The organism is candidate division KSB1 bacterium (assembly GCA_016214895.1).
Lineage (GTDB): Bacteria > Electryoneota > RPQS01 > RPQS01 > RPQS01 > JACRMR01.
Genome location: JACRMR010000003.1, coordinates 346,028 through 461,370 on the forward strand (window position 1 = coordinate 346,028; position 115,343 = coordinate 461,370).

The 115,343-nt window shown below is 59.5% G+C and carries 89 protein-coding genes (1 of these 89 cut by a window edge); 58 read left to right on the forward strand and 31 right to left on the reverse strand.

Annotated features, from left to right (window positions below; translation table 11 throughout):
* Positions 1 to 3 precede the first annotated feature (3 nt).
* The 6 genes from kbl (at position 4) to HZB60_03340 (ending at position 6,523) form a co-directional block, all read left to right on the forward strand.
* Positions 4 to 1,251 carry a glycine C-acetyltransferase gene (gene kbl, locus HZB60_03315; GenBank protein MBI5058797.1) on the forward strand — a complete coding sequence of 416 codons (1,248 nt, stop codon included), beginning with the start codon at positions 4 to 6 and terminating at the stop codon, positions 1,249 to 1,251.
* Positions 1,252 to 1,283: 32 nt separating this feature from the next.
* On the forward strand, positions 1,284 to 1,583 hold the full coding sequence (locus HZB60_03320; GenBank protein MBI5058798.1) for a hypothetical protein: 300 nt from the start codon (positions 1,284 to 1,286) through the stop codon (positions 1,581 to 1,583).
* A 379-nt stretch (positions 1,584 to 1,962) separates the two neighbouring features.
* On the forward strand, positions 1,963 to 2,445 hold the full coding sequence (locus tag HZB60_03325) for a hypothetical protein (protein MBI5058799.1): 483 nt from the start codon (positions 1,963 to 1,965) through the stop codon (positions 2,443 to 2,445).
* Positions 2,446 to 2,475: 30 nt separating this feature from the next.
* On the forward strand, positions 2,476 to 2,925 hold the full coding sequence (locus HZB60_03330) for a hypothetical protein (GenBank protein MBI5058800.1): 450 nt from the start codon (positions 2,476 to 2,478) through the stop codon (positions 2,923 to 2,925).
* Between the two features lie 20 nt (positions 2,926 to 2,945).
* Entirely contained in the window at positions 2,946 to 3,752 is an 807-nt protein-coding gene (locus HZB60_03335; protein ID MBI5058801.1) for a hypothetical protein, read from the forward strand.
* 2 nt (positions 3,753 to 3,754) lie between these two features.
* The gene (locus tag HZB60_03340) at positions 3,755 to 6,523 is read left to right on the forward strand and encodes a carboxypeptidase regulatory-like domain-containing protein (protein MBI5058802.1); all 2,769 of its coding nucleotides are present in this window, start codon (positions 3,755 to 3,757) and stop codon (positions 6,521 to 6,523) included.
* Between the two features lie 475 nt (positions 6,524 to 6,998).
* On the opposite strand, the gene HZB60_03345 is transcribed toward HZB60_03340, so the two are convergent.
* On the reverse strand, positions 6,999 to 9,464 hold the full coding sequence (locus tag HZB60_03345; GenBank protein ID MBI5058803.1) for a T9SS type A sorting domain-containing protein: 2,466 nt from the start codon (positions 9,462 to 9,464) through the stop codon (positions 6,999 to 7,001).
* Positions 9,465 to 9,965: 501 nt separating this feature from the next.
* Between HZB60_03345 and HZB60_03350 the strand changes: the two genes are divergently transcribed.
* A complete protein-coding gene (locus HZB60_03350; GenBank protein MBI5058804.1) occupies positions 9,966 to 10,910 on the forward strand; it encodes a hypothetical protein in 945 nt (314 codons plus the stop codon).
* 76 nt (positions 10,911 to 10,986) lie between these two features.
* Here the strand turns inward: HZB60_03350 and HZB60_03355 are convergent, their stop codons facing one another.
* The 3 genes from HZB60_03355 to HZB60_03365 all read right to left on the reverse strand — a co-directional run bounded on the left by HZB60_03355 (position 10,987) and on the right by HZB60_03365 (position 16,957).
* Positions 10,987 to 11,439 (reverse strand): Rrf2 family transcriptional regulator, encoded by a 453-nt coding sequence (locus HZB60_03355; GenBank protein ID MBI5058805.1) that lies wholly within the window; start codon positions 11,437 to 11,439, stop codon positions 10,987 to 10,989.
* Positions 11,440 to 11,518: 79 nt separating this feature from the next.
* Complete coding sequence (locus HZB60_03360) at positions 11,519 to 13,030, reverse strand: alpha-amylase (GenBank protein ID MBI5058806.1); 1,512 nt, start codon at positions 13,028 to 13,030, stop codon at positions 11,519 to 11,521.
* Between the two features lie 30 nt (positions 13,031 to 13,060).
* Complete coding sequence (locus HZB60_03365) at positions 13,061 to 16,957, reverse strand: carboxypeptidase regulatory-like domain-containing protein (GenBank protein ID MBI5058807.1); 3,897 nt, start codon at positions 16,955 to 16,957, stop codon at positions 13,061 to 13,063.
* A gap of 109 nt (positions 16,958 to 17,066) precedes the next feature.
* Here HZB60_03365 and HZB60_03370 point away from each other — a divergent pair, with 109 nt between their 5' ends.
* Entirely contained in the window at positions 17,067 to 17,567 is a 501-nt protein-coding gene (locus HZB60_03370) for an FKBP-type peptidyl-prolyl cis-trans isomerase (GenBank protein MBI5058808.1), read from the forward strand.
* 136 nt (positions 17,568 to 17,703) lie between these two features.
* On the opposite strand, the gene HZB60_03375 is transcribed toward HZB60_03370, so the two are convergent.
* From HZB60_03375 to HZB60_03410, 8 genes are all read right to left on the reverse strand, one after another.
* The gene (locus tag HZB60_03375) at positions 17,704 to 18,036 is read right to left on the reverse strand and encodes an endonuclease domain-containing protein (GenBank protein MBI5058809.1); all 333 of its coding nucleotides are present in this window, start codon (positions 18,034 to 18,036) and stop codon (positions 17,704 to 17,706) included.
* Between the two features lie 112 nt (positions 18,037 to 18,148).
* Positions 18,149 to 18,931 carry a hypothetical protein gene (locus tag HZB60_03380; GenBank protein MBI5058810.1) on the reverse strand — a complete coding sequence of 261 codons (783 nt, stop codon included), beginning with the start codon at positions 18,929 to 18,931 and terminating at the stop codon, positions 18,149 to 18,151.
* Complete coding sequence (locus HZB60_03385; protein MBI5058811.1) at positions 18,924 to 21,338, reverse strand: Eco57I restriction-modification methylase domain-containing protein; 2,415 nt, start codon at positions 21,336 to 21,338, stop codon at positions 18,924 to 18,926. Before HZB60_03385 ends, HZB60_03380 begins: the two co-directional genes overlap by 8 nt.
* A 4-nt stretch (positions 21,339 to 21,342) precedes the next feature.
* On the reverse strand, positions 21,343 to 23,301 hold the full coding sequence (gene acs / locus HZB60_03390) for an acetate--CoA ligase (protein MBI5058812.1): 1,959 nt from the start codon (positions 23,299 to 23,301) through the stop codon (positions 21,343 to 21,345).
* A gap of 154 nt (positions 23,302 to 23,455) precedes the next feature.
* Positions 23,456 to 23,740: a hypothetical protein gene (locus tag HZB60_03395; GenBank protein ID MBI5058813.1), complete on the reverse strand. Its 285-nt coding sequence runs from the start codon at positions 23,738 to 23,740 to the stop codon at positions 23,456 to 23,458.
* A gap of 90 nt (positions 23,741 to 23,830) precedes the next feature.
* Positions 23,831 to 24,253, reverse strand: a complete 423-nt coding sequence (locus HZB60_03400; GenBank protein ID MBI5058814.1) for a DoxX family protein — start codon at positions 24,251 to 24,253, stop codon at positions 23,831 to 23,833.
* Between the two features lie 5 nt (positions 24,254 to 24,258).
* Entirely contained in the window at positions 24,259 to 24,597 is a 339-nt protein-coding gene (locus tag HZB60_03405; protein ID MBI5058815.1) for a divalent-cation tolerance protein CutA, read from the reverse strand.
* 304 nt (positions 24,598 to 24,901) lie between these two features.
* A complete protein-coding gene (locus HZB60_03410) occupies positions 24,902 to 27,118 on the reverse strand; it encodes a hypothetical protein (protein MBI5058816.1) in 2,217 nt (738 codons plus the stop codon).
* Positions 27,119 to 27,862: 744 nt separating this feature from the next.
* Here HZB60_03410 and HZB60_03415 point away from each other — a divergent pair.
* Entirely contained in the window at positions 27,863 to 28,672 is an 810-nt protein-coding gene (locus HZB60_03415; protein ID MBI5058817.1) for a hypothetical protein, read from the forward strand.
* 115 nt (positions 28,673 to 28,787) lie between these two features.
* On the opposite strand, the gene HZB60_03420 is transcribed toward HZB60_03415, so the two are convergent.
* The 5 genes from HZB60_03420 to HZB60_03440 all read right to left on the reverse strand — a co-directional run bounded on the left by HZB60_03420 (position 28,788) and on the right by HZB60_03440 (position 32,343).
* On the reverse strand, positions 28,788 to 29,138 hold the full coding sequence (locus tag HZB60_03420; GenBank protein MBI5058818.1) for a DsrE family protein: 351 nt from the start codon (positions 29,136 to 29,138) through the stop codon (positions 28,788 to 28,790).
* A 24-nt stretch (positions 29,139 to 29,162) separates the two neighbouring features.
* Positions 29,163 to 30,404, reverse strand: a complete 1,242-nt coding sequence (locus HZB60_03425; GenBank protein MBI5058819.1) for an FAD-dependent oxidoreductase — start codon at positions 30,402 to 30,404, stop codon at positions 29,163 to 29,165.
* 36 nt (positions 30,405 to 30,440) lie between these two features.
* On the reverse strand, positions 30,441 to 31,043 hold the full coding sequence (locus tag HZB60_03430; GenBank protein MBI5058820.1) for a hypothetical protein: 603 nt from the start codon (positions 31,041 to 31,043) through the stop codon (positions 30,441 to 30,443).
* Between the two features lie 217 nt (positions 31,044 to 31,260).
* The gene (locus HZB60_03435; protein ID MBI5058821.1) at positions 31,261 to 31,965 is read right to left on the reverse strand and encodes a metalloregulator ArsR/SmtB family transcription factor; all 705 of its coding nucleotides are present in this window, start codon (positions 31,963 to 31,965) and stop codon (positions 31,261 to 31,263) included.
* A 168-nt stretch (positions 31,966 to 32,133) separates the two neighbouring features.
* Positions 32,134 to 32,343 (reverse strand): hypothetical protein, encoded by a 210-nt coding sequence (locus tag HZB60_03440; protein MBI5058822.1) that lies wholly within the window; start codon positions 32,341 to 32,343, stop codon positions 32,134 to 32,136.
* 258 nt (positions 32,344 to 32,601) lie between these two features.
* Between HZB60_03440 and HZB60_03445 the strand changes: the two genes are divergently transcribed.
* The 4 genes from HZB60_03445 to HZB60_03460 all read left to right on the forward strand — a co-directional run bounded on the left by HZB60_03445 (position 32,602) and on the right by HZB60_03460 (position 42,521).
* A complete protein-coding gene (locus HZB60_03445) occupies positions 32,602 to 34,482 on the forward strand; it encodes an efflux RND transporter periplasmic adaptor subunit (GenBank protein MBI5058823.1) in 1,881 nt (626 codons plus the stop codon).
* A gap of 6 nt (positions 34,483 to 34,488) precedes the next feature.
* Entirely contained in the window at positions 34,489 to 37,578 is a 3,090-nt protein-coding gene (locus HZB60_03450) for an efflux RND transporter permease subunit (protein ID MBI5058824.1), read from the forward strand.
* Between the two features lie 416 nt (positions 37,579 to 37,994).
* Positions 37,995 to 39,074, forward strand: a complete 1,080-nt coding sequence (locus HZB60_03455; protein ID MBI5058825.1) for a PD40 domain-containing protein — start codon at positions 37,995 to 37,997, stop codon at positions 39,072 to 39,074.
* 930 nt (positions 39,075 to 40,004) lie between these two features.
* Positions 40,005 to 42,521, forward strand: a complete 2,517-nt coding sequence (locus HZB60_03460) for a T9SS type A sorting domain-containing protein (GenBank protein MBI5058826.1) — start codon at positions 40,005 to 40,007, stop codon at positions 42,519 to 42,521.
* A 78-nt stretch (positions 42,522 to 42,599) separates the two neighbouring features.
* Here the strand turns inward: HZB60_03460 and HZB60_03465 are convergent, their stop codons facing one another.
* The 3 genes from HZB60_03465 to HZB60_03475 all read right to left on the reverse strand — a co-directional run bounded on the left by HZB60_03465 (position 42,600) and on the right by HZB60_03475 (position 44,626).
* Positions 42,600 to 43,532, reverse strand: a complete 933-nt coding sequence (locus HZB60_03465) for a M23 family metallopeptidase (GenBank protein MBI5058827.1) — start codon at positions 43,530 to 43,532, stop codon at positions 42,600 to 42,602.
* A 105-nt stretch (positions 43,533 to 43,637) separates the two neighbouring features.
* Positions 43,638 to 44,087: a zinc ribbon domain-containing protein gene (locus HZB60_03470; protein MBI5058828.1), complete on the reverse strand. Its 450-nt coding sequence runs from the start codon at positions 44,085 to 44,087 to the stop codon at positions 43,638 to 43,640.
* An 86-nt stretch (positions 44,088 to 44,173) separates the two neighbouring features.
* A complete protein-coding gene (locus HZB60_03475; GenBank protein MBI5058829.1) occupies positions 44,174 to 44,626 on the reverse strand; it encodes an OsmC family protein in 453 nt (150 codons plus the stop codon).
* Positions 44,627 to 44,872: 246 nt separating this feature from the next.
* Here HZB60_03475 and HZB60_03480 point away from each other — a divergent pair, with 246 nt between their 5' ends.
* Together HZB60_03480 and HZB60_03485 are read left to right on the forward strand one after the other, a co-directional pair.
* On the forward strand, positions 44,873 to 45,145 hold the full coding sequence (locus HZB60_03480; GenBank protein MBI5058830.1) for an HU family DNA-binding protein: 273 nt from the start codon (positions 44,873 to 44,875) through the stop codon (positions 45,143 to 45,145).
* A 146-nt stretch (positions 45,146 to 45,291) separates the two neighbouring features.
* Positions 45,292 to 45,927, forward strand: coding sequence for a YceI family protein (locus HZB60_03485; GenBank protein MBI5058831.1), 636 nt, complete (start codon positions 45,292 to 45,294; stop codon positions 45,925 to 45,927).
* 333 nt (positions 45,928 to 46,260) lie between these two features.
* Here the strand turns inward: HZB60_03485 and HZB60_03490 are convergent, their stop codons facing one another.
* Positions 46,261 to 48,222 (reverse strand): cation:proton antiporter, encoded by a 1,962-nt coding sequence (locus HZB60_03490; protein ID MBI5058832.1) that lies wholly within the window; start codon positions 48,220 to 48,222, stop codon positions 46,261 to 46,263.
* A 359-nt stretch (positions 48,223 to 48,581) separates the two neighbouring features.
* Here HZB60_03490 and HZB60_03495 point away from each other — a divergent pair, with 359 nt between their 5' ends.
* The 13 genes from HZB60_03495 to HZB60_03555 all read left to right on the forward strand — a co-directional run bounded on the left by HZB60_03495 (position 48,582) and on the right by HZB60_03555 (position 64,968).
* The gene (locus tag HZB60_03495) at positions 48,582 to 49,202 is read left to right on the forward strand and encodes a threonylcarbamoyl-AMP synthase (GenBank protein ID MBI5058833.1); all 621 of its coding nucleotides are present in this window, start codon (positions 48,582 to 48,584) and stop codon (positions 49,200 to 49,202) included.
* Between the two features lie 15 nt (positions 49,203 to 49,217).
* Positions 49,218 to 50,867 (forward strand): CPBP family intramembrane metalloprotease, encoded by a 1,650-nt coding sequence (locus tag HZB60_03500; protein MBI5058834.1) that lies wholly within the window; start codon positions 49,218 to 49,220, stop codon positions 50,865 to 50,867.
* Between the two features lie 458 nt (positions 50,868 to 51,325).
* Positions 51,326 to 53,311 carry a T9SS type A sorting domain-containing protein gene (locus HZB60_03505; GenBank protein ID MBI5058835.1) on the forward strand — a complete coding sequence of 662 codons (1,986 nt, stop codon included), beginning with the start codon at positions 51,326 to 51,328 and terminating at the stop codon, positions 53,309 to 53,311.
* A 731-nt stretch (positions 53,312 to 54,042) separates the two neighbouring features.
* Positions 54,043 to 54,798, forward strand: a complete 756-nt coding sequence (locus HZB60_03510; protein ID MBI5058836.1) for an electron transfer flavoprotein subunit beta/FixA family protein — start codon at positions 54,043 to 54,045, stop codon at positions 54,796 to 54,798.
* Between the two features lie 75 nt (positions 54,799 to 54,873).
* Entirely contained in the window at positions 54,874 to 55,089 is a 216-nt protein-coding gene (locus HZB60_03515) for a hypothetical protein (protein MBI5058837.1), read from the forward strand.
* A 48-nt stretch (positions 55,090 to 55,137) separates the two neighbouring features.
* Positions 55,138 to 57,459 carry a serine/threonine-protein phosphatase gene (locus tag HZB60_03520; protein ID MBI5058838.1) on the forward strand — a complete coding sequence of 774 codons (2,322 nt, stop codon included), beginning with the start codon at positions 55,138 to 55,140 and terminating at the stop codon, positions 57,457 to 57,459.
* A 32-nt stretch (positions 57,460 to 57,491) separates the two neighbouring features.
* Positions 57,492 to 58,463, forward strand: coding sequence for an electron transfer flavoprotein subunit alpha/FixB family protein (locus HZB60_03525; protein MBI5058839.1), 972 nt, complete (start codon positions 57,492 to 57,494; stop codon positions 58,461 to 58,463).
* Positions 58,464 to 58,509: 46 nt separating this feature from the next.
* Complete coding sequence (locus HZB60_03530; protein MBI5058840.1) at positions 58,510 to 60,690, forward strand: T9SS type A sorting domain-containing protein; 2,181 nt, start codon at positions 58,510 to 58,512, stop codon at positions 60,688 to 60,690.
* 64 nt (positions 60,691 to 60,754) lie between these two features.
* On the forward strand, positions 60,755 to 61,474 hold the full coding sequence (locus tag HZB60_03535) for a hypothetical protein (protein MBI5058841.1): 720 nt from the start codon (positions 60,755 to 60,757) through the stop codon (positions 61,472 to 61,474).
* 96 nt (positions 61,475 to 61,570) lie between these two features.
* Complete coding sequence (locus HZB60_03540; protein MBI5058842.1) at positions 61,571 to 62,635, forward strand: hypothetical protein; 1,065 nt, start codon at positions 61,571 to 61,573, stop codon at positions 62,633 to 62,635.
* The gene (locus HZB60_03545) at positions 62,632 to 62,913 is read left to right on the forward strand and encodes a hypothetical protein (protein ID MBI5058843.1); all 282 of its coding nucleotides are present in this window, start codon (positions 62,632 to 62,634) and stop codon (positions 62,911 to 62,913) included. Before HZB60_03540 ends, HZB60_03545 begins: the two co-directional genes overlap by 4 nt.
* A 43-nt stretch (positions 62,914 to 62,956) precedes the next feature.
* The gene (locus HZB60_03550; GenBank protein ID MBI5058844.1) at positions 62,957 to 64,102 is read left to right on the forward strand and encodes a glycosyltransferase; all 1,146 of its coding nucleotides are present in this window, start codon (positions 62,957 to 62,959) and stop codon (positions 64,100 to 64,102) included.
* Positions 64,099 to 64,968, forward strand: a complete 870-nt coding sequence (locus HZB60_03555; GenBank protein MBI5058845.1) for a class I SAM-dependent methyltransferase — start codon at positions 64,099 to 64,101, stop codon at positions 64,966 to 64,968. The genes HZB60_03550 and HZB60_03555 overlap by 4 nt, the downstream gene beginning before the upstream one ends.
* Before the next feature lie 116 nt (positions 64,969 to 65,084).
* Here HZB60_03555 and HZB60_03560 read toward each other — a convergent pair whose 3' ends face one another.
* Positions 65,085 to 69,503 carry a hypothetical protein gene (locus HZB60_03560; GenBank protein MBI5058846.1) on the reverse strand — a complete coding sequence of 1,473 codons (4,419 nt, stop codon included), beginning with the start codon at positions 69,501 to 69,503 and terminating at the stop codon, positions 65,085 to 65,087.
* A gap of 1,097 nt (positions 69,504 to 70,600) precedes the next feature.
* On the opposite strand from HZB60_03560, the gene HZB60_03565 reads away from it, so the two are divergent.
* From HZB60_03565 to hypB, 15 genes are all read left to right on the forward strand, one after another.
* On the forward strand, positions 70,601 to 71,191 hold the full coding sequence (locus HZB60_03565; protein MBI5058847.1) for a 4Fe-4S dicluster domain-containing protein: 591 nt from the start codon (positions 70,601 to 70,603) through the stop codon (positions 71,189 to 71,191).
* Positions 71,188 to 72,081 carry a CoB--CoM heterodisulfide reductase iron-sulfur subunit B family protein gene (locus HZB60_03570; GenBank protein ID MBI5058848.1) on the forward strand — a complete coding sequence of 298 codons (894 nt, stop codon included), beginning with the start codon at positions 71,188 to 71,190 and terminating at the stop codon, positions 72,079 to 72,081. Before HZB60_03565 ends, HZB60_03570 begins: the two co-directional genes overlap by 4 nt.
* Positions 72,074 to 73,006, forward strand: a complete 933-nt coding sequence (locus HZB60_03575) for a CoB--CoM heterodisulfide reductase iron-sulfur subunit A family protein (protein ID MBI5058849.1) — start codon at positions 72,074 to 72,076, stop codon at positions 73,004 to 73,006. The genes HZB60_03570 and HZB60_03575 overlap by 8 nt, the downstream gene beginning before the upstream one ends.
* Positions 73,007 to 73,015: 9 nt before the next feature.
* Positions 73,016 to 74,767, forward strand: coding sequence for a 4Fe-4S dicluster domain-containing protein (locus HZB60_03580; GenBank protein MBI5058850.1), 1,752 nt, complete (start codon positions 73,016 to 73,018; stop codon positions 74,765 to 74,767).
* Complete coding sequence (locus HZB60_03585; GenBank protein MBI5058851.1) at positions 74,764 to 75,261, forward strand: hydrogenase iron-sulfur subunit; 498 nt, start codon at positions 74,764 to 74,766, stop codon at positions 75,259 to 75,261. Before HZB60_03580 ends, HZB60_03585 begins: the two co-directional genes overlap by 4 nt.
* The gene (locus HZB60_03590; GenBank protein MBI5058852.1) at positions 75,254 to 76,225 is read left to right on the forward strand and encodes an oxidoreductase; all 972 of its coding nucleotides are present in this window, start codon (positions 75,254 to 75,256) and stop codon (positions 76,223 to 76,225) included. Before HZB60_03585 ends, HZB60_03590 begins: the two co-directional genes overlap by 8 nt.
* The gene (locus tag HZB60_03595; GenBank protein ID MBI5058853.1) at positions 76,222 to 77,706 is read left to right on the forward strand and encodes a Ni/Fe hydrogenase subunit alpha; all 1,485 of its coding nucleotides are present in this window, start codon (positions 76,222 to 76,224) and stop codon (positions 77,704 to 77,706) included. Before HZB60_03590 ends, HZB60_03595 begins: the two co-directional genes overlap by 4 nt.
* A 2-nt stretch (positions 77,707 to 77,708) precedes the next feature.
* Positions 77,709 to 78,194 (forward strand): hydrogenase maturation protease, encoded by a 486-nt coding sequence (locus tag HZB60_03600; GenBank protein ID MBI5058854.1) that lies wholly within the window; start codon positions 77,709 to 77,711, stop codon positions 78,192 to 78,194.
* A gap of 315 nt (positions 78,195 to 78,509) precedes the next feature.
* A complete protein-coding gene (locus HZB60_03605; GenBank protein MBI5058855.1) occupies positions 78,510 to 79,160 on the forward strand; it encodes a hypothetical protein in 651 nt (216 codons plus the stop codon).
* A 39-nt stretch (positions 79,161 to 79,199) separates the two neighbouring features.
* Positions 79,200 to 81,533 (forward strand): carbamoyltransferase HypF, encoded by a 2,334-nt coding sequence (gene hypF / locus HZB60_03610; GenBank protein MBI5058856.1) that lies wholly within the window; start codon positions 79,200 to 79,202, stop codon positions 81,531 to 81,533.
* Positions 81,533 to 81,754: a HypC/HybG/HupF family hydrogenase formation chaperone gene (locus HZB60_03615; protein MBI5058857.1), complete on the forward strand. Its 222-nt coding sequence runs from the start codon at positions 81,533 to 81,535 to the stop codon at positions 81,752 to 81,754. The genes hypF and HZB60_03615 overlap by 1 nt, the downstream gene beginning before the upstream one ends.
* Positions 81,751 to 82,845 (forward strand): hydrogenase formation protein HypD, encoded by a 1,095-nt coding sequence (gene hypD / locus HZB60_03620; GenBank protein ID MBI5058858.1) that lies wholly within the window; start codon positions 81,751 to 81,753, stop codon positions 82,843 to 82,845. Before HZB60_03615 ends, hypD begins: the two co-directional genes overlap by 4 nt.
* Positions 82,823 to 83,848 (forward strand): hydrogenase expression/formation protein HypE, encoded by a 1,026-nt coding sequence (gene hypE, locus HZB60_03625; GenBank protein MBI5058859.1) that lies wholly within the window; start codon positions 82,823 to 82,825, stop codon positions 83,846 to 83,848. Before hypD ends, hypE begins: the two co-directional genes overlap by 23 nt.
* 8 nt (positions 83,849 to 83,856) lie before the next feature.
* Positions 83,857 to 84,216: a hydrogenase maturation nickel metallochaperone HypA gene (locus HZB60_03630; GenBank protein ID MBI5058860.1), complete on the forward strand. Its 360-nt coding sequence runs from the start codon at positions 83,857 to 83,859 to the stop codon at positions 84,214 to 84,216.
* 2 nt (positions 84,217 to 84,218) lie between these two features.
* The gene (gene hypB / locus HZB60_03635; GenBank protein MBI5058861.1) at positions 84,219 to 84,917 is read left to right on the forward strand and encodes a hydrogenase nickel incorporation protein HypB; all 699 of its coding nucleotides are present in this window, start codon (positions 84,219 to 84,221) and stop codon (positions 84,915 to 84,917) included.
* A 177-nt stretch (positions 84,918 to 85,094) separates the two neighbouring features.
* Here hypB and HZB60_03640 read toward each other — a convergent pair whose 3' ends face one another.
* On the reverse strand, positions 85,095 to 85,676 hold the full coding sequence (locus tag HZB60_03640) for a YceI family protein (GenBank protein MBI5058862.1): 582 nt from the start codon (positions 85,674 to 85,676) through the stop codon (positions 85,095 to 85,097).
* A gap of 70 nt (positions 85,677 to 85,746) precedes the next feature.
* Complete coding sequence (locus HZB60_03645) at positions 85,747 to 87,234, reverse strand: T9SS type A sorting domain-containing protein (GenBank protein MBI5058863.1); 1,488 nt, start codon at positions 87,232 to 87,234, stop codon at positions 85,747 to 85,749.
* A gap of 458 nt (positions 87,235 to 87,692) precedes the next feature.
* On the opposite strand from HZB60_03645, the gene HZB60_03650 reads away from it, so the two are divergent.
* The 3 genes from HZB60_03650 to HZB60_03660 all read left to right on the forward strand — a co-directional run bounded on the left by HZB60_03650 (position 87,693) and on the right by HZB60_03660 (position 92,537).
* On the forward strand, positions 87,693 to 89,183 hold the full coding sequence (locus tag HZB60_03650; protein MBI5058864.1) for a hypothetical protein: 1,491 nt from the start codon (positions 87,693 to 87,695) through the stop codon (positions 89,181 to 89,183).
* On the forward strand, positions 89,180 to 90,574 hold the full coding sequence (locus HZB60_03655; protein MBI5058865.1) for a sigma-54-dependent Fis family transcriptional regulator: 1,395 nt from the start codon (positions 89,180 to 89,182) through the stop codon (positions 90,572 to 90,574). The genes HZB60_03650 and HZB60_03655 overlap by 4 nt, the downstream gene beginning before the upstream one ends.
* 409 nt (positions 90,575 to 90,983) lie before the next feature.
* Positions 90,984 to 92,537 (forward strand): IPT/TIG domain-containing protein, encoded by a 1,554-nt coding sequence (locus HZB60_03660; protein MBI5058866.1) that lies wholly within the window; start codon positions 90,984 to 90,986, stop codon positions 92,535 to 92,537.
* 195 nt (positions 92,538 to 92,732) lie between these two features.
* On the opposite strand, the gene HZB60_03665 is transcribed toward HZB60_03660, so the two are convergent.
* Positions 92,733 to 93,359, reverse strand: a complete 627-nt coding sequence (locus HZB60_03665) for a hypothetical protein (GenBank protein ID MBI5058867.1) — start codon at positions 93,357 to 93,359, stop codon at positions 92,733 to 92,735.
* 1 nt (position 93,360) lies between these two features.
* A complete protein-coding gene (locus tag HZB60_03670) occupies positions 93,361 to 96,063 on the reverse strand; it encodes a tail fiber domain-containing protein (protein MBI5058868.1) in 2,703 nt (900 codons plus the stop codon).
* Between the two features lie 32 nt (positions 96,064 to 96,095).
* Between HZB60_03670 and HZB60_03675 the strand changes: the two genes are divergently transcribed.
* A complete protein-coding gene (locus HZB60_03675) occupies positions 96,096 to 96,263 on the forward strand; it encodes a hypothetical protein (GenBank protein ID MBI5058869.1) in 168 nt (55 codons plus the stop codon).
* A 350-nt stretch (positions 96,264 to 96,613) separates the two neighbouring features.
* On the opposite strand, the gene HZB60_03680 is transcribed toward HZB60_03675, so the two are convergent.
* The 5 genes from HZB60_03680 to HZB60_03700 form a co-directional block, all read right to left on the reverse strand.
* Complete coding sequence (locus HZB60_03680) at positions 96,614 to 98,053, reverse strand: IPT/TIG domain-containing protein (GenBank protein ID MBI5058870.1); 1,440 nt, start codon at positions 98,051 to 98,053, stop codon at positions 96,614 to 96,616.
* Positions 98,054 to 98,352: 299 nt separating this feature from the next.
* Positions 98,353 to 99,573: a hypothetical protein gene (locus tag HZB60_03685; protein ID MBI5058871.1), complete on the reverse strand. Its 1,221-nt coding sequence runs from the start codon at positions 99,571 to 99,573 to the stop codon at positions 98,353 to 98,355.
* A 254-nt stretch (positions 99,574 to 99,827) separates the two neighbouring features.
* On the reverse strand, positions 99,828 to 100,385 hold the full coding sequence (locus HZB60_03690) for a hypothetical protein (GenBank protein ID MBI5058872.1): 558 nt from the start codon (positions 100,383 to 100,385) through the stop codon (positions 99,828 to 99,830).
* 381 nt (positions 100,386 to 100,766) lie between these two features.
* The gene (locus HZB60_03695; protein MBI5058873.1) at positions 100,767 to 102,167 is read right to left on the reverse strand and encodes a sigma-54-dependent Fis family transcriptional regulator; all 1,401 of its coding nucleotides are present in this window, start codon (positions 102,165 to 102,167) and stop codon (positions 100,767 to 100,769) included.
* Positions 102,168 to 102,183: 16 nt separating this feature from the next.
* On the reverse strand, positions 102,184 to 103,464 hold the full coding sequence (locus HZB60_03700) for a hypothetical protein (protein MBI5058874.1): 1,281 nt from the start codon (positions 103,462 to 103,464) through the stop codon (positions 102,184 to 102,186).
* 879 nt (positions 103,465 to 104,343) lie between these two features.
* On the opposite strand from HZB60_03700, the gene xdhC reads away from it, so the two are divergent.
* The 11 genes from xdhC to had form a co-directional block, all read left to right on the forward strand.
* Positions 104,344 to 105,204, forward strand: coding sequence for a xanthine dehydrogenase accessory protein XdhC (gene xdhC / locus HZB60_03705; protein ID MBI5058875.1), 861 nt, complete (start codon positions 104,344 to 104,346; stop codon positions 105,202 to 105,204).
* Positions 105,131 to 105,778 carry a nucleotidyltransferase family protein gene (locus HZB60_03710; GenBank protein ID MBI5058876.1) on the forward strand — a complete coding sequence of 216 codons (648 nt, stop codon included), beginning with the start codon at positions 105,131 to 105,133 and terminating at the stop codon, positions 105,776 to 105,778. Before xdhC ends, HZB60_03710 begins: the two co-directional genes overlap by 74 nt.
* A 10-nt stretch (positions 105,779 to 105,788) precedes the next feature.
* On the forward strand, positions 105,789 to 106,991 hold the full coding sequence (gene bcrC, locus HZB60_03715) for a benzoyl-CoA reductase subunit C (GenBank protein MBI5058877.1): 1,203 nt from the start codon (positions 105,789 to 105,791) through the stop codon (positions 106,989 to 106,991).
* Complete coding sequence (gene bcrB / locus HZB60_03720; protein MBI5058878.1) at positions 106,982 to 108,283, forward strand: benzoyl-CoA reductase subunit B; 1,302 nt, start codon at positions 106,982 to 106,984, stop codon at positions 108,281 to 108,283. Before bcrC ends, bcrB begins: the two co-directional genes overlap by 10 nt.
* Entirely contained in the window at positions 108,280 to 109,575 is a 1,296-nt protein-coding gene (locus HZB60_03725) for a benzoyl-CoA reductase subunit A (protein ID MBI5058879.1), read from the forward strand. Before bcrB ends, HZB60_03725 begins: the two co-directional genes overlap by 4 nt.
* Entirely contained in the window at positions 109,572 to 110,393 is an 822-nt protein-coding gene (locus HZB60_03730; GenBank protein ID MBI5058880.1) for a benzoyl-CoA reductase subunit D, read from the forward strand. The genes HZB60_03725 and HZB60_03730 overlap by 4 nt, the downstream gene beginning before the upstream one ends.
* Complete coding sequence (locus tag HZB60_03735) at positions 110,390 to 112,126, forward strand: AMP-binding protein (GenBank protein MBI5058881.1); 1,737 nt, start codon at positions 110,390 to 110,392, stop codon at positions 112,124 to 112,126. Before HZB60_03730 ends, HZB60_03735 begins: the two co-directional genes overlap by 4 nt.
* Positions 112,126 to 113,328: a 2-hydroxyacyl-CoA dehydratase gene (locus tag HZB60_03740; GenBank protein ID MBI5058882.1), complete on the forward strand. Its 1,203-nt coding sequence runs from the start codon at positions 112,126 to 112,128 to the stop codon at positions 113,326 to 113,328. Before HZB60_03735 ends, HZB60_03740 begins: the two co-directional genes overlap by 1 nt.
* Positions 113,329 to 113,363: 35 nt before the next feature.
* Entirely contained in the window at positions 113,364 to 114,320 is a 957-nt protein-coding gene (locus tag HZB60_03745) for a 2-dehydropantoate 2-reductase (GenBank protein MBI5058883.1), read from the forward strand.
* Between the two features lie 73 nt (positions 114,321 to 114,393).
* Positions 114,394 to 115,161: a hypothetical protein gene (locus tag HZB60_03750; GenBank protein MBI5058884.1), complete on the forward strand. Its 768-nt coding sequence runs from the start codon at positions 114,394 to 114,396 to the stop codon at positions 115,159 to 115,161.
* A 76-nt stretch (positions 115,162 to 115,237) separates the two neighbouring features.
* Positions 115,238 to 115,343: the 5' end (the start) of a 6-hydroxycyclohex-1-ene-1-carbonyl-CoA dehydrogenase gene (gene had / locus HZB60_03755; protein MBI5058885.1), read on the forward strand. 950 nt of this gene lie beyond the right edge of the window; only the first 106 of its 1,056 coding nucleotides appear in the window; it begins with the start codon at positions 115,238 to 115,240; its stop codon lies off the right edge, out of view.

Sequence of the window (115,343 nt, forward strand, 5' to 3'; positions counted from 1 at the left end):
CCCATGGCCTTTGCCACGACAGCGCGCGACTCGTATCGGCAGGAGCTGAACGGTCTGCGCGAAGCCGGTCTATTCAAGGAAGAGCGCTACATTCATGCACCGCAGGGAGCGGAGATCGAAGTCGAGTTTCCGGCCGGTTCCCCGGAGCAGCATGTCATCAATCTCTGCGCCAACAACTATCTCGGCCTGTCGAGCCATCCCGCCGTAATCGCGGCGGCGCACGCGGGACTCGATCTGCGCGGCTACGGCATGTCTTCGGTCCGCTTTATTTGCGGCACGCAAGATGTCCATCGTGAGCTGGAGCAGAAACTCACCGAGTTCCTTGGCACCGAGGACACGTTGCTCTTTCCCTCGTGCATGGATGCCAACGCCGGCGTGTTCGAGGCCATCCTGACCGATCAGGACATCATGATCGCCGATCGCCTTGTGCATGCCTCGATTGTGGACGGCATGCGCCTCTGCAAGGCGATGCAGGACACGTACAAGCACTCCGACATGGAGCATCTCGAAGCGAAGTTGCAGGAACATCAGGACAAACGCTTCCGTGTGGTGATCACCGACGGCGTGTTTTCCATGGACGGCGATCTGGCGAAGCTTGCGGAGATCGTCGCCCTCGCCGAGCGATACAACTCGATGGTTTTCGTGGACGACTCCCATGCCAGCGGCTTTATCGGCAAGACCGGTCGCGGTACGCACGAGCATTGCGGGGTGGTGGGCAAAGTGGACATTATCACGACGACCCTCGGCAAGGCGTTGGGCGGCGCATCGGGGGGTTGCGTGAGCGGTCGCCGCGAACTGGTGGAGATGTGCCGGCAGAAGGCCCGTCCTTATCTCTTCTCGAACACCGTGGCTCCCGTGATCGTAATGGGCGCGTTGAAGGTGCTCGAACTGATCTCCCAGAGCACCGAGCGCCGCGACAAGCTCGAGTGGAATGCCCACTACTGGCGCAAGCTCCTGACCGAGGCGGGCTTCGATATCAAGGCCGGTGCGAGTCCGATCGTTCCGGTGATGCTCTACAATGCGAAACTCGCGCAGGACGTCGCCCGCGATCTGTACGCCGAAGGGATTTACGTCGTCGGTTTCTTCTTCCCGGTCGTGCCGAAAGGCCAGGCGCGTATTCGTACGCAGCTCTCCACCGCTCACGACCAGCAGCACCTCGATCGCGCGCTTGAGGCCTTTGTCAAGGTGGGGCGGAAGTACGAGATCCTCGGCAAGTCCAAGCAGGAGATCATCGGGCGTTACGGCATGTAAACCCGTGATTGGAAAACCTATCGGGGCTGTAGATGGATACCGCAAGAACCATTCAGATCTCTGTTCCCGCTGAACTCTCGCCCACGAGTGTGGAACTCATGAAGGCGACGATGAACGCGATTGTGGCGCTGCGCTGCGATTGCAGTAAGGACTGGAATGCCATCTTGAACGAACTGGAGCGCGACGGATGGCAGTGCTCGTGGCACCTCAACTGGGTGGCGGAGGCCAAACGCGATTTGGAGTATGAGCGTGCCATGGGTGCCAACCTTGACGAGACCTTTGAGTCACTGCGTCAACTGACTCACCTGCACCTCGTCGAAAACTGCCCCTGACCCGCCGCGCTTCCGGCACAACATCACTGATGACCCATCCCCACGCCACAGCCGGCCTCGCGCCGGCTGTTGTTTTTTGGCCGGCCGCCGCTCCGGTCTCCGCGCCATCCCGAACCGTGAATCGTGAAGCTCGCATCACCCGTTACCGTGCGGGGATCGCGGCCAGCCGGGCACGCTCGGCCGTCCGGCGGGTCTCGGCGCCGCATAGAGATTGCTATCGCGAACCCTGTCGCAGGCTCACGCCGGTCGCTCGTCCGTGGTTAACCTATCCTCCGCAATCTGCCGATATATTAGAAAAGTCATGGCGGACAAGGGCGAAGTCTGCCCGATTCTCTCGCTGGAACTCAACTCGCGTTTGCATCATAACTTGGAGGCTGAAATGAGAATCTACCGTCCCTTCCTTGCGGCGGCGGCAATGTTGATGATCTGCTCAATCGTGAGCTATGCGGACAACATCGCCAATCACACGGTCACGGTGCAAGTTGACGTGATCAATGAACTCGAGATTTCCGGCGGCAACATTACGCTGACCATCAGCACGGCCACGGCCGGGCAGAATCCCGACGACGCGACGAACAACACCTGCGGCTTGCAGTGGACCACGAACGAGGCGACGAAGAAGATCACGGTCGTCACGGATCAGAGTTCGCCCAACTTCACGCTCAAGGTCGTCGCGACCGGAGTCACCGGCGGCACGGCCGCGGCCGAGGCCACGCTCTCCAGCACGGTGGCCGACGATTTCGTGACGGGAATTTCCACGACGCTGGGGTCCTGTACGGTGGGCTATACGGCGCAGGCCACCGCGGCGCAAGGCAACGGCAGCGTTGTGCACACGGTGACCTACACCCTCACCGCGGGCTAAGCATCTCGCGCAGGCAACTGCGCGATGACCATGTGGCCGTTCCGAACATTTAGCGGGCTCGCCGCACTCGCGCTCACCGGGCTGATCGTCGCGCGTGGTGCGGCGGCGGATCTGTCGCTGACCGGCGGTGGTATCACTCTGGTCGTTGCTTCCGCCACCGCTGGATCACATCCGGACCCGGCGAGTGACAATACCTGCGGCTTGGTTTGGACCAAGGGCGTGGCGGATCCGACGCAGAAGATCACCGCGCGCACCAGTCTCGGCGGCCCCGCGTTTGTGCTGACGGTCGAGGCTCAGAGCGTGGTCCAGGGCACCGGGACCGGGCTCGTGACGCTCACGACCACCGACGCGGATCTGGTCACGGACATCACATCCACGCTCAGCGGATCCGCCCTCCTGTACTACGAAGTCTCGGCGACCGCCCCGCAGGGCAGCGGCACGGAGGAGCACACCATCACGTACACTATCACGGCGCAGTGAATGCGCCCTCGAAAAACCTTATGCAGCGTCTTTCCGCCATCCTCTCGATTCTGATCCTGCTTGCGCTTGGCGCGTCGCAGCCCTCCCCGGCGAAAGTCACGGTCGGCACCCTCTCCTTCGAACGCGAGGCCGTTCCCGGCGAGCGCTACGAAGGCTCCATCATCGTCAGCAATGACGGCGATCAGCTCGCTCGCGTTTCGATCTATCAGACCGACTACGCCTTTGCCAGTGACGGCACGAATCGCTACGCCGATCCCGGCCATGATCCGCGTTCCAATGCGCCGTGGGTGAGTCTTGGGCCGACGCAGTTGGATGTTCCTCCGCGGCAGACGTCGCGGCTCAACTATGTCGTCAATGTTCCCGCGAATTCGGCGCTAGTCGGGACCTATTGGAGCATGATCATGGTGGAGGAGCAGGCTCAACCGGAGGAACTCCTGGCGTCCCGGGACCCGCAACCTCCAGTAGTCCATCAGGTGCTGCGATACGGCGTGCAATGCGTCACGCATATCCGCGACACCGGGCAGGCTCAGGTCAAGTTCACGGCCTCGCAGCTGGTCGCTTTGGACAGCGTCCGGCACGAGCTTCAGGTGGACGTGGAGAATACCGGCGACCGTTGGATCGTCCCGACGCCCTATGTTGAACTCTTCGACTTGCACGGCTCGCCGGCCGGCCGATTCGAGTGTGCGGAGAAGCGCATCTTTCCCGGCATGTCCGTCCGATTCCGCCTCGATCTAGGCGCGACCCCCGGCGGGCGTTACAAAGCTCTTGTGGTGCTGGACAACGGCGAACAACAACTCTACGGAGCTCGTTACGATTTAGATTTCTAACTTTGTTTGCTCGAATTGCATATCTGCTCAGCGCGGCGCTCGCGCTCGCGGCACCGGCTCACGCGGAGGCTTGGAAAGCCACGATCGCGGACACATCACGGATCGAAGTCGATGCGCCGGCGACCGTCGTTCGCGCCGTAATCCTTGTCAATCCCGGCGCGGACACGCTGACCCTTCGCGAGCAGCTGCTGCTTCCGGCAAGCTGGCAGTCGCTGGCTGACGACGGCGTCTTTTCCCTGCCGCCCCGGTCTCGTGAGGTGCGTCTCGTCAGCTTTCGCGTGCCCGCGCAGGCCCCGCCCGGCGTATTCGACATTCCCTATCAGACCAGCCTCGGCGTGGCCCGGCAAACTCGAACTGCCGGGATTTCTGTCATCGTACGGCCGCGCTTTCAGTTGCACGTCGAGCGCGTCCGCGCGCCGAAGCGGGTCGTAATCGGGAGTGGATATGACGTCACGTTCAGCGTCAAGAACCAGAGCAATGCAAACTGCCTCGTCACGCTCCGCGGCAGCGCCTCGAATCAGGGCGACCTCGCTCTAAGCGAAACGACCTGGCTGGCTCTGCCCGGCGAGCGGCGGTTGGTCACGATCACGATCGCGGCGGAATCCGCTGGCTCAAAACCCGGGCCTAATGTGATCACGTTGTCGGCCCACGCCTCGCACTGTTCTCCGGTCCGCGCGACGGCGCGCACGGACATCGTTCCCTGCGGCGGCGACGACCTGGACCTGCACCGTCGGCTACCGTCGGTGGTGGCGGTTCACCGCGTCGGCGATCTCCACCACTCGATTTCACAGTTCGAATGGCGTGGCGGTGGTGCGCTGGATGCCAACGGGCGGTACGGCGTCGCCTATCGGGTGCGCGGGCCGCACAATCTCGAACATCGCCTGTTTGGTGTGCGCGACGAGGCCTTTCTATCGGTCCGCGCACCGGGCCTCACCGTCGCCGCGGGCGATCAGCTCTTCGGGCACTCAAAACTGCTCGCGCACGACCGCATGGGTCGCGGCGTCTTGGCAGATGCGGGTTATGGGCGCGCGAGTGCCGGCGGATATGCTTACACGTCGCGCCTGCCCGGCGTGGAGGAGCAGCAAGTCGCCGTCATGACGGCTCTGCGTCCGACTTCGGCCGTCGAGATTGGCCTGAGTGGAATTCGCTTCCGTCGTGCGCGCGCGGAGAGCGATGCGGCCGCGCTCAAGGCCGTAGCGCAGTTGCGGCCTTGGTTGAATGCCGGGTGTGAAAGTGCGCTGGGCTGGTCCGGTTCCGGCTCGGCATCACCGCGTCGCGCGCTTTCCGGCGATTTGCGCGCGCATGGCAAGTGGGGACATTGGTCCGCCGAAGCTCTCCGCGCGGATGCGAGCTTTCCCGGACGCATCGCGAACGAAGATCTGGTTTCCTCGTCCTGGCGGCTCTTGATTCGCTCTCGATTAATCTGGACGGGGGCCTGGCGCTGGTCCCGGCAGAATCGCTCGTCACTGTATCCGTTTCAATCGAGCTTCGCGGATCAATCGGCGCGCACGGGACTGGACTATGAACTTTTGTCGCGCACCGTTGTCGGCCTGGAGGTCGAGCAGCGCGCGCGACACTCTTCCTTTGGCGCCTCATCTACGGATTCCCGCGAGCAGCGGTTAACCGGTCGCTTTCGCGGCAGTCGCGGTATCTGGAGCCTCGACGGCTCGGCGGGCGCGGGCGTGCTGCGCGGTACTCTCGTTGACGATCGTGAGCTGCGGGAACGCTTCGGCGCCGGGCTAACCGTCAGACCGCTGTCCCGGCTCACGCTTTCGTCGCAGGTCGAGCGCGGCTTCCTGAGTTCGTCCGTGGCTTCGCAACCGAGCACGCTGGTCCAACTCTCGGCGTCCTATCGTCCGACGCGCGGGTTCAGCCTTACGACAACCGCATTGCACAACGATCTCGGGGGTCCGGCGGCTCTCAAACTTGACCAGTGGTCGGCCGACGCGCGCTGGGAAGCGCCCTTCCGGCACATCGTGACCCTGCGGTTTCGTACGCTCGACTACCGCCGTGCCGAACTCGCTGACGGAGCCTTCTTCGCGGCCAGCTACGAGATTCCGTTCAACGTTCCCCTCGGTCGCAAGCCCGGTATCCGCGTCATCAAGGGTCGCGTCACGGACGCCTCGGATCCGGAGCGGGGAATTTCCGATGTCTTTCTGTCGATGGGTGAATCCGCGGTCATGACCGACTCGCGCGGGCGCTTCCGCTTCGCCACCGCCGCGCCCGGCCCTCACTACATTGAGGTTGATCCCTCTACACTGGGTCCGCAATGCGCGCTGCTCCCGGCCTCTCCGTTGCTGGTTTGTACGAGCGAGCCCAAGACGGAGACGCTTGCTCTGTCCGTGGTGCGCAGTGCAAAGATCGCAGGCGAGCTGATCGTGTATGGGGCGCCGAATGGCGAGAGTCGTCGTGGTCTGCTGCAGGTGGCCGACGCGTTGGATTCCACTCAAGCCGGGCGCGTCGAAGCACTTGTCCCTTTGCGCGGCATCGGTGGGGCCTACCTTGAACTTCGCGGCGACGAGCAGACATTCACGGTACGTACCGACGCCGCCGGTCGTTTCGCGCTGGACAACCTCACGCCGGGTCGCTGGATCGTGCAATGTCGTGCCACCGATATTCCGTCCTATCATGCCACGGAGCAGCCAAGCTACGAGTTGGACGTTCTGCCCGGAACTGAAGCCAGGTTATTGGTTCGCGTGCTGCCCTGCTCGCGCCCGGTTTACATTGTTGACGAAGGCCAGGTCCCCAAAATTTCCGTCACCAAGCGTTAACCACGCTTCACCACATCATCAATCTTCAAAACAAAAACCCGCGTCACACGGGTTTTCTGCTCGTTCCTCGCCCGGCCGGAATCGGAGCGTCGGCTCTCCCCCCACATCCTGTGGGGGGCCGGGGGGGGGGCGTCTTCGCGCATCGGGATCTCCTCGCCGAGCAGGGAATGTGTCCCTGCCGGAATCTCGCTCCGGTCGTCAACCAGACCAGATTCCGCCACACGGCAGCCGCGTCAATTCCTGCACATCACGGGCGGTATCTCCCGTAGGGGCGGGTCCACGACCCGACCTCTGAACCGCACCGCATGTCGGGAAGCGAGCCGTCAGCAAGTCCTCCCGAGCGGGTCATGTGCCGACACATAACGCCGCGTGGAGGTGAATAGTACACACACAGCGCACAGAGTAGTAAAGCGGTTCATAGCTGCTCCTGCTGGTGAAGATGGGCGAGTAACGGAGTAGAAGCTCCGATGGACTCTCAGCGAATGAGGACGACCGGAACTGTACGGTCGGATGTTGGGGTCCGAGCGCACACGATGTAATAGCCGGAAGGGTAGGAGTTCATATCAACGCGGAGGGTGTGAAAGCCCGCGGACAACGGTCCTAAGTGATTGATGTTGATCTGGCGTCCCAACGCATCAAAGAACCCGACAGTGACCGGTGAGGTCTGAGACAGATCCAGTGTGATGGTTAGAGTGGAGTTGAACGGATTCGGATAGGCATGGAGCGCGAACGCGGTTGCCGGGACGGCCGGCCGTTCCGCCACACGCCAGCTGGGAGCGAGCGTCAGCAGTGTAACGAACTGGTCCTGGCCCGCTTGAAACGTCTGGTAAGCATCGTCAGTGATCGGATAATCCGCAGACCACGTGTAACCGCACATCCAGACCGAATCGGCACCTTCGCTGAACAGCACACCGGAGACCCCGTCAGTGAATCGCCCGCCAAGGTACGTGCTGTAGATCAGACTGTCGAGCGCCGGTGACAGAATCGAGAAGAAGTTGTCCTGTGACGTTTGATTTACTCCATCATTGAATGTCGAGTCCAGCGCATCCCCGGTGAGCAGAAAGTCGCGACTGTTCGTAGATCCAGCGACGAGCACGGACCCGTCGGCTCGTAACGCGATCCCAATGCTATAAGCCCCGCGCTCGCCTCCCAGTCGCGTTGACGCGCTGATCGTGGCGGGCAAGGTCACTCGGGTTACAAAGGTCTCCCAAAAGAAACACGGGGTGGTATCGACTGCTCCCGGCGTGAGGGGAAAGGAATCCGAACGGGTCGTACCCGCGAGGATGACTCCTTGGTCTTGCACGACAATGTGCACACAGTTGTCAGCAGCCTCCCCACCAAGATAGCTGCAGTAGTCAACGCGGCGTTCTGAGAAATCGAGTTCAGCAAAGAACCCGTCCCAGTCACCTTCCGGCATGACCCGTAAGGCATCGGGTGTGATTGGAAGACTCCCGCTGACACCGCCTGCATTGCCGCAAATCCAGACGTGCGACTCGTCAATCGGCAGGATGTCGATTGTATACACGCTGGATCCCAATACGTTACATGGGAACAATGTAGAGTAGATAAGCTGCTGCGCGTTCGGATCGAAAACCGAGATGAAGCTCCCGATTCCGACGGATGCCGTAAACATGGCGTCCGGAGTCAGTGGGAAGTTTGCGTAGCTACTCCCAACCGGACCGCACAAATAGATCACATCGGATCCGGGGCGCTGAACGGCGGCGTACACAGACTCATCCGAAACGCCGCCAAGAAATGAGGAGTAGTCAAGCGCCGTCCCGTCCGCCGAGAGGATCAGGACATACGCCTCATAGCTGCCTTGGAAGCTGTTATCGAACGGATCGCCCGCAAGCGGCCAATCGCTGCTCTGCGTGCTTCCGCTGGCGAAGATCCGCCCGTCGCTAAGCCCGATGACATGTCTGCCGCCGTCGTAGGCCGAGCCGCCGACAAACGTTGAGAAGATAAGCGCTTGATCAGTCGTATTCAACACGCCGACAAAGATGTCATGCAGCCAGACGATCTGTTCCTGATAGGCACCGGGCGTAATCGGGAAGCCCGGAAAGTCCGTTGTTCCGGTAACCGCAATGTCGCCCGTCGGCGTGCGCGAGATACTCTCGATTCCTTCTCCTTGACCGAGCGCCGAGCTGTAGGCGATCAGCGGATCAATCACCAATTCCTTGCTCGCATCAAGAGCCGAAGCCAGAACGCCGTACCGATTCGCGTCAAGCACGGCGAATTGCACCCCGACATCACGCTGATGCCTGCCGTCGATCTGATACGCCCACGGTGCTTGCTCCTTCAAATCTCCCAGCGATGTCGCAAGCACCAAGTTGCCTGAGCCATCAACTCGCAGCGGCGCATCGAGCCCTTCATACTCAATCTGAATTTGCGAAGCATCGGCTCCGGGATGAACATGGTAGTTGGTCTTGATCCCCGGCGCGTCGGCGACAAACTCTACATCAATCCCCGGCCAGACGTTCTCCGCGATCACGCGCTGATAGTGTCCCACGCGGCTCCGCCACCTGCACGAGTCCCGGCCCAAGAAGTAGTTCGAGTAGCTGGGCAACCTGTCAACCCCCCTTAGTCCCGCCACAGAGTGGGGGGAGAGCCGATTCACGAAGTTCATTTTCAGGACGTGACCACGAACCGATGCTGGCTGGGGCTCCTCTTCCCCCCTTAATCCCCCCATAGGATATGGGGGGAGACCAGAAAGAGAGACATGCCCTTGCCGGTCGTGCTGCCGAATGTCGATGGTCAAGCCCTGCTCGGTGACAAAGTACGTCGTTCCACCGGTACTCAGCTTGAAGGCAAAAGGCTCCTCCCATTGGCCCTCATTCGCCACGAAGAACACACTGGCGGGCGCTGCAACCGTCTGGTGGGCAACCCCCATGACGGGATTGGCCGCAAGCATCGCAACGAGCGCCATTAGCAAGAATAGCATGATCGATCCTGTCTTCATCTTATCGCGGGGCCAGTGTTTAAGCATGGGTTGGTCCAAAACAAAAAACACCCCGCTGCAGGCAGCAAGGTGTCGAGGTTTGGGTTCGGTGGTTGATGTCCGTCGGGGACAGCAAGATGCAGAAGTTGTCGAGGCATCGGAGCGTGGCGGTTAGTTCCGCAGAGCGTGACCATCCAAGATACCACCACCGCACGGACTTGTCAAGCGCCTCCCCGGGTCTCGGTATATTCTTATGTTCAATATTTCAGCGTTTTTTAATCAACTTTTCTCTTGACATAAAGAGGATTCTTTTGTATATTACAAGTTGGGCCATGTTTTCCAGCTTGCTCCCATCGCCGACACCCACAGGGCGGGATTTCCCTTGCGGGCACAGTGACCCAAATTCCAAGTTTTCATGAAGTAAGCCCCATTTCGTTTTGTCAAGATATGTTCCCATTTCGAGTTTCAGGTTTCAGGTTTCAAGTTTTTCCCCCACCCACCCCCATGCCCCGCATCCTAATCCTCTTGCTCATCGCCACGTCCGCTTTCGCCGACGTCACCTACAAACGGAAGTCCTCCACCCTCGGCTTCGGCGCCTCCGAAGGCACCGCCACTGAATACTTCACTACCGACCGCTCCGCCACCGAATCCTCGACACGCTGGACCCGCGGCATGATGAAGACCATGACCGGCGGCAAGGAAGTCGCGTCCACCAATATCGTTCGCCTCGACAAGGAACTGGTCTGGGATGTCAATCCTAAGGAAAAGGAATACAAGGAAATGACCTTCGCCGAGTTCCGCGAGCTGATCAAAAAGCTCAACGAAGATGCCGGCAAGGCCGAAGCGGGCGAGCCTGTTGACACCACGACCGAAGACATGTACGAGTGGAAAGTCGAAACACTCTCCGATCCCAATCCGAAAACCATCAACGGCTTCGCGTGCAAAAATCTGAAACTCGTCGCCACGGGCACCAACAAGCAGGATGCCAACGATCGCGTCATCATCACCTTCGATTCCTGGAATTGCCCGGCTGTCCCCGGTCAGGAAGAAGTGACGGCCTTCAGCGCAGCCTATGCCAAGGCGCTGGGCTTCGATATTGAAGCCGCGCGTCCCGGCTTTCAGCAGGCCATCATGCTCTATCAGAAACAGTTCGAGCAACTGGCCGAAGCGGCGAAAGCAGCTCCCGGCCTCGCGGTCACGAGTCTGGTCGAAATCAAGCGCAATCAGCTCGTCGGACCGAAGCTCGGCGCGGTGATGAAAGAGGGCATGAAGAACGAAGTCATCGGCAAGCTCCCCTTCGGCAAGAAGAAGGAGCCGAAACAGGAAGCTCCGAAATACGAAGAGCGCGTGAAGTTCAGCGTCCAAACCGAGCTCCTGGAGGCCAGGCTCGGCGCCGTGGAGGCGGCAAAGTTTGAAGTTCCGGCCGGATTCAAGCTCAAGCAGAAGTGACCGCAGCTTGGATGTTTCAATGCGAAACGGGCGAGGTCAACACCTCGCCCGCTTCACGTGCTTACTTCGCCGTCGCCTATCGTTTGCGTCTGGCCTTCGCGTCCTCCGGCCGCATACTTCCGTCCGGTCGCATTCGCGCGAGCTCCGCGACATTCGTCTGCCGCAGGAATCCCATCACTTCGAGCTTTTGCGTCTTCCAGCGGTGATGCACCGGGCACGAATCATTGTCGCTGCAACGGCCCAGACCGAGCAAGCACTCGTCGGTCAACGCCACGCCCTCGAAGATGTTGAGCACGTCCAGCAGGCTGATCGTGCGCGGATCAACCGCGAGCTCGAATCCGCCGCCCGGTCCGCGTGTCGAGCGAACCAGACCCGCCGTCGTCAGCGTGCCCAGGATTTTGATCAGGAATTGCGCCGGGATCGACTGCTCGCTGGCGATCCGTGTGCTCAGAATCGGGCCTTCATGGCGATACGTCGCGAGGCAGGTCAGCGCGCGGATGGCGTACGAGGTCGGTTTGGAGAGTAACATATCAGAGTAACAGGTCTGTTTATCGTAAAATAATCTGCGAACCTGAAACATGCAAGCTCGCGGAACGGAAATCTCGGATTTAGTCGAGGGTCGAGTCGGAATTCACCCGGAGCTCGCAGTCAAACGCGTGCGATTCCCACGGCTCCATGTCGAGATACAGCCCGCGCATCATGAGCTCGACGCCATCGCGTTCGAACACTTTGTGGCTCAGGAGATCGCGCAGCACGACGGACTTGCCCATCAGATTTCCCAGCGCCAGATCGACCCAGCATTGCGAGCGTGTGTCGGCGGCGTTCAGGAAGATGCGCGTCAGTTCGCGCCGTGCTCCGTGGTCCGCGCCGGCGGGAGCATCCCACGCCATGCCGAGGATTCGTTCGCTCGCGTCGTTTCCCACCCAAGCCGGGCGCGGCGTCAGCAAGGTCCATGCCCCCCGGCGCACGGACCGCCTCGCCAGCACCGGGAACAGAAGCGCGTAGCCCGCGGCGACCTGCGCGTCGAGCTCTTCGTCGGGTTCGCGTTTCAGTTGTATCGGCAGGCGAATCCGCTGGCCCGTGGTCTGTCCGTCGAAGATCAGTCGCGATCCCGGCAGCGCATACACCCACGCCGCCAGCGACAGTGCCTTGCGCGGCTCAAATCGCGCGGCAATTCGCGGTTCATCGTGATTTTCGAGAAACCGCAGCCAGCCCTGATGCGTCGCCGTGGGCATGTCGAATCGCTCGCGACGCAGCGCATCGCCGCTAACGATGCGATCGAGCAATCCCTTGTCGTACGTGAGATCGAAACCGAATTCGCGCAGCTTCGCTTCCATCCCCCAGTACACTTCGGCGATGAACACGAACTCCGGATGCAGTGACCTCACCTCGCGAATCGCGAACGGCCAGAACTCCGGAAACACGTCAGGTGTCAGCCACGTCTTCTGAAACACTTCGCGCGTGACCAGCATCGCCATGTCGCAGCGCACGCCGTCGCACAGCAACGCCACTCGTTGCAGCTCCCCGAGCATCGCCTGTTGCAACTCCGTCCGGCGGTAGTCCAGTTGCGCGGTGTCGGTCCAGCCGTCGAAATAGGGATCGCGACCGTGCGCGACGATTCGCTCGCCCTCGCGCGTGTCGGCGAAAAACCAGTTATGCGGCGCGTGCTGAAACTGCTCTCCGGAACCCTGCACGAACCGTGCCGGATGATCGTGGATCCACGGATGATCGCGCGCGACGTGATTCGGAATGAAATCGAGGATCAGGCGAATCCCCCGCGCCCTCATTCGCCGTCGCAAATCCTGCAACGCCTCCGCGCCGCCCCATTCCGGGTTCACGTCGTACCCGCGAATGGCATACGGCGATGCGCCCACGTCCTCGTCACGCCAATCGGGCAACGCTTTCGCGTATTCACCGCGCAGTCCGGGATGCGCCCGCGCAATCTCCGCCCCGCTCGCGCTCGGCAGCCACACGCCCATCAGCCAGACCGCGTCGTAGCCCGCTGCGCTCCACTCATCCAGTACCTCATCAGGCACGTCCCGGAACGACGGAGCGTGCCCGTCACCAAGCCGTTTCAACCAGCAGCGTGTGTTGAGTTCAAGAATCAGTCGTGGATGCATGGGGAGAATATCGACGGCGTCTGCTGAAGACTATTTCAGCAAGACCAGTTTCTTCGTATTGACGTAATCACCGCTGTTCAGGCGGTAGCAGTACACGCCGCTGCCGAGCGCTTGCGAATCGAGCGTCACGCGATGCGTACCCGCCGGCAGATACCCGTCGATCAGCGTGGCCACCGCTTCGCCCAGCAGATTGTACACGCGCAACGTGGTGGTCGCCGCTTGCGGTAACTCGAACTCGATCCGTGTTGAACTGTTGAACGGATTCGGATAGTTTTGCGCCAATTGGAACGTATGCACGACTGGCGGCTCCGGGGCGGTCGAACCGAGCGGCGTCAGCTCGAGGTCAACACGATTCAGTGAGTCGATGTAGATGACGACGTTTTCGACCTCCATCATCTCATAACCCGCCGCCGTGACGCGCAGGGGATACACCCCCGCGCGCAGCGACTGCCGTGAGAACTCGCCCTGCTCATTCGTGGCGATAGAATCCGTGGCTCCGATATAGACCATCGCCTGCGCGATCGGCGATCCGCTCAACGCATCCGTTACGCGGCCGATGACCCCGCCGAAGTGCGGTACCACATCGGTCGTAAACGTGACGGCGAGCCCCGCCGACAACGGCGCCGCTCCCGAAGCGCCCACGTTCGCGTAGCGATATTGCAAGCCAACCAAACAACCCGGCGCTTCAATGCCCACAGTGGCGAACGGGATGTCCTCGAAACCCGTGACATCATGCACCTCCTGATACTGGAAAATCACGATGCCGCTTCCGTCGAGTGCGGCGAGATGACCCGGATCAAGCAGCACGATCTGAAAATTCTCATTCAAACCGCCATTGATCGAACGCGCCTCCCACTGAATCATGTAACGGTGATTCGCCGCGTCAAAATAGTCCCACACGCCCAGACCGTCGCCGAGCGTTCGCAGATCATCCCAGAACGGCGCGAGCAGCGCATCGGGCGCCATCGGCCCCGGAATCGGATAGTTCTCGTTCTGATCCTGGTCCGTGCGATCACCGAACGCCGCCCAGCCATTCGAACAAATGGTAATAGTCGACCACGCCTGCCCATAGAATATGAACTCGAACGGCAAGGTCCGCAATCGCGACATGATCGAATCCGCGCTGAATTGCTCGCCCGGATCATTCAGGTGCAGATTGGTTCCCACCGCGCGAATGTCAACCCAATCGTAGGCCTGCGTCGGCGAGTACGCCGTGTCCGTATTGTCGTACGCGTAGTAGCCGTAAGCGTCCGGTCCGGACGGGTCGGACGTTGCGCGCGTGCCGATCACCAGATCAAATTGCAACGTATCCGCATACGGCGCGGCGGCTCGAACGATCAGTCGCAACGGCACTGGCGTGCCGGGATAGGTTGCGGCGACGGCCCTGACCACCGGAGCCGGCCCGTCCTGAAGCGTCGACGTGCCCGGCGGTAGTCCCGGAAATGTCGTGTGACCCTGCTCCACCAGCACAAACGGCGACAGCGATTGCAGCTCCGCGGTAACCTCGCTTAGTGATACGGTGCCGGTATTCGCCAGCACCAGCGTGAGTGAAACCGTCTCGCCCGGATCCAATCGGCCGTTCCCGCCCTGAATCTCCGCGCCCAGCAAATACGCCCGCGGTGCGTATGCGAGCAACGGAATTACACTGCAACTGGAAAAAATGCCGCTCCGACACGTGATCGAAAGCGGAATGCGCTCCTCGTCGTTCAATTCCCACGACGCCTGCAAGCGCAGCATAACCTGCGCCGAGTCCCCCGGCGGGAGTGATGCGATCTCCGCGGTCCCGGACAGCACGACCAATCGCGGATTCGGACTCGTGAGTTCGACCCAAATCTCCTCCGCCGTCTCGCTGCTGCCGTGATTTCGCACCCAGACCGGCAGTTCGATCACCTCGCCCGGCTCCAGATGCCCATTTTGATTCCCCGCGCTGCCCTCCGTACCGCCGTCAATCACGGAGTAGTTCACGGCGTTCAGCGCCAAATCAGCGGGCGCGCACGGGATCGTCATCAGGTACGGCTTGTGATTCCGGAGCGAAACACACAGGGACATCGTCCCGGCGGTCATTATCGTCACCGGAACGTCGGCGTGGCCCTGCGCATCCGTTCGCAGTTGTGCGAACGTCTCGTCGGCTTTGTAAAGCACGACCAGCGCATCGGCCACAGGATCGCGGCTGAGCGAATCGAGCACGTGCACCGGCACACAGTTCGCGCCCGGAGCCAGCGTCGTCGGATGCTCAACCTCCAGCGGTCGAATCCGCTCCGTCCATAGCGCCAGCGCCGGATCACCCATCAGGTTCGTCCACCGAATCGTGCCGTCAATGAACGGTCCGCCCCCGGGGAACACGTTCCGCAGTACCCATTTCGCTCCGACCAGCGCCACTCCCAGATTCTCGACACCGAGATTGCAAATATTATAGACCAGTCCGGCGCTGATCGGATTGTTGTACTGTTCGTGCGTATTGGAGGTCGCCGTGCCGATACAGGCCACGCCGCCTTTCGGATTGGAAGCAGTCCCCGCGATCAACCAGGCTTCACTGAGCGACGTGCCTTGATCGAAGTTTCCGGTGCCGCAGGTGATCGTCAGCACGACTGGCAGTTTCGCTGAGGGATCGAGACCGAACGGAATCGCGGGATCCATCTGGCCGATGAACGAACCGCGCCAGAAGAAATAGCCGGCGCCGCGACCCAAATAGTACCTCAGCGTGTCGATGTCGGTCGGTCCCACGACGACATAGGGGCTGTCAACTCCCGTGTGTTCGATGAACTGATGTCGGCTCCAATTCATCGTATTGCGGTTCTCGATCGTATTGCCCTCGATGTTCGCCCAGAGTAGCGCGCGCCGCGTCCACATCGTGTCGTCCAGCGCGGGGTTGCGCTCATAGTTCATCAGCTTGGCATTCACCGTGGCCAACTCAGCGGCCGAAGAAACCGACAGTCGCCCCACGGTGATATCCTCCAGCTCATCACCGTTGTTGCCGAGTCCAAACGTGTGATCGTAGTTCGGGCCATCCGTCGGCATCGCCAGCGTACCGGCTTGCGGATCGCCGATAATCGTGACATATTCAAGCGGCGGATCGAAGTTGGCATAGGCCATCTGGATCGCTACGCGCATTTGCGGAACGGTCCAGCTTGCGCGCGCATCCACCGCCACCGCATAGCCCAGCATCCGCTTCCAGTTCGCCAGCGAGTCGGCGAACTGCACGACGGAGGGATGATCGCGGCAGAGGATCAGATAGCTGCCGGGCGTGGTTGTTATGTCGTCGAGCGCGCGGTCATTGAGATTCGCGATCACGCCGCGATACAAGGCGGCGTAGGCGCCCGACGGCCGGCGCGGCTGCGTGAGCTCGTTCTCACCCGGTTCATCCGTACTCACCAACTCGCACTCGAGATTGCGATAGACTCGCGCCTGCTGTGTGACCGGATTCACCTGCACCGGGTAGAGGGTCAGGCTGACCACGCGAAAATCACGCATCACCATGGGCTCGCTGACCTGCACCGGCGACGCGGGATACCATGCGTCCTGCGCATAAATCCCCGGATCCCGGTAGCCCGCATCAGTTCCGGCAAACGGCGGTACGTCCACTTCGTCGAGTGACTCGTAGTCCGCGGCCGTGACCTGCCATTCCACCGCGCCCAGCTCCGCCACGCGATAATACCGCGTGACGTGCGGCAACGCGGGGGCGCCATCGACCATCAGCGTGGGCTCGCCCGGGAGTTCAAACGTGACCTCGTCGAGCGCGCCCCTGCGCGCGGTCGATCGCGCGACCTCGGCGGCGGCGAGCGCGATTCGCGTGCGTTGGGGGTCAAGGTTCGAAATCTGGAGTGCGGTTGTGCCCGTGGCCGTCGGCCGGACGTACGGCGTTGCCGCGCGGGCCGGGCAGCCGAGGGCTAAGGCGATCAGTGGCAGTGCGAGCAGGCGGGAGAGCATGGCGGATTCCTGCGGAATCGTCCGCTTGAAACTTTCAAAAAAATCTGCTATCTTAGGAGCTTCTACCGGCTGCGAATAGTCCGAATCCACCCCCATAGGAATGTACGAAATGAAAACCGTTTTGGCAATCGCTCTGGCCGCCGCCGTCATCCTGACGGGCTGCAATGAGAAGAAGACCGCCACGACCACCGAAACCACCGCTCCGGCGGCCACTGAGAAGAAAATGGATGCAGCAAACACCCCCCTCCCCGGCGTGCCGGTCAGCGGTCAGCCCGTCACAACCCCCAGCGGCCTCAAATATTACGACATGACCCCCGGCACCGGTGCCTCGCCCGCGACCGGCCAGACTTGTGTCATGCACTATACCGGCTGGACGACCGACGGCAAGGAGTTTGACTCCTCCGTGAAGCGCGGGCAGCCCTTCGAGTTCCCCATCGGCCAGGGGCGGGTGATCAAGGGCTGGGACGAAGGCGTGGCCTCGATGAAGATCGGCGGCAAGCGCAAGCTCGTCATTCCTTCAGAACTTGGCTACGGTGCGCGGGGTGCCGGTGGCGCGATCCCACCCAACGCGACCCTCGTCTTTGACGTCGAACTGCTCGGCCTAAAATAGGCTCCCCCAGATTGCAGTTATTGCAGAGGCGGCCCGCGGGGCCGCCTCTGGTCGTTGTGGGGCGTTTGCGTGCAAACGGAACCCCCCTTCGGTTCCCCCCAAATTGGGCAATTTGGGGGGAAGGCCCGACTCCCCCCTAAATGTCTTCATTTGGGGGGGCAGGGGGGGTGATTGCGTCGAGAATTACCCCCACAACGCCTTCCAAGTTGTTCACCACGTCCCGGTTCGCGAACCGGATCACTGTGAAACCCATTTCGCACAGAAACGATTCGCGCGCTTTGTCGTGCTGCTGCGCTTCGTCGCTGCCGTGCGTGTCGCCATCGACTTCAATGACCAGTCGATTTCGCGGCGCGCAGAAATCCACGATGAACGGACCGATCGGGTGCTGACGGCGAAAGTGTACACCAGCTGCATGCCGCCGCAACGCTCGCCACAAGCGCTGTTCGATGGGCGATGGCGACTTACGCATGTCCCGCATGTGTTGCCAGTTTTCAGGCGGTACCTGATGCCAGATGGTCTTCATGTTACTCCGATGTCTTCTCCCCCCTCAATGTCTTCATTTGGGGGGGTAGGGGGGGGGGTTAATTCTGCCCCTCCACGAGCCGGATTTCGGCTTCGCTCAGCCCATACAGTTCATAAACCAGCACATCAATCTCGCGGTCCGTGGCGGCGATCCGGCGCGCTAACTTCTCCTGTTCGACGGGCGACTTCGTTTCCGGCAGCCGCCGGTTCAGTTCCAGCATCGTCTCCACCAGCTTCACCATCCGGTCATGACGAGATTTGTCGGCCTTGTCCTTGAGGTCGATGGTGCGGATGGGAAGTTGTTCGATGTATATCCTCTGCTGAAGTAGACGGCCCCGCTTATCCGCATCACCCAAAACTGAACACAGCCGCATCAGGAATAACCACATCAACTTCGAATTCAGCAGCCCAAGAAGATATGGGTCTTTGCGCGGGATAATGAATGTGGTCTTGTTGCTGTACAGTTGCTCATCATCGAAGGCGAACCGCGACTCCATCGCGATTTCCGGATACACAATCTTCGGCTGCTCGAAAGCGTCATAGTAATCGCATGCCCTTAGTTCCCACCAGAAGTCGCCCTGATCCTGCCGTGCGATGGCTTTTGTTTTATGCGGCAGGAGATGCTCCCAAAGCGCCGGATAGGTCTCGCGAAACCACTTGGTCGGGTCCGCGCCCTGAGGAGCGTGTTCCAACGTCCAACCTTTCCGGATTGCGATCACATATCGGTCGAACTCTCGGATATGATATTTCCTCACATCATCGCCAACGACAAACGGTTTGATTAGTTCCGCGCTCTTCTTGTGTGCTTTGATTAGTGCCTTGCGCGTCTCGCCGTCAATCACAAAGGCCTCGTTGTAGCCCGGTGAGAATGCCGCGATAGATTTGATTCTTTGCATAGTCACCGAGCGGCACGCCGCACGCTTTCATCTTCTCGATGATGTCCAACTCGCCCGTGCCCGTTAGCGCCCAATTGTAGCCGCCAATCGCTCTGTTATCAAGCGTTTGACCGACAGTGTTGACCTCGTTCTCCAACGAGTCGAAGTCCAGTCGTTTGATGGGTGCGTAGATGAAGCTCTGCTCCTTGGCGTCACGCACTTCGGTCAAGACAATTACTGGAAATGTGGCGGCATCCTTGAAGACCTTGAGTTCTCCAAAATCAATCAGCTCATGAATCCGCGTCTGCTTCGCGATGAACTCGCGCAGCGGCCCGCCGTAGTCCGCGCGCATCCATTTGTTGGAACAGATCATCCCAAACCGTCCGCCCGATTTCAGCAGACGGTGGCTCTGCTCAACAAAATAAGCATAGAGATCGGCGACACCGTTGTAGACCTCAAACCTTGTTTTCGCGTACTCTTTGAATTGCTGCCCCAGACTCTCTTGCCTCACATACGGCGGATTCCCGATCACGGCGTCAAAGCCGCCCTGCTTGAAGACCGCCTTGAACTCGGTCTGCCAGTCGAACGGATTGATGCGGGAGATCTCGTCGGCCGATAGGCTACCTCCCGAATGAACCCCCCTTCGATTCCCCCCAAATGAAGACATTTGGGGGGAAGGCCCACTCTGCTCCCCCCCAAATCTTTGATTTGGGGGGGCAGGGGGGGTTCTCGGGGAGAGGATGTCCGTCCCAATCAGCGAATTGCCGCACTTGATGTTCGCGCCGAGATCGGGTAGCGCGCGATGCCGCAGCTTGAGTTCGCCCTGCACCGTGTCCTTGCTCTCGCCTTCAAGCACCTTGAGCAAGAGCGAGAGCTTCGTCACCTCCACCGCCTGCGCGTCAATATCCACACCATAAATATTGTTCAGCAGAATCCGCTTGCGCTCTTCCAAAGTCAGCTTCCAACCGCCGCCGGAAGCTTGGTAGATCGGGAGCTTGCGGGAACGCAACCCCCCTTCAGTTCCCCCCAAATTAGGAAATTTGGGGGGAAGGCCCGACTCTTTCCCCCCCAAATCTTTGATTTGGGGGGGCAGGGGGGGTTCTGTGTAATACCGCAAATGCCAATCCAGCAAATGCTGATACGCGCCAATCAGGAAGCTCCCCGAACCACAGGCCGGATCGAGTACGCGCAGCTTGCTCACCTCGTCCGGCGTCTTGCCCTCCAATAACTTACCGACCGTGTGCTTGACGATGTAATCGACAATGTACGTCGGCGTGTAATACACCCCGCCCGCCTTCTTGACCTCGGGCTTGTACTCGACGTCAACCGTCTTGCCTTTCAGGTAGATCACCTTGCCCAGGAACTGCTCGTAAACCTGCCCGAGAATGTCCGCCGGAAAGACCGAGAACTCGTACGGACTCTCGGGATAGTAGAGCGACTTGAGGATCTCCTTCAGCAGCTTGTCATCGATCGCGAGCGACGGAGTGAGCGCGTCCACCGCCTCGGCGCGCTGCTCTTTCGGATTGAAATGAAACAGACCGGAATTGTAGCGCTCGTCCGCCGCCTGAAAGCGCGTGACCAGACCCCGGTAGGTATCGGTGCCTTTCAGCAGCGATTTCAGCCCGCCGTACTCCTCGATCCCGCGATCTTCGCACACCCGCAGGAACAACAGCCGATCAATCGTGCGGGCTACGGCGAAGTTCAAATCCGCCGCCGTGAGCTGCTTATTGCGCAAGAGCAAATTGCGCGCGAGCACCGTCCGCCACTCCTCGATTTCTTTCAGGAATTCGCCGTCAACCGTATCCGTGCCGCGATGCTTGCCACCTTTGTCGATCGCATATTTATCGAATGAGCCTTTGAGCAACGCTTCACGCGAGAAGGTGCTCTCCAGAAATTCCCACTTGGCCGTGAGCTCCGTGTACTTGAAATACTCGATCCGGCGCAACTTGGAGGGATCATCCTTGACGGGCCGCCAGCGGCAATCATAGACCGCGAACTCCTCGAAGTTCGTCAAAATCGAGAGCGGCAACTTCGCCGACCAGGCATAACGGCGTAATTGATAGGCCGGCTCGGGGTCATCCTTCACGAACACCCGCGGCTTCTTCGCCTCGACGAAGAACTTGCGCGTCCCCCCAATGCGAAACGCGTAGTCCGGGGCCTTAGTCGATTCGCCGACCTTCAGTGAATCTTCGTGGATGACGTCGCGATAGGCTTCGGCATATCCCGCGCGGTTGTCCATGTCCCAACCCAGCGCCCCGAACAACGGATTCAAAAAATCCTGCCGCAGTTGCGCTTCGTTATAGGAGGCGGAGCGATAGCCGTCGTAATTGCGCTCGAAGCGCTCGCAAAGGTCGGCGATTAGGGATGGAGCCATCGGCTTACTTCTTCAGTTTCTTGTGCGCGCGAATCAGGAAATCAACCACGGACGGATCGAGCAGCGTGCTCGTGTTGCCGAGTTCTTCGTATTCCCCTTCGGCAATCTTGCGCAGGATGCGCCGCATGATCTTGCCGGAGCGCGTCTTGGGCAGTCCCGGCGTGACCAGCACCTGCTCGGGCATGGCGATGGGGCTGATGTCATTGCGCACATGCTCCTTCAGTGCCCCGAGCATTTCGTCCTGACTCATGCCTTCGGCTTCCACGCGCGGTACGACGAACGCGAAGATCGCGGTCCCCTTGATCTCGTGCGGGACGCCGACCACCGCGGCTTCGGAAATTAGATGATTGGCGACCAGCGAACTCTCGATTTCGGCGGTGCCGAGCCGATGCCCGGCGACATTGATCACATCGTCCACGCGGCCCGTGATCCAGTAGTAGCCGTCTTCATCGCGACGGCAGCCGTCACCCGTAAAGTAGTGCCCTTTATAGTGCGCGAAATAGGTCTGCCGGAAGCGTTTGTGATCGCCGTAAATTGTGCGCGCCATACCCGGCCACGGCCGCCGGATGCAGAGATGGCCGCTGACCCCGTTGCCGTGCAGCTCCTTGCCGTGTTCATCGACGAGCATCGGATCGACACCAAAAAACGGCAGCGTTGCCGAACCGGGCTTCAGGTCCGTCACGCCGGGCAGCGGCGTAATCATGATCCCGCCGGTTTCGGTCTGCCACCAGGTATCGACCACCGGACACTTGCCCTCGCCCACGACGTTGAAATACCACTTCCACGCTTCGGGATTGATCGGTTCGCCGACCGTGCCGAGAATGCGCAGACTCGAGCGATCGTACTTCTTCACCCACTTCTCGCCTTCGCGAGCCAGCGCGCGGATGGCCGTCGGTGCCGTATAGAAACTGTTCACACGATGCCGCTCGACGAGACTCCAATAGCGACCCGGATCAGGATAGACCGGCGTGGACTCGAACATCACGGACGTTGCCCCATTCGCCAGCGGGCCGTAGATCACATAGCTGTGACCGGTAATCCAGCCCGCGTCGGCCACACAGCAATAGATGTCGCCGGGGTGATAGTCGAAGACGATTTTGTGCGAGAGCGCGGCGAACAGCAGATATCCGCCTTGCGTGTGCAGCACGCCCTTGGGTTTGCCGGTTGAGCCCGACGTGTACAGGATGAACAGCGGATCTTCGGCGGACATCCATTCGCAGGGACAAGTGCCGCGTTCATTGGCCATCGCTTCTTCCAGCCAGACGTCGCGGCCGAACTTCATCGGCACCTCTTTGTTAGTCCGCTTGGCGACGAGCACATGTTTGACAATGTCGGAGCCATCCAGCGCGTCATCGACGATTTCTTTCAGCGGAATCGGCTTGCCGCCGCGCATGCCTTCGTTCGCCGTGATCACAACCGTGGCCTGCGAATCGATAATGCGATCCCGCAGTGAGTTGGCGGAGAAGCCGGCGAACACGACCGAATGCACGGCGCCGATTCTTGCGCAGGCGAGCATGGCATAGGCGAGCTCGGGCACCATCGGCAGATAGATAATCACGCGGTCGCCCTTGCGCACGCCGGCGTGCTTCAATACGTTGCCCAGCCGCGCGGCCTCCCACTTCAGTTCGCGGTAGGTGATGTGCCGGCTTTCCGACGGTTCGTCCGCCTCCCAGATAATCGCCGTGTCGTCGGCCTTCTCCGGCAGATGACGATCCAGACAGTTGAACGCGACGTTCAGCATGCCCCCCTGAAACCAGGTCACCTCGCCGTCATGAAACTCGGCTTCCAGCACTTTGGTCCACGGATGGTACCAGTACAGACTCTTGGCCTGATCGGCCCAGAACTGCTCAGGTTCGCGGATCGAACGCTCGTAGAGGCGCTGGTATTCTTCGAGGCTCTTGATGTGCGCCCGCACCGGCGAGCGGTAGGGGGTGCGGATGATGTCACCGTGAGAAGGGGTCATGGGAAGAAAGGGCTGTTGCTACCGAGTGGAAACGCAGTGGCAATATATACGGAATCTGCGGCGGAAATTCAATAGGATTGGGGCGAGGATAGCAAACGAGCGACCCGGAAGGTCGCTCGGAGCATAAGCGGCGGTAGAGATCGGCCAGACCGCTCTACCCGGTCACCCGCTTCAGTTCCTCCGTCAGCCGGTTCAGTTCGTCCTGATAGTAGCGGACGCGGGCGACGAGTTCCTCGATGCGGGGATCGACGAGGCTGACCGCGGCTCCTTCAATGAGATAGCCGAACACGGCTTCGCCGAGGCTGGCCTGCGCGGCTTTGAGTCGGCGCTCCGCCTGAAACATGTCCATGCGCAGTCTGCCCTGCCGCGCCAGATCGTCCGCGCGGTCACGCATCTCACGCAGCCCTTCGCGGACCGTGGTCTTAAGGTCTTCAAGCATGAATTGGATTCTCCTGTCTTGGAACGGCGGAACATTCCGCCCCTAATGTTGTGACGACAGGCGAGGGCGGATGGTTCCGCACGGCGCAGCTTATTTTTCCTTCTTGACCGGCGCGGACTTCCGGCCGCCTTTGCCGCTGGGATGTACGGCGAATGGTCCCGCGCCGTTCAGCATAAAGAAGATGCAGACCACGAGATAGGCGACGGCCTTCTCCCGTTGCGGGAACGGATCCAGTGCCTGGCTCACGAAGGCGGCCACGGCCATCACGGTTCCGCCGGCGAGCGCCGCCCAGCGAGTCCAGAGGCCGATCAGGACGAACAGGCCGCCGAACAGTTCTGACGCGACCGCCGCCCACGCCCAAACGAGCGGGACGGGAAAGCCCATCGGCTCGACCGCATTCATGGCGAAATCGCCCACGCCGCGTTCGAGCTTGCCGTAACCGTGGTACATGAGGCCGACGCCCAGCGCGATGCGCAGCCACAGAATCGCCAGATCGGTGAGCTTGTTCTTCATGGAGTCTATAGTTTCATTTCCGCGCGCATCCACTCGCGGTAGGACGCGCTCACACCGACGGCTTCAAAAACAAGAAACTCGGGGACTTCGTAGGGATGCTCCTCGGCGAAGTAGCGTTCCAGCTCCGGCAGCTTGTCACGGTGCGTTTTGAGGATCAGCAGCACCTCGCGGTCCTCGGTCATGGTCTCGCTCAGCCAGAAGTAGCGCGACATGACCTCCCCGATGGCACTGACGCAGGCCACGAGCCGCCGCTCGACAAGCCCCCGGGCGAAATCCCGGGCGTGGTCCTCCCCGGCAACCGTTGTATATATGATAATTTCACCACCACCGGCTTCCATGACCATCTACCCTCGGGTTCGGGTTACGATTCACGCTGCATAATATAGCATTTTTCTTGCGAAAGTGCAGTGTAGGATGAATCTTGTAGCGGCGCACCGCGTGCGCTCGGGGTCCCCGCCGAGCCGGGCGTCCCCGCTCTTCCCCCGCCGAGCCGTGCGTCCCCGCCCGGCCGGAATCCTCTTCGGTTTCCCCCCCCCACATCCTGTGGGGGGCCGGGGGGGAACTCGGATTTCAGCGTTTCAGCGTTTTCTTCCCCACGCGGGCGTTCGGAATCGGCATTTCAATTTTCGATTTTCGATTTTCAATTTCCTATTTCACCACCACCACCGGCAACACCTGCAGCTCGCCCCGCCCCGGCGCAATCGCCACGAAATATTTTCCAGACGAGAATTCCCCGCCGCGCAGATCGACGGAGTAGTTGACGATCCCGGCGCGCACGATCACGGCCACCGGATTCACCAGCCGGATCGTCACCATCGCGTTCGTCGGATTAGGGAAGAGCGTAACCTCTGTTTTTTCCGGGATGAACCGCCAGCGTTCACGACTGCCATCGTAAATAGAGTCGGACTTCGTGTACAAGTAGAATCCAATGTCTGGAATCATGGGTAGCCCCATTATGGTTTTCGGCCACCCCGCGCTGACTTCAAACTGCTGGATACCGACCGGTGGCTGCTCGCAGTACTGCTCCCAGTAGCCATCGCCCGTTCCCCGCCAGATGCCCTGCAACGGAATATAGACATACACAAACTCCGTCGTGTCCCAGTCAAAGGCGACCTGTGTCACTTGCCCCGTATTCGGTAAGTTGCCGAAGCAGGAATGCCAGTTGCCGACGCCGTCTCCGTCATTACGGCTGAATGCGCTGTCGCCATAGTTCGCGAAGAATCGCCCCAGCGACCGTTGCGGCCAAATGTAGCGCGCGGCGTGGCCTTCACTTCCGGGAACGAGCTGCCAGGACTGCCCGCCAGTCGTCGAGTAGAACAGACCGCCCGGCCGGTCAAGGAATGCGGTTCCTGAGCACAGCAATGTCTCCGGTTCGGAGGTATAGTAGACGACATCCTCGATCCGCATACTGCGCGGAAGGATTTCACCGTACGTAAAGCTCCACGTGCGGCCCAAGTCAGTGGTGCGTGCGATTCGCAGCGAATCGTGATCCTGTCGATAGTTGGCAATAAAGAACTCGTCAGGGTTGTCCGGCGACCAGTCCACGCCGCCACCGCTCTGGTAGTCATAGCGCCACCATGCTGTATTCGTCACATGGTGGAAGCTCGACGCGGCATTGGTGGAAATGGCGAAGTTCATCCCGCGAGCGAGAATATGCTGAGGATCCGCTGCCGATGCTGGTCCGATGAACTCGAAGATGTCATCACCCCGCGGTTCTTCCTGACTGCCCGTCGGCTGCCAGTTCCGACCGGAATCCGTGCTCCGCCAAAGATCCGCATCCGCGCGAATGAACCCCGTGATCGGCGAATAGAAGATGTCACTGGGCAGAAACCGACTCCAGTCCGGTGGGGCAAGATCGATCAAGCGGAATGCCTCGCCAGGCCCGGGCCGGTAGTAGTAGTACGAGGTCATCGTCATCGCCCGGCCTTCCGTTCCAGAAAACGCATAGAATTCAGGTCCGGCTCTTGAATTGCTGAAATTGGACGAAGACGTCCATGTCCGACCGCCATCAAATGACTCATGAAGCTTGCGCTCGCCTGCGGCGAATAATCCGTACCAGTGGTTGACGTTCACACGGTCCTGAACAATGTGGCCGATGAAGTAGATCGAATCCGGAGCATGGTACAGCGTATCAAACGTGGCACCGGCGTCTAGTGACTCCAGAATGTAGTAGTTATCTCCGCTGCCATGGTCGCCGACAACCAGCAACCGGTCGGAGTTTGAGTGATCGACGTTCCAGTCGCGATACCACGTGCGCGTGCCGAATCGATAAACCTGCTCGTAGGAGTCGTCGGCAAGATTCAAGTGATACATGCGATGGACATTCGCCGACGTCCCGAGGAAATACACAAATCCGGCAGGGTTGACGATCTCTGATACTCCCAGAACCGACGGCACAAGGTCAAGCCGCGTCCACGTCACACCGTAATCGGTGGTCTTCCACGGATCCTCGGATTTGGGAAAGAAGTACCCTGTTGCCGGTTGATCGGGCAGCCAGACCATCTGCCCGGTGGATCGATAATCTGACTCAATCACAAACTGCCAGGTCGCCCCGCCATCAGTGGTTCGAAACAGAGAGTCCGGATAGGCCTCAATCGATTCTTCCATAAAGCCGAACCAGATGGAGTCCAGCGTCGGATGCTGGAACAACTGCACGGGTCGCGCCAGCCAGGTCGGCCGCGTAAACGGAATCAACTCACTGCTGAAGTCACGGGTGTTCACCCGGTACATGGAACCCACATCGCGATCCAGGCAAAACCAAAGGCACACATCGCCGTTCCAGTGACCCTCGGTGTAGGGACCCAGGGCAGTGTGTGGTGCCTCCTGTGTCCATTCGTTCCAGCCAGCAAACGCAAGGTCTGGCAACAGGATAGTAGACAGGCCCCCCCAAAACAAAACACACCTCGCCGCAGAGCGCAGCAAGGTGTTCAATAGTCGAGAATTAGAGCGGCCGAGGAGCAGGTACGGGCGTCGCGGCATGGTCAGAATCAGCAAGGTTACCACAGCATCTTCGCGAACGAAGTTTGTATCAATTTACACCGGGAATCGCGGATTGTCAAGCGCATGACTGGCCGAGTCCTGTAGGGGCCGATTGCATCGCCCGCGCCCAGCCCGTTCCGCCGAGCCGGGAGTCCTTCCCCACATCCGGCCGAGCAGGGATTCCTTCCCTTCCCTCCGGGCCTTTCGTTCCGTCAAATATCCCGCATCTCCCCGTCACTCGGATAGATAACTCCGCCGCCCCGGATGCACTTCATCCCTCATCCCTCTTCAGCAACTTTCGCCGAATTGGCAAAGTCTAATAAGAGGAAGGGGGTGCTCCCATGAGGAACCCCATGAAAGTGCGGACCATGTTCAAACGGTGGTGGCCGCGCGGTACGCGTCAGGATGAGTCTGAGTCCGCTCGCCCATTCGTGGCAATGGAGCGCTTGCGGCGGTTAACGTACGGTGTCCTTCGTCGGGTGCCGTTGCGCAACCAGTGGACAGGAAAGCGAAAAGTATAACGTGTGCCGCGCGAGGCATGCGCAGGGGGCGGGTCCAAGTTGACCCGCCCTTTGCCATCCAGATTTGTGATTCGTTAGCTCACTTCATTATACCGAAGGAGAACCGATCATGAAAGCGCTGTCGATGCTCGTCGTGCTGTTATTTGCCGGCGCGACGATGGCTGCGGAGACCGGCATCGGGGAGAATTCGGAATTCGCAAATAGTTGGGTGAAACCGTGGTTGAGTCGATTGCATTTCGGCGTGAGTTCGGGAGTACAGTGGGGCCAGGCGGACAATCAGATCAGCAGTGCCTTCACCGACGCGGGCTTCGGTGGCGACGACGGGGACGCGGACTTGCTGGGCGTTGGCGAGAGCTGGTCGAACTATCCGCAATCGCGTGCGTCTGGGGTGCCCCTCAATCTCTCGGTCGATTGCAACGTGGTGCCGCGCGTGCGATTGGGAGCGTATTATCGCGGCGCGCATCAAGTCTGGGTTGACGGCAGGAACCGGGAGAGCGAAGCGCTCGAAACGTCGGCGATCGGCGCGCGCATGACCGTGCTCGCGCTGCCGTTGAAATCGAACGCGGGACCGGAAATCAGCTTCGGCGTCGGTGCGGAGCGGATGACGGCGGAAGTCGGCAGCTATCTCGGGTGGATTGACTACGCGACCTATCAGCGGTTCGACAAGTGCCCGTTCTGCTACTCGAAGCGTGATCAGGTTTACGCCGCGAACCTGCTGGCGAGCGTGGACTACTACTTCCTGCGCTGGCTCAGCGTGCAGGCGGCCTTCACGGCGGTGATCGCGGAGTCACTGCAGATTCCGCAGCAGACGTTTGTTTCCGAGGAGCACGACGCGCCCACGGCGACCAAGACGCTGCGCGCGCATCGAGTGCCATTGACGGGGCAGGTGCTGAGCCTGGGGCTGCGGATTCACGGTTAGAATGATTCGGCAACTGGCCCGACGGGAGCATGGGAAAGGCGAACTTCGCGGTCCGCCTTTCTTGCGTTCGAGGGTCCGCGGACACTTTCGCATTCCGCGTTTGTCCGATGCTGAATCAGAACACGGTCACCTTGTCCGCCCAGACTGTCCAATCTGTCAGCTCGTCCATCGATCCCCGATGGACGCCGGTCAGCAGTTCACTCACGGCGATCCCGCGCGCGTCAAGACAGCTGCCGCAAGCGCCGATGGGAACGCCTCTGGTCGCCAGGCTTTTCAGCATTCGCTCGAGATTGTAGTAACCGTCGGGTGTCCGCTGTCCGGCCTTTCCGCAGGCCGCGGCATCCGCCATTAGAAACAACTTGACCTCGGTGTCCGGCCGTTTTGCCAGACTCATGGTCAAGCGCAAACCGTTGTACGATCGTTCCGTGCCGTACGGCGGATCGTTGAGGATGACGAGATAGTTCATGTGCCGGTTTCCTTACCTTGCGTGTCAGAGAACGTCCGGGATCCCATAGCCTTTGGCACCCCATCGCAATATATTTCGCAGCAGAGCGCGCTTGAGGCCAAACGGTGCCAACCACCATTGCTCAAACAGCACCTTGCCGATGTGCCAGCTCTTGCCGACGCGCTTTAGCTGGACTTGTGGCGACGGTTCACCGAAGAAATTCCCGTGGGCAAAGCCGGCCAGGTCTTCCCCGACTTCGAGCATGCAGTAACCATCACCGCAGAACAGATCGGTCGGGTCACGCCCTTCGAGCCGGGCTGCGAGGTTCCGGGCCACGGTGTGAGCCTGCGCATGGGCGAAGACTCCGGCTTTCGGCAGCATCATCGGGACTTCGGGTTTCCACCGTCCCGGGATCGAAAGTGCGGCGGCATCACCCAGCGCGAACACGTTTTCGTGGTGCGTTGCCAGCGAGTTGCGATCCACCGGTACCCAGCCGCCTTCGTTTGTCAGATTTGAGATTCGCAAGGCCTCCGGTGCGCGATGCGGCGGGATCACAACGAGCAGATCGTAGTCAACTGATCCCCGGGTATCAAAGATTAGTTGTTTGGCCCCGGTATCTACACGGTTCAATTTGTGGAGCGGGTGGAACTCTATTCCTTTGCTGAGCAGAAGACTTCGCACCAGTTCCCCCAGTTCGGGACCGGCCACCGGCAACGGCTGCGGCTCGGGAGTAAAGAGATGAACTTGGGTGGCTGTTGTCAGTCCGCGGCGCCGCATGCAGTCGGCGATCAGCATCGCCCCTTCGTGGGGCGCGCCGGGACACTTATACGGAGTTCCTGCTACGACCACGGCGATCTTGCCGCCAGTGCAAGCGCGCAACGCGTCATGCAGGCGGATCGAGCCGGGCAGCGTGTAGAAGGTGTGCGCGGTGTCGTCAAGTCCGGGAACGAGTTCCGGCGCCAGCTCCGCACCGAGCGCGATAATCAGGAAATCAAAGTCAAGCGACCGGGTGCTGGTTTCGACGCGACCGGCGGAAATATCGACGGACTTGACATCGGCCTGAACCAGCTCCACGTCGGGCCGCAACAACGTGCGCAAATCGCGGGTAATCTGGCGCGGCTGTCGATTGCCGGTCATGACCCACAGATAGGACGGGGCGAAAGCATGTTCGCGGTTGCGCTCGACGAGCACCACCCGATGTTTCTTCGAAAGGCGCGCTCTGAGTTCATTGGCGGCCGTGATGCCGCCGACACCGCCCCCCACGATGACCACTTGCTTTGAAGTCATTTCATCTCCCCGGTGATCCGGCCGGTCATGCGCACGTTAGTTGGAGACGCGCAGGTGAAGCGTACGTTCCATGTAGTTGCCGAGGAGTCCGGACTTCGCCTGGCCTTTCACGGCTTCGCCGCTCGTGAGCATCGCTTGAAAAGACACCTCAGCGTTCATCGCCGTTTCCGTGGGCCGGATGGTGATCGGAGCCGTGGTCAGCGCGGCATCCGGGTAGGCGGCGAGCTTGTCGCCGACAATGCGACATCCATAGGGCAAGTTGATCTCCCAGCCGGGAGCGAATTTGGACAGTGACGCGCCGCCGATCGCGGTGGTATCGAGCATGATCCAGCCGTTTCGACGGGGACTCTGCTCCGCTGCGGCGGCGCGATAGCCGATGACGGCGAGCGCCGTCACTGCGGTACCGCGCCGGGCAGTGAGCAGAAAGCTGCCGTCAGGTTGGCGCAGACTCTGTTGAGTGTCTTTGTCGATCAGATCCAAGATCAGATCGGGTCCGGCTGTCCATGGCCCGTTGTCGGCATGGCAGGCGAGGCAGGTGCGCGAGTTGCCGATGATTCCTACGGCCGGCGGAGACGCTGCGGCGCTCCCGGTGACCACGAGGATTATTGCGGCAAGCATGCTGAAAGCTAAATGAAGCATGACACGGTCTCCTTTAGACGAACCGATTCCAATATGGCAGCAGGGGGGGGGCAGGCGCTTCAGCCCCTTGACCTTCGTCTCCGACAACGGGCTGAAGCCACGTTGCCTGGCCGAAGGTGATATTCGGATCCTATTACCAGATCGGTTCACGTTAGTGACGAAAACGGCGGCTTCGACAGGCCTGGGAGTCACCCGGTAACACGATGGGATCACGGTGTTATCGTGGGCGGGGCACGGACGACGGGCGCGGCGGATTGCTGTCGGCGACGATGGACATTCCCGCTTCCTGCCATTCGGCGACTCCGTCTCGGATGCGCGAAGCATGGAATCCTTTAGCCCGCAGCAGTCGTACGGCCTCACCGGCGAGCACGCAGTATGGCCCCCGGCAGTAGGCCACGATCGCTTGCGTCTTGGGCAAGTGGCTGAGATAGCTCCTCAGTTTCGGCAGCGGCACGGAGATCGCATGGGGCAGATGTGCTGCCCGGTACTCATCCTCCGGTCGGACATCGAGCACGGTTACTTGCCCGGTCTTTGCAAGCTTCAGCAACTCCTTGCGGTCCATCGGAGCCAGCGCACCGTCTTCTTGATTCAGCAGCTTCACAATTCGTTCAACCTCCCCTAACTGAGTCTCGGCCAGTTGCTGGAGGTTGCGAAACAACGGTGCGACCCGGTTTCCGGCGATGCGGTAAATCACCCGGACTCCGTCCTTCCGGGATTCCACCAGTGCGGCCCCGTGCAGGGCCTGTAGATGATGTGACGTGTTGGCCACACTCATCCCGGATCCGGCAGCGAGGGTCTCGACGTCTTTCTCGCACTGGACAAGTAAATCCAGCAGCTCCAGTCGTTTAGGGCTTGCGAGCGCGCTGCCGATACGGGCAAACTGAGTGAAGAGCCGGTCCTTAAGCTCGCGGGATGTCGTCACGGGTCAAACTCAAATATTCAAATGATTATTTGAATATACGCACTTATCGCGAGAGAGTCAAGCCGATCACCCGGCACTCCCGACGTCTGGGTTTCGCTGCGCGGCCACGGGCGGCTTTTCGTGAAGATCCGGGTCAGGAACTTCCGGATACTTGACTTCGTTTCAAAATTATCCGATATTGAAAAAGATGATGCGTTCCACCACCTCCATGTCACAAGGCATTCTGAGCCTGTTAGTATTCATCTTGTGGTTTGCAAGCAACGCCGCTTGCGAGCTGGATGATTGCTGCATGGATACTGATGGATGTTCAATATCTACAGAAATTTGCAGTTGTTCTTGTGCTTCACCGGCGCATGTGACAGACCCGGTAGTTTTCACGGTCGTTCAGACCCCTGAAGTCGCCGTGAATCCGGAGCGTGCGGGTCTCCTGCCTGAAGGGATTATTGACCTACCCGATCGTCCTCCGATAGCCACCTGCTGACTTTTCCGATGTAGGACTCCGTCCACTCGTGACGGAGATCACATCGTTTTGATCTTAGCAGGTGAGACAGTGTCTTTTGACGCCGCTGGCTCACAGCGGCGTTTTTTGTTGTCGGAATCAGTTCAATCCATCTTTCCATAGACAGGAGTGCTCAGATGAAGCTTCTTCGAATCAGCCTCATCGTGTTTTTCGCGGTGCTGCTTGCCGCGGCGACGGTCGTGTTGTCGCAGAGCGAGCAGAACGCAGGTCCCGCCTCCACCTATTCCGGTGCCCCCTGTGCGGAACACGGGATCGCCGACAGTCTTTGTACCCGTTGTCATCCGGAACTCGCGGCGGCATTCAAGCAGAAGGGCGATTGGTGCCTTGAGCATCGCCTGCCGGAATCACAAGACGATCTTTGCCATCCGGAACTGGCGAAGAAGTTCGGGACGATTTCAGTGGGGACCGCTGAGAATTCCGCGGCAAGCGCAAGCCCGGCGGCAGCGGACTGGTGCTCCGCGCATCGGGTACCCGAATCCGAATGCACCAAGTGCAACCCTTCATTGGTCGAGGCCTTCAAAGCGAAGGGCGACTGGTGCAAGCCGCACGGCATTCCGGAATCGCATTGCTATCAGTGCAATCCGGATTTGTCGTTTGCCCAGGATCCCAAGCAGCGAACGGGCAAGGCGGAAGTTGCGACTCCGGCGGCGGCGGACTGGTGCGTCGAGCATCGCGTCCCGGAATCGCAGTGTACCAAGTGTCATCCTGAACTGGCGGCGAAATTCAAGGCGGACGGGGATTGGTGTGGTGCTCACGGCATTCCGGAATCGCATTGTTACCGGTGCAACCTCGGCCTGAAATTCCCGCAGGAAGCGGACTACCTGAAGCAGAAGTCCAAGCTCAAAGAGGAAAGTGGCTTGACGCCAGCCGGTCAACCGGAAACAGCGCTCTATCGTACGAATGCCGCCGCCTGCGCCACCGACCAGGCCGTGGTTCAGCTCACCAGTATCGAAAGTGCCCGGCGGGCCGGACTGCTGGTGGAGGAAGTTCAGGCCGCATCGCTATCGGAGACCATCAACGCCCCGGCTGAAGTGGAGTTCGATGCGACAGCATCGTATGCGGTCACCAGTCTTGTGGGCGGCACCTTGATCAACTGGCTGGTGCAACCGGGCGAGTCGGTTCGGCAGGGCCAGACTCTCGCGTATATGCAGTCCATCGATGGTGCAACCTTGAAGGCCGAGTTTGGCCAGGCGCAGGCCCTGCTGAACTTATCGAAGAATGCGCATGATCGTGCTCAGGCCCTGAGTAAGGCCGGGCTGAACAGCGCTCGCGAGGCTCAGGAAGCTGAGGCCGATTACTTGCGTGCCCAGGCGGAATTTCGGAAGTCGGAGGGCGCGCTAAGAGCGCTGGGCTTGACCGACGACGATCTGCGACAGCTGGCCGACGGTGATGGCTCAAGCGCTCTGCTTCCACTGAATGCCGGGCAATCCGGGACTCTCGTGGATCAGCGCGTCGCGTTGGGATCGGTGCTGTCCGCCGGTGAGTCGATCGGCCTGATTGCATCGACCGAGAAGCTGTGGATTGAGGCGCAGGTTCGCGACCGGGATCTTGCGCGCGTGAAAGTCGGGCAACCGGTCGTCGTTTCGTCGGACGGGCAGGGCGTGAATCGATGTTCGGGCACTGTGACGTGGGTCTCCGATCAGGTGGATCCGCTGAGCCGCATGGGTAAAGTGCGAATCGAAACCCGTCCCAACGGCAACGCGCTCAAGGCACATCAGTTTGTTCACGTGCAAGTTTCGGTAGGAACTTCGTCAGCGGCGGTGATCGTTCCGCCGTCGGCGGTGCAGTGGGAAGGCTGCTGCAATGTCGTCTTCGTATCGGAGACGCGAGACCGCTTCCGTCCGCGCAAGATCACCGTGGCCTTTGTTGACGATCAGGGATATGTGGTAACGGGGCTGCAACCCGGCGAGAAGATCGTGACTCACGGCAGCTACCTGCTGAAGACGGAATTGATGAAGGGTAGCATCGGAGCGGGCTGCTGCGGCACCGGAGCCTAAGCGCGGATGCTCAACTACATCATCGAGTGGGTGATTCGGTATCGCTGGCCGGTACTCGCCATGGGCGGGTTCCTGGCGATTGCCGGTCTGATCTCCCTTTCTCAGCTTCCGTTCGATGCCATGCCGGATATTACGCCGGCGATGGTCCAGGTGAACACGTCGATTCCGGGATACGCGCCGGAGGATGTGGAATCGCAGGTCACGATGAGCATCGAGCGGGAGCTTTCGGGTCTGGCGGGACTGACGGAGATCCGCTCCATTTCCAAGTTTGGACTCTCGCAGGTGACCTGCGTATTCGCGGAAGGCACGGACGTTTATCGCGCCCGGCAGCAGGTCAGTGAGCGGTTGTCCACGGTCGAACTTCCGGAGGGCATCGAACGTCCGCGACTCGGTCCGATCTCGACGGGTCTGGGCGAAATATTTCACTATATCGTGATCGGCAAATCCGGGGACGCTACCGCGGCACGCGAAGCGCAGGATTGGTTATTGAAGCCTCAATTGCAGGCGGTGCCCGGCGTCGTGGAGGTAAACAGTTGGGGAGGTTTCGAGAAGCAATATCAGGTGTTGCTGGATCCGGCGCGACTCGCGGCGTTCCGCTTGACAGTTGCCGACGTGGTGGAAGCGCTGCGGCGCGGCCACCAGAATGTCGGCGGCGGGGTCACGACGCGGGCCGGTGAGCAGTTTGTGGTGCAGGGCGTAGGCGCGTTGACCAAGCGCGAGGACATCGAACGGATCGTGGTGGACACCCGCGACGGCACGCCCATCCATGTGGATGATATCGGTGACGTCGTGATTGGACATGCGCTGCGCATGGCGGCCGTTACGTACAACGGTCAGGGCGAGGCCGTGCTGGGCCTCGGATTTATGCTGACCGGCGAAAACCCGCAGCGTGTAGCGCGGGATCTTGAACAGCAGCTGCGCGCGGCGATCGAGACCCTTCCGCCGGGCGTCGAAGCTCATGTGGTGTACGAGCGCTCGCAGCTTGTGGATCAAGTGTTGGACACCGTTCAGCACAACTTGTTCTATGGTGCGGCGCTGGTGATCGCGGTGCTGTTCCTGTTTCTGGGGAACATCCGGGCCAGTATCCTGGTAGCACTGTCGATTCCCCTTTCCATGCTGTTCGCATTCAGTTTGATGCTGCAAACGAGCATCGCCGGCAGCTTGATGAGCCTCGGTGCGATTGATTTTGGATTGGCGGTGGACAATTCGGTGATCCAGGTTGAGAATGTCATGCGCCGTTTGGGTCACCATTCGGAGCAGCGCAGCCGGTTGCAGGTGATCAAAGACGCCATTCTTGAAGTGCGTAAGCCGACGATGTTCGGCGAACTCATCATTATGCTGGTCTATCTGCCGGTGCTCACGCTGCAAGGCGTGGAAGGCCGGTTATTTCAGCCGATGGCGCTGACGGTCATCTTTGTCCTAGCGGGTTCGTTGTTACTCTCGTTCACGGTTGTCCCGGCGCTTTGCGCGCTGTTTCTTCCGGCTACGGCAAAGGAACGCGAACCGAAGATCGTAGATTTCCTGCGCGGGTTGTATCAACCGGTGTTGAACTGGGCACTTCGCCACGCCAAACCGGTTTTGACCGTTGCCGTGCTGTTGGTGGTGGTCGCGGCGGTCGTTTTCATGAGGCTGGGTTCAGAATTCGTGCCCCGGCTCTCCGAGGGCAGCGTCGTCGTCAACCTGATCCGTCTGGCGGGAGTCTCGCTCGACCAATCGCGGGAAAACGGCGAGCGTGTCGAGGCCATTTTGCAGGAGAAGTTTCCCGACGAGGTTGCCGAAGTATGGACGCGTACCGGGACGCCGGAGCTGGCCACGGACCCGATGGGCGTGGAGCTCTCCGATGTGTTTGTTTCGCTGAAACCGCGCAAGGAATGGACGCGCGCGGACCATCAGCAGCAACTGGTCGCGCTGATGGACGAGGAGTTGTCTGATCTGCCCGGGATGAATCTGGTCTTCACGCAGCCGATCGAGATGCGCTTCAATGAACTGGTTGCGGGCATTCGCACGGATATCGGGATCAAGATTTTCGGCGACGATTTGGACGTGCTGAAGGAGAAGGCACTGCAGATTGAGCAGATCGTCAAGGAGACTGATGGCGCGGCGGATGTGACCACGGAGCAAATCTCGGGGCAACCCGTCCTGAGGATTGAGGTGGATGCGGAGGCGTTATCGCGCTACTCGCTATCATCCGCCGACGTTCTGGAGGCCGTGCAGACGCTCGGCGGCACGCCGGTGGGCGAGGTTCGCGAGGGCCAGCGGCGCTTTGAACTTGTGGCGCGGATGGACGAAGCCTTCACGCGAACGCCCGAAGCGATGGACGGCATCCTCCTGCCGGCTCCGGAGGGTGAACTCGTGCCGTTGCTTCAAGTAACCCGGTTGCGACAGACAGAAGGGCCGTCCACGATTTCGCGGGAGTGGGGCAAGCGCCGCGTGGTAGTGCAATGCAATGTTCGCGGGCGCGACGTGGGTACATTTATCGACGAACTTCGCGCCCGTATCGACAAAGAGGTGTCGTTTGAAGCGGGCTACTACGTCCGTTACGGCGGGCAGTTCGAGAATCTGGAACGAGCCAGAGCACGCCTGATGATTGTGGTGCCGCTTGCCTTGCTGCTGATCTTTGGACTGTTGTATTGGACGTACAAGTCCGTTCGCGACGCGCTGCTCATATTCAGCGGTGTGCCGTTGGCCGCGGTGGGCGGCGTACTGGCACTGGCGGTACGCCAGATGCCGTTCACGATCTCCGCGGGAGTCGGCTTCATCGCGCTCTCAGGAATCGCGGTCTTGAACGGACTGGTGCTGGTCTCTTCCATTCGCCAACTGCAGCAGGAAGGCCGGTCGCTGGCCGACGCCATTCGCACGAGCGGGTCGCTGCGGATGCGCCCGGTGATCATGACTGCCCTGGTGGCGGCTTTGGGTTTCGTACCGATGGCGTTTTCCAATAGTGTCGGATCGGAAGTCCAAAGACCGCTGGCAACCGTGGTGATCGGCGGGATTCTAACGTCCACGTTACTCACTCTGATCGTATTGCCCGTGCTCTACAAGCTGGCAGGCCGGCCGTTACCGCAAGGCGAGAATCAAGCCAAGTCAACGATGTAACACCGCCCGGGCTGGTTTTGATAGCCAGTCGCTCGAACTATGGGAAACCCTGTCATCGCTGGCAGGGTTTCGTTTTTGAACTGCAGCGCGCCCCCCGGCTCAGGAACTAATGTCGCGCCTCAATCGAAGGGTCTCATGAATCGGAGCGAAGTGGGCGGAATTGATGATAATACAGAGCATAGCGCGGGGGGGGGGGGGCGATGAGGGGGGGTTGACAATGTTGATCGCGTAGAGTAGATTATTGTTATCGATCAAACCCGGAGGCCGGAGCGATGCCAAAACTCTTTTCACGGTGGCCCCACCGCAAACCCGAATCAGGCGAACTTGCTGCACCACCCCCGTGGCGCTGGGTGCGCTTATCTGTCATTGCGGTGGCAGCCACGGTGTTTTGTGCCGCAAGGGGGGGTGGGCAATGGATGGATCCAGTGCTGGTCGACACGTTTCAAGATACTATAGGGATAAATACATGGGCTTGGGATTGGTGTCCGTTTATCACTGCTGACGGGTCCACTCTCTACTTCTCGTCGAATCGCGCGGGGCATGGAGACTTCGACCTGTACGTATCGACGCGAAACGGAGACGGCTGGACACAGCCTGCACGTCTGCCATTCTGCCAGGAGGGTGTCGACGAGCGCAACCCGACCGTGGCCCTCGGCGACGACACCCTGTATTTTGTCAGCATGGGAAATGACTGGGACATCTTCTGGTCATTTCGGACTGGGTACTCGGATACCTCGTGGGGAGCGCCAGAATGTCTGCCGGAACCAATCAATAGCAGTGGAATCGAGTTCGCCGTGTGTGCAACACCGGATAATGCACGCCTGCTGTTTTCAAGTTGGCGCGGCGGAGGGATGGGCGGCGAGGACTTCTACGAATGTCGGCGAGACACGATGAGTGGGACGGGATGGTCCGCCCCGAGTTTGCTTCCGGGACGACTGAACACCTTTGACATCGAGTCTTACCCGTCAATGGGCCTGGATACCGCCGAACTTTTCTTCTGGGGACGAAGCGATCAACTTTGTGTTAGCCATTTGACAGACAGCGGCTGGACCATCGGTGAGGCTCTCCCTGAAAATATCAACCGCGTCTTGGCACGCTTCCCGACCGAAACCACACCCTGCGTCACGGCGGACGGACGACGCCTGTACTTTGCCTCGCGGTTCGGCGATCCACCGACCGCCGGAGATATTTGGTACTCCGACCGGATGGACTCGAGTCCTGCGGAACGCCGCGGGACGCAGGAATGTGGGGTGCTGCGAGTCTATCCGAATCCGACAAATGGCGGACTCGTCGCTTCGCTTCCGCAACATACGAGTAGACTGCTCATTTGCAACCTGCTCGGACGACGAGTTGCCGACGTCCCACTCGGCGACTATCGACCGTTTCAGCAAGTCGATCTGACGTCGATCGTGGTCCGACTGCCATCCGGTGCATACTGGCTACATGCAAGTACTGAAGGTCGGCCGATGACATCTCGTTTTCTTGTCACTAAGTAGGAGGCTGTCATGATCGCTCGCTTGCTTGCCCTCATGTTTGTGGTCACGAGCGGTAGGCTCATCGCTCAGATACCAACTGACTATTTTGGCTCGTTTTATTGCGGCGGTATGGACACATCGCAGAGCGGAACATCAACACTGGATGATGACTCCATAACTGCACTTGTTATCTTCTGTGCTGGCGGATCCGATTGTAGGATGGTCGACGGGACGAACAAGCAACTTCCTTGGTACGCTGATAGTCTGTTGAGTCCTAGTTATCCACGAAGCCTTACGAACTACTGCCTTGACAACTCTCGCGGCGCCTTGTTGGTGCGCGGGGACATTGCCCGGCGTGACGACGATTCATGTTGGTATTCGCGGCACATTCCCTGCGCAAGGCAAGCGGGTGAAAACATGTGGTGTGACAGTTGTCCCGACAACTGTGGCTCGATGCCGACGCCATGCACTGCGGAATATGACTCGTTTTTTGCGGACATAATGGAACAGGTGGATGAGCGAATCAACATGGCCGATTATGACCGAAGAGGAGCACCCGGCGGCGGTCCAGACGGCATTGTCGATTTTGTGTTCTTCCTGATCTATGGTTATCAGGAGGCCAATAATCCCGCGCCAAGAGGCGGAGTAATGGGGTACGGCGGGATCCATCAATTCCACTCCCGCCGCGGTGTGACAGTTGCAAGAGGCTTCACGGGCTGGCTCACTTTTGACTACTTCGAGTCGCTAGGACTCATTGCACACGAATTCGGCCACACATGGGAGGGCGGATACCAGCCCGATTGGAACCATCAGGGCGGTAGGCGCTTTGAACACATGGCTCTCGGGAGCTTCGACATCATGTCCAGCGGAGGGTTCTCGAACGGGGACACAATCAAGTATCCCTCCATATTCAATCCCATGTCGAGAGTCGATGAGCAGTGGAGCCCTCGAGTGGACGTTTCTACAACGCGTTTCGATCAGGCTATCCAGCCTTACGTGGACAACTCGCTTCCGTACTCGGAACAGGGCTCGTGCTACAAACTCAAGCTCGCATCCGATGCTTACCAGTATTTCTATGTTACCGCGCACAATCGGAGTTCGAATTGGGAAAGGTATTGGCCGAATTCTGGATTGCTGGCATGGAGGCGCATAGAGAACTGGTGGGCAGACATGCAGCGCCGATTTCCACGAAACCTGGAGGTGGAACCCGAGTCGGGTCACTGGAACTACGAGATTGTGGGCGGACACCCCTACACCTACTACGCCGGTCAATCACTTATGCATGATACCTTGGACGTTGTTCGCTTTGACAGCGTCCCGAACTCAGAGACGGGCATGGATTCAATGGACTTCGTCTTCACGATGCGATCTGACACGCATTCATTCATGTTTGCCGCTGCCGCCGGTTACCGGGGAGAAGGTGGCTCAAGCTCCTTCTTTGGACCAGGGACTTTCATGGACGATCATACAAATCCGACATCGCGATTCGTGACACGAATCACACCACTCAATGTTCGTCGTAACAGGAACACGGGCATAGCACTGCGGAACATCCGCGTGGAGGCTAACGGGAATTACACTGCAGACCTCATCGCGAATTCCTGGCAAGGTACAATGACACACCCGCATGCATGGTTTGACACGGTCAGAGTCGCGGGTACGCTAAACACGGCACCGGGCAGCGTTTTGACTGTCAACCCTGGCACTCTCGTCTCGTTCTCTCAGAATGGCTACCTCGACATCTCCGGCACTTTGCAGGCAAAGGGCACGGAAGCAGAACCCATCATCTTCGAGTTTCCCTCGAACACGGGCAACGGCGGGATCTACTTCGTGAACGCGGACTCCGTGGAACTCGTGCACTGCATTTTCAAGCGCGCACCGGTCGTGTTCATTCAGGGCGGCGATTACACATGGATCAACAACTGTACGTTTGATAGCTGCTTCTACGGTCTCGAAGCCTATGACGTGACCACCGCGAATTCGCTGATCGAGCACAATCTGTTCACGCACTGTCGCTACGGGATCCTCGGTCTCGCCAGCGCAGGCACGTTTGAAAACAACGTGCTGGAATCCTGCGACAAGGTGGGCATCTACTGGTCCGGCGACCGCACGACCGGCGAGCGCGCGCGGTTCACGGGCAACGAAGTGCGCGCCAGCGGGTTCATGGTTCCGTGGTGGGGCGGCGGCTTCTTCAGCGGAACGACCGCGCTGTTGGAGTGCAATCTGTTCGAGCACAACTGGAAGAATCAAATCACCTGCACGAACAACGCCAACATCGTCATGAACGGGAACTACTCGGGCTTGGGCAAGAACAAGTTGATCGATACGGTGACCGTCACGTGGTGCGGGAGTTGCAATCCCTATTGCGTCTGTGTGGGAGTTCCTTCCAATTTCCGGCCCTTGCTGAAGCTCAACAACTCCTTCCCCGCGCTGGGTCGCGGCAACAACGCCTTCCGCTTGAATCCGCTGGGGAACACGAACAACGGCGGCCTTGTCTTTGACGAAAGTCAGCGCTGTTCGATTACGTTCGTCCACGATCTCAAAGAAAATTACTACGAGATCGGCGGCACGCTGGCCGATCCTCCGGGACCGGGCAACGACCACTTCTGTCCGGACACTGCGTTCGTCGATATCGCTCCGGCCACCGCGGAAATCAGCTGTGTCGAGTTTCCACTTGCGGGCTTGAATGTTCCGGAAGCAGCCTACCAAACCGCCGCCGCCAAAGAGCAGACCGGCGACTTCGCAGGCGCGAGCGACGACTATGCAGCGGTGATTGACCAATACCCCGGAACTTCACAGGCAATCTGGTCCGCACGCGGCTATCTCCGCACGGGGCTTGCCGATGCCGTTCCTGCGACGCAACGGCACGATGAACTGCTGGCAATCTGGGCCACCGATTCCTTAGCCGGGGAGCTGCGCCGCGCGGCTCGCTGTGAAGCAGTGTGGGCCCTATTGGCGGCGGCTCACTTTGATGAGGCGCGGAATGAGTTGGACGCGATACGCAATGATCCGACGTCCGGCGAAGACAGTAGTTGGGCCGTGGAGACCGCGCAGCTCGTGGACTTCATGGATGCCGGAGCGGGCGCGCTGAGCGTGGGCGCACAGGCGCAGAGCGTGCGCAACCGACTGCAAGTCTTCCACGAACGCCTGGAGCAATCAGCAGCCGAAGCGACGATTGAAGACGAGTTGTCGGTGCATGAGACCGTCGCAGCGCCGCTCGCCACCGCGCATCCCAACCCCTTCAACAACTCCGTCGCTATCGAGCTCACGCTGCCCGAAGCCGGACTCGCGACGGTCGAGATCTACAACCTGCTCGGGCAGAAGGTCACCACGCTGCTTGACAAGCGGTTAGACGCCGGCTTGACGCGCCTGAACTGGAACGCGTCCGCGGCCGCCGCCGGAGTGTATCTCTATCGCGTTGAATTCGCCGGCCGCGTGGAGACCCACAAAGTGATGTTACTGAAGTAGGCCGAATCCGTCATCCAAAACACAGCAAAAGCCCGGACCAAAGCCCGGGCTTTTCAACATCTGAATAGTGGTGACGGCTTAGTTCTTCGTTCCGCTGCCGGGGAGTTCGGCGACCTGATCGAAGAAGTAATCGGAGGGATCGACGGCGGTGCCGTTGACGCGCACTTCATAGTGCAGATGGCAGCCGGTGGCGCGCCCCGTCGAGCCGACCTGACCGACGGTCTGGCCTTTGGTCACATATTGCCCATGGCGGACGTTGTACGCGTGCAGATGACCGTAGGCGGTGGTGTAGCCGAAGCCGTGATCAATGACCACGAACTTGCCGTAACTCGAATAGTAGCCCGCGTACATGACCTGACCGTCACCGGCGGCGAGCACCGGGGTGCCGCGCTGCTGGGTGATATCGAGACCGGAGTGGTTTTCGACGTCACTGGTAAACGGATCGCGCCGGACACCGAAGCCGGACGAGACATAGCCGCCCGTGATCGGGCGCAACGTCGGCGTGTGTTTCAGCCGCTCCTTGTCCGCGGTCATCTTGGAGTGGATCTCGGCGAAGCTTGACTTTTGCAGCTCCAGTTCGCGCTGCACCCGGTCGAGCGTCCAGAGCACGTTGTTGACCTCAGGAAGCTGCTCGGCGACGGTGGGAACGGGTTCCACGGATCCGCCGACCCCGACGTCGCGGACATCCGGGTCAACGACGGGGAGATCGGCCATCATGCGCAGCACGCGGTCGGTCTCGCTCAGCTCTTTCAGATTGCCACCCAATCCGGCGATGCGGGTCTCGATTTGGCCGAGGTGATCCCGCAGGGATTGGTTTTCGGTTTGGAGGGCCTCATTCTCGCGGGAGTTCAGGACGAAGCTTGCGAGCAGGCCGGCTACGATATTGGTCGCCAGGAAGAACACTGCCAAGGCCAAGAGCAACCCGCGGACCTTACGATGGCTGAGGGTCAGCTCGACCTTCTTGGTCAGGTCGTGCGACAGGTAGATCAGTTTGAATTTTCGATTCGGCATTCGCCTCGGTGGCTGGTTCGAGGTGGATGGATAGGGACGGGCAGGGGCGAACGAATGTGTCCGGGGCAGGAGTTATCAACAACAGTTTGTGGATAACGGTCGGGATCACACAAGATATAGGGTTCGCACTGCTAAGTTAAGCAAATATTGCCGTCGTGTCAAGGAAAAAGCATAGAGAAAATGGCAAAGATCAGGCCATCCTGGCGGTGAAGAGAGGTGTCTTGTGAAACTTCTCACGAAATTGGAGAGTGCGGCATCCGGTGGATAACTGGCGGATTCGATTCTCCCTGGGGTTTCGAGAATCGGCAGCCATGATTCGCCATGGCTGCAATGTCCTCCGCAGCAACCACCGCCTCCGCCCAGCTCGCTCTGACAGGCGCCGGACTCGCAGGGGCCGGACTCGGCCTGCGCGACCGCGAAAGCACTGAGCAGTTTGGTGAATTCGGCTTGTTTGCCGCAAGCGCACACCGCGGGGGGAACATCCTCTCCTGCATTCCGGGCGAAGATCTCGGCGACGCGTCCGCAGGAATTGCAACGATACTCATAGATTGGCATGGAAACTCCGGGAAAGCGATGAATCAGAGATGAAGTGGCTTGGCCGTTGCGGAACGCCTTGACGCAAAGCAGTGCAGCGGCCGGACTCAGACGGAGACGTAAGTTGGTTCAACGACCACTTCGGATTTTACGGACAGAGCGATGTAACAGTTTCCGTGGGCCTTCTCGAACAGCGTGTCGAGCTTTGATTTGTCGATGGGTCCCTTGATCTTTACGGTTGGTCGCAGGACCATCTTGGTCACGCGATAGCGACGATCGACGAATTCCAATAAGGCCTCGGCCTCGTCCTCATAGCCGACAATTGGCACCCGCGATTTGGAGCAGACGGCGAGGTAGGTCAGCATGAGGCATGCGCTCTGCGATGCCAGAAAAAGCTCCTCGGGATTCGTTGCGCCGGTTACGCGACCTTCTTTGAACGACGATGTGCGCATTCCTTGCCCGCCCGGAAGGGACGACCTTAGTTCGCGGGAGAAGGTGTCATAGTCCTCGACATCGCCAGACCACACCGAGCGGACTCTGAAAAGTTCTGGTTCTTCCATGAAATCTACCTCGCAAATTCTTGTGGATAGTAGAAATAGCCTACGAGGTCCAATATACAGAATTTGCGGGCGAATCTCAAATCCGGCCGGGTTGACTGAAGTGTAAACTGGACTAATCCGGTCAACAAAGAATAGTTTTCAAATTATGTGGTGAAAACTTGACTCTTTGGTAATAATCTACTATCATGGCGATTGTGAAACGCTATGTTTCACGAGGTTAAGCCGTATTCAGAGGAGATGGGCAGTATGACGAAGGAGGAGTTGGTCGCGGCGATATCGGCGAGAACGGGCCTGAACCGACGCTCGTCGGAGGACGCACTGGAGGCCGCGCTGGAAACCATTTCTGATGCGGTGCGGGACGGGGATAAGGTGACGCTATCAGGATTCGGGAACTTCCTGCTGGTCGATCGGGCTCCGCGCAAGGCGCGTAACCCGAAGACTGGGGAAGTCGTGGAGGTGCCGCAGCGGAAGTTGCCGCGCTTCGTGCCCAGCAAGAAGTTCATCGAGCTGGCCAAGTAACGACTTCACGTCCGACATTTCGCGCTGGAAAGGCCTGGCAGCCGGATCCGACCGAGGAACCGGCTATCGGGCTTTTTGGTAGAAGGAGCAGGCGATGTCGCCGCCGTTGCGTTACGCTGTTGCGCAACCACCAACCTGGAGGGATTATGATTAGGGTTGCCGCTTTGATGTTCATCGCGTTTACGTTGGCGCTGCGAGGCCCGTTCGTCGCGCAGGCCGGGGAGTTTCATACGCTGGATCAGGACCAGAAGAACGTTGTCGAGTTCACCTCGGAAGCGACGATGGAGAAGATTGTCGGGCGGACGTCGTCGGTGACCGGGAGCGTGAATCTGAATCTGGCCGAACTTACGGCGACGAGCGGCGGAAGTTTCACCGTCGATCTGAACACACTCGATACCGGGCTGTCGTTGCGCAATCAGCACATGCGGGAGAATCACCTCGAAACCAAGTTGTATCCCCAGGCGACGTTCACGCTAAAGCGGCTGGAAAGTCCGTCCGCGGCGACACTGGGATTCGGGGGTGAAGTGACGGTGACGGCGGTTGGTGATTTCGCGTTGCATGGGATCACGAAGGAGTACATGATTCCGGTGACGTTGCGTTATCTGGCGGCTGGTGGCGAAGCGGAGAAGCGGCTGTCCGGCGGCCAAGGGAATCTGCTCTACGTGACGGCAAACTGGACGGTCAAGCTTGAGGATCACCAGATCAAACGGCCGGAGTTTCTGTTCCTGCGACTTTCGCCGGAGCAGAAGATCGAGATCAGCGTGGCGTTAACGGATCAGTGATGGATTGAGCTGCGAGCGCGAGGGGATGCAATCGTGGAAGGGGCCGTGAGGCTCCTTTCTTCGTTCTGCGCGCGGGGCAAGATTCCGGCCGCGCGAGGACGCACGGCTCGGGGGGGGAAGAGCGGGGCACGTCCGGTCTCAAGAGACGTACCGCCGCAGGGAAGATTCCGGGCATGTGGAGACACATGCCTCGGCGGTGGAGCTCGGCGAAGAAGAGCGGGGCACGTCAAGTCTCAAGAGACGTGCCGCCGCAGGCCGCCCGCGAGGTGCGACTCTCCGAATCCGGCGGGGTGAGGGCACCCCGCTCGGCGGGGACGCACGGCTCGGCGGGGGTTACGCTCGGACGATGCCTTGGACGGCGCGATTCAGGGCCTCGTGGGAGCCGTATAGGACGACCAGGTCGCCGGCTCGGAGCACAGCCTGCCCGATCGGCTGGGGCAGAGGTTTGCCATCGCGAAGAATCGATAGCAGAATCAGATTCTCGTTTTGCATCAGCCCGATGTCGTCGGGCGTGCGCCCGACGTGTGGATTATCCAGCGACACATAGATGGCCTCGACCAACCGCTGCATCAGAATCGCCTGCAGGTTTTCGAGGCCGCTGGGGGTGGATCCGGTGCGTAACAGACGGTAGCTCTGTCCGCGGACCAGATCAATCTGGGCGGCGATGATGTGCGCGGGGATGCGGTAATGCGCGAGCACCGTGGAGAAGATGCGCAGCGAGGTTTCGAACTCTTCCGGGACGACCACGCTGGCGCCCAGCCGTTGCAGCTCCTCGACCTCGGCGACATGGCGTGTGCGGACAATGATGTGAATGGACGCGGATTGTGTCCGCAGAATGGCGACGGCGCGCCGCGTGGCCGCGGGGTCGGAAATGGCTAAGACGACGAGGTCGAAATCCCGGATGCCGATGGCTTGCAGGACTTCGGGGCTGGCGACATCTCCGTAGTGGATAATTTCGCCGTCCGTGCGGGCGCGGCGGCAGATTTCGGGATTTGATTCGAGAATCTCATAGTACAGGCCGGTCTCGTGCAGCGCGCGGGCCACATTGTGTCCATTGAGTCCGAAGCCGACAATCAGAATCGCGGGTTGCGGGCGCGGGTCACGCGTTGTCCGTTCTTGATCGGAGTCCACGCCGCGCAGGAAGCGCAGGCGTTCTTGCGCGCGCCAACTGAAGCGCGGCGCCCACTGCATGACGATCGGGGTAATCGCCAGCGTCAAGGCAGCGGTGGTGAGCAGGTATTGGAACTCGCGGTCCGCCAGTAGATTCAACGCGGCGGCGGTGGTGAGAATCAGGAAGGCGAATTCGCCGATTTGGGCGAGATACAATCCGCCTTGCAGGCTGACGCGCGATGACAGTCTGAACGGCGCCGCCGCCAGGACCACGATCAGTGGCTTGACGACGATGACTCCGGCCACCATCAGCAGCACTCCGATGGGATGGTCGCGCACAAGTCCGACATCGAAAAGTAGTCCCACCGAGACGAAGAAGAGGCTGGAAAAGAGCGTGCGGAAGGGCGCGACTTCGGCGAGGATTTGCGGATAGTAAGGAGTCTCTGCCAGCATCAGCCCGGCGGCGAAGGCGCCGATGGCCAGCGACAAACCGGCCAGCGAGGTTAGCCAGGCCGTTCCCAGGAGTACTAGGATCGTGGCCAGCAATACGACCTCGGACGTACGAATAGTCATCAGGCGGGCGAAGCATCGAGGCAGCAGGTAGCGCGCGATCAGGTAGAGCGAGCCGACCAGCGCGACGGCCATCAGGGCCTGACGTCCGATGGACTGCCAGTCGGCGCGTGCATCGGTCATGATGTTCATGGCCATCAGCATGGGCACGACGGCGACGTCCTGAATAACGGCGATGGCCACGACCATGCGCCCCAGCGGCGTTTCGACTTCGCCGAAGTCCGAGAGGCCCTTGAGCACAATGGCCGACGACGAAACCGCGAGGACGAAGCCGATGGTCAGCGACGTGGGCGTAGAGAAGCCGAGCAAACTCGCCGCGAGAGCTCCGGCCGCGACGGTGACGATCACCTGGAGCGCGCCGATCAGGTAGAGCTTGGCGGGAGTCCGCAGCAGTTCGGAGAGCGAGAATTCGAGGCCGACCGAAAACAGCAGCAGCACGACGCCGATTTCGGCGGCCGTCTCGATATTTTCGGCGGCATCGATGAGACCCAGCCCGGAGGGACCGATGAGGATTCCGGTCAGGACGAAGCCCGCGATCGAGGGCAGACCGAGCCGCCGGAACACGAACAGGACCGGCAGAGAGGACCCGATGATCAACATCAGGTCGGTGAACATGGGCAAGCCGGATGACATGCGAACGAGGCTATAAAGGATTAATTAACAGGAGGATTGAGGGTGCGTACGGGCGCGGTAAGGGAACGGATCGGACGGCGGGCGAAGATCGGTTCCGTCCGCCGACCAGCCCGATCACGATTGGCTTCGCCGCCGAGCCGAACCAGAGTCAGGGTACGACTCGCTGCGGGACCACTGCTTAGTATAGGGCATCTGGACGCCGAAGTCAAGTGAGCGGCGCACCAAATGGCTTGCGATTGCTCATAAGTTGATGTATTTTGTTGTCAGGACCGTGCTTCGCACGGGCGCATGATTCACAGTTGACGGTACCCGGTCGGCACGGCCAGGGGTGAGGGGCTACCATGATTCTCGAAACGCATCCGGACAATCCCAATATTCGCTTCATTCGGCAGGCGATCAAGGCGCTTGAGGAGGGGCAGTTGATCGCGTACGCGACCGATACGACGTACGGACTGGGGTGTGATATTCACAGCAAGCAGGCGATGGCGCGGGCGCTGACGCTGAAGGGGTATTCCAAATATCACGCGCTATCGTTTCTGTGCGCCGATCTCTCGGACATCGCCACCTATGCGAATGTGGACACCCCGGCCTACAAGATCATGAAGCGATGCCTGCCCGGTCCATTCACGTTCGTGCTGCCGGCGACGCGGGAGGTGCCGCGGCTGCTGTTGACGAAGCAGAAGACCGTGGGCATCCGCGTGCCCGCTCACCCGGTGTGTCACTCGCTTCTGAAGGAGTTCGGACGGCCGATTTTGTCGACCAGCGTGACGGATCGGGACGGCGATGTGATCGGCGATCCGGAGCGGATTGAAGAGGTCTGGGGACACGAGATTGCGCTCGTGCTCGATTCCGGGGTGTTGCCGGCAGAGGTCTCGACCGTCGTGGACTTGACAGATTCGGAAGATCCGGTCATTGTTCGCGTGGGCAAGGGCGACGTGAGTCTGATCGGCGGCCTTGTCTAATTCGGGAGCAAGCGCTTGAAGTTCGAAGCCCTGACGAAGTTGATGAGCATGCACACTGACCCGGCGCGGCGCGAATGGCCGCGCCGGATTGGTTCGTGGTATCTGACCAGTTTGATACCACCGATCGTACTGCTGGCGACGGTGCTGTGGTTCGTCGGAACGCGGGGCAATCCCTGGCCGCTCGGGTGGGTGCGGATGGACGAGGCGGCCGGAATCGCGGAGGACTTTCTGCTGGCGCAGGGGGCCGACTTGGCCAACTACACGATGATTCGCGCGACGGATCGGCGCGGCGGGGGCGAGTGGGGCACGGTGGAAGGCGACGAATGGCGCTTTGCGGTCAATCCCGCGGTCGGCTATTTGGTTCGCTATTTTCGGGAAGGGCAGATCGACGGCTGGACGGTGGGGGTCTCGCCGGCGGGCAACATCTATAAGGTTGACCGACAGATTCTCGATGACGAGCCGGGGGCGCGGCTAGATCAAAACGATGCACTGGATCTGGCGCTGACGAAGTTGAGTACGGAGTTGGCCGTACCGACGGCGGGTCTGGAGATTGTGGGTGATACGCTGGTGATGCGGCCGCAGCGCACGGATTGGGCGTTTACGTTTGCCTGGCCGGATACCTTTGGGCGGGGCGGGAAGCTCTCGCTGATTCTGAGCGGCGATGCGCTGACCGGCTACGCGGTCGAGCCGGACGTCAGCTCGACGATACCGCCGCCGGCGCGTCGGCCGAGCGATCACCGCGTACTTGGTTTCACACTGATTGTGCTGGGCGTGTTCGTGGCGGTGCAGCGGCATCGCACGAAACTCGCGTTATCCACGGCGGCGGCGTGGGGGGGGGCAGTGTTCGTGCTGGTGATCGCGGTGCGCGCGCTGACGTTTCCGCAGGCGATGCTGCTGATGCCGGCGGACAGTCCGTATGCCGGATTCGTCGCGCGGGTGGCTTTGAGCGCAATCGTGGAGGCGCTGCAGAGCGCGATCTTGATCGGGTTGATCGTGGCCACGGGTGAGGCGCTCTGGCGCGACATGTTGCCGCGGGTGCCGTCGCTGAGTTCGGTGGGGCGCGGGACCAAGACCTACGGACTGCCGTTCAGTGCGATGGTGCACCGCGCGGCGCGCTTCGCACTCTGGGCGGCGGCGATAGTGATCGCCGTCGAGTCATGGATGATGCCGCACTTCGGTGCGCTGGGACAGATGAGCAAGCTGCCGATGGTGGTTTCCGGAGCACTCGCTTCTCCGGTCCCGTCACTGGGATTGCCGACGCTGATTTGTTCTGACATTCTGTGGGACGAGCTGCTGTATCGGTTGTGGTTGATTCCGGTCTGCATGCAGCTTGTGCGCGCGCCGCTGGCGATCGTCTTGAGCGCGCTGGTGGCGGTGTTTTTCAGCGGCTACGATGTGGCGCAGTTCACCCAGTTGGCCGCGCTGTCCTATCTGGCATGGGGAATTGTGGCGGGAGTGCTGGCGGTCCGGGGCGGGATTATCGCCGCGCTGCTGTTTCACCTGTTCGTGCTTGGCGGACACTCCGCGTTGGCGATGGTGTGGACCGGATTCGCTGAGGTAATCGGTTTCACGATGTTCGGGGTGATGGGGCTGGTGATCATTGCGATCCTGACGGTGCCGGGGCTGGGCGGAGACGATTCCGAAAACGTGAAACTTGAAACGTGAAGCGTGAGTGATCGAAAGTTCGATCGAACATGTGCAGATACACTTTCATCTTGATGTTGGCGAGCGTGGCGTGGGCGGGGCCGGCGCTTCCGCCGTCGATCTTCTTCGTGGCCAACGAGGGGCAGTGGGACGAGCCGTTTGCCTTCAAGCTGAGCGCGGGAGGCACGACCTACTATATTACGAATCAGGGCCTGACTATCGACATCCGGCAGTATGACCGAACGGCCAACGCCGCGTCGGGTCTCCCCCCATATCCTATGGGGGGATTAAGGGGGGAGGAGGAGCCCCAGCCAGCATCGGTTCGTGGTCACGTCCTGAAGATGAACTTCGTCAATCGGCTCTCCCCCCCCTCTGTGGGGGGACTAAGGGGGGTTGACAAGTTGCCCAGCTACTCGAACTACTTCTTGGGCCGCGACTCGTGCAAGTGGCGGAGCCGGGTCGGGCACTATCAGCGGGTGATGGCGAAGAATGTTTGGAATGGGATCGATGTGGAGTTCGTGGCCGATCCGCAGGGCATCAAGACCAACTATCACGTTCAGCCTTTCGCCGATCCGTCGCAGATTCTGATTGAGTATGAAGGACTTGACGCACCGCTGCTGGTTGACGGCTCCGGGAATCTCGTGCTGGCGACTTCGTTGGGTGAACTGATAGAGCAGAAGCCGTTGGGATGGCAAAAGGACAATTCGGTTCAAACCGATGTACAGGTGTGCTTTCGGTCTATATCGAACGAAACTTACTCTTTAGTATTGGGTGCGTATAACCCTGACAAGAAGTTCACGATTGATCCACTACTTTACAGTACTTACTTTGGATCGGGTACAGGAGCGACTGGTCTATGTCTCGACCTCGAAGGTCATATAGTGATTTCGGGGTCAACACTTGATGATAATTTCCCGATTACTCCCGGTTCGTATCGCGACACGCCGATTTGGATGCACGACTGCTTCATCAGCATGTTTTCGGCAAATGGGGACTTTCTCTTATTCTCAACCTATATCGGCGGCAGTGATGAGGACTGGGAAACCGAACTGGTGGCCGACAATCAAGGAAATATTGTAATCGCAGCAAATACCGAAAGCCATGATTGGCCGCGTACATCGGGCGCGTTTGATTCAATATTTGGCGGTGACTACGAAGTAGCATTATCCCATATTTCAATGGATGGAGCAAACCTCCTTTACTCTACGTACATTGGCGGCCCGATTAGCGAGTTCGTTGAATGCATGAGGTATGACTCCGTTAATGATGAAATGTATGTAATGGGCTATGCAAACACTGGAAATCTATTTCCGACGACCCCGGATGCGATGGCTCGTTCGTCACCCGGTAGCCCCGGTTTTGTTACGATTTACGATACACGTGACCAGCAAGTTACGTACTCGACGTTGTTTCCAACTCGGGTTGAAAATACCAGAGTCAATATTCGTTCCGGGTATCTTACTGGGTATCGTCAACTTTGGGTAGCCGGAGAATGTGACAGTGGATTAATCGTTACTGAGAGTGCTTTCCAACCGAATTTTGGAGGTCACTCCGATGCTTACGTATCTCATTTGAATTTGTCGGACGGAATAATTGGCTACAGCTCTTTTCTAGGCGGAATGGATTGGGACTTTGCTTCGACTGTCACGGTTAGCGACTCTGGTGTCTTTGTTGGCGGTAGCACTTTGTCGTTGAATTTTCCTACTACACAAGGAGTGATAGACACTGTAGGGGGGCCAGCTGGTTTTTGGGAATGGTTTATCTCGCGAATTGAACCCTCCTCGGGTCTCATTGCCTCAAGTTTATTAGGCGGAATGTACCATGACTATGTTGATTTTATCAGTGCGGGTGACGCGAGCGGAATTCTCGTTGTCGGAAGCACCGGTAGTCCGGATTTTCCTTTATCGGCGGACACAACAGATCCGGCGCTTGGAAGTGGCAATGCTGTGATTGCCCGGCTGTCCTTTGATCTTACTTCTCCAATATATTCAACTCGATTTGGGGCATCAGCAGGTGTTGGAGTGCAAGCGATGGTGAATCCAGATCCTAATACACTGTGGCTTTCCGGAGTGGTCGGCGATTCGGGCGAACTTCCATTAACAGACAATGCATATCAGAGAACTTCGCAAGGCTGGTTATCGAATTTCGTCACCGGAATCACGATTCAAGGCACCTCGGTCAATCGGGATCGTTACGGCCCGGATCGCCACAATGTGATCACGACATATCCAAATCCGACAAATGCGGGCGTTAACATGAGGTTCGATCTGACTCTGCCCGCTCCGGCAACGGTTCGCGCGTTCAATCTGCTCGGGCGCATGGTGGAACATCAAGATCTCGGTTTTCTATCGGCTGGACCCCACTCAGTTGAATTGCACGCGATTGGCTGGCCCTCAGGAGTGTACTACATCGAGTTGGAACTCGGGACCGAAGTGGTAACGGTGAAATCAGTCCTGTTAAGATAGCAGAGTCAACGAACAAGCGATTCTTCGCAACCCTATTGGTCAGAAGGAGTGGCTTACGGCTGTGCGGGCTTGTTGCCGAAATCGGAATCCGCCGAGCGGGGTGCCCTCACCCCGCCGGAATCGGGGTGAACCACACCCCGATCTTCATCGAATTCACAAGTTTCTTCTCAGATTCCGGGCACCCGGGCACGGGGGCCTCGGCAAAATCATTTCGGCAACAAGCCCGTGCGGCGCTACGGTTGCGTAGAGGTCGGGTCGTGGACCCGCCCCTACGGGAGATACCGCCCGTGATGTGCAGGAATTGACGCACCTGCCGTGTGGCGGAATCTGGTCCGGTTGACGACCGGAGCGGGATTCCGGCAGGGACACATTCCCTGCTCGGCGAGGAGATCCCGATGCGCGAAGACGCGCCCCCCCCCCGGCCCCCCACGGGATGTGGGGGGAGGCCGACTCGCCGATTCCGGCGAGAAGTTCCCGATGCGCGAAGACGCGCACCCCCCCGGCCCCCCACAGGATGTGGGGGGAGGGCCGACTCGCCGATTCCGGCTGGGCGAAATGCCGACGGCTCAGGGAGGGGCATGTCGTTGAATCTTTGAGATAAATTGAGTAGATTTAACGGCTTCTGCTTCCCTTTTGACCCCTTCGCCCCGTCTCGCTTTGCCCACGCCTGATGGCCGAGCGGCGATCATCGATTACTTTTCAATTTTTTCATTGCATCTTCTGGAGTTTTCGTGAACATCCTCTTGTTGCTCAAAGCTGTGGCCGACTCTGAGGCCAATATCAAACCCGCCGCCGACGGGAAGTCGGTCGCCCTCGACGGGATTAGCTGGATTCTCAATCCGTACGACGAATATGCCGTCGAGGAGGCGCTGAAACTCCGCGATGCCGACGGTTCGGGCGAAGTCGTGGCCGTCAGCGTCGGGGGCGACGACGTGTCGAAGGTACTGCGCACCGCATTGGCGATGGGTGTGGATCGCGGTGTGCACGTCAAAGGCGACGTCAGTTTCGATCCGCTGGCGACAGCGCAAGTCCTGGCGGCCGCCGTGAAGGGAATGAACTTCGCGTACGATCTGATTCTCTGTGGAAAGCAGGGCATCGATCACGATCATCACGGCGTAGGCGTCATGGTCGCCGAGCTGCTGGATATTCCGAGCGTAACCGTCGTGGTGAAGATTGAGAAGGCGGCGAGCGGATTTCGCTGCGAGCGGGAAGTGGAAAGCGGGGTTGAAGTGGTTGAGACGTCGCTGCCGTGCCTGATCGCGGCGAACAAGGGTTTGAACGAACCGCGCTATGCGTCGCTGAAGGGGATCATGGCGGCAAAGAAGAAACCGATTGACGAAGTCACGCCGGCCGCAATTGATCCGCAAATCGAAGTGATCTCCGTCACCTCGCGCCCGCCGCGGCAGCCGGGAGAGATCATCGGCCACGGCGTCGATGCGATTCCGCTGTTGATCAAGAAGCTCAAGGAAGAGGCGAAGGTGATCTGACCGAAAGGGCGATCCAGCCGAGTCCACCGGGCCCAGCCGCTGAAGCGGAGGGAAGGAAGAAATGAGGAGTGCGTCATGAATCGACCTACTCGCAAGTTCATCGTGCTTGGTGTGGTGATGCTCATGCTGGCGTCGCTGCAGATCCGTTATTTCGCGGGGGTTTCCATCGCGCACATTCTGGCGTTCTTTTTCGCGACCCTGGCGGCCGGGCTGATGCTGGGCCGCGCGATTACGCTGGGACGGTTGCCCGCTTCGCCGCCGCCCGCACCCGACAGTTCGATACATCGCTGACGCTGCCGCTCGGCGCTGCCGCCCGAGTACTTAACCGATATTCCGGTCATGCTACTATTCAAACGATTCGGCTTTTGCCTGACGCTCTTGCTGACGGCGCTGACGTTCGCGCAGACGCCCAGTCCCCCCACCCGGCACAGCTTCTTACAGCCGGGCGATTCGTTGTGGACCGAGATTTCGCTCGAGAAGGGCGACGTGCTGACGTGGACGCTTTACATGGGCAGCGGAACCGGGAGCACGCGAATCGCGCTTGAGAGCGATGCGGAGGGCAAGCAGTTCGAGCGTCGGTATAGCGGCGAACCGATTGAGATCAAAGAGGAATTCAAGCCGCAGCGCGGCGGGAAGTACCGGTTTCAGATCAAGGATGACGGCGCGCGCGGCAGGCTCGTTGACTTTACGTACTGGATTCAGCAGGGGCCTTCCGATCCGGTGGCATTTCCGCCGAACGCGGTTCAGCGACTGGCGACGAAATTCGCGAACGGCGACCGGTTTGTGGTCGAATACGAGTTCGTCTTCAAGGACACGCTGAAGTTTGAGACCTTGCGCAAGCTCGAATTGCCGCCTGATCTGATTCGGATGTGGACAACGACGCCGCTGGGGGATTCGGTTGTCGCCAGTTCCACGGTGCGCCGTTGGACCGGCGACGCGAGCAAGATTTCGCTGTTGGGCGGGGCGAGTCCGAAAGGCGGACGGTTGGCCTTCCGGCTGGAGCTGGCTCCGCCCGAAGCCGGTGATATGACGGTGCTGCTGGCGGCGGGAGCGTCCGCGCCGGCGTGGCTGCCCAAGGACGCGCTCATCACGGTAGTGCATACGCACGATCCGTGGGGCGCGGTGGTGGTGCCGCCGTTCGGTCGCGTGGTTCAAACGCGGCGCGCCGCGGCGCCGGATTTTGCGCGGGCGAAGTTCGCGCTGCAAAGTTTGCGGATCAACGGCGCGGATTCGCTGACCTTGGCGATGATGAGTTTGATCTATACCGAGCGCGATAGTTTTGCGACGGTTCGCCGGGAGCGGCTGATGCAGAGCATGGCCTACGATTCCGTGTTTTTGACGGGCAAGTGCACATTTTCGGCGCCGGAGCTGCACGTGATTACGGCGGAGCCATTGGCGGGGCGGCAGGACAGCGTGCACGGCGACGTGGTTTCGCGGCTTTCCTACTACGTGCACAATCCGGTGGGGCCGGAGGTCAGCGGCCGGGTTTACGAATGGCGGTATGATGAAGCGCGGGTGGCGATGGCGGCGTTGCCGAACGAGGTCTGCTGGGACAGCACGGTTTATCCGCTGCAACCGCAACTGAAGAGCTACGCTCCGGCGATCGCGGCCGATCCGGAGACGATTACGCTGACTCCGCCGACGAAGTTCAGCAAACCGCGGTTCGACAAGCAGGGTATTCCCTATGTGAATTCGAGTCAGCGCGTGCTCGGGCTGTTCTTCGAGAATACGACCAGCGACACGCTATATCTGGTCTATTCCCAACCGCGCACGGTGGATCAGACGATCGCCAAGCAGGTCTCGCGCTGGCCCAAGGGTGCGCGGTTGACGGCGCTGGTGTTGCTGTTTGCCGCGCTGATCGCCGGCGTGGTGGGCTCGATTGTCTATTTCCGCGCGAAGGGCGTGGAGCAGCGGCGGCAGAAGGCGTCGGAGGAGTTGGCGGCCGATCTGGAGAAGGCGCGTTCGGCGCAGTTGCAGCTGTTGCCCAAGGGTCCGCTCTTGATGGCCGGGCTGGAGGTGCTCGGTTTTCATCAGAGCATGCAGCAGGTGGGCGGCGACTACTATGATTTCTTTCCGCTTGACGACGGGCGCGTGATGCTGTGTGTGGCCGACGTGACCGGGCACGGTTACAAGGCGGCGCTGATCATGTCGAACTTGCAGGCGACGCTGCGGGCGCTGGCGGTGCCGGGGCGGCAGGTGACGGAAATCGTATCGGCATTGAATCTTGAGATGTACAAGCGGACGTCGCCGGAGGATTTCGTAACGATGGCGATCGGCGTGATTTCCGCGGATCGTTCGCGGATTACGATGGTCAACGCGGGCCACAATCCGGTTTACATTATCCGCGCCACCGGGCAGTTGCGCGAGGTGAGCGACGGTGGGATTATGCTGGGGGTGCTCGAATCGTATCCGTTCCTGCAGGCCGATTATCCGCTGTATGCGGGCGACATGATCGCGTTTTACACCGATGGGATTCCCGAGGCGACGCTGTCGAGTCTCCATGAGATGTTCGGCTACGACCGCTTGAAGCGGTTCCTGATCGACAACCACTCCGCGCCGATTGCCGACATTGCGCGCGAGCTGCTGAATGAAGTCACGCCGCGCGGCGGTCAGCAGATCGAAGACGATATGGCGATTGTACTCGTGCGGGTGAAACCGTAACTAATTCTGAAATCCAATAGCTGAGTAACGAGATGTCCACGATTCTGGTTTTTTGTCCGGCGCGGGACGGCCTGCTCCGTCCGGTTTGCAAGGAGATTGTATCGGCCGCGAAGCGAATTTCCGGCGATTTGAATGCGCGCGTCACCGCGGTCACCTTCGGAGAAGTTTCCGATGCCGCGACTCTGGGCGCGTTCGGCGCGAGCACGGTGGTGCAGCTCACGAGTCCCGCGCTGGGGAGCTACTCTACCGAGGGTTATGCGCAGGCGGCGAGTGAGTTTATTCAGAGCGAATCACCGCTGGCGGTGTTCTTTGCGGCCACGGCACGCGGGAAGGATCTCGCGCCGCGCGTTGCCGCGCGGGTGGGGCGCCCGCTGTTTTCCGATTGTACGGAGCTGAAAGTGGAAGGGGGGCAGCTTCACGCACAGCGGCCGATGTATGCGGGGAAGGTGATCCTGTGGGCGAAGATCAACGGGGGCTTCGGTGTGCTGACGCTGAGGCCGAAGGCATTTCTACCGGCTGAAGTCGGCGGCAGTGCGGCGGTCGAGTCGCGGGCGGTCAATGTTGATGCCGCCAAGGTACGCGCGCAGGTGGTTGAAGAAAAGGCGACGAGCGGCGGCGAACTCGACGTGTCGGAAGCGGACATCGTGGTTTCCGGTGGTCGTGGCTTGAAGGCTGCCGAGCATTTCAAGTTGATCGAGGATTTGGCGCACACGCTGGGCGGTGCGGTCGGCGCGTCACGCGCGGTGGTGGATGCGGGATGGCGATCGCATCACGAGCAGGTCGGACAGACGGGCAAAGTCGTGTCGCCCACGCTTTACATAGCGATCGCGATTTCCGGCGCCGTGCAGCATCTCGCGGGGATGACCACCAGCCGCGTGATCGTGGCGATCAACAAGGATGCCGATGCGCCGATCTTCAAAGTCGCGACCTACGGCATCGTGGGCGACGCGTTTGAGATTGTGCCGAAGTTGACGGAGGAGCTGAGGAAGGTGGTGGGACACTGAGACCCTTGGTATAGGACTTGTAACCCAATCCTATCAGAGGCGGCTTATGAAGACGTACCTGTTCGCGGCCCTGTTGGGCGGTCTGGTTTCGTTCGTTAATGATTCGTTAGCACAAGAAGTCGTCTGGCAGAACCCGCTGCCGAGCGGCAACCGGATTTTCCGGCCCCAGTTCCCGGTGCCGGATTGCGGTTTTGCCATGTCGATTGATCGATTAGTACGATCCAGCGATCACGGCCGTACATGGGATGATCTTGGACCGTTGCCACGTTGGCAAACCGACGGCGACTTCACGACGTTGAGCTTTGTCGATTGCGAGCACGGCTGGTGCGGGCGGAATAGTTGGTCAGAGGACAACGGGTGGGGCTGCGAAGTCTGGGGCACGGCGAACCACGGCGAGGCGTGGACCGAGGTCGATCATGCCGGGTTCATGCGGGTCACCAAGTTGAGCTTTTTGTCCGAAACTGAAGGGTGGATGGTCGGCAGCGACTCGATCGATTCCACTCCTGCCGTGCTTGCACACACGACGGACGGGGGACAGTCATGGTGGAGACAACTAAGCTTCGACGGCGCGTACTCCATCGATTTCGAGATGCACGATTCCGGCTGCGGGTGGTTGAGCGATCTTTTTGCACTCTACCGCACGACCGATCGGGGCGCGACGTGGCAGGTGGTGTATCCTGACGGAGTGTATTGCTTTTCGTTTGTCGATGATTCGCTGGGCTGGGGCGTCGAGCCGCCGCGCGGCGAGGTCGTGCGCTCGACTAATGGCGGCTTGGACTGGACCCTCCGCGCCGAACTGAACCTGTCCAACTGGGCGTACGACGTGCTATTCTTGAATCCGGCGGTTGGCTTGATCGCCGGCAACTCCGGGCCTCTGTCCGGCCAGATTCGACGAACGGGCGACGGCGGACTCACGTGGAGAAATGCGCTTTCCGGACGGGACCGCTATCCCGCGATTTTCGATGTGCTGAAGGTTGACGGCTACCGCCTGTTTGCGACCGGGTACGGTGGAATCCGGTTAATTTCGGAGGACGCGGGGCAGACGTGGAGTGAAGCGGGTTCCAGCGCAACTTGGGCGGAGATAACGGCCGTGGAATTCGATGGTGTCCGCGGCTTCGCGGTCACAAGTACCAGTGAGCTGCTGCGCACACGCAACGGTGGGCAGACTTGGCACGTCAATCTCGAACTGGGGCGCGACCATCCGCTGTATGATGTGCAGCTCATGGACCAAGTGGCTTACGCGTGCGGTGAGGGTCTATTCTTGCACACGGCGGACGGCGGAGATTCGTGGGACACGCTTTCCGCAGATGACCGTACGTATGTAGAGCTCAGTTTCATCAATGCCCGTCAGGGCTGGCGAATTGTCGAGTTCCAGGACTCCACATCGTTGGCCTTGGCGATTGAGTCCACCGCGGACTACGGACGCACGTGGGACACACAGTTCTCGGGGAACACCAACGGCGGGATCGGTGCGAAGTTGGAGATGATCAACGAGCTCACAGGCTGGGCGCTGCTGGGGCGGAGTTCCGGCGGTCTGATGCGAACAGTGGACGGTTGGGCGAATTGGACGTGGCAGGAAATCCCCGGGGCATCTTCGTTGGGAAGTTTTGATGCTATCGATTCCGCGACGGTTTGGCTTGGTGCAGGGCGCGGCATTTGGGTTTCTCACGACGGCGGTCAAAATTGGGATTCGGTGTCCGCGGCGCCGCAGTACAGCAGTGTTACCGACGTGGATTTCTACGACTCAGAATTGGGAGCGATTGGCCTGACGGGCGGAGGTGTGATGGTTACGACGAATGGTGGATTGACATGGAGTCATTACGACGCCAGAATTTTTGGCGGTCGGACCTATGTGAAGATGACGGAGTCGGGACTCGTACTTGTCGGGAGCGCATACGGCTCGCTGTTCAGTGTGCGATTCGGCGAGGGAACGTCGGAAGTCCACGCCGGGGGCGCGCCGCTGCCACAGTCGATCTCGCTTCTGTGCTTCCCCAATCCATTTAATCCCGCGACGCAGTTACGGCTTGAGTTGGCGGTTGCGGAACGGGTGACCGTCGCAATCTACGACCTGACCGGCCGGCTGGTCGAAACGCTGGCCGACGAAGTTATGCAGCCCGGTCCGCATTCGTTTACCTGGAGCGCCGACAAATTCACCAGCGGCATCTACTTCGCGCGGCTGGTGACGCCGACGCAGGCGGTCACCTCGAAATTGGTGCTGTTGCGGTGAAATACGGGAGGGTCGCGGATCGTTTTCCGGGAGGGTCGCGGACCCTCCCCTACAAGAATGTTGAATGATTAGATCACTGCTTATCCTGATGCTGTTCGCTGCGTGCGCGTTGGCGCAGGGGCCGTCGGCTACCGACAGCCTGTTCACGGTTGCACAGCGGCACTACGACAACGGCGACTTTGATCTCGCCGAGTTGACGGCGTTGCGGGGATTGCGGACCACGACCGGACTCGATGATTTTGAGCAGCTCAAGTTTCACGCGTTGCTTGGTTTCGTCTATGTGGCGAAGGATCAGCACGACGCGGCGATTCAGGAATTCGTGTCCGTGCTGTCGGTGAATCCGCGCTACGAGCCGGACCCGGTTACGACTTCGCCGAAGATTCTGGAAGCGTTCCGGCAGGCGAAGGCGGACTATATGCTGCGTGTGGCATCGGAGCCGGCCGTCTATCGGATGCCGCAGGCGGACGTAAGACTTGCGGCGTCGTGGCGCTCGTTGGTCGCGCCGGGCTGGGGTCAGATGTACAAGGATCAGCGGGTCAAGGGGGCCGTCGTGATCGCGGCGCAAGTGCTGTCGCTGGCGGCGCTGGTTTACATGCAGACGGAAGTCAACCGGCGGCACGACGACTATCTCGCACTGAAGCAGTACGGAGATCCGAACGTCGAGGACCGCTATCAGGAGTATCGTCGCTCCTATCAGACGCGCAACGTGGTCGGCTACATCACGCTCGGCATCTATTTCGCGAGTTATCTCGATGCGCTGTATGTACCGGTCGGGAAGAAATGAGTGCGCCAGCGACGCCACGAGGATTGATGAAGAACTGCGGTCCGCGCATTTGGTGCAAGACGTCTGAGGTTTGCGAGTCAATCTGCAGGAGCATGAATGAACGACCGATCAATTAGCCTGAAGATCACGGGCCCCGCAGTCGAGGACGGCCATGTGCCACTCCTCGTACTTGCTGACAAGCTCAGCGCCCTACAGAATACCCTGTATTCGCTTGGCGCAAGTAAGCGACGTGGTGGAACTCGAGGCAAGTGGAGCCGGCTCGTCAGAGCATCTTGCGAGCTAAGACTCGTAGATGCCCGATTTGGGAGCTTGGAGATCGAAGCGAGTCTTCCGGCGCCTGAGATGTTCGACGTCAAAGGAGTTGAGCTCGGACGCGACAGTATCGCCTTGCTTGCGACGGTACTTGGCTCGATTGCGTCGAGAGACAGCGCCACGGTATCTGACAGCCTTCCTGACTACCCATCTCGTGCACGGGCTATGAAATCGCTCGCGAAGGTGCTCCCAGGACCGGATGACGACTACGAGATTGAGGCAATTATTGGGGATCGAACCGTACCGTGGGTTTTAAGACCGATCGACCGCGAGTTCGTGCATTCGCTGTCCATCGAACCTCAAGAGGAGTTTGAGGAAGAGTCCGTGCGGACAATAATTGGCAAGTTGTTTCGCATCGAGATTGACACGTCCCGGCAGCATGTTGGTGTTGATGTTCAAGGGCGCTTGATAAACTGCAGATACCCCGACGCATTGGAGCAAACGGTTTCTCAACTCGTCGCGGGATCACTTGTTGAGCTAACAGGGAGAGTTCTGCTTGACTCTAATGGCAACATCTCGGAAGTCTCTGAAGTATTTGATGTTGAGGAGATTGACCTACTCCCCGTTTCCATGCGGCGAATCCGAGCCAGAGAGAGAACGATGAAGCTCCGGAACACAATATCTGTAGCACTCGACTATCAAGCAGGTGTCTGGACGTATGAATACGTTCCACTTGGAGTGCTTGCATATTCCCGAACGCGTTCTGAAGCGCTTTCGAATTTCAGAGAGGAGCTATTCGCAATCTGGGATGACATCATCTGCGAACGGGATGACATGCTAAGTGAAGACGCGATTGCCTTGAAGCGGCTGGCGCAGGAGGTAATTGAAAACGCCGACGGTGTTGCATGAAGACGATTCCCTCACACAAGTTACAGTCGGTGCTCGAGTTGAAAGGATTCGAGGAATCCAGCACCCACCATCATATGTATTGGTTCTACAACTCCGGTAAGAAGACATCGATTCGTACGCGCGTCAGCCATTCGAGCGGAGACTACGACCAATATCTGTTAGGACAGGTTGCCAAGCAGTTGAAATTGAGCAAGACTGACTTGGTCGCGTTCATTGAGTGCCCACTTAGTCGCGAAGACTACACAAAGAAGTTGATCGCAGAAGGGCATATTCGGTAGCTAGGCGCGCTTCGGTTGCAGGCATCGTCCGAGGTTATTCCCTTTGAACATCGTCATTTTCGGTCCGGCTTATCCGTTTCGCGGGGGGATCGCGCAGTTTTCCGGCGTGCTGGCGACGTCGCTCAGGCGCGCGGGGCATACCGTTACGCTCGTCAATTTCAGAAAGCAGTTTCCCGGCTTTCTGTTCCCCGGCAAGACGCAGTTCGATGACTCGGCGCAGGCGTTGAAACTGGACTCGGCGCGGGTGTTTACGTTGTGGAATCCGCTGAGCTGGTTCGCGACGGCGACGTCGATCAAGCGCGCGAATCCCGATCTGATCCTGTTTGCGTGGTGGATGCCGTTTTTCGGAGTGGGCTATTGGGCGGTGGCGAAACTGCTCGGGGAGAAGTACCGCACGAGCGTCTGCTATCTCTTGCACAACGTGATTCCGCACGAGCGGCGGATCGGCGATTTGCAGTTATCGCGACTGGCGCTGGGATCGGCGACACATTTCCTGGCGCTCTCGCGGGCTGAGGAGCGCGAGTTGCACGCGCAGTTTCCCGCCGTGGCCGCCGAACGCATCTACTACTCACCGCATCCGATCTACGATTGTTATGCGAAGTTCGAGGGGACGGTTGCTGACGCGCGGCGGCAGCTGGGAATTGACACGGAAAAGCTGCTGCTCTTTTTTGGCTTCGTGCGGGAGTACAAAGGGCTGGATATTCTGTTACGCGCACTGCCGGAGATCCGCCGACGGCAGCCGGGAGTCAGGCTGGCGATCGTCGGTGAATTCTATCAGGATCGCGCCGGTTACGACAAATTGATCGATGAGCTGGGTGTGCGGGAGGCGGTATTCATCAAGGACACGTTCGTCGGCGGCGACGAAGTCGGAGTGTGGTTTGCGGCGGCGGATTGTGTGGTACTGCCCTACCGCAGCGCGACGCAATCCGGAATTATTCCGGTGGCCTTTGCACTGGATACGCCGGTGATCACGACGGATGTCGGGGGGTTGGGCGAGGTCGTGCAGGACGGAGTCGCGGGATTTGTCGTGCCACCGGAGGATCCGGTTTCGCTGGCGGAGGCGGTAAGCAAATTCTACGCAGCGGGCGGACGCGCCGCATTCATAGAAAATGTCCGGCGCGAGGCGCACCGTTTGAGTTGGGACGGGATGGTCGAGACGATTGAACGAATCGTAAAGGAATCGGTGTGAGCGGTGTGGCAATAGATTATGATCCGCTGAAGGCAAAGATCGGCACAGCGGTGGCCCACCATACGCTACTGCGAAGGCTGTTTTACACGGCCCTGGGGATGCTTTTCTTGCGGCAGTGGCATGTGCGGGCGGTGCTGAAGCGGCTGGCGCGAGCTGCCGCCCCTGCCCCTCCGCTGAAGCAGGGGGGTTACGACCGTTGGCGAGTGACAGACATCTTCGATGCGGGGTCGGGATTCGGGCAGTACTCCTATTTGCTGGCCCGTTACTTTCCGCGGGCAATTGTCCATGCGGTCGATGTGAAGCAGGAGCAGATTGACGACTGCAACCGTTTCGCGCGGGGGATGCAGCTGGCCGATCGCATGAAGTTTGAGCTGGGGGATCTGACAACATTTCGCCGGGAGCTGGCGTTTGATCTGGCGTTGTCGGTCGATGTGATGGAACACATCGAGGATGATCTCGCGGTGTATCGTAACTTGTATGCGTCCTTGCGGCCCGGCGGAGTGTTGATCGTGGCGACTCCGTCCGCCAGCGAAGATGCGGAGCCGGTCGCGGGCGAGATCAAGTCCGTGATCGGCGAGCACGTGCGCGAGGGTTACACCAGGCAAGAGTTTGTCGACAAGATCACGGGCGCGGGATTCAAGGTCGAGCAGATGAAGCGCACGTACGGGCCGCTGTGGGGTAAAGTTGCGTGGTACATCTTGCAGCGGATCCCGATGCGCTTATTGACCACAACCAAGCTACTCGCGATCGTGGTCATCCCGTGGATGATCGCGCTCTATCCACTGGCGGCGCTATGCATGTGGCTCGACGTGATGTCTGACAATCAGCGTGGCGGCGGCTGGCTAATGGTGGCCCGCAAGCCATGATTCTGTCCGGCTGAGTCCAGCCGGGCTGCCTGCCGATCTACAATGAAGCCCTGCAGTGGCAACTGGCAGGGCTTCTTCTGTTGTGAGCAATTTGACCACCATCCGCTCGGCAGCTGCTACGGGGCCGCCGATGCCCGGACGTGGTACGTCAGCAGCGCTGGTCCGGACGAAACGACGTCATCGAGTTGGTAGTGAGTAAGGGAAGTCGTTCCGATCAACACACTGGGAACCGGGTCTGCGGCACCGGCAACGCTCCGAAAAATCCGGTAGCTCAGCGCGTTGGGCACGGCGCCCCAATTGAGCAGGAGATCATCACTCGCGGGTATTCGCTGAATGACCAGATCGTCAACGCGGTCCTCGATGGGAACATATTCGTCGGCGCCGATGCAAGGCGGATCGCCGCGCGGGTCGCCTTCGATGTCTGTTGTGATTCCTGCGACGGCGATGCCGGCGGAATCTACGAGCGAATAGAAGGGATCGATGTGCAGATTGGTATCGCTGTAGAAGCCGGGATCGCCACTGACCGAATTGAGATCGAGTCCGGTTACAGCTGTCCAATCCGCGAGCGAAGCGCACAGTACATCTCCGTAGCGTCCGGTCCTGTAATTGGAACCGCTGCCGGTGATGCAGTTGTGATCGCTGTTGAGTGTGGTGCCTTCGCGCTGTGAAATCCCGTAGCACAGGGAGTCATTTGCCTCGACTTGGATGATGTTGTTCGTGAGGGTGAGCCAGTTTGAGGTCGTTGTAGTTAGCAGCACTCCGGCAATGGATCCTCCCGGCACGCTGTTCATCCGGATGCTGTTGTAAGTCACCTCAAAGCGCGCTCCGCTGTTGAGAAAGATTCCTCGTGTGTTTCCTGCTCCCGTGCTCCAGTCGTAGATGAAGTTATTGTAGATCTTGAACAGGCCCCAGACCGGCTGACTCCCGTTGAATCCACGGGCGCCCGCCATCCCCTGGAATCCGTGAATACGATTGGCGTACACTTCCGCGGTGTCCCCCGCGTATTGGAATGACAGTGCGAAACCGACCGCGACCGTATTGGATCCGGGATATCCCGGCTGAATGTCATTTTGGTGGATACGACTGTTCTGGCGGGTGAGAATCATACCGTAGTCGCACACCGACACCGAGCAGTCGCGCACTTCATTGAATGAGGACGCCACACTGATTCCGCCGAGCTGCATTCCGGCAGTGAAGCCGGAGACTTTCACATTTTCAATGAGATTGGCGTCGCAGCCCTGGTCCATGAAGATGCCGCTCGATCCCGGTGTCAGCAGTTGCCGATAGATGGACGAGTTGCGGAACACATTGCTGTCGGCGTCGCTGATGAGCTGTACGCCATAGGTCCCGTTGCACGGGGCCTCGATCACGATGTTGATGCCGTCAAAGACATAGTGGCGCGCGTTTTCGAACGAGAGCGCATCGTACCACGTCCAAATGGTCGGTCGTTCAGCCGCCGCGCGGAAGGTAACGGTATTCTGGTCGGACATCCCGGAAATCCAGGACAAGGGGATGGTCATTCCGTAGTATCCCGGGTACGTTCCCGGGTACAGGTTGAACACAATCGGCGACGTCACCTCGGATACGGACCAGAGAAACTCAAGAGCAGCGTCGAGATTGATGAAATCCCAGTTGCCGCCACGAATATCATACTCTTCAACATGCAGCGGCACGTTGAGCGTGACCGGCACGACCTTGACCGGTGTTTCGGGATCATTGCTATTGAAGACCAGTTGGCCGTGATAGTCACCGGGCACGAGGCCTGCTCCGTTGAAGCCGGCCAGCATCGCCTTCTGGCAGCCACGGATCAAATGTCCGGTGCCGCCCTCAGCGATTGCAAACCAGGGTGGAGCCGGCGGGCTGGGCGGAGTCAGCTGAACGAAAGCAGCGGACCATTCCAGTGGACAATGGCCGTCATTGCGGATCAGGAGGCCGGTGGAATCATTTCCCGTGCCACTGAGCTCGTAGTCGATAGAGTCTTCGGAGAGTTCGATTTCAGCGTCGCCGTCGCATACGTACTGCATAATCCCATTTGGACCGAAGGCAATCTCGAGAAACCGGCCATTCGGGAGCGCCGTGCCGTTGACTTCGCGGAACTGTCCGTCGCTGGAGTCGAAACTCAGGAAGTGAATCGTATCGGTCATGGCGGGAATGTAGCCGCCCAGGCATTCGAGATCCAGAATGCTCTGGTAAAACCTGGCGAAGCCATTGACGCTGAGCATATCGCATTGTTCGATTGCGGGTCCGGCGAATTCGATGTGAATTCGCCCGCCGTACCCAGCGTAGTCCCCGACGATACTCAATGTGCCGGGCGAGGTCCCGGGGTTGATCGTACCTTCATTCTGAAAATTAATAGCGGCGCTCACATCGAGAACGCCGCCACCAGAGATTACTCCGGTGAGATGATTGTACAGTATCCCGGTCACACGGAGCACCGTACCGGTGTGGATCGTGATCTGGCCATAGTTGTGGACGATGCCGGCCAGCGTGAGCGTGTCGGCGAAGACCTCGATCAGTCCGCCGGCGGCAAGGTTGTTTAGCGCCGGGTGGATGATGACGTTTGTCACGTCATCGAATGTCGAGCCGTTACGATTGATGCTCCCGTCATTTGAGATCGACCCATCGCCGGTGATCGATGAACCCGCTTGGAGGTCAAGAAATCCGCCGTTGTTAATGAAGGCTCCTGCGATATTGAGAACGCCTCCGCTGTGGACGGAGACGATTCCGCCGGCGTTTTCGAGAGTTCCCGCGATGATGAGGTCTCCCGAGCCGAGGATATTCAGGTATTCTTCGTTGCGACACGCGCCGCCGAGGCTTACCGCCCGCGAGAGGACATCAATCGTTCCCGGTGTCCGTCCGGCAGTGGAGTTGATCAGCTGAACGTCGATCGCGATCGTGTCGCCCTGCGGATCGAACGCAGTCATCCCGCTGTTGTAGAGCGTGCCCACGCCCTGCATGGCGAACGCCGGTCCCACATCAAGCGTGCCACCCGCGGCGACCAGCACGGTTGCCGAGTCCTGCAAGGTGACAACTCCGGAGTCCTGCATGATTGCGGCGCCTTCAATGTGCAGGTCCACACCCGCGAGGGTCTTCCCGCCGTTGGTAGCAACGAACAAGGTGACACCGGCAGGAATCGTGACGGCCTCGGCTTGGCCGGTCCCAAACGTCCCCTCGGTCCACTCGCAATATTCTCGCAACCGCACGGGTCCGGTCAGCGTGCCACCGGCTTGATCGAGCGTATCGGTAGGAATCGTGTCGCCGATGCAATTGAAGATGGACAGCTCAGGGCTGCTCGCGTTCAATCGCAGCGATCTCAGGCCGGGATTTGGTCCGGCGAACTGGCCATCAAACTCAACCTGGGAAGGGCTGAGACCATAGATGGAGGAGACGTAGATCCCGCCGGTGAAGCGCCACGTTCCTCCGGCTTCATGATAACCCGCGTCGAACTGTATGGTGCCCGATCCGGTCACGATGGCGTCCGCTGCGAAAATGGAACTCGTTACAATCAAAGTGCAACCGGCGGCGACATACAGGGAATCCTCGGCGAACGCATCTCCGGATACCACCAGACCGTCCATGACCCAGGCGTTCCCACTGAGGATCTGAAGATGCGCGTCGTTTCTGGAATCGCCGGTTTCCAGCAACAGCCCGAACTCAACGAAATTCCGATCGCCGACACTGTCGGCGGAGACCTCGATTAAGCCCATGTTAGCAAGACTCGCCGGTTCAGTTTCGTCTTCTCCGAATATCATTGTGCCCCCGAGCAACTGCAATGTGCCAAAGTTGACCATGAATCCGGGCTGCTCCATTGGGCCGTTGCGCGCGAGAGTCAATCTCGACATGCTATCGAGCACCATCGTGCCGTTATTTTCAATATTGAACACTGAGAAATCTTCGTAAACGTGGAAGTCCCCTGATCCGGAATTCAAGAGCATGCCTTCCATCGAAAAGGCTTCGTACGAGGACAACGGCAGCACATTGGCCTGGCCCTCGTTCCAGATGACAAGCGGTGCCCAGATAGTGGTTCCAGCGACCAGGTCCATGATTCCGGTTGCCTCATTATAGAGTGTGTCTCCGGCGTTCAGGTAAACGGATCTGCATTCAAGAGTGGTGTGCCCGTTATTTACGATGCGAAAGGCGGCACCGGCGTCAAGCGATATCCAGTTGCTGCCGGACTCCGGCTCGAAGTCACCGAAGATACCCAACACACCGGACGAATTCACCTGAATCGAGGGATCGGCTACGCCGAACGTGAGTGAAGCGGCGCGGACTTCGAGAGAATGTGTGCCGGTGGCTCCGCCGAGGACGAGCTGCCCCACTTCTACAACGCTGTCGGCCATGGTGATGACATACGTGCCGTCCAAGTCGATGACGGCGGTGTCGTTAAGTGTCGGAGCATCCAGATCCCAATTCGCGGGCTCACTCCACAGTCCGCCGCTCGGATTCGTCCAGTGGATTACGGCGGCGTCGGACCTGCCCGCGCAGATCGCCAGCACGATGATGGTGTAAAGACACCTCGCCATAACGTTTTTCAAGGTCCACCTCGTATTTGGGTAGCAGAGACGATACGATCAGTTCCAAGAAGAGAATTGAGTGATGTACCCGCATGTTACCGGGTCCGTGCGAAATCGGCCGAACCGGCGCCAACAGCGATGACCATGCCGTTTGTTCATAGACAAGGTGACAAAACCGTCGCGTTGGACATGTGCGCGGCTGGCCAACTGGTCAATGGAACAGAGGTATAGTCGTCTCGTCACCGGGTCATGTTTCAATGGCAGCGGAGGTGCCGTATCTCCGTGAGGGTGTCAGTCCTAGGCCGCGCCGTTTCCGCGTTCAGATCAACCGGATAGCGCGTTAACAGAAACGAGCGGACCCTGATACCGCATAAGCGGAGGATTCGCTCGTCGAATGGCGCAGCCCAGGACGAATCCTCGGCAGCAAGGGTGTAGATTATGTATAATCTAATGCTTTCCAACCGATTTGTCAAACGGTGTCGATGAATAGTTCCCGACGTGCGCCTGCGGTTCTCGTGTGCTAACATCTGCCATTGCACATTTTGGCGCGCAATCGAGTGTTATTCTCGCTCTCTCTGCAAGAGGTACAATGGTCCGCCGGAGCCATCGGGCGGAAAAGCGACGCGGCGAGCCACGCTGATAGTGTCGCGGCGCAACGGTCCGGAGTCGGCAAGCGGCACGCGTTTTGTCTAGTGGCCTCGAGGTCCTGAATGCAACGCAAGTGTCTTGCTTCACTCGAGCGGCATTGCCTCGTGGTCGCAATTCTGGAGCGAACGACTCTGATTTTAATATCCTGAAAATCTTTGAGGAAGCGCGCGGTGGCCATTGGCGCCGGCGGCAAAGAGCCTTTGCTTTTGTGAAATATTTCACTATCTTGAGGATCGCGGGCATATTCAGCTTTGGCGCGTGGATTGTGCAGGAAGGCGGCGCATGTATTGCGAAGAGAAATAATCTCGTGCAATCGTGGCGATTACGGAGGCGCGGCCCGGGGGAGGGTGCGAATCTGGTTGCACTCCGGGCCCTGCCTGGCATGGTTGTGAAAGCAGTCGGAATCAGTTGTGACCGGAGCCACACCGGGGGGATGGCCGCCGGGCGAACGGCACATTGAAGGAGAGCATATGAAATTCGAGAGGGTTGGTTCACCGCGCGCGGAAGCTTTGCTGCGCTCGGCGTTCTGGCGGGAGGTGAAGTTCATACCGGACGGTCAGAAACTGAAGACCTGTTTGCAATGCGGCACTTGTTCGGGTTCGTGCCCGGTCTCCTATGCGATGGACATCACGCCGCGGGCACTGGTGGCGATGTTTCGGGCCGGGATGATCGAGGAGATCCTGCAGAGCCGGACGATCTGGGTGTGCGCCTCCTGCTACTCGTGTACGGTGCGCTGTCCGGCCGGAATCCGCGTGACCGACACGCTTTACGCACTGAAGCGGCTGGCGATGGAGAAGAAGATCTATCCGAACCGGTTCCCGGTGTACGCGCTGTCGAAGGCATTTACGCGCAACATCTATAATTACGGGCGGAATTTCGAGTTTGGACTCGCGATGCGGTACTATCTGCGCACGGGTCCATTCAAGCTGCTGGCGAACACCCGGATGGGCCTGACCATGATGCGCGAGGGCCGCATGAGCCTGTCTCCGCACCGGATCAAGCGGGTCGGCGAGGTGCGGGCGATCATTGATAAGGCGAAGCAGATTGGAGCACGCGTATGAAGTTCGCCTATTTCCCGGGCTGCAGCCTCGAATACACGGCGCGGCCCTACGATCAGTCGGTCCGCGAGGTATTCAAGGCGCTGCAGATTCCGCTCGAAGAGATCGACGATTGGAACTGCTGCGGCGCGACGATGTACATGTCACAGGACAACCTGGTGGCCTACTCGGTGAGCGCGCGCAATTTGGCGATCGCGCAGAAGATGGGTTGCGACGCAGTGTGCGCACCGTGCAGCAGTTGTTACACGATCCTGCGCAAGACCAATCGTTATGTGCAGTGGGATCCGCAGGCACGCGCGATGATCAATGAAGCGTTGGGCTCGGCCGATCTTTCCTACACCGAGGTGTTGGACGTCAGACACCCGTTGGACATCCTGGTCAACGATGTCGGATTGGACCGGATCGTGGACCGGGCGACGAAGTCCTTATCGGGCTTCCGGATTGCGCCTTACTATGGTTGCCAGATCGTGCGGCCCGTCTATCATTTCGATGACATGGACAATCCCACGACCATGGACCGCCTGTTCACGGCGCTGGGCGCTGAAGTGATCGGCGATTATCCGGGCAAGGTGCGTTGCTGCGGCGGCATGCTGATGATGACGTTTGAGGACGTAGCGCTCGACTTGAATCACAGCCTGCTGCAGGGCGCGGAGGAGCGCGGGGCGAACGTCATGGCAACGGTCTGTCCGATGTGTCAGATGAATTTGGAATCGTACCAACCGCGGATCAACGAAACGCGGCAGGCCAATCATCACCTGCCAGTGGTTTACTTTACGCAGTTATTGGGGTTGGCGTTGGGGATCGAGCCGGCCAAACTGGGCCTGGACTCCCTCATCGTTCGGCTGCCGGAGCTCAAGGCAGGTCAACTCGTCAGCGAGGCGACTTATGAGTGATCATGTTTCGCGAAATGGAAAACCTCCCGCTTGCCGGATCGGCTTGTATGTGTGCCACTGTGGGACGAATATTTCGAAGATGGTGGATGTCGTGGGACTGGCCGACGAGTTCGGCACGCGGGGCCAGGTGGTCGTGGCCCGCCACTATCGCTTCATGTGTTCGGAACCGGGGCAGGAACTGATCATCAAGGATATCAGAGAGCAGAAGCTGGATCGGGTGGTCGTCGCCGCCTGTAGTCCGCTGATGCATGAGCTGACGTTTCGCAAAGCGGTGGAGCGCGGCGGGATCAATCGCTACCTGTTCGAGATGGTGAATATCCGTGAGCAGGTAAGTTGGGTAACGACGGATTACAGCGCGGCGACGGGTAAAGCCCGGCGGCTAATCAATGGCGGCCTGGCTCGTGTGGCGCGGCATGAACCGCTGGAGATGCGGCGGGTGCCGATTACCAAGCGGGTAATGATCATCGGGGGTGGAATCGCCGGGATTGAGACAGCGCTGCAGTTGGCCGATGCGGGGATTGAGGTGGTCCTCGTGGAGAAGGAAGACAGCATCGGCGGTCACATGGCGATGTTCGACAAGACCTTCCCGACCTTGGACTGTGCCGCCTGCATTCTGACGCCGAAGATGGTGGCGGTGGGTCAGCATCCGAATATCACTCTGCGGACATGGACCGAAGTCCAGGAAGTCGGAGGGTATGTGGGCAGTTTCAAAGTGAAATTGCGGAAGAAGTCCCGGTACGTGGACACGAACATCTGCAACGGTTGCGGGGCCTGTTATGAGGCCTGTCCGAGTCGTCCGCTGCCGGGCGTGCGAAAGCTCGTTCTGGGTCACGAGCTGGGCAAACAGGGTCCCGCGCTACATCGGGACACTCCGAAGGCGGGCAAGCTTGTACGAGCAGAGGTCGAACATCCGGACACGGTTTAAGGAATGACCATGTCACAAGTAACACTTATCATTGACGAGAAGCCGATCACGGTAGACGAGGGGACGTTCCTCTACGAAGCAATACGCGAGCTGGGAATTGAGATACCCGCGCCGTGCCGGTATCCCTTTCTGGCGCCGCGGCCGGCTTGTCGGTTGTGCGTGTGTGAAGTCTATGAGGGCAAGGGTCCGTCGAAGATCGTTACCTCCTGCAATTACCCGGTAAAGGCGGGGATGGTCGTACACACGGACACGCAAATCGTTTCGGAGGCGCGGCGCACGGCGTTGATCAACCTGATTCAGCGGTGCGCGCCGAACCGGCTGTTGGCGGAGTTATCGGTGGATCTCGATATCGCGCAGCCGGATTGGGGTCACAAACACGTGACCTGCATCTTCTGCAAGCTCTGCATTCGCGCGTGCGACGAGCTCGTGGGTGCTCACGCTCTGTCGTTTAAGCGCATCGGCCCTGAGGACACCACGCCGATCAAGATTGATCCCGCGAAGTGCATTCTTTGCGGGGCGTGCGCGTTCGTATGTCCCACCGAGCACATTCACATGGAGGACATCGAGGGTCGGCCTCTGCAGCATCACGATCTGCGGTTAGGGCCGAATGCAGCAATTACCTTATCGTTCCGGCAAGCGGTACCGAATGTGCCCCGCATTCACCCGGAGGACTGCATCCACTTCGAGATTGGGGGCTGCAAGGTCTGTTCGGAGGTCTGCCCCAAGGATTGCATTCACTACGATCAGCAGGATGAATTCGAGGACGTCGAGGTCGGCGCGATAGTTGTGGCGACCGGGTTTCAGGACTTCGGCGCCGGCGCGATGAAGCAGTATGGGTATGGTCAGTTGTCCAACGTAATGAGCGCGCTGGAATTCGAAAAGATGAACAATGCGGCCGGTCCGACGGGTGGCAGGATTTTGATGGAAAACGGCCGGGAGCCGCGCTCGATTGCGATTCTGCACTGCATTGGCAGCCGCGATCAGAACCATCACAAGTATTGCAGTCGGGTTTGCTGCATGTACGCGCTCAAGTTCGCGCATCTGGTTCGCGAGAAGACCGAAGCGGACGTGTACGAATTCTACATTGATTTGCGCGCCTACGGGAAAGGCTATGAGGAATTCTACAGCCGGATTCTCGATGAGGGCGTAAATATTATCCGGGGCAAGGGCGCGGAGGTGGTTCCGGCCGACTCGGCGCGGAAATCCGAGGGTGATCTGCTCGTGCGCTGTGAGGACACGCTGGTTGGCAAGTATCGCGAAGTGCCGGTGGACATGGTGATTCTCTGCACGGCGCTGGAAGCGCGCTCTGATGCGAAAGAGCTGGCGCGGGTGCTGAACATCTCGACGGGCGCGGACGGCTGGTTCATCGAAGCGCATCCCAAGCTGGCGCCGGTCTCGACCACGACCGATGGCGTGTTCCTCGCCGGGGCCTGCCAGAGCCCGAAGGATATACCGGACACGGTGGCCCAGGGCGGTGCCGCCGCGGCACAGGCGATGAAACTGATGAACAAGGGCGAAGTGCTGATGGACGCGGCGTACGCGGAAATCATGGAGCAGTTCTGCAGCGGCTGTCGGATCTGCAACGGCCTGTGCCCGTATTCAGCCATCTCGTATGACGATCAGAAGCGCGTGAGTTTCGTGAATCCGGCGATGTGCAAAGCCTGCGGTACGTGCGTCGCGGCCTGTCCCGCGGGCGCGATTGCAGCACGCCACTTCAGCGACGATCAGATTTACGCTCAGATTGAGGGGATATTCGCATGAGCTTCGAACCAAAGATTCTGGGCATTCTCTGCAACTGGTGCAGCTACACCGGAGCGGATCTGGCCGGGACGGCGCGCCTGAAGTATCCGCCGAACGTGATGAGTGTGCGGGTCATGTGCAGTGGACGCGTCGATCCGGGCTTCATTCTTTCCGCCTTGCGGGCGGGCGCGGACGGCGTGCTGGTGTGCGGCTGCCATCCCGGCGACTGCCATTACGTGGAGGGCAACTACAAGTGTCTGCGGCGAATGCCGTTGACCAAGAAACTACTCGAAGGCCTGGGCGTTGATCCTCGGCGATTACGGTTGGAGTGGGTTTCGGCATCCGAGGGCGTTCGATTTCAGAAGGTCATCACCGAGTTTACGGAGCAGATTCGGTTGTTGGGTCCGCTATCATTGCAGGAAATCAACTTCGATGGCGCGGACCTGAGTGACGGGGTGAAGCAATTCCAGCCCGGCGAACATGCGGTTCCGGTCGAGGAGGCAAGTCATGCCTAAACCCAAACTGGCGATCTACTGGGCGGCCTCGTGCGGCGGTTGCGACATTGCGATTCTTGACATCGAGGAGAAGATTCTCGATGTCGCGGAGTTCTTCGACGTGGTGTTCTGGCCGTGCGCGATGGACTTCAAGTATCAGGATATTGAGGCGATGCCGGACAAGTCCATCACGCTGACCCTGTTCAACGGCGCGATCCGCAGCGACGAGAACTTCCATCTCGCGGAAGTGCTGCGGAAGAAGTCGGTGGTGCTTTGCGCGTTCGGGAGTTGCGCCAGCGAAGGCTGCATTCCGGGTCTGGCCAACTTCTTCAAGCTCGATGACATCACGAAATACGCGTATCTGCAGTCGCCCTCGACGACAAATCCGGATCAGATCATCCCCGGGCCGTTGACGAAAGTGCCGGAGGGCGAACTGCGGCTTCCACGGCTGTGGAATACCGTGCGGACCTTGCCGCAAGTTGTTGACGTTGACTACATCATTCCCGGTTGTCCGCCTCAGAGCAATCAGATCGCGGCGGTGGTCGGTGCGGTGATTGACATTCTGAAACACAACAAGCCATTACCGCCGAAGGGCACGGTGCTGGGCGCATCGGAGAAGTGTTGCTGCGACGAATGCACGCGCGCCCGAAACGTGAAGAAGATTACGAAATTCGTACGGCCGTTCGAGATCATCCCGGATCCGGACCTGTGCTTGCTGGAACAGGGGATCGTATGTTGCGGACCGTCCACGCGCTCCGGTTGCGGCGCGAAGTGCGTATCCGCGGGGGTTCCGTGCCGGGGGTGTTACGGCGTGCCCGAAAATGTGCGCGATCAGGGGGCGAAGATGGTCTCCGCCATTGCCTCGGTGATTGACTCGACGGATCCGGAGGAGATTGAGCAGATCATCGACACGATTCCCGATCCGCTGGGCACGTTTTATCGCTTTACTCTGGCCGATTCCTTCCTCAGGAGAGCGCAGCGATGAAGAGCATCACCATAGATCCCATTACCCGGCTGGAAGGCCACGGCAAGATCCACCTGTTTGTCAAGGAAGACGGCGAGCTCGCGAACTGCTATTTTCAGGTGCCGGAACTGCGCGGGTTCGAGAAATTCTGTCAGGGGCGGCCGGTGGAGGAGATGGCGCGCATTACGACGCGCATTTGCGGAGTCTGCCCCGATGCTCACCACATGGCGGCGGCCAAGGCAGCGGATGCGGTGTACGGAGTCAAGATCCCCAGCGCGGCGTACAAGCTTCGCTCGCTGGTGTATAACGCGTTTTTCGCGGGCGATCACACGACGCATTTTTATGCACTGGGCGGTCCGGACTTTGTGTGCGGGCCGGATGCCCCTCCGGGCGAGCGGAACATACTCGGCGTCATTGCGAAAGTCGGTCTGGACGCGGGAAAGCAGGTGATCGCGCAGCGCGCGGCCGGTCAGCGGGTGATCGAGATCATCGGCGGGAAGAAAGTGCATCCCGTGACGGCCTTGCCGGGGGGCATGTCGAAACGCGTGAGCAAGGACGAGCAGGCGGAGATCCAGAAGCTGGGCGACCAGATGGTTGAGTTTGCCAAGTTCACGGTGAAAGTGCTGAACGACGTTGTGCTGGCGAATCCGGCATACGTCGAGTTGATCTTATCCGATTCTTACGCTCACAAGACCTACAATATGGGTCTGGTCGATGAGCAGAACAAGGTGAACTTCTACGACGGTAAGGTGCGCGTTGTGGGTCCGGACGGGAAGGAACACGCGAAATACGAGCCCAAGGACTACCTGCAGTTCGTGGCCGAGCATGTGGAGCCTTACAGCTACCTGAAGTACCCGTATTTGAAGCAGATCGGATGGAAGGGCTTCGTGGACGGGGTGGACTCGGGCGTTTACAAGGCCTCGCCGCTTTCGCGTTTGAATGTTTCGGACGGCATGGCCACACCGCTCGCTCAGGCGGAGTACGAGCGATTCTACGCGACCCTGACCCATGACAAGAGCGGCAAGACCATGGTGCACGCCACGCTGGCAACGCATTGGGCGCGCGTGGTCGAGTTGATCTATGCAGCCGAGATGGTGCAGAAGCTCTCCCGCGACGACGAGATTACGTCCGACAAGATCATGGAGATTCCGACAGCGACGCCGAGCGAGGGCGTGGGCATTGTGGAGGCTCCGCGCGGAACGTTGACACATCATTACCGTACCGACAGCAAGGGCATCGTCGTCGAGGCGAATCTGATCGTTGGGACGACGAATAATAATGCAGCGATCACGATGTCGATCAAGCGCGCGGCGGAAGGATTGATCAAGCGGGGCACCGAGATCACACAGGGCACGCTGAACCGGATTGAGATGGCATTTCGGGCCTACGATCCGTGTTTCGGCTGCGCCACGCACTCGTTGCCGGGCGAGATGCCGTTGGAGGTAATCGTGCATGACGCGGACACCGGCGAGGTCGTGCAGATCGCGCGACGGCAGTGCTGAAGTTGCCCATCATATTGTGCTTGGGCAATGAGATTATTTCTGACGACCGATTTGGTTATGAGGTCGCGGAGGCACTGAAGGATGACGCGGTCTTTTGCGGCACGGTGGAAGTGCATTTCGCGGCCCGGGCGGGATTTGAGCTGATTCCGCTGCTTGCGGAACGTCCGGCGGCGCTGGTGGTGGATACCATTCGGACCGGGCACGACCAACCCGGGACGGTGCGGATGCACGACATGGGCGCGTTTGCTCCGAGCAATCATCTGGTGAACAGCCATCAGATTAGTCTGCCGACGGCGCTGGCCCTTGCGCGGCTGTACGGGATTCCGATGCCGGCGTCGATTGAAGTACTGACGGTAGAGGCCGCGGACCTGGAGACTCTGAGCGAAGCGCTTACCGTGCGCGTGGCGGCGGCCGTGGCGCCTGCTCAGCAACTGATACGGAAATGGCTAAATTCAAAGGTTGAGAATCATGTCTCCTTCAAAGACTGAAAAGACGCGAGAAGCGGCACCGAGCGATCAGCCGAAAACGTGCCCGGAATGCCACGGCCGCGGGTGGGTTGACAATCGCTGCCTGACGCCAGACCACGAGCATCGTTGCATGTACTGCAACGGTCGCGGGTGTGACGTATTGGGCCGACCGTGTTACGCCTGCAAGGGGACCGGATTGATTGAGGTGCGACAGGAGGACAAGAACCCGTGTCCGTTGTGCGCTGGCGCCGGTGTTTATCCTGTGCCTCCGTCGATGGCCGCGCGGGAATTTGCTTACAATCCTAGTCGCCGCCTGTAACTCAAAAGCCATTGAACATGACTGCCGACTTTCTATTGCTGGCGGCGACGGCCGCCACGCTCGGTATCACACACACGATCTTAGGCCCGGACCACTACATTCCCTTCATCGCGATCGGGAAGGCCCGCGCCTGGTCCTCGCGGCGGACGCTGCGGGTCACGCTTGTCTGCGGAGTCGGCCACGTCCTGAGTTCCGCTGCCATTGGTCTGGGCGGACTGTATCTTGGCACGAGGCTACTGCGACTAACCGGTCTGGAAGCGGCGCGCGGTGCAATCGCGGGTTGGCTGCTACTGGGGTTTGGCCTCGCTTACGCGGTCTGGGGCTTACGCCACGCGTACAAGCTCCGCCACTCGGATGAGCGGCGAAATCCGGAGACAGCCGATCGCTCGATCGTTCCGTGGGTGCTCTTCATCATTTTCGCATTCGGGCCATGCGAACCGCTGATCCCGCTGCTCATGTTTCCGGCGGCGCAGGCGAGTACGGGTGCAGTCTGGTTGATTTCGGGGATCTTCGGAATCTGTACGGTCGGAACCATGGTGGGGATTGTGGCCGCCGCGCTCAAGGGCCTGAGTCTGTTTTCCCATCCGCGCGCGGCGCGTTACTCACACGCACTGGCTGGCGGCGCGGTGACGATTTGCGCGGCGGGAATAGTGTTCATCGGCATGTAGGAAGCGGACCGCTGCAGGTCCCGCCCGAACCTGAATCCAATGGAAACCGAGACGGCCCATAGTCCGGAGACCCATATTGAGATCACCGTGCGCGGCGTGGTGCAGGGGATCGGTTTTCGTCCGTTCGTGTTTCGGCTTGCGGAGCGCCACGGGCTGCGCGGCTACGTGGTGAATCACGGCCGCGGGGTGACGATCCGCGCGCAGGGACCGGCCGTCGCGATCGAGCGCTTTGTCGCGGGGCTGTCGGCCGATGCACCGGCACCGGTGTGGATTGAGGAACTGCAACGGTCGGCGCTGCCCAGCGCCGATTATGATGGTTTCGCTATTCTCGAGAGTGCGCGCGGCGACGCGGCATTTACGCAGATCTCGCCCGATCTTGCGCTGTGCGCGGAGTGCCGTCGCGATCTTGCGAACCGTGACAATCGGCGGTACCGCTATCCGTTTACCAACTGCACGCAGTGCGGTCCACGTTTTACAATCATTCAGGGGTTACCTTACGACCGGCCGCAGACCACCATGCGGCCGTTTGTCATGTGTGAGGCGTGCGCGGCGGAGTATCGCGAGCCGCGGGATCGTCGGTTTCACGCGCAGCCGAACGCCTGTCCCCATTGCGGTCCGACGTTGCGGCTGCTGCTCCAGCATCGCTGCACGTGGCACTCCGCCGCCGTCGGACACGCGGCGCTCCACGAGGCGGCGCAGATGTTGTCCGCGGGCAGCATTCTCATGGTGCAGGGGTTGGGCGGTTTTCATCTGGCCTGTGACGCGACCAATGACGCCAGTGTGCGGCGCTTGCGCGAGCGAAAGCGCCGTGAGGAGAAGCCGCTGGCGGTGATGTTTCCGTCCCTGTCGGCGATGGAGCAGTGGTGCGATACCACGCGGGCTGAACTCCGCGAACTGCGTTCCGTGCGGTCGCCGATCGTGTTGGTCCGCAAGCGGCGGAATTGTCCCGTGGCGGAGTCAGTCTCACCCGGGAATCCGCTCTTGGGCGCGCTGTTGCCTTACACTCCACTGCACGTCGAACTGACACGCTCATGCAATCGGCCGCTGGTGATGACCAGCGCGAACTACAGCGAAGAACCGATCCACTTCCGGGTCGAGCGCGCGCTCGAAGCGATGGGATCAGTAGCCGATGCCGCGCTACTGCATGATCGGGCCATTCACCAGTTTGCGGACGATTCGGTGGTACGCGTGATTGACGGCTCGCCGCGGGTCTGGCGGCGGTCGCGGGGCTATGTGCCGCAAGCCGTTCCGCTGAAACAGAGCGTGCACACGCCGGTGCTGGCGCTGGGTGCGGACTTGAAGAACGCATTTTGCATCGCGAAAGAGCGCTCTGCAATCTTGTCACAGCACTTGGGTGACATGCAGGATGCGGCCACGATCGCGGCGCAACAGTACGCGTTGTCGCATTTTCTGCGGATCTACGATCTCCATCCGGGCCTGGTGGCTTGCGATCTGCATCCCGACTATACCACAACGGCGCTTGCGGAGGAGTATGCCCAGGTGCACGGCCTGCAACTCATTCGCGTGCAGCACCATCATGCGCATCTCGCGGCATGTCTTGCGGAGCACGGGGAATCGGGGCCGGTAGTGGGACTGACACTGGATGGGACGGGCTTTGGCACCGACGGGACGATCTGGGGCGGGGAACTGCTGTACGGCGGAATCGACGGATTTGAGCGACGGGGCACATTGGAATCGATCGAAATGCCCGGGAACGAGTTGGCGGCCCGCGAACCTTGGCGGATGGCGTTAGCGTGGCTCGTACGTACTCATCCCTCCGATTGGGATCGCCTCAAATTGCCGTTGTTGAGTGCTCTGCATCACCAGATCGGGGAGCGCCCACTCGGTGCACTGGCGGCGCTGCTTGCGCAGCCGAATCGGTTCGCGCGAACGTCCAGTGTGGGGCGATTGTTTGATGCCGTAGCGGCTCTGACACAATTCGGTGCGCGGCGGCAGTACGAAGGACAGGCCGCCACGGAATTGGAGGGGGCGCTCGGGCCGGGGTTACAGTCGCCGTATCCCGTCAAGATCGCTTGCGATGACGGGATCTACACGCTTTCCGTCGGGGTGCTGATCGAGGGCGTGGTTGAAGACTCGTTGCGCGGCAGGACCGCCGCACTGATCTCCGGCAGATTTCATGAGTCCATCGTGCAAGGCTACGTAGAAATGGTGCGGCGCGTCGCCGCGCATGAGGATTCTCACACCGTGGCGCTGAGTGGGGGCTGCTTTCAGAATGCCTATCTGCTCAGTCGCTTTGAACACGCGTTGGGCGCCGGCGGGTTCCGGGTCTTGTCGCACCGGGACGTTCCCCCCAACGACGGCGGGATTGCGCTCGGCCAGGTCTGCATTGCGAACGCGAAGGGAGACAATTGATGTGCCTTGCCGTGCCGATGCAGCTGGTGAGTATCGAAGGCGAGCGCGGCCGCGTGGAGCTTCAGGGCGTGGGCGCGCTCGTGATGCTGACGCTGACGCCCGAGGCGAAGGTGGGAGAGTATGTGATCGTGCATGCGGGATATGCGCTCTCGGTGCTGGACTCTGATGAGGCTGAATGCACGCTCAGGACGCTGCGGAGTGCATTGGAAAGTGAGCGATGAACGCGACGCGGACGTTCCGTGATCCGGAGTTGATCCGCCGCGTGGCGGCAAGGATCGGTGCGCTGCAACTCCGTCGGACCGTTCGCTTGATGGAAGTGTGCGGCGGGCATACAGCAGCGATCTATCGCTCCGCGTTGCAGACACTGTTGCCGGACGCGGTGGAATTGCTTTCCGGCCCGGGCTGTCCGGTGTGCGTGACACCCAACGATTTTGTTGACCGCGCCATACTCCTGGCGCAGCTTCCGGGAGTCACGATAGGTACGTTCGGGGATCTGATCCGCGTTCCCGGATCGCAAATGTCGTTGAGCGGAGCGCGGGCGCGCGGGGCGGACGTGCGAGTCTTCTATTCGCCGTCGGAAGCCGTGGACTTTGCGCGTTTGCACCCGGAGCGCACCCTGATTTTCCTCGGCATCGGCTTCGAAACGACGGCGTGCACCGTAGCGGCGGCTTTGGGTTCCGCGATCGATCTGGACCTGCGAAATTTCAAGGTACTGTCCGCGTTGAAAACGATGCCGGCGGCGCTGCAGGCGCTGTTGGCTTCCGACGACGTGCAGATTGATGGGTTGATTCTACCCGGACACGTGATGACGGTTACGGGCATCGAGCCGTTTCGCTTCATTGCCGACGACCTCCGGACTCCGTGTGCAGTGTCCGGTTTCGAGCCGCTGGACTTGATGCTCGCGATCTGCCTGCTGTGTGAACAGCTCGTGACCGGACGCGCGGAAGTGCAAAACGGGTACGGGCGCAGTGTCCGCCGCGGCGGCAACCCGGCCGCTCAGGCGATGATTAGCCGCTACTTCGAGTCGAGCACGGCACGTTGGCGAGGGTTGGGCGACATTGCGGGGAGCGGTCTGGCGATTCGCGACGAGTATGCGGAGTGGGACGCCGGACGGATTGCAGTCGAAGTGCAAGCGGGTCGTGAACATCCGGGTTGCCGTTGTGGAAACGTGTTGCGGGGAATCACCCGGCCGCACGATTGTCCGCTGTTCGGCGTCGCATGTACACCGGCGCAGCCGCTCGGAGCGTGCATGGTGTCGTCGGAAGGGGCATGCGCGGCGGTTTATCACTATGCGGCGAGTGATGTCCGATAACTCGCATATTGAGCTGGGCCACGGTGCGGGGGGGCGGGCGATGCGCTCGCTGATCCGCGACACGATCGCTCCGCTGCTTGACAATCCGCACCTCTCGCCGCTGCGCGACGGAGCAGTACTGGGCCTTGCGAGTTCCGATATTGTGTTTACGACCGATTCGTATGTGGTCCATCCGGTGGAGTTCCCCGGCGGGGATCTGGGCAAGCTCGCCATCTGCGGGACAGTTAACGATTTGCTCGTCATGGGGGCAGAGCCACGCTACCTTTCACTTGCGTTCATCCTGGAAGAGGGCCTGCCACTGGAGTTGTTTGCTCGACTGTTGAACTCAGCGGCGCAGACGGCGCGCGAAGCCGGAGTGCAAATCGTCACCGGTGATACGAAGGTTGTCCCGCGAGGACAATGCGACTTGATGTTCGTGAACACTTCTGGAATCGGGCTGTATCCGCTCGGACACGGACTGTGTTCAGCACCCGTCGTTGCCGGAGACGCGATCATCGTGACCGGATCGCTGGGGGATCATGCCGTGGCGATTCTGAATGCGCGGGACGGGATTTCGCTGGACATCCCGACGCTGAGCGACTGCGCGGCGCTGACCGGACTGATCGGCAGCGTTCTGACAAAGCACGGTGGCGTGAAGTGGATGCGGGATCCCACGCGGGGGGGCGCCGCGGCGGTGTTGTCCGAGCTAACCGAAGAATTTCCGCTCGGCGTGATCATCGACGAGGCGGCTGTGCCGGTGGCATCGGCCACGATGGCGGTCTGTGAGCTGCTGGGTTATGAGCCGCTGCACCTCGCGAACGAGGGCAAGGTGATCATGGTTGTTGAGCGCGAGTCGGCGGATGTCGTGCTGGACACCTTACGGAGGCATCCGCAAGGTGTGCAGGCGGCGCGGATCGGCACGCTGACATCCGACATGCCGCGGATGGTGCGCGTGCGCACGGCGGCCGGCGGAATGCGGCGATTGCAGCGGCCGGCGGGAGAGCTCTTGCCGCGGATTTGCTGAGGCGCCTCATGCACGAACTGTATATCGCACAGTGCATCATTGACGGCGTGAGGCGGTCGCTGCCCGCCGAGGTTCCGGCTGACGAAGTGCAAGCCGTAGCGGTGCGCGTGGGGCAGCTCGACGCCGTGGTGCCGGACACTCTCAGGTTTCTGTTTGATGCGATCAAAGTCGATGCCGGGCTGATTCGCGCGCAACTTGAAATCGAGGTGGAGCCGGTGCAGTTGACGTGCAACCATTGCGGCGATCGATTTACAATCGACGAACCTGTCTTCCGTTGCCCGCGGTGTGCCGGCGCAAATGTTGCGACGCTCGCCGGACGCGGGATCACGTTGCAGCGGATTGCCATAGCTGACCCCATCCAGAGGTGACGATGAATATTCCGATCGTACGAGATGTCCTCGCAGAGTCGAACGCCCTTGCCGCGGAGAATCGCCTGAGCTTTGACAAGTACGGGGTCTTCGTTTTGAACATGATGAGTTCGCCGGGCGCGGGGAAGACAACAGTTCTCCAGCAGACAATTCGCGCGCTGACGCAACTGGGCCGGCGCTGCGCCGTGATCGAGGGCGATATTACGACAACGCTGGATGCAGAGCGGCTCATTCCGCTGGGCATTCCGGTGGTGCAGGCGAATACGGAGCCGTTCGGCGGAGATTGTCACGTCGGTTCGCATTTGGTGCATGCAGCGCTCAAGCAGCTGCCACTGGATGCGCTGGACTACATGTTCATTGAGAACATCGGCAACCTTGTCTGTCCGGCGGAGTTCGACTTGGGGGAGCATCGGAAAGTCGTTGTGCTGTCGTTGCCTGAAGGCGAGGACAAGCCCCTGAAATACCCGCTGATGTTTCGTGAGTGCCGGATGTGCCTGCTAAACAAGGTTGACCTGCAGCCGTATCTTGACGTCGATATTCCGACCGTGCTGCGAAACATCTCCATGGTGAACGGGATGCTTCCGGTGATTCCGATTTCCGCTCGCACCGGGTACGGACGGGAGGCGTGGGTGCAGTGGTTGGAGAGCGGACGCGAAGCGCAACAGCAGGATTATTCGCTCCGGCAGCAGGCGGCGGGATAGGCCTCCCTTCGGCGCCGCAATTCGGCACTGACTTGAGCGCCGGGATGCGACACGTCAGGCCCCGTTAGGATTATGGACAAACCCCGCCAGATGTGACGGGGTTTGTTCGTATTCAGGATCTGCGGGTCACTTCCTTGTGGGCAGCGACTTAGCCGTTCCCGGCAGCGCGCCTGCCGGTCAATTCCGCGCGGTCATGAGATCAACAGAGATCTTTTGTTCTTCGGACAGGCGCATGACGAGGAACTGCGGGAGCGGAATTCCGAAGTCTTTCATTTTCATTGTGAATGATGCTTCGACGCGCATGCGTGCTCCACCGTCCAGCATGGTCAGGAACGACTCGGGTTCGATTTCCCTCGTCACACCGTGGAGTGTCAGGTTGCCCACAACGGAGACGGCGGTTCGGATTCCATCGGGCAGTGTTCCGCCCGGAATCTCCAAGCGCGTCAGCGTAAACGTGGCTTCAGGATACTGGTCCGTCTCCAGGTGGTTCTCACGCATGTGTCGATCCCGCAACTCGATTCCTGTCTTGAGTGACAGTAGATCGACATGAATTTCGGCACGCCCAGAACCGTCACCGGTTGCGACCACCGGTTCGATGATTCCGGTAACGGTCTGGGTCCGGCCGATAACATTTTCAAGCGGAGCCTCGCTTTCAAACTGCACGAAAGTCAGCGGGCTGCCGGAGATAATAGTGTAGCTGCCTGTCTGAGCAATGCCGGTAGCGGCGAGCAGGAGCAGGATGAAAATGGTGTTGTGCATTTGTCCTCGGGTAGTGCGCGGGTCTGTCAACGCCATGTGACACCTTCCAGGAGTCTCTCCTTCGTCCAACCTACTTTAGCAGTGTCATCTTCCTTGTTTGCATCGATCCTGCGGCAGTGAGCTGATAGAAATAGACGCCACTGGGAAGGTCGCTGCCGGAAAACGGGATCTGGTGTGCACCGGCGGCCAAGAGGCCATCGACCGGCGTAGCGACTTCGCGGCCGATGACGTCGAAGACACGGAGCGAAACATGGCCCGCCGCGGGTAGGGTGAAAGCAATGGTCGTGACAGGGTTGAACGGATTCGGATAGTTCGCGGCCAGTGCGGGCGCGCCGGGATGCGCCGCGTGACGTTCGCCAGGGGCAGGATTCAGCGTGATCGACCGCTTGAAGATGCGGCCGTCTCCGGTGACAAGGTAGCCGGTTTGAGCATTGACGAAGAACACGCTGTTGAATGTAGCAACAGCCGGGGGCAATTGCGCGTGCCACATCTCGCCTCCATCATCGGTATTGGCGAGGAAGCCTCCAGCGCCGCACAGCCAAACCATGTTGGGATCCGCCGCCTGGATGTCCATTAGCGCGACGGTGGTGCCGCTGGTTTGCGGCGTCCAACTCAGCCCACCGTCCAGCGTGTGATAGACGCGACCCTGACCGCCCGTTACCCAGGCTCGCTCGGAGTCCAGCGCAAAGACTGCCTCAAACTCGTCCTCTTCGCCATCCGGCACACTGAGTTGCGTCTCCCAATTTGCGCCGCCGTCTGACGTGAAGAGAATCAGGCCGCGTGAGCCGACGATCCAGCCGCTCTGACTGTCCAGCATGTGAATTCCGCGCAGATCATCGGTTGCCGGGCTGCTCTGGGGTGACCATGTGGCGCCGCCATTGGTAGTGTGAATCAGGATTCCGTCTCTGCCCGCCGCCCAGCCATTCTGATTGTCGGCGAACCAGACATCCCGCAGCTTATCGGGTGCTCCGCTCGTTTGCGAAGTCCAGGATACCCCGCCGTTCGTCGAGTGCAACATCATCCCGTCATTGCCGCACGCCCAGCCCTCCGTGGCGCTGACGAAGTACACCGCCTCGCAATCATCCGACGTTGGCACGAGTGTCCAATTCTGACCGCCATTGGTTGTGCGCAGCACTCCCGCATCGGCAGCGATCCACCCGATGCTTTCGTCCCAGAATCTTATGTCATTGAGCGGAAAAGTCGTCGGGCTTGTCTGTTCAGTCCATGTGGTGTCGCCGCCGCCGGCGGTGCCGACGTTGACGACGCCCGTCATATTCGAATGATAAGCACAGACATACGCAAAGCTGCCCATCTGGTTGAAAGCATGGGCGAAGTTGTCGTTCGTGCCCATGAAGCCGCTGTCAAAGCTGTTGTCGGTGGCGGTCACGGTGTGCGGTGCCTGATCGCTGTTCGTCCATACGACCGTATCTCCGGGTTGCACGGTGATCTCGACGGGAGCGAACGCATAGTTCAAGATGTCAACTGCATGGGTATTCCCCTGCGCAGCCACCGCGTGCAGGACGAACACAGACAGAGTGATGTAGAGCTTGGCATTCATGAGCGGTCGTGGTTAGAATTCCGGAGTATGTGAAGTCGTCAGATTTTGGACGCGGCGGTGGGCGGGTCGCCATCCCTGAGCATTGCCCACCACCGCACTTGTTGAGGAGGCATCGCAACGAACTGGCTCATCCCGGCGTCTCGGAGATTCAATGTCGTTACGACTACGTTCACAGGAAAAGCAAGCGTCGTGCCAACGGGGTACCGAGAGTTCAAAATGGCGCTGTAACCATATAGTAATAATAATCATACATGCTCAATTCGAATCGAACTTGTTATACGATATCATATAGGCCGTGGTCGGGCCGACTTGGGGCATGAACGCCACACTCCTCGATAACTACCTGAGTATCAATGTCCTTGAACACTGTGGAACAAAGTCCACAGTTGCCGATAACCATTTACCATTGTATCTCAGCGAGCGGAGACTTATCTTACACGGCAAATTGGAGCAGCCAAATGTTCATCCGGCCCGGACTCACACGATTCTTCACACTCAATTTCGTGCTGCTTGACATCCTGATCGTGGGAACGGGGGGTGTCATCGCCTACCGGCTCGGTCGCGCCAATCTCATTGCGGTGGCCGAACACTACGCCGTCGCCGCGGTCAATCATTTGGCCTGGGCGATCGACAAATTCTATTTGACACCGTGGGAGCTAAGCTTCGACTCATTCCCGTACGATAATCCGATGGCTCACAAAGAGTTGACGGGCATCGTAGCTACCTTTGTGAGCGGCTTCAGCGTGGAACGGGTGACCTATTACGATCAGCAAGCGCGCGTGCTTTTCTCGACCGACTCGAGCGTGGAGCACCGCGCTCAAACCAGCAACCCGCTGCTTAGGTCAGCGCTGGCAGGAGACAACGCCTCAGAGCTGATTCTCGAGCCGACACCGGCCCACATGGATTCGGCGAGCGGGTCAACGGATCACCTGCTGGCCTACGTGCCGGTCACGATCCGGGCCCATGACGGGACCTCCGCTCGCATCGTGTTCGAGGTCGTGATGAACGTTGCCGGAACCTACCGCAAAGTGGAACAACTTCGCTTTGTGATCGTGCTCAGTACGCTCGCCACAGGCATTGCTTTGTTCCTGGTGGTCTGGTTGATCGCCACCCGGGCGGACCGCATGATCATCGCCGAAAATCGTGAGCGTGTGCTGCTGGCGGATCAGATTCGCGAGCAAAACGAGCAACTCGAGAGCATCGTCAAGCAGCGCACTCAACAGTTGCTTGATGCTCAGGCGGGTCTCGTTCAGATGGAGAAGATGGTAGCGACCGGTCAACTCGCGGCCGGAGTCGCGCACGAGATCAACAACCCCGTCGGGATCATCCAGAACCGGCTTGAGATTCTGCTGGATGACTTGCGACGAGGACGACCGATCGCCGATCTGGAAACCCATTTGTCGATGATGCACCGGCAGTCCGAGCGCGTGTCGAAGATTGTCAGCCGGTTGCTTTCATTCGCCAGAAAATCAACGACTGGAAAGTCGCCGATTCAGCTCAGCTCCGTGTTTAGCGGTGTGCTGATGCTGGTACAGAAGGAAATTGAAAAACGCGGGATCCAGTTCAACCAGCGGATTACCGCCGACCTGCCCGCCTTGCGCGGAAACAGTGTTGAGCTGGAGCAGGTCTTCATCAACTTGCTGGTGAACGCGATGGACGCGACGCCGCGCGGCGGGACGATTGACCTCATCGCGCAACGGATGAATGACCGCCTGCAGATTCAGGTCATCGACTCGGGCGCCGGCATTGCCCCCGAACATCAGTCACGGATCTTCGACCCCTTCTTCACAACCAAGGATGTCGGCGTCGGGACCGGCTTGGGATTGGCCATTACTTATCGAATTGTCGAAGATCACGACGGGACGATCATGGTGGCCAGCATGCCCGGCCATGGGACCACTTTCACGCTCCATTTCCCGATTCTCCAACCGGAAAGCACCCAGTCATGAGTCCACAGCCGAAGATTCTGGTGATCGACGACGAGCCCGATATGCTGGACAACTGCAACTTGATGCTCGGTCGGGAGGGTTATGACGTCCGCACGCTGCTCGACGGACGGGAATTGGGCGCATGTTTAAGCGCCTATGACCCGGATCTGGTGCTCACCGACCTGATGATTCCGCACAAGGATGGGATGGCCATTCTGGAGGAATTGCGGTATTCCCATCCCGACGTTCCCGTGCTGATGATGACGGCCTATGCCACGATCGAGACCGCCGTCGATGCGATGAAGCTTGGCGCGGCCGACTACATTGTCAAGCCGTTTTCTCAAGATCAACTAATTTTGCTGGTGCGGCGCGTGTTGAAGGAGCGCAATCTTGTGCTGGAAAACCGGCGCTTGCGACTCGAGCTTGAGCGGCAGTCGTTAACTGGGCGCCTGGTGGCGGCTGATCCGGCGATGCAGAATGTGCTGGGGATTGTCGCGCGCGTGGCGGATACGGATGTCAGCGTAATGATCCAAGGGGAATCCGGCACGGGGAAGGAGGTAATTGCCCGTGCGATACACGAATCCTCGCGGCGCGGCGGACATCCGTTTGTTGCCGTGAACTGCAGTGCATTGCCGTCGCAGCTCATGGAGAGTGAGTTGTTCGGACATGAGAAGGGTGCGTTCACCGGTGCGGTGGCGGCGCGGAAGGGGCTGCTTGATGAGGCGCACGGCGGGACGTTCTTCTTCGATGAAGTAACGGAGATGGACTCGGGCATGCAAGCGAAGCTCCTGCGCGTCGTCCAGGAGCGGACCGTGAGGCGAGTGGGCGGCAATCGTGAGAGCCCATTCGATGTGCGCATCCTCTCGGCAACCAATCGCCCGATTCAAGAGGCGATCAAGACTCAGCGGTTTCGCGAGGACCTGTTTTTCCGCCTGGCCGTGGTCAATCTCGTGATTCCACCGTTGCGGAGTCGCCGCGCGGACATTCCGGTTCTGGCTGTGCGCTTTCTCGCCGAGGTCTGCAAGGCGTTCGGACGCAAAGTGGACGAGTTCTCGCCGCAAGTTATGGATCGGCTGATGGACTATCCGTGGCCGGGAAACGTACGCGAGCTTCGCAATGTAGTCGAGCATGCGGTTTCCATGGCCATGACCGCGATCATCCGCGAATCGGATCTGCCCGAGACTCTGCAGAAGGCGCACATCCGCAAGCTGGTAGTCAGTTCGACGGAGTCCTATGAGACCGCAAAGAACAAGGTTGTTGACGATTTTCAGCGTGCGTACTTTGATCAGATCTATGGCGAAGAGCGTGGCAACATCAGTCGTGTCGCGGCGCGGGCAGGTGTGGATCGCAAGACGGTCTATAGGATCATGCGGAGCTACGGAATGCTGAGAAAAGACCAGGATGAGGAGTAGAGAATCCTCCATGATTTGAAGCAACGTGGCACGATGAACACATTTGCCCGGACAAGTCGTCCGGGCTTTCTCTGCGGTGATTCCGCGAGACTCGATGATTCGTGGCTGCGAAGCCTTCGCTCACAACTGCCCCATCAAGGCCTCAGTCAGTGCTCAATCAAAATCAATGAGTTGTAAAGGAGTGTGGAACGTGCGCCCCGCTTCAGCGGTGGATCCACTGGCGAACTACCCCATTGTCACCGACGGGGAGTAAGTCCTAACCTCTTTAATGGAATGAGTTAATGAGCGCGGATGCAACGAGCAACAAGTATGGCATGTCGATTGCAAAACTACATGACACATTCAAACGAGTCCGCGCTTCACCGGCGCTGCTCGAAGTCATCCTCAACCGGTATCCATCAGGATCGACATGAAACCAAGAATTAACGCTTTGGCATTGTTGCTTATCATAGTGGCGCAGGTCCCCGGCCATGCTGGCTCCAGTCGCCCGGTACCCAATCGGACAACTCCGCCGTCGAGCCCAGTTCGCTCTCCGCTCGCCACAATTGTCACGCTGCCGTGGGCGGAAGATTTCGAGTCGGGTGGGGCGGATTGGACCACTTCGGGTTTCTTCCACGTGATCGCGGATCCGCAGACTCACGAAGTGCGGAACCCACTGATAAATCCCGGCATGGTGTCCCTCCCCGACGAGGGCTTTCTTCCGGCTGCACATAGCGGCAATCATTCGCTGTGGTACGGTGAAGACGTGACCGGCTCATTTATCGGCGCGGATTTTGACACGATACAGGCAAGTCACTCTGGCGGAACGTCGCAGCTGGCGAATACTGGCTGGGCGATTTCCCCGGAGCTTGATCTTACGACCGCGACTGAGCCGGTTCTCACATTCTGGACATGGTGGGAAATCGAAGGCGTGGACGTGCCCTGGTTTGACATGATGTTCGTGGAAGCCTCAACGGACGGCGGGCTGAACTGGCTGCCGGTCGGCAGTGGCTCATTGAATCCGCTGGATGATGTAAATGCGAACGCGCATGTCGGCTATAGCTCGGGCGGCGTCGGTGAGACCGGGGCGTGGGTGCACCATGCCTTCCTGCTGACCGGACTCGCGGGCGGTCACGGCTGGATTCGCTTTCGCTTTGACACGGTGGACCCCCTCTACAACGGATTCCGCGGGTGGATCATCGACGACATAGCGGTGACCGATGGCACGATACCGGGTCCGGTGATCACGGAACTGGTCCCGCACTTGGGGCAGCAGGATGATCTGGTGCACGCGCATGGCCAGAATTTTCACAGTGGCGCACAGATTACAATCGGGGGCGAGGCCTGCACGGAAGTGATTCTTGCCGAGGACCTTGCACAGCTCATCATTCCCAATCTGCGTCGCGATATCTATGATGTGATGATCACGAATCCGGACGGACAAGTTGGAATCTGTCATTCGTGCTTTCAGGTTGATAACATCCGGCCGCCCGAGATTCAGATTGTCTCACAGACGTGGGCCTATGTCGGACTCCCGCGGACCATCACGATCGCCGGCGAGCGATTCGATCCCGCCGCAGTCGTGACCATGGGTGGTATTCCGGTGACGAATCTGAGCATCGTCAATGATCAAACCCTGACCTGCACGACACCGCTTGGCCTCGGCTTGGGGGCGCGGCCGATCCGCATCGAGAATCCCAATGGGCTGTTTGATGTTTGTTCCGGTTGCATGGAGATTCGACCGTGGGTGACCCTGACTCCTCCGGGTGACCTTGTGATCGCGGTGTCGTCACCGCACGTCAAGTTAAACTGGAGTCCGATCACGGGGATTGGCAATGAGTATGTCATCTTCCATGGCGATCCGGCGGGCGGCGACTTCATGGACTTCGTCGGGGCGACCACGGACACGACCTTTGTGGACAGCTTCGCGGTAAACGCCGCGCCGAGTCCGCAGTACTATGCAGTGCGCACGCTGGCGCCATGAGCGCAATCTCGCACCGTACAGCGCAAGCAATTCGCCCCGAGACGTCATCGTCCGGGGCGTGCTCATCGGGCCGGATCTTCGCCATCAGAGCGAACGATGTCTGATGCACGAATCTCGCGCACTTTTCAACGGAAAAAGATCAGGCTCCCCATCGCTGAGGAGCCTGCCTTTTGCATACGGATTCAGGAGCACGTATCAGCGGGTCTGCCGACCCGTCACGGCTTTTACGGCAGCCCGGTGCGGCCGAACCTCTGGAACGTGGCCCGGCGCCCTCGTTGACTCGCTTGGTGGTTGTCCAGCTCCTGCTGCTGCCGTCATGTCCCTGATCGGTGTCACGACCAACCCCGCGGCGTTCGCCGCTGTCACGGCGTAGTAGTAGCGCCACGCGGGCAAGCCGAGCGCCCCGACGTCCGTGAACGAAGTATCTACAACAACCCCGATTTGCGAGCTTGGACCGGGAACAAACAGCGGGTCCGTCGAGCGATAGATCTTGTACTGCGCGGCATGAGCAATCCGTCCCCAATGCAAGAGTACGTTTGCGGTCGGGCCGGCTTGCCGACGAATAACCAGGTCATCAATCGGATTCAATTCACCCGCGGCGAACACCGGCGACAGAAAGCCCGCGTAGAGATGGAAACTTTCCGATGACTGGGCACCGATCGGCGAAGGCTGGCCGAACGCGGAAACCAATCGAAAATCCGTCGAAGCACTTGCGCCGCCGCCGGCATCGATCACAGATTTCGCGATCCGAAAGTTCTCGCTCTGTTGCGGTTGGGCAAGTACACATGAGGCTGCGAATAGCAGCACGATGATCTGTTTCATGTTAGTGGTCCTGATTGAGGGCCTTCTGCTCCGCGGCCTCCAGCGTTTGCACGCGGGCACGCAGTTCGAGCACTTCCTTGTAGAGTTGCTGAATGGCGGCCAGCGCAATTCCATCGGGGTCGATAGTCGAAATGCTCAGGCTGTCATCGCCGATGCAGAACAGGTTCCAGAAGTCCTGTGCCATCGGGCCGATATGTTCGACGGTGGGATCCTGCGATTTGTAGCTCCACTGCTTGATCGGCAGTCGCGCCACGCGCTCGAGAAGGTTCCGGGTATCGACGTCGCGAATATTCCGTTTTCTGGTGGAGTCGGAGACGATCACCCAGCCGGACGATCCCGCGAACACCTGCACACCCGCGGTGCCAGCCGTATTGGTGAACATCTGAATGCCGCCGGACGCGCGGACGGTGAAGCTGTTCGTCGAATCGGATGCGACGTCACCGTCATAGGAATCGCCCCAGACAAAGCTGCCGTCATGATTCGCTTTGGCCCGCCGGCCGGCCGCGAACGAGTATTGCCCGGCGGCTTTATTGTAGTATCCGCCGGGAACCATGCCGAAGGATGCCGTGACCGAATCGCCTTGACCGCCGCCGATCACACCGGCAGTGCCGCTGATAAGGTTGTCATATCCACCGCCGATGAAAGCGGAGGTGCCGGAGATGTAGTGACTGCGGCCGCCAACGATAGCGGAGTGCTGAGCGACAATTGAATTGGAGTCGACGCCACTCCCGCCTCCGCCACCGATGAACGAGTACGACGCTCTGGCGAAGTTCTGGTCGCCGCAGACGATGCCGGAGCGTGAGCCATACGCGCCGTTCGCCGTCCCGGCGCCGACAAATCCATAGCTGCTGGTGGCTTGATTCCATCGGCCACCGACGATGGCGGATTCCGTGCCCGACGCGTTGTTGTCCCAACCGCCGCCTACGAATGCCCGATCCACCGTTGCATCGTTGTAAGAGCCGCCGCAAACAACGGTGCCATCGTCCGTGGAGTTGTTGTGGCTTCCGCCTCCGATCATGGCGGAGGCGCCCGAGCAGCTATTGGCGGAACCACCAAGGATCACCGCGCGAGTTCCTGTTGCGCTATTGGAATCCGTCGCGGAGGTGCCACCGCCACCGGCGACCACGGCAAACCGTCCGCGCGCATGGTTGTACTTGCCGCCTCCGACAAATGCGGCGGAGTCTGCGGCCAAGTTCAGAAAGCCTCCAGCCACTGTCGAATAGGGCCCGGTGATCCCGTTTTGGAAGCCGCCCCCCACGGTACCGTACTCCCATCCAACCGAGTTCGCGCCGCCGCCGGCGATCGTTCCGCCGTACCCCCCGATGCTGTTAGAAACTCCTCCGCCGATCGTTGCCTTGTTGGCATCGATATCATTCGCGTTGCCTCCGGCGATCGTAGCGTGGTCGCCGCCGGCGCTGTTTCCCAATCCTCCTCCGACAAAGGACCCGAGATTTCTGGTGCTATTACTTCTCCCTCCGGCAATTGCATCGTAGTCGCCGAGGGCGCTATTGCTGTCGCCCGCCAGCGTGCCACCTCCCCCGACCACGACCGAGAACTCGCCGCGGGCCGAATTGTACCCTCCGGCACCGACGAATCCGCATTGGCCTCCGACCGTGTTGTAGAATCCTGCGCCGATGGCACCGTTTTGATTGGTAAGTCGATTCCAGCTTCCACCGCCGATCATGCCACGATAGCCGACACCAGAGACACTGTTGTCCCATCCGCCGCCAACGAAGCTCTCGCGTGGGCTCGCAATGTTAAATGCTCCTCCGGCAACAGCCGCGTAGTCGCCGGTCGCGGAGTTGCTCCGCCCGCCGCCGACGAACCCGCCGTAGTCCGCGGCGTTGCTCTGCCCTCCGACGACCACGGCCATGGAGTCGGTGGTGCTGTTGCGACGCCCGCCGCCGATGAAGGAGCTGTTACCGCGCGCGGAGTTTGAGTCGATTGCGGTGCTCCCGCCGCCGCCCCCGACAACGGAATATTCCCCGCGAGCGGCGTTGTTTCCACCGGCACCGATGAAGCTGCCTTGACCGGCCGTCACATTCGACACACCGCCACCAATTGCAGCAAGCTGGTTCGTTACACGGTTCCACCTGCCGCCCGCAATTGCGCCGCGCAACGCTCCCGATGAGATGTCGTTGTCCCAGCCCCCGCCCACGAAGCTCTGATCGGCCGCCGCCGAATTGCTATTCCCGCCGGTCACACTTGACTGTGACCCGCCTGCGGAGTTCCCGAATCCCGCCGCAAATGACTCTGCACCGGGATTAGTGGTTCCCGTTCCCGTACAGATCTTGGTGGTGACGATCAAGTCGCCCTTGATCGTTCCGCCGCGCGCGCTGTCCACGGTACCAACGGCGTACGAGTAGCCCGTGGAGACCAGCCGCGCCCGTGGTGTCATTTCGCTATTGTTCCCCACTGTAGCCCCAAGCCATCGACTCGTGTCAGCGAATACGCTCGGTGGCAATGAAACCAGGCAACTGAAGAGTCCGGTCTGCACCGTGCAGGCTTGCGAGTACGTCCAGATTGCCGCGCCACCGGTCGGTACAATGTAGATCCGAAATGAGACGATTACAATCGTGTCCAGCGGAGCGCCAACGGTGTCGGTCAAGTAGCCCTGGTAGTTGATGCTCTGAGGTACTTCGGCCAACAGCTGTGCCGACAGCGCAATGAAGCAGGCCATGAAAACCAGAATAGTTCTGCGCATAATCGCCTCCCTATGCAATTGATTTTTCGCCCTTGAGCGGGGTTGAAGCCACCCCGTATTTCAATACGATTGATGTTGCGGAAATTGAAACAAAAATGACCTCACCGGCAGGTAAAGGTCATAAGTTGAGCACGATCGAGGTCTTTATCGCCGGGCGATTACGTCGCCGACAATCAGACGACTTGTCGGACGCACTGTGATGCAATATATAAGTTCATGGTGGCATTGTCAAGGCCGTTGTTAGACGTCGCCAATTGTGCAATGCGTTTCAGGCATGGACGATAAGCGTATATTATGGAGAATGGCTAACTCCTGCTCGGACAGCGACCCGCGTAAATGAGGCGAACGAAGAAGAACCACCGGAATTGAGACGTTGGCAAACGAGCGTCAGCGGCAGGCGCGGGCGGCAACTGCCGTCTAAAGTGCGCATGAGTCCGGCGGCGCCCAATAGAGATCAGGCTCCCCATCGCTGAGGAGCCTGCTCGGGGCTGAAGAGTCATGCTGGCACTTCACGCCGTCGGCCAAAATTCGATGCTTTCACAACTCGGCATCACGGTACGTAGGCCTTGACGATGTAGAACAGTCGAACGTCCGGATCGACGAGCACATTGTTGTCAACGAAGAATGTGTCCCGCACGTCGCCAACCATCAGGCTGAAAGTACCGTTCAGTTCCGTGTCGCGAAAGATTCGATACTCCGCTCCAACCCACGGCGCCGGACGCCAGTTCAACTGGATGTCGTTGAGCACATGATTGATGACGACTTCCGTCGGAGGTTCCGGGATGCGCACTTCAAAGCAACCGGTGCACTGGTCGAATTGACCGTCGGGATTCGTCACCCGCACAGCATGAAAACCTAATCCCAATGTGGCCGGAGTTGTGCAGGTAATGCGTTCCTGAGTCACCACGACTATGTCCGTGGGCAACTGCCCGCCGATCGTTACGGTGGCTGCCGGATCGAAGTTTTGTCCCTCGATGATAATCGGCGTCGGAATGCCCGGATAGGCCCAGTTTGGAACCACAAATGAGATCTGCGGACCTTGCACTGGTGTGATTTCAAAGCATGCGGTGCAAACATCGAACTGGCCGTCCGGATTTGTAAGCGTCACATCATAGTTTCCGTCCGGCAGCACAGGCACGATGAATTGCGCAAGTACATTCGACAGGACCGCAGACGTTGTATTCAGGCCGCCGAGGGTAATCGTGGCGCCGCTCTGGAAATTCTGCCCGTGCACATAGATGATGTCATCAGGCTGCCCTGCCCCGGGAATCACATCGGTGATGATCGGGCCCAGTGATTGTCCGGTTCCTTCGACCGAGATGTCGTCGATAAACCAACCGCGGAATCCGTTATAAAGTTGATCCACGGTATCAAAGCGGAATCGCAGCCAGCACGCGTTGCCGCAAAAGTCCGCCAGCGAGAAGCTGTGCTGTACCCAGGCCGGCGGTAAGCCGATTCCTCCCGAACTGTAGCCAACATTGGCGTTCGTGTTCACGTCGTTCAGCGGATTCAACGCCCCACTGCCGACCGCGGACCACGTTGCTCCGGCGTCGATGGATGCTTCCACATACATGACGTCATACCACGGGATGTCCACGCCTTCCACTTCCCATAGTGTCCAGAAACTAAGTGTGGCATCGGTAACCGAGGTCAGATCCAAATCCGGCGTAATGGCCCAGCCGGTGTTCGGAAGCTGCGAAGTCCCACCCGAAAGCGGCGGCTGGTTATGGTAGAAATCCGCTCCGATAAACGTCCCGGTTGACGCCTCGCCATACCAGAGCGCATGATTCCCGCCGTGGGCGCTTGGCAATGTACCAGCATCCGGCAGGGTAACGAGCGCGGGATTGATGGTCGGATTCATGACCTGCTGCAACTGCGGATCGGCGATCACGTTGAAGAAACCGCTGGTCACCCAACCGGGCGCACCGGTCTCAAAGTTTTCGGACCACGGCAGCGTCGCCAGTGCAGGACCGCCGCGCGTGAGAGTCACCGCAGGAGGGGGTGTCCGGATGGGAACGGGACGGCTGGGCTTCGCGTGCGCCACCATAAGCGCACAGATCACAGACATGAGGAACACAGAAATGAGTGTCTTTTGCATTTGGGTGAGCTTTCGACCGAGTTGGCGTGAGGTGAACATATCGAATCCAATGACCGGCAAACTTCCAAGTGCCACAAGTCGGACTTGTGCATCACACTTGGCAGCAATGTTGAGTGAATTGCCAGAGGGGCAGGTTTGCGAAGATGTGAGCGAACGAGGGATAGGGAAAATGGCCGTGCGTCAACCCGTGTTCAAGGTAGTTGGTCCGTCGCATGGACGGCATAGAAGCGCCTGGCGTGAGCAGCAGAATCAAGCGGTAGTGTGATGAACGTGTCCTGGGTCGCCGCAACAACGTTGGCAAAGGCACCGTCCGCTGCCATATCGTCACGAACCACGAACGCCGGATTGCCCCGTCCGGTCCAGCGCAATGTGATGCTGTCTCCCACAGACTGGATCGCGAGGTCCAGGACGGGCAGGAGGTCAGGTGCAGTGGCGGGCATCCAGATCGCCGTGTTCTGTGCGCTGGTCGCTCCTGCGGAGCGGAAGATCCCGCCGGCCGCGCAGCCGGTTCCATACGGGTGTAGGGCAAACACCCAGATCGCCGAACCGTTATTGAACATGCCGCCGTTCATTGATGACCAAGTCGCACCATTCCAACTGGCAATAGAACTCACGGGTACTCCACCCGCCGTCGTAAAGTTACCTCCGGCGATCAACTCATTTCCCATCACGGCAAGCGCCATGACGCTGCCGGCGGGCCCATCGGCAGCAGTCAATGGTGTCCAGGCCGTGCCGTCCCAACTGGCATTCCCCCCCGCGATGAGGTGGCCGTTGAAGACGGTCAGCGCGTAAACGAGCGGGTTGACTCCGGCGCCCAGCGGCGACCACGAAGTGCCGTTCCAGGCGGCTACGTGCATCGCACTCACCCCGCCCGCTGTCGAGAAGAACCCCGCCGCAATCAGACCAGTACCGTAGGTCGTGAGCGCCATCACCTGACTATTCACCCCGACTCCCAGGGGCGACCAAGCGTGCCCATCCCATTGCGCGACATAGTTAGCGGGACCGTTTGCATCCGTGAAGTAGCCACCGGCGATCAGATTGCCATTGTAAACAGTCAGCGCGGTCACGATGCTGTTTGTCCCTCCCTCCAAGTCAATCCACGAACTGCCGTCCCAGCTTGCAATGAAGCCGACTTCGAGCGTATCGGCCATGAAGAAATGTCCCCCGGCGATCAGGTTGCTGTTGTAAATTGTGAGCGCGTCCACCTGTCCCGAAAGCCCGCTTCCCAGCGGAACCCACGCCGAACCGTCCCAGCGGCGAATGTATCCCGGGGCTTCGCCCCCTGCGATAAGGTCGCCGTTATAGACAGTCAGCGCATGCACCCAGTAGGGTACTCCGCCATTGAGAGTTGACCAATCCTGAGCAAACGCCGCGAACGGCTGCACGCTGAGAACCAGCAGCAGGATTGACAACCTGCCGATTCCCGACGCGGAGCGGGTCCCCGAACTTGTGCTTGGCCTCACTGGCTTAGTTCCTTTCGTTCTGACGGTGCCGATTCGTTGGCCGTGTCATTGGATAAAGTTCTGCGCACTCATCGTCGGCGCCGCTCTCGGACTGAATGTACTACGTCAACTACCGAGGCGTCAGAGTGTAACGATGATCGGTTACCGTGGTCCGCTTCGGTTCGCCAGGCTTGGCATCCGGATTGCGCGTCGGCGGACTACTCTCAATCGGAATCGGAATGAGACGATTCCGCACACCCCAAGTTCACGGTAGTCGCGGCTGCCCTCTGCTCTGCCGTGGTCATCATGGCTTTCACCCCAAGTTCGTGTACGAGTCGGCCTCCCTGATGGGCGGTATTGGCGAGGAGCAGCACGCCCCCGGAGTAAAACACCAGGAACGCCAGCATGACAATCGTTTGCGACACGGCGGCCAGCCTCTTTCTGAGTAGCGCGGGTCCGAACACAATAGCGGCAAACATGACAGTCAAGACCGTGAACAGACTGCGCGTGAGCTCCGCCAGCTCTTCGTGCTGCTCGATCGCGGCACTCACCGTCGCATTTCGTTCGGCGAGTTCTCCCGCGGCCTCGCCGGTCGAAACGGCGATGAACGCGGCGGCGGATCCCAATGCCATCAGCAGAAACGCGGCGATCATCAGTCCGTGTCGTTGCCGCAGCAGAACCAGGGCAGCGATGATGAGCAGGGGAGCGGTGATGAGCAGCGCAATCGGGAAGTGGATGATCAAGGGATGGAGTCCATCCCAGCTCGGCGGAGGTGGTAGCATCGGGAGCCTCGACTTGGTGTGGTTTGGCTGAAGAGTCACCGAGCCGCCCGCCCGCAACACGTGCGAACGAGCGGCTCGCATCACATCGTCTGTCAATTTACGTTCTCATACTTGTCCGCGCTCGTGAAGCAAGATATTGGTCGCCATGGAAGCGCGCCCGCGGAATGCCGCCTGAAGTCGCCGGGCTTGTGATCGAGCGGCATAGCATGGCAAGTGCTAAAACAATATGTATGCCAATCGACCCAATCACCTGAAAAGACAACGACATAGAATGTGCGTCGCCGATAGAAGAAGCCCGACCGTTGTCAAAATTTTTGAACGGTCGGGCTGACGTTTGTAAAGAAACTGGAACGTGCACCGGGGCACAAACCGCGTGCGATCTTAGAGCATTAGGTCATACTTCTTCATCTTGTAGCGCATGTCGCTCCTCGAAATGCCAAGCCTGCGCGCCGCTACCGCTTGCACTCCACCCGCCGCGCTGAGCGCCCGCACCAGCAGTGCCTTTTCGATTTCCGCCAGCATCGACCCCAACGCGATCTCGGCCGGAAGCGAATTCACCCACCTGCCGATGCCGGACGGCTGTGCCGCTGAGTTCGGCCCTGTACTCGGGTAGCCCGCGGACGGCGAGACCGGAAAATGCTCGGGTCCGATCACGTCAGACGAAGCAAGGATGTTTGCGCGCTCGACCAAGTTGCGCAGTTCACGGACGTTTCCGGGGAATGCGTAGTCCATGAGCGATTCGCTCGCGGCTGACGACAACCGCCGTTGCGGGAGATTCTCGTCGGTCTCGATTGATCTTAGAAAGTGCTCAGCGAGTAGCGGAATATCGTCACGGCGCTCGCGCAGCGCAGGCATCTGAATCGGCACCACGGCGAGTCGGTAGTACAAGTCCTCCCGGAACAGGCCGTCCCGGGTTCGCTGCCAGAGATCGCGATGCGTAGCCACGACGATTCGGACGTCCACCGTCCGCGAGACGGTCGAACCCACCCGGGTAAACTCGCCATCGACGACCACCCGCAGCAATTTCGCTTGCAGTGGCAACGACATCTCGCCGGCCTCGTCGAGGAACAGTGTTCCCAGGTGTGCGGCTTCAAACAGTCCATGGCGCGTTTTGTCCGCGCCGGTAAATGCTCCCTTTTCATGGCCGAACAACTGGCTCTCTAACAAGGGTTCGGGAAAGGCGCTGCAGTTTACGGCCACGAACGGCTTCTCCGCGCGCGCGCTGCCTTTGTGAATTGCGCGCGCGGCGAGTTCTTTCCCCGATCCCGTTTCACCGGTAATCAACACCGTAGCATTGGTCCGGGCCACCTTCTGAATGAGCGCCTTCACCTGCTGAATGGCCGCGCTCGTACCGAGAATCCCGGCGAAGATGTCCTGCCGCTCGACCTCTCGTTTCAAGAGCTGATTCTCGCGAAGCAGCTCGGTTCGTTCCACGGCCCGCCGCACGACTCCCCGTACGACATCCGGAGTGTAGGGCTTGGTCAGAAAATCAAACGCCCCTTCCCGCATCGCTTGCACGGCAAGCTCCACCGAGGCGAACGCCGTCAGCATGACGATCGGAATCGTCGGGTCTTCTTCGCGACAGCTCGCCAACAAGGCCATTCCGCTTCCGTCCGGCATCTTCTGATCCGAAATGACGAGATCGAGCGGAACGGAGCGGAACAGCTCGAAAGCCCGCTCCACACCCTCGGCTTCAATGACGGTATGCCCCTCTTCTTTGAGGATGACACCCAGGACGCGCCGCGCGCTGGACTCATCGTCTGCGACCAATATACGGGCCATCAGGATTGCTCGCCGATCATGCCAACTCCATGTTGGGAATCGTTAGTTCAAACCGAATCTGTCCGGGAAGATTGCTCACCAGTTCCAAGCTGCCGCCGTGCCCCTCCGCGATCTTGCGGGCGATCGCCAATCCTAAACCGGTTCCGCTCGACTTCGTCGTAAAGAACGGCTCGAAGATTCTGTGCAGCACGTCGTCCGGGACGGGTTCGCCGGCATTCTCAATTCCAAACACGAAGGCCTGCCCCTTGCGCTCTGCTCGCAGCACAATGGCGCTGTCGGGGGAACTTGCATCAATGGCATTCCGCGTGAGATTAATCAACGCCTGATAGATCTGGAACGGATCACAAGTAAAGGCATCATCCTGTGCACAAATCGTCTCGATCCTGACCCGGGCCGCCAGCGCGTACCCTTGCACGACATCTCGCACGTAGTCCAGCGTCAAAGCGAGTTGGGTCCGCCGCAACTCCGGCGGCCGCTGCCGGGCATACGAAAGAAAATCGGTTGTCAGTACCTCCATCCGATGCGCCTCATTCCTGGCGATGCCCAGCAGTTCATCGCGTAACCCGGGGGCGCACGATTCGGACGAGGCGGACTCCAACGAACTGGAGATGGTCGATACGGGGTTGCGAATCTCGTGTGCAATTGCGCTTGCCAGCCGGCCCACGGCGGCGAGTTTTTCTTCAACCACCAGTCGGTCCTGCGTCTGTGCCAATTCCGCTACACTCTGCTCAAGCACCTGTTCACGATGTCGCAGCATGGTCACAAGTAGGTGGACGACGAGGGCCACAACGACATAGATCAGCACCACCGTTGCCGCCTCGTAGTATTCCGTGAGATGGGGTTCGCGCCAATAGAAGTACCACACTTGAAAGATGGTCAGGCATCCGCTGACGCCCACCGTCAGCAGCGTGATCCACAGCGGCGCATGGCTTGCGGCGGCGACGATGATCGGCAACACCATCAGCGCGGCATAGTGTGATTCCTGCACGTTGCTGAGCATCGAAGCGGCGAAGGCGAAGCCGACTCCCAGAATGACGGTCGCCAGCAGATAGCGCCCCATGGCCGATTCACTGAGCGGGGATTTGAGATTTTGCAGCCAAACCAATTCCCCCAGTTGTTCGATGAATCGTGCCGCGAATAGAATGACCAAGCCCTGGCTGGGATAACCCATCACTCGGGTAAACCCGACGTGAACGGCCATCAGAGCGGCCATGACCAGCAGGCTGAGCTGGATCCAGATCGCCGCCTGCCGCCGAAACGACTCAAAGTTGCTGGGGACCGCCGAACCACGGTTCATGGAGGATTTTTGTGTGGGAATATCTGCCCGGTCTGCTGCAATGCTGGAAAGCTGGTTGGCCATCGCGCAGCACCCGAGAGCAGGAATGGCGGCTTTCGAGTGGCTTTGGCTTCGGGGCGATCCGCGAGGGGGATCGACCACGGCGGACAATTTAGAGCCAATCTTCTCAGGATTCAAGTCATACCGGGTATTTTCGCGATTTACGTTAATCAGACTCAATTGATCCACTTTAGTTCAGCGGCTTCTCCCGACTCATCACGACCCTATACGCATGCGCGCGTTTGCTTCGCATTGGGCTGGAGGCATGCGGAACCTCAGCCGAAGAGCGACGGTGACGGAGCTTTCCGATGGATGTTCGCCGTACGTCTGCTCGATACTCCGCTCGGCGCCGGCAAGCGAGGGAGCGGAAGCGGATTGAGCGGCCAGCGCGGCGGGACTTCAGACCGTGCGAACTGTTCGTTCTCTCCAAAGCCGAACGCACGTCTATCAAAAAGCGCCTGCATTTAATAAAGTGGACTTATCTTATCCGATTTCAAAGTCGACTACTTGAGTCAGATTTAAATGAGCGAAGCGTAGTCATTGCATTGTCGAGTGAACGGCATTATATTGGAAACGTTACCATCGTGAAGTAACCGGCGAACGTGAGGGACTATCCACGTGGATCGTCGGTCGCCTTCTGCCTCCTCGCAATCTCCAATTCCGGGTTATCTCTGCTGAACTTGGGCGAGCCCTGTCGCGAGGGATGACCTTGACCCAAGCACCTCGTTTCCGCTCTAACTTCCATTCTTCCCTCGTCCGGCCACGACGTCCCTTCGCTGGTGTGGCCTCTTCTGCATCGGGCAACTCGAGTCAAGTCATATGTGGGACTGGGTATCAGCCTTGGCACGCTTGCGGCGCGAGACCCGCGCGGCGGTGTTAGTAACCGTTTGTCGGACCGCGGGTTCGACACCACGCGAGTGCGGCGCCAAAATGATCGTCTGCGCCGACGCCTCGATTGCTGGTACGATCGGGGGGGGCCAAGTCGAGCAATTCGCGATTCGCGACGCGCTGAACTGCCTGGAGCGGCGTACAGGCGGGATATTCAATTATCCACTGACGGCTGCCCACGGTCAATGCTGCGGGGGCGGAATGGAACTGCTGATGGAACTGGTGAACTGCGGTCCCCAACTATGCATTTTTGGCGCGGGACATGTCGGGCAGGCTTTGAGCCGCGTGCTGGAGGGCACCGTTTTCACCACTCACCTGATTGATGCGCGGGAGCACTGGATTCGCGATGCGCGAATTCCGGAAAGCTGCGTGCGGCATGCGATGGGATGGCGTGAGTTCAATCCGGGCGTGGCTTGGAACGAAGATGTGAGCTACGCCGTGATCATGACTCCCGAGCATTTCGAAGACTTTGAAATTCTGACGGATTTGTTGAATCGGCCGTTGCGCTTCGTCGGGTTGATCGGCAGCCGCTCGAAATGGACCCATTTCCGCCGTTCCTTGACCGCACTCGGGTTCACGCCGGAAGCAATCCAGCGCGTGAGGTGCCCGGTCGGAATCGGCCGGTTCGGGAAGGCGCCGGAAGAAATCGCGATTAGCGTGGCGGCGGAGATCCTGGCGGACTACTATGGAACTCGCGGAAATCCCACTGATACTGCCGGCGGCGGGGAAGTCGAGCCGTGTGGGCAGCCCCAAGGGGTTGTTGCAGCACGCTCGGCGGACGTGGCTGGAAATTCAGTGTCAGTTTTACGCTGAGGCCGGCGGGCGGGTGGTCGTGCTCGTATTGGGGTACGACATCGATCGCTATCTGGAAGCTTTGGGCTGCACGCTGACCGGGCGGTCCGGAGCCACGAAATGCGGTGGATGCTCATTGCAGCTACTGGAGAATCCGTCACCGGAGTTAGGTCCCCTTTCGTCGTTAGCGCAGGCCGGCAGTTGGATCGAGAGCGCCACGGATTTTCCGGCGGCGTTCTATCTTCCCATTGACACTCCGGTACCCTCAGCAACCGTGTTACACGCACTCGCACAAGCGATGGGTGACGGCATTTGCGCAGTGCAGCCGCAATTTGACAATCGCGGCGGGCATCCCGTGCTGCTGAGCCGTGGCTATCTGAGAGAGCTTACGACACTTGATACATCATCGCCGGACTCGCGGCTGGACTGGCAGATCCGCAGGCAACAAGCCATCGGCGCGGCGCTCCGGGTGCCCGTGACAGACTCGCGTGTATTGTTGAATCTGAACGATTCCGACTCTTGGGAACGATATTTTAGGTCTGAAACGAGGTTTGAGATGGCTGCGAGTCCGACAACAACACCCAACTTTCAGTGACGGCGGCATCATGATGAACAGCGTTGCTGATGCGATGGTTCGACATCAGCAGACAGATCTCGCGGCATCGCTCGATCAGGCCAAAGGATTATTCAATGATCTGAGCTTTGCCTATGTACGTGACTGGAAAGGGCAGAATCCATCCCGGCGGGTGATCGGATTTCTGCCCATTTATATTCCCCGGGAGATCATTCACGCTCACGGCATGCTGCCCGTGGGTTTGTTTGGCGCGGGGGACCGGATTCCGGTGGTGAAGGGTGATGCCTATTTTCAATCTTATATTTGCCACCTTCCGCGCACCGTGATCGAAATGGCGCTGAACGGCAACCTCGACGCATTCGACGGCTTCATCTTCCCGGCGATCTGCGACGTGATCCGGAATTTGTCGGGGATCTTTCAGCTCAAGTTCAACGCCAAGCTGATTCGGTATCTTGACTTTCCGCAGAACTTTGATCCGGAAGTAGGCGGCGTTTTCTACCGGACAGCCTTGCGGCAACTATCCGAAGATCTTGCGCGCCTGAATGGCGTGGCCGGCGACGTGGCGGCGTTGAATCACTCGATTAGCCTTTACAACGAAAACCGGCGGCTGGTCAAGGACTTGAGCGACTTTCGCGCGGCGAGTCCGCATAAAGTCTCAGCGGTAGAATACTATCTGATCCTGCGGGCCGGACAGACCCTGACCATTGAAGATCATAATGCTTTTGTGAGGCGGGTCATGCCGCAACTTGCGGAGCGCGATGCCCTGCCGGAAGACAAGATCCGCGTGGTTGTCAGCGGCTCCTTCTGCGAGCAGCCGCCGTTGGGCCTGATTCGAACGATTGAAAACGCGGGCTGCTATATTGTGGAAGACGACTTTCAGCTTGGGTTGCAGTGGATGGGCGATCCCATTCCTGACGACACCGCTGATCCACTGGCGGCACTGGTGGACGCCTACTTGACGAAAAGCACGTATTCCTCCGCGGTATATGATGGGGACCATCCGAAGGAAGAGCAGCTGGTAGCGCAAGTCCGAGAGCGTCGGGCTGACGGAGTCATCTTCTGCGCTCCCAGCTTCTGTGATCCGGCCTTATTGGATCGGCCGTTGTTGGAAAAGGCGATGGACCGCAGTCACATTCGACACATCAGTTTTCAGTATCATGAGAATCTCGGGCAGTTTCACGTGGTAAAAGAGCAAGCGGGCACGTTTGCGGACATGATCAAGCTATGGGACTGACGATGGACGTCCAAAAAGAGAACAGCATGATCAAGCAGAAGCAGATGCTGTCTGATCATTTCATGGCGCTGTCGCAGGTCAAGGAAACCGGCAAGAAGGTCGCCTACACGTTTGTTCCGGGCAACTTGACGGAATTGATCACCGCCTTTGACATGCTGCCGGTGTATCCCGAGATTAACTCCCTACAATCGGGCATGCGCAAGAAGTCCGGGGATTTCATTCGGGAAGCGGAGGACGTCGGCTATCCGGAGGATGTCTGCTCGTATGTGAAATGCGATATCGGGATGATGCTGCAAGGGAACATCGGGCCCACGGATCAATTGCTCCCCTCGCCGGACATCCTGCTGCTGAGCTATACAGGTTGCTTCGTGTTCATGAAGTGGTTTGAGAATCTGCGACGTCTGTATCCCCATGCCGAAATCGCGATGCTGCACATCCCGTATCAGGCCGACGGCCGGGTTGATCCCGCGGCGGTGAAGTACATCAAGGATCAGCTCACGAAGGACGTGATCCCAAAATTCGAAAAAGTAGCGGGGAAGCGGCTGAGCGACACGGTGTTGGCGGAGTGCCTGTCGCGTTCGGCGGTGGCGGAAGATTTGCTGATGAACGTCTTTGAATCCGCGCGCCACAAGCCCTCGCCGATTGATGCGTACTTCGGCGGGGTCTATTACATCGGGCCGATCTTCACTTCGTTTCGCGGGTCGCCGGCCTGCGTCGGGTATTACGAGGAGCTCTGGAAAGAGGTTCAGTACCGCATCGCGCATAAGTTGGGGCCGATTACTCCTGACGGCGCGATCACGGAAGAGAAGTATCGCCTGGTGGTCGAAGGGCCGCCGAATTGGACGAATTTTCGCGATTTCTGGAAGTTGTTCTACGATCACGGTGCGGTCTTTGTCGGATCCACCTACACGCGTGTCGGCGGTTTGTATGACTATGGCTTTCGGCACTCGCCGGATGACCCGCTCGGCAGCCTCGCGGAGTATTGCCTCGGCTGCTACACGAACCGCAATCTGCCGCAGCGCATCGAGCTGATCGAGAAGTTCATTACGGATTGCGACGCCGACGGGCTGGTCATCAATTCGATCAAGAGCTGCAATTCATTCTCCGCCGGCCAGCTGGCGATGATGCGGGACATTGAGGAGCGGCGGGGCATCCCGGTCGGCTTCATCGAGACGGATCTGGTGGATCCGCGCTACTACTCGTACTCGAATATCAAGAACCGGCTGGACTCGTTCTTTCAAATGCTGGAGCAGCGCAAAGAGCTGCAACCGCGGGCGAGGGTGATCGCGTGATCGTCTATTTGGGCATTGATCTGGGTTCCACGACGTCCAAGGCCATCATCCTTGACCCCACCGGCGAGATTATCGGCCGGGGGATTACCAATACGCGCTCGGACTACAACGTGGCGGCGGAAATCGCCCGCATGGAAGCCGAATTCAACTCTCGCTTTTCGCTGCTGCGTCGCCGGGTGGAGGCGGATGGCGGCAGCCCGGTCGAGTGGGCGCGGATCTTCGACTTGCTGGACAGCCGGTTTCACTTCCTCCAGTACCTGTCGCGGCACGAGCGACTGGCGACGGCGATGACGGACAGCATCAAGCACGATTCGTCCCGCGCGGACCTGGCTGAGAGGCTGCAGGCCGCTCTGCAGCAGACGCTGGAAGCAATTCGCACTCGCTTCTTTGACGGTCAGGTAAACAGCACCTCGCAGTTCTTTCGCGATCTGTTCAGCGCGACCTTCATGCGAATGATCGACAAGTTCGACCGCCTGACGTTTGATCGACTGGTTTCCGTTTACGACCGCTCGATCAACCCGGTGGAAAATCAGATAATCAGTTTCGATTTTGCGGAACTCACGGAGCGCTCGCTGGAACTGATGCCGGCCGAGACCGGCATCGTCTGGCCGCTGATCCGGAAATACCTGCGCGAGGTGGCGGCCATTTCGCTGGACCCGACGGACTATATCGGCACCGGTTACGGGCGGCAGTTGCTGCCGTTTGAAGAAAAGCACATCAAGTCTGAAATTCTCTGTCACGCACTCGGGGCTCATGATTACTTTCCGGAGACGCGCACGGTCTTAGACATCGGGGGGCAGGACACGAAGGCGATTCAGGTGGATGAGCACGGCTTGGTCACGAGTTTTCAGATGAATGACCGCTGCGCGGCCGGCTGTGGCCGCTATCTGGGATACATCGCCGACGAGATGAGCATCAGCGTCAGTGAGCTGGGGCCGCTGGCGATGGCCGCCGATCATGAAACGAATATCTGCAGCACATGCACGGTGTTCGCCGGCGCGGAATTGCGCGAGCACCTCAATTTAGGGGAGCGCAAGGAAAATGTCCTGGCCGGGCTGCATCTGGCCATCGTGCAGCGGGCATTCGCGCTCTTGGCCAGATCGGGTGGTGCGCGAAACGAGTTCACGTTCACGGGCGGCGTGGCCCGGAATGCCGCGGTGGTCAAGTACGTGAGTAACATGACGCGCACGAATTATGGCGAGTTGACCATCAATCTCCATCCGGACTCGATCTTCATGGGCGCCCTTGGGGCGGCGATCTTCGGGCTGCGCAGGAAAGGAGCACATGCATGAACTATACGCTGGGGATTGACGTGGGCAGCAGCTTTGTCAAGTTTGCGCTGGTTGACTATGGCGAGCAGCCGGAGATCGTGGAAGTCATCAACGAGAAGATCCGCAAGCGGAATCCCGCGCACGTCGCGGAGCGCGTAGTGGCGGAATTGCTGGAGCGGCGCCGTTTGTCCTTCGACGATTTGCTGTACGTGGCCTCCACCGGCGAGGGCGAACTGATTACGCGCAAGCGCGGGCATTTCTACAGCATGACGACGCATGCGCGGGGAGCGTGGCACTATCATCCCGAAATCCGGTCGGTGGCGGATTTGGGAGCGCTCTTTAACCGGGTGATTTCGCTGGAGCATGGCGCGCGCGTGCACAACTACATGATGACCGGACAATGCGCGTCCGGCTCGGGTCAGTTTTTAGAGAACATTTCCCGCTACCTGGGGCTGACGCTGGACGAAATCGGGCCGCTGTCGCTCGAGTCCAGGAATCCGGCCGTCACCAGCGGCATCTGTGCGGTGCTGGCGGAGACGGACGTGATTAATATGGTATCGCAGGGAATACCGACTCCCGATATTATCAAGGGAATTCACCTCTCGATTGCGCGTCGGATTGTACGGTTGATGCGCAAATTGAAGATCGAATCACCCGTGGCCCTGACCGGCGGTATGGCTCAGGACGTTGGCTTGGTGGCGGCGATGCGCGAAGAAATCGGCGAATCGGGAATGGATCTGGAGATTTTTCCCAGCCCGAACTGTGAGGCGGCCGGAGCGATCGGCGCGGCGCTGTGGGGCGGATACCGGCACTTCAAGCTCCTGGGAGTTGCGGCGTGAGCGCTCCCGTTATCTGGAAATCGGAGACGCCGCTGCGAGCACACGCCGCGAATCTGGCGAGCATGCTGAACCGGAATGCGGCGACATTCGGCGATCGTCCCGCTTATCAGGAATCGCGAAACGGCTCCTATCATCCCTTGTCATGGTCGCAGTTTCGCCATGATATCTGCGCGATCCAAACCGGATTGAGCGAACGAGGACTGGAGGCCGGCGATCGGGTGGCGATAGTCTCCCGCAATCGTCAGGAGATGCTCGAACTCGAATTGGCGGTAATGGCCATGGGCGCGGTGGCTGTCCCGATCTTCGCTGGCTACACTCCGCCGCAGACTGAGGCGCTGGTCAACTTTTGCGAGCCGCGGATGGTGGCAGTCGCGGAGCAGGCGCACTTTGAAAAGTTGGGGTCCCCTGCTCAGTATGATCGAGTGATTCACTTCAGTAAGCTGGAGCATAATCCGCCAGCGAATCTGATCCCGTTCGCTGAATTGGCTGGAACGCGGCCGGCATCGGAATCGATCTCGGGTGAACAGATCGCCGCGGACTCGGTGTGCCTGATGATGTACACATCCGGCACGATGGGCAAGCCGAAGTGCGTACAGCTCACGCATCGGAATATCCTTTCGCAGCAGGCCGCGGGCAAGGACCTGTGGCCGCTTAGTGAACGGGATCGGTTTCTCTCGTATCTGCCCTGGCACCACAGCTACGGCGGGATCTTCGAGAAGTACTCGGCACTGACCAACGGTGCGGTGTTGTCGTTGGAACACGGGTACGGCAAGGACCTGGATACACTGATCGAGAACTGGCGGCGAATCCGGCCAACGGTGTTTTACAGCGTGCCGTTGATCTACCAGGCGTTGTTGACGCGCTCTCATCAGGATGCGGCGATCGAGCGCCTGCTTTTTCACGCTGAATTGCGCTATTTCTTTACCGCAGCCGCGCCGTTGCCCAAGGTCATCTCCGATGAATTCGAGCGACGCAATATCGCCGTACTGGAGGGTTGGGGTCTGACGGAGACATCGCCTTGCTGCACGGTCACGCAGCCCGGTGCGCGACGACAGCCGGGAGTCGTCGGCCACCCGATTCCGGGGGTGTCGGTGGCGATCGCTCCCGACGGCGAGATTTTGGTGAAGGGACCGAATGTCATGACGGGCTACTATCGGAATCCGGAGGAAACCGCGAAGGTACTCACGGACGATGGCTGGTTTTGCACCGGTGATGTCGGCGAGTTCACGGACCTCGGACTAAAATTGGTTTCCCGCAAGGACCGCATATTCAAGCTTACCAACGCGGAGAAGGTGGTGGCGGCGGAATTAGAGAACATGATTACCGGAGGCTGTCCGTACTTGGCCTGGGCTTATGTGACCGGGAGTGGCCGAGACTATCCGGTCGCGCTGCTCTTTCCGAATCGCGCAATCTTTGCCTGCATTCCGGAGGGTGCGAAGCTGCCGGGTGGGTGTTGCCGGCCACATGACGTGGCCACACTCGCGCACTGTCTGGGTCATTGCCTTGCGCAAGTGAATCGGCGGCTCGACGCCGAATACAGCCGCATGCCGCGCGTTATGCTGGTGGATCACGAATTGTCCATCGAGAACGAGGAGCTGACGCCGTCGATGAAGATGTCCCCCAACACAGTCGGTCGTATCTTCAAGGCGAATATTGAGCGCCTCTATGATCCGGCGTCAACCGCGGAGACCTCGACGGCAGACTCTGTGTACATCATTCGATTGGATCGCTGATGGCACGGTTGCAATCGCAAGTCCGGATGAAAGACGTGCTGCGGGACTATTTTACCGGCCTTGCATCCCCGCTTGCCTGGTGCACGAGCGTCGGCCCGGCGGAGCTCCTGCGCGCACTGGGTTTTCAAGTTTATTTCCCGGAAAATCATGGAGCGATGTTGGGCGCATCCCGTGCAGCCCACAAGCACATTCCCCGCGCGAATAACGAGGGATATTCCAATGAAATCTGCTCGTACCTGACGTCCGACATCGGAGCCTGGCTGAACCGGGAGACGCCGTTAACGGCCGCCTATGGACTGCCATCGGTGCCGAGGCCGGATCTGATAGTTTTCAACACCAATCAATGCCGGGAAGTGGCGGAGTGGTTCAACTATTTTGGGCGCCAGTTTTCATGTCCGGTCGTGGGGGTTTACCCTCCCCGTCACGTCGAAGAAGTGACGCGGGCGGACGTGGACAATGTCGTCAGCCAGTTTCGGAATTTGATCGCCGTCGGCGAACAGATTATCGGGCGCGAACTGGACCCGCAGCGCCTGCGCGAGGCCGTTCGCTTGAGCCGGGAAGCATCACAACTCTGGAAGGAGCTGCTGGAGACCGCTCGGACTCATCCCGCACCACTGACCTTTTTTGACGGAACGATCCTGATGGCTCCGGTGGTAATGCTGCGGGGCACGGAAGCCTGTGTTGAATTCTATCGGGCAGCGCGCGCGGAGTTGCAGGCGCTGGCAGCACACGGTGACGCCGCGGTGCCCGGCGAGCAGGCCCGACTCTATTGGGAGGGCATGCCGATCTGGGGTCGCCTTCGCTCGCTGGCGGAGATCTTCTCGGGCTGCCGGTCATCTGTGGTCGCATCGACGTATTGCAACAGTTGGGTATTTGACGATTTCGATTCGGACAACCCGCTGGAATCCCTGGCGATTGCCTACACTCAGATTTTCATTAATCGGGGCGAGAACTTCAAGCTGAGCTATCTGAAGCGGATGATCGAGGACTATGCCATCGACGGCATGCTGTTTCATGATTCGAAGACCTGCTTCAACAATTCCAATAACCGCTTCGGCCTGCCGCAACGACTGCAACAGGAAACGGGCATCAGCACCTTGGTCATTGACGGTGATCTGAATGACCTGCGCTTCTTTTCCGATGAACGAGCGCGAACCAAGATCGAGACGTTCGTAGAGCAACTTTCCGCGAGGGCAGTATGATTGCGAAGCCTAAGCATGAGCCACTCGGTTCCACCATGACTTCGAACAATGGCAACAATCAGCTTCGGGTCGGCATCGTGGGCATGGGTCCGGTCGGCTGCATTCTGGCGGCACATCTGATCGAGGCCGGCGTGGACGTGCTTCCCTGCGACGTCCTGGCGGACCGGATGGACGCGATTCTGAAGCACGGCATTCGGTTGACCTACACCTTTGAGAAGACCGTACCGGTCAGGCAGGTCTGCTATTCGCCGCAGGAGTTGGAGACCTGTGACCCGGATCTGGTGGTGATCTGCGTGAAGACTCCCAATTTGAAGCGGGTGATCGAGCAGCTTGCGCAGATTGGTTCCGATAAGTTCTACGTCATGTGCGCGCAGAACGGGATCGACAATGAGATCGAGGTGGCGCGGGTCTTTGGCGACGAGCGGACGATGCGCATGGTGATCAACTATGCGGGCAACATGGTGAATCAGCACACGGTGCATGCCAGCTTCTTCAATCCGCCTAACTACGTTGCGCCGTTGTTGATTGAAGGCGGCGGCGATGTCGCCACGCGGCTGGTGGAGCGGCTCAACACCTCCGGTCTGACGACGGAAATCCCGGATGATATTCAGGAGTTCGTATGGGAGAAGTCCATGCTGAACGCAGCCCTGAGCGCCATTTGCGCGATCACGCGGCGCACGATGAAAGAAGTGATGGACACACCCAAGTCGTTTGATCTGGTGGAAGCATTGCTGGATGAGTGCGTACGGGTAGCGGAGATGGAAGGCATCGACGTGGGCAAGAAGTTCCGCCGCTATTCGATCCGCTATCTGAAGAATGCGGGGCATCACCGGCCCTCGATGCTGGTGGACTTGGAGCTCGGGCACCCGACGGAGATCGACTATTTGAACGGCAGGATCGTCGAGTATGGCCGCAAGCATTGTATTCCGACACCACTCAATCAGTCGGTGACCGCCATGATCTACTTGCTGCAGAATTCCGACAACAAGTGACCGTGACTTTGCGAGCGGAGAACGCCTGAGTCAGAGCCATAGCATGCAGCCCAATTCCACAAATCTTAGTCCCTTGACGGCGCGCGATGATGACTTGGGCCTCGGGGTTGATCTCGGCTCGCACTACACGAAGTTCGTGGTTTCTGACAGCACGGGCGGTCGCGTCTTTATGAAAGTGATCCCGACCTTGAGCCGTCATCACCAAGCGTTCTCGGAGAGCCTCACGGGTATTCGCAACCGGTTCAACATTCGCGGAGAGTGTGCGACCGGATATGGCCGCAACAGCTATGCGAGCGAGCTGAAGAAGCCGGAACTTATTTGCGCGGCGGCGGGTGTGTCGTCACTGTTTCCCCTGCGGAAGGTCATCATTGATATCGGGGGCGAAGACATCAAGATCATCGAATGCGAACCCGGCGGCCAGGTCATTCAGTTCTACATGAATGACAAATGCTCCGCCGGAACCGGCGCCTTCTTGACGGAAATTGCAGACAAGGCTGAGATTGGTCTGGACGAGATGAGCGCGCTGGCGCGGAGATCGACGTCTGACCAACCCATGAACAGCTTTTGCACGGTGTTCGCCAAGACGGAGATCCTTTCGTGGAAGTTCAGCGGCGTCGCGATCGAGGATATGGCACGCGGCATCTACCTGTCGATTGTGGACCGCATCTGCAAGCTGCCGATTCGCGCCGGGTTGCCCGTGTTTCTGTGCGGCGGCGTGGCGGCACATCACCCGTACCTCTGCGAGTTGCTGTCCCGGCGGTTGGGCGCGCCGGTACAGATTACCCCTGATCCGCAGTTTATGGTGGCGCTAGGCGCAGCCATGTTCGCGCGACAATCCTGATGGCTGACGCGGCACCTAATCGCGCGGGTCTTCATTCGGAATTGTGAAGTCATTCACAAACAAGCAGGTTCATACTATGACGATGATTCAAGCGTACCAGATGACGGTGAGGAATCAGCCGTTTGAGCGGACGTCCTATCCGGTACCCGCCTTGCAGCCGGGCGAAGCGCTGGTGCAGGTTG

What these genes read in the sequence shown, in the direction of transcription:
- HZB60_03515 (MBI5058837.1), top strand. Translation starts at nt 54,874, where the DNA reads ATGAATCGACCTACTCGCAAGTTCATCGTGCTTGGTGTGGTGATGCTC.
- HZB60_03360 (MBI5058806.1), bottom strand. Translation starts at nt 13,030, where the DNA reads ATGCATCCACGACTGATTCTTGAACTCAACACACGCTGCTGGTTGAAA.
- HZB60_03405 (MBI5058815.1), bottom strand. Translation starts at nt 24,597, where the DNA reads ATGGTCATGGAAGCCGGTGGTGGTGAAATTATCATATATACAACGGTT.
- HZB60_03525 (MBI5058839.1), top strand. Translation starts at nt 57,492, where the DNA reads ATGTCCACGATTCTGGTTTTTTGTCCGGCGCGGGACGGCCTGCTCCGT.
- HZB60_03480 (MBI5058830.1), top strand. Translation starts at nt 44,873, where the DNA reads ATGACGAAGGAGGAGTTGGTCGCGGCGATATCGGCGAGAACGGGCCTG.
- HZB60_03590 (MBI5058852.1), top strand. Translation starts at nt 75,254, where the DNA reads ATGCCTAAACCCAAACTGGCGATCTACTGGGCGGCCTCGTGCGGCGGT.
- HZB60_03495 (MBI5058833.1), top strand. Translation starts at nt 48,582, where the DNA reads ATGATTCTCGAAACGCATCCGGACAATCCCAATATTCGCTTCATTCGG.
- HZB60_03370 (MBI5058808.1), top strand. Translation starts at nt 17,067, where the DNA reads ATGAAAACCGTTTTGGCAATCGCTCTGGCCGCCGCCGTCATCCTGACG.
- HZB60_03665 (MBI5058867.1), bottom strand. Translation starts at nt 93,359, where the DNA reads ATGAAACAGATCATCGTGCTGCTATTCGCAGCCTCATGTGTACTTGCC.
- HZB60_03655 (MBI5058865.1), top strand. Translation starts at nt 89,180, where the DNA reads ATGAGTCCACAGCCGAAGATTCTGGTGATCGACGACGAGCCCGATATG.
- bcrB (MBI5058878.1), top strand. Translation starts at nt 106,982, where the DNA reads ATGGGACTGACGATGGACGTCCAAAAAGAGAACAGCATGATCAAGCAG.
- HZB60_03335 (MBI5058801.1), top strand. Translation starts at nt 2,946, where the DNA reads ATGCAGCGTCTTTCCGCCATCCTCTCGATTCTGATCCTGCTTGCGCTT.
- HZB60_03700 (MBI5058874.1), bottom strand. Translation starts at nt 103,464, where the DNA reads ATGAACCGTGGTTCGGCGGTCCCCAGCAACTTTGAGTCGTTTCGGCGG.
- hypB (MBI5058861.1), top strand. Translation starts at nt 84,219, where the DNA reads ATGAATATTCCGATCGTACGAGATGTCCTCGCAGAGTCGAACGCCCTT.
- HZB60_03545 (MBI5058843.1), top strand. Translation starts at nt 62,632, where the DNA reads ATGAAGACGATTCCCTCACACAAGTTACAGTCGGTGCTCGAGTTGAAA.
- HZB60_03745 (MBI5058883.1), top strand. Translation starts at nt 113,364, where the DNA reads ATGACTTCGAACAATGGCAACAATCAGCTTCGGGTCGGCATCGTGGGC.
- HZB60_03690 (MBI5058872.1), bottom strand. Translation starts at nt 100,385, where the DNA reads ATGCTACCACCTCCGCCGAGCTGGGATGGACTCCATCCCTTGATCATC.
- HZB60_03445 (MBI5058823.1), top strand. Translation starts at nt 32,602, where the DNA reads ATGAAGCTTCTTCGAATCAGCCTCATCGTGTTTTTCGCGGTGCTGCTT.
- HZB60_03425 (MBI5058819.1), bottom strand. Translation starts at nt 30,404, where the DNA reads ATGACTTCAAAGCAAGTGGTCATCGTGGGGGGCGGTGTCGGCGGCATC.
- HZB60_03375 (MBI5058809.1), bottom strand. Translation starts at nt 18,036, where the DNA reads ATGCGTAAGTCGCCATCGCCCATCGAACAGCGCTTGTGGCGAGCGTTG.
- kbl (MBI5058797.1), top strand. Translation starts at nt 4, where the DNA reads ATGGCCTTTGCCACGACAGCGCGCGACTCGTATCGGCAGGAGCTGAAC.
- HZB60_03450 (MBI5058824.1), top strand. Translation starts at nt 34,489, where the DNA reads ATGCTCAACTACATCATCGAGTGGGTGATTCGGTATCGCTGGCCGGTA.
- HZB60_03565 (MBI5058847.1), top strand. Translation starts at nt 70,601, where the DNA reads ATGAAATTCGAGAGGGTTGGTTCACCGCGCGCGGAAGCTTTGCTGCGC.
- HZB60_03350 (MBI5058804.1), top strand. Translation starts at nt 9,966, where the DNA reads ATGCCCCGCATCCTAATCCTCTTGCTCATCGCCACGTCCGCTTTCGCC.
- HZB60_03415 (MBI5058817.1), top strand. Translation starts at nt 27,863, where the DNA reads ATGAAAGCGCTGTCGATGCTCGTCGTGCTGTTATTTGCCGGCGCGACG.
- hypD (MBI5058858.1), top strand. Translation starts at nt 81,751, where the DNA reads ATGAACGCGACGCGGACGTTCCGTGATCCGGAGTTGATCCGCCGCGTG.
- hypE (MBI5058859.1), top strand. Translation starts at nt 82,823, where the DNA reads ATGCGGCGAGTGATGTCCGATAACTCGCATATTGAGCTGGGCCACGGT.
- acs (MBI5058812.1), bottom strand. Translation starts at nt 23,301, where the DNA reads ATGACCCCTTCTCACGGTGACATCATCCGCACCCCCTACCGCTCGCCG.
- HZB60_03485 (MBI5058831.1), top strand. Translation starts at nt 45,292, where the DNA reads ATGATTAGGGTTGCCGCTTTGATGTTCATCGCGTTTACGTTGGCGCTG.
- HZB60_03520 (MBI5058838.1), top strand. Translation starts at nt 55,138, where the DNA reads ATGCTACTATTCAAACGATTCGGCTTTTGCCTGACGCTCTTGCTGACG.
- HZB60_03695 (MBI5058873.1), bottom strand. Translation starts at nt 102,167, where the DNA reads ATGGCCCGTATATTGGTCGCAGACGATGAGTCCAGCGCGCGGCGCGTC.
- HZB60_03605 (MBI5058855.1), top strand. Translation starts at nt 78,510, where the DNA reads ATGACTGCCGACTTTCTATTGCTGGCGGCGACGGCCGCCACGCTCGGT.
- bcrC (MBI5058877.1), top strand. Translation starts at nt 105,789, where the DNA reads ATGATGAACAGCGTTGCTGATGCGATGGTTCGACATCAGCAGACAGAT.
- HZB60_03420 (MBI5058818.1), bottom strand. Translation starts at nt 29,138, where the DNA reads ATGAACTATCTCGTCATCCTCAACGATCCGCCGTACGGCACGGAACGA.
- HZB60_03345 (MBI5058803.1), bottom strand. Translation starts at nt 9,464, where the DNA reads ATGCTATTCTTGCTAATGGCGCTCGTTGCGATGCTTGCGGCCAATCCC.
- HZB60_03645 (MBI5058863.1), bottom strand. Translation starts at nt 87,234, where the DNA reads ATGAATGCCAAGCTCTACATCACTCTGTCTGTGTTCGTCCTGCACGCG.
- HZB60_03330 (MBI5058800.1), top strand. Translation starts at nt 2,476, where the DNA reads ATGTGGCCGTTCCGAACATTTAGCGGGCTCGCCGCACTCGCGCTCACC.
- HZB60_03530 (MBI5058840.1), top strand. Translation starts at nt 58,510, where the DNA reads ATGAAGACGTACCTGTTCGCGGCCCTGTTGGGCGGTCTGGTTTCGTTC.
- HZB60_03585 (MBI5058851.1), top strand. Translation starts at nt 74,764, where the DNA reads ATGAGCTTCGAACCAAAGATTCTGGGCATTCTCTGCAACTGGTGCAGC.
- HZB60_03355 (MBI5058805.1), bottom strand. Translation starts at nt 11,439, where the DNA reads ATGTTACTCTCCAAACCGACCTCGTACGCCATCCGCGCGCTGACCTGC.
- HZB60_03570 (MBI5058848.1), top strand. Translation starts at nt 71,188, where the DNA reads ATGAAGTTCGCCTATTTCCCGGGCTGCAGCCTCGAATACACGGCGCGG.
- HZB60_03730 (MBI5058880.1), top strand. Translation starts at nt 109,572, where the DNA reads ATGAACTATACGCTGGGGATTGACGTGGGCAGCAGCTTTGTCAAGTTT.
- hypF (MBI5058856.1), top strand. Translation starts at nt 79,200, where the DNA reads ATGGAAACCGAGACGGCCCATAGTCCGGAGACCCATATTGAGATCACC.
- HZB60_03575 (MBI5058849.1), top strand. Translation starts at nt 72,074, where the DNA reads ATGAGTGATCATGTTTCGCGAAATGGAAAACCTCCCGCTTGCCGGATC.
- HZB60_03430 (MBI5058820.1), bottom strand. Translation starts at nt 31,043, where the DNA reads ATGCTTCATTTAGCTTTCAGCATGCTTGCCGCAATAATCCTCGTGGTC.
- HZB60_03490 (MBI5058832.1), bottom strand. Translation starts at nt 48,222, where the DNA reads ATGTTCACCGACCTGATGTTGATCATCGGGTCCTCTCTGCCGGTCCTG.
- HZB60_03465 (MBI5058827.1), bottom strand. Translation starts at nt 43,532, where the DNA reads ATGCCGAATCGAAAATTCAAACTGATCTACCTGTCGCACGACCTGACC.
- HZB60_03325 (MBI5058799.1), top strand. Translation starts at nt 1,963, where the DNA reads ATGAGAATCTACCGTCCCTTCCTTGCGGCGGCGGCAATGTTGATGATC.
- HZB60_03670 (MBI5058868.1), bottom strand. Translation starts at nt 96,063, where the DNA reads ATGCGCAGAACTATTCTGGTTTTCATGGCCTGCTTCATTGCGCTGTCG.
- HZB60_03540 (MBI5058842.1), top strand. Translation starts at nt 61,571, where the DNA reads ATGAACGACCGATCAATTAGCCTGAAGATCACGGGCCCCGCAGTCGAG.
- HZB60_03400 (MBI5058814.1), bottom strand. Translation starts at nt 24,253, where the DNA reads ATGAAGAACAAGCTCACCGATCTGGCGATTCTGTGGCTGCGCATCGCG.
- HZB60_03455 (MBI5058825.1), top strand. Translation starts at nt 37,995, where the DNA reads ATGGATCCAGTGCTGGTCGACACGTTTCAAGATACTATAGGGATAAAT.
- HZB60_03660 (MBI5058866.1), top strand. Translation starts at nt 90,984, where the DNA reads ATGAAACCAAGAATTAACGCTTTGGCATTGTTGCTTATCATAGTGGCG.
- HZB60_03595 (MBI5058853.1), top strand. Translation starts at nt 76,222, where the DNA reads ATGAAGAGCATCACCATAGATCCCATTACCCGGCTGGAAGGCCACGGC.
- HZB60_03580 (MBI5058850.1), top strand. Translation starts at nt 73,016, where the DNA reads ATGTCACAAGTAACACTTATCATTGACGAGAAGCCGATCACGGTAGAC.
- HZB60_03630 (MBI5058860.1), top strand. Translation starts at nt 83,857, where the DNA reads ATGCACGAACTGTATATCGCACAGTGCATCATTGACGGCGTGAGGCGG.
- HZB60_03365 (MBI5058807.1), bottom strand. Translation starts at nt 16,957, where the DNA reads ATGCTCTCCCGCCTGCTCGCACTGCCACTGATCGCCTTAGCCCTCGGC.
- HZB60_03470 (MBI5058828.1), bottom strand. Translation starts at nt 44,087, where the DNA reads ATGCCAATCTATGAGTATCGTTGCAATTCCTGCGGACGCGTCGCCGAG.
- HZB60_03740 (MBI5058882.1), top strand. Translation starts at nt 112,126, where the DNA reads ATGGCACGGTTGCAATCGCAAGTCCGGATGAAAGACGTGCTGCGGGAC.
- HZB60_03535 (MBI5058841.1), top strand. Translation starts at nt 60,755, where the DNA reads ATGATTAGATCACTGCTTATCCTGATGCTGTTCGCTGCGTGCGCGTTG.
- HZB60_03650 (MBI5058864.1), top strand. Translation starts at nt 87,693, where the DNA reads ATGTTCATCCGGCCCGGACTCACACGATTCTTCACACTCAATTTCGTG.
- HZB60_03320 (MBI5058798.1), top strand. Translation starts at nt 1,284, where the DNA reads ATGGATACCGCAAGAACCATTCAGATCTCTGTTCCCGCTGAACTCTCG.
- HZB60_03640 (MBI5058862.1), bottom strand. Translation starts at nt 85,676, where the DNA reads ATGCACAACACCATTTTCATCCTGCTCCTGCTCGCCGCTACCGGCATT.
- HZB60_03475 (MBI5058829.1), bottom strand. Translation starts at nt 44,626, where the DNA reads ATGGAAGAACCAGAACTTTTCAGAGTCCGCTCGGTGTGGTCTGGCGAT.
- HZB60_03385 (MBI5058811.1), bottom strand. Translation starts at nt 21,338, where the DNA reads ATGGCTCCATCCCTAATCGCCGACCTTTGCGAGCGCTTCGAGCGCAAT.
- HZB60_03615 (MBI5058857.1), top strand. Translation starts at nt 81,533, where the DNA reads ATGTGCCTTGCCGTGCCGATGCAGCTGGTGAGTATCGAAGGCGAGCGC.
- HZB60_03395 (MBI5058813.1), bottom strand. Translation starts at nt 23,740, where the DNA reads ATGCTTGAAGACCTTAAGACCACGGTCCGCGAAGGGCTGCGTGAGATG.
- HZB60_03505 (MBI5058835.1), top strand. Translation starts at nt 51,326, where the DNA reads ATGGCGAAGAATGTTTGGAATGGGATCGATGTGGAGTTCGTGGCCGAT.